Source organism: Corynebacterium sp. HMSC14B06, assembly GCF_001807075.1.
GTDB lineage: Bacteria > Actinomycetota > Actinomycetes > Mycobacteriales > Mycobacteriaceae > Corynebacterium > Corynebacterium jeikeium_D.
Genome location: NZ_KV787362.1, coordinates 82,139 through 197,481 on the forward strand (window position 1 = coordinate 82,139; position 115,343 = coordinate 197,481).

At 58.6% G+C, this 115,343-nt stretch carries 95 protein-coding genes and 6 tRNA genes (1 of these 101 cut by a window edge); 27 read left to right on the plus strand and 74 right to left on the minus strand.

All coding sequences use genetic code 11. The features are described from left to right. Positions 1-63: 63 nt before the first annotated feature. From HMPREF3130_RS03355 to HMPREF3130_RS03385, 7 genes are all read right to left on the minus strand, one after another. Positions 64-136 (minus strand) — tRNA-Glu (locus tag HMPREF3130_RS03355). A gap of 83 nt (positions 137-219) precedes the next feature. Next, positions 220-1,005, minus strand: coding sequence for a TatD family hydrolase (locus HMPREF3130_RS03360; RefSeq protein WP_246815101.1), 786 nt, complete (start codon positions 1,003-1,005; stop codon positions 220-222). Next, positions 1,002-1,781 (minus strand): tRNA threonylcarbamoyladenosine dehydratase, encoded by a 780-nt coding sequence (locus HMPREF3130_RS03365; protein ID WP_048735404.1) that lies wholly within the window; start codon positions 1,779-1,781, stop codon positions 1,002-1,004. The genes HMPREF3130_RS03360 and HMPREF3130_RS03365 overlap by 4 nt, the downstream gene beginning before the upstream one ends. Before the next feature lie 76 nt (positions 1,782-1,857). After that, positions 1,858-1,930 (minus strand) — tRNA-Glu (locus HMPREF3130_RS03370). A gap of 39 nt (positions 1,931-1,969) precedes the next feature. Further along, a tRNA-Gln gene (locus HMPREF3130_RS03375) sits at positions 1,970-2,041 on the minus strand. A 30-nt stretch (positions 2,042-2,071) separates the two neighbouring features. Next, positions 2,072-2,144, minus strand: a tRNA-Glu gene (locus HMPREF3130_RS03380). A 49-nt stretch (positions 2,145-2,193) separates the two neighbouring features. Beyond that, positions 2,194-2,265 (minus strand) — tRNA-Gln (locus HMPREF3130_RS03385). 283 nt (positions 2,266-2,548) lie between these two features. Between HMPREF3130_RS03385 and HMPREF3130_RS03390 the strand changes: the two genes are divergently transcribed. After that, the gene (locus HMPREF3130_RS03390) at positions 2,549-3,958 is read left to right on the plus strand and encodes a hypothetical protein (RefSeq protein ID WP_246815102.1); all 1,410 of its coding nucleotides are present in this window, start codon (positions 2,549-2,551) and stop codon (positions 3,956-3,958) included. Here the strand turns inward: HMPREF3130_RS03390 and gltX are convergent. Next, positions 3,942-5,429 (minus strand): glutamate--tRNA ligase, encoded by a 1,488-nt coding sequence (gene gltX, locus HMPREF3130_RS03395; RefSeq protein WP_070429311.1) that lies wholly within the window; start codon positions 5,427-5,429, stop codon positions 3,942-3,944. The two genes, HMPREF3130_RS03390 and gltX, sit on opposite strands and share 17 nt — an antisense overlap. Positions 5,430-5,485: 56 nt before the next feature. Next, positions 5,486-6,199 carry a TIM barrel protein gene (locus HMPREF3130_RS03400; RefSeq protein ID WP_241482426.1) on the minus strand — a complete coding sequence of 238 codons (714 nt, stop codon included), beginning with the start codon at positions 6,197-6,199 and terminating at the stop codon, positions 5,486-5,488. On the opposite strand from HMPREF3130_RS03400, the gene HMPREF3130_RS03405 reads away from it, so the two are divergent. Beyond that, positions 6,198-6,920, plus strand: a complete 723-nt coding sequence (locus tag HMPREF3130_RS03405; protein ID WP_070429312.1) for an SDR family oxidoreductase — start codon at positions 6,198-6,200, stop codon at positions 6,918-6,920. The two genes, HMPREF3130_RS03400 and HMPREF3130_RS03405, sit on opposite strands and share 2 nt — an antisense overlap. Positions 6,921-6,976: 56 nt before the next feature. Further along, positions 6,977-8,209 carry an isochorismate synthase gene (locus tag HMPREF3130_RS03410; protein WP_016422507.1) on the plus strand — a complete coding sequence of 411 codons (1,233 nt, stop codon included), beginning with the start codon at positions 6,977-6,979 and terminating at the stop codon, positions 8,207-8,209. Positions 8,210-8,220: 11 nt separating this feature from the next. Here the strand turns inward: HMPREF3130_RS03410 and HMPREF3130_RS03415 are convergent, their stop codons facing one another. From HMPREF3130_RS03415 to HMPREF3130_RS03425, 3 genes are all read right to left on the minus strand, one after another. After that, the gene (locus tag HMPREF3130_RS03415) at positions 8,221-9,009 is read right to left on the minus strand and encodes a fumarylacetoacetate hydrolase family protein (RefSeq protein WP_049172137.1); all 789 of its coding nucleotides are present in this window, start codon (positions 9,007-9,009) and stop codon (positions 8,221-8,223) included. A gap of 65 nt (positions 9,010-9,074) precedes the next feature. Further along, the gene (locus tag HMPREF3130_RS03420; protein WP_048735364.1) at positions 9,075-9,662 is read right to left on the minus strand and encodes a 3'-5' exonuclease; all 588 of its coding nucleotides are present in this window, start codon (positions 9,660-9,662) and stop codon (positions 9,075-9,077) included. A 7-nt stretch (positions 9,663-9,669) separates the two neighbouring features. After that, positions 9,670-11,544, minus strand: a complete 1,875-nt coding sequence (locus tag HMPREF3130_RS03425; protein ID WP_070429313.1) for a DUF294 nucleotidyltransferase-like domain-containing protein — start codon at positions 11,542-11,544, stop codon at positions 9,670-9,672. A 61-nt stretch (positions 11,545-11,605) separates the two neighbouring features. Here HMPREF3130_RS03425 and HMPREF3130_RS03430 point away from each other — a divergent pair, with 61 nt between their 5' ends. Further along, positions 11,606-12,259 carry a mycothiol transferase gene (locus HMPREF3130_RS03430; protein WP_070429314.1) on the plus strand — a complete coding sequence of 218 codons (654 nt, stop codon included), beginning with the start codon at positions 11,606-11,608 and terminating at the stop codon, positions 12,257-12,259. Positions 12,260-12,272: 13 nt separating this feature from the next. Here the strand turns inward: HMPREF3130_RS03430 and HMPREF3130_RS03435 are convergent, their stop codons facing one another. From HMPREF3130_RS03435 to HMPREF3130_RS03445, 3 genes are all read right to left on the minus strand, one after another. Continuing rightward, entirely contained in the window at positions 12,273-13,304 is a 1,032-nt protein-coding gene (locus HMPREF3130_RS03435; RefSeq protein ID WP_141737777.1) for a 3-isopropylmalate dehydrogenase, read from the minus strand. Positions 13,305-13,372: 68 nt separating this feature from the next. Next, complete coding sequence (locus HMPREF3130_RS03440; protein WP_049190127.1) at positions 13,373-14,902, minus strand: HNH endonuclease signature motif containing protein; 1,530 nt, start codon at positions 14,900-14,902, stop codon at positions 13,373-13,375. A gap of 201 nt (positions 14,903-15,103) precedes the next feature. Next, positions 15,104-16,618: an acetyl-CoA hydrolase/transferase family protein gene (locus HMPREF3130_RS03445; protein ID WP_070429316.1), complete on the minus strand. Its 1,515-nt coding sequence runs from the start codon at positions 16,616-16,618 to the stop codon at positions 15,104-15,106. 289 nt (positions 16,619-16,907) lie between these two features. Between HMPREF3130_RS03445 and HMPREF3130_RS03450 the strand changes: the two genes are divergently transcribed. Beyond that, complete coding sequence (locus HMPREF3130_RS03450; RefSeq protein ID WP_049190124.1) at positions 16,908-17,984, plus strand: GTP-binding protein; 1,077 nt, start codon at positions 16,908-16,910, stop codon at positions 17,982-17,984. A gap of 151 nt (positions 17,985-18,135) precedes the next feature. After that, the gene (locus HMPREF3130_RS03455; RefSeq protein WP_048735346.1) at positions 18,136-19,638 is read left to right on the plus strand and encodes an acetyl-CoA hydrolase/transferase family protein; all 1,503 of its coding nucleotides are present in this window, start codon (positions 18,136-18,138) and stop codon (positions 19,636-19,638) included. Between the two features lie 122 nt (positions 19,639-19,760). On the opposite strand, the gene serA is transcribed toward HMPREF3130_RS03455, so the two are convergent. The 5 genes from serA to HMPREF3130_RS03480 form a co-directional block, all read right to left on the minus strand. Then, positions 19,761-21,356, minus strand: a complete 1,596-nt coding sequence (gene serA / locus HMPREF3130_RS03460; RefSeq protein WP_049190146.1) for a phosphoglycerate dehydrogenase — start codon at positions 21,354-21,356, stop codon at positions 19,761-19,763. 238 nt (positions 21,357-21,594) lie between these two features. Beyond that, a complete protein-coding gene (locus tag HMPREF3130_RS03465) occupies positions 21,595-23,319 on the minus strand; it encodes a hypothetical protein (protein ID WP_049172104.1) in 1,725 nt (574 codons plus the stop codon). Between the two features lie 281 nt (positions 23,320-23,600). Continuing rightward, positions 23,601-24,617, minus strand: a complete 1,017-nt coding sequence (ilvC, locus tag HMPREF3130_RS03470; protein WP_049194075.1) for a ketol-acid reductoisomerase — start codon at positions 24,615-24,617, stop codon at positions 23,601-23,603. Positions 24,618-24,670: 53 nt separating this feature from the next. Next, positions 24,671-25,174, minus strand: coding sequence for an acetolactate synthase small subunit (gene ilvN, locus HMPREF3130_RS03475; RefSeq protein ID WP_048735338.1), 504 nt, complete (start codon positions 25,172-25,174; stop codon positions 24,671-24,673). Positions 25,175-25,208: 34 nt separating this feature from the next. Then, positions 25,209-27,119 (minus strand): acetolactate synthase large subunit, encoded by a 1,911-nt coding sequence (locus tag HMPREF3130_RS03480; protein ID WP_070429317.1) that lies wholly within the window; start codon positions 27,117-27,119, stop codon positions 25,209-25,211. Positions 27,120-27,479: 360 nt separating this feature from the next. On the opposite strand from HMPREF3130_RS03480, the gene HMPREF3130_RS03485 reads away from it, so the two are divergent. From HMPREF3130_RS03485 to ilvD, 3 genes are all read left to right on the plus strand, one after another. Then, entirely contained in the window at positions 27,480-29,135 is a 1,656-nt protein-coding gene (locus HMPREF3130_RS03485) for a mechanosensitive ion channel family protein (RefSeq protein WP_049190143.1), read from the plus strand. A 57-nt stretch (positions 29,136-29,192) separates the two neighbouring features. Then, a complete protein-coding gene (locus tag HMPREF3130_RS03490) occupies positions 29,193-29,711 on the plus strand; it encodes a PH domain-containing protein (protein ID WP_049190118.1) in 519 nt (172 codons plus the stop codon). Between the two features lie 134 nt (positions 29,712-29,845). Further along, positions 29,846-31,690, plus strand: coding sequence for a dihydroxy-acid dehydratase (ilvD, locus tag HMPREF3130_RS03495; RefSeq protein ID WP_070429318.1), 1,845 nt, complete (start codon positions 29,846-29,848; stop codon positions 31,688-31,690). A gap of 15 nt (positions 31,691-31,705) precedes the next feature. Here ilvD and HMPREF3130_RS03500 read toward each other — a convergent pair whose 3' ends face one another. Next, on the minus strand, positions 31,706-32,590 hold the full coding sequence (locus HMPREF3130_RS03500; RefSeq protein ID WP_241482424.1) for a hypothetical protein: 885 nt from the start codon (positions 32,588-32,590) through the stop codon (positions 31,706-31,708). Positions 32,591-32,665: 75 nt separating this feature from the next. Then, positions 32,666-34,039, minus strand: a complete 1,374-nt coding sequence (locus HMPREF3130_RS03505; RefSeq protein WP_224784010.1) for a DoxX family membrane protein — start codon at positions 34,037-34,039, stop codon at positions 32,666-32,668. Between the two features lie 76 nt (positions 34,040-34,115). On the opposite strand from HMPREF3130_RS03505, the gene HMPREF3130_RS03510 reads away from it, so the two are divergent. Continuing rightward, the gene (locus HMPREF3130_RS03510) at positions 34,116-35,192 is read left to right on the plus strand and encodes a glucose dehydrogenase (protein WP_224433177.1); all 1,077 of its coding nucleotides are present in this window, start codon (positions 34,116-34,118) and stop codon (positions 35,190-35,192) included. A gap of 12 nt (positions 35,193-35,204) precedes the next feature. Here the strand turns inward: HMPREF3130_RS03510 and gatB are convergent, their stop codons facing one another. Beyond that, positions 35,205-36,713, minus strand: coding sequence for an Asp-tRNA(Asn)/Glu-tRNA(Gln) amidotransferase subunit GatB (gene gatB, locus HMPREF3130_RS03515; RefSeq protein WP_016422487.1), 1,509 nt, complete (start codon positions 36,711-36,713; stop codon positions 35,205-35,207). Between the two features lie 53 nt (positions 36,714-36,766). Here gatB and HMPREF3130_RS03520 point away from each other — a divergent pair, with 53 nt between their 5' ends. After that, positions 36,767-37,600 carry a class I SAM-dependent methyltransferase gene (locus HMPREF3130_RS03520; protein ID WP_069358814.1) on the plus strand — a complete coding sequence of 278 codons (834 nt, stop codon included), beginning with the start codon at positions 36,767-36,769 and terminating at the stop codon, positions 37,598-37,600. 26 nt (positions 37,601-37,626) lie between these two features. Here HMPREF3130_RS03520 and HMPREF3130_RS03525 read toward each other — a convergent pair whose 3' ends face one another. The 7 genes from HMPREF3130_RS03525 to gatC form a co-directional block, all read right to left on the minus strand. Then, positions 37,627-39,090, minus strand: a complete 1,464-nt coding sequence (locus HMPREF3130_RS03525) for a hypothetical protein (RefSeq protein ID WP_070429320.1) — start codon at positions 39,088-39,090, stop codon at positions 37,627-37,629. A 157-nt stretch (positions 39,091-39,247) separates the two neighbouring features. Further along, positions 39,248-40,279 (minus strand): ATP-dependent 6-phosphofructokinase, encoded by a 1,032-nt coding sequence (locus tag HMPREF3130_RS03530; RefSeq protein ID WP_038628534.1) that lies wholly within the window; start codon positions 40,277-40,279, stop codon positions 39,248-39,250. Positions 40,280-40,332: 53 nt separating this feature from the next. Further along, on the minus strand, positions 40,333-41,457 hold the full coding sequence (locus HMPREF3130_RS03535; RefSeq protein ID WP_070429321.1) for an ABC transporter substrate-binding protein: 1,125 nt from the start codon (positions 41,455-41,457) through the stop codon (positions 40,333-40,335). 10 nt (positions 41,458-41,467) lie between these two features. Further along, entirely contained in the window at positions 41,468-42,268 is an 801-nt protein-coding gene (locus tag HMPREF3130_RS03540) for an ABC transporter ATP-binding protein (protein ID WP_049172090.1), read from the minus strand. After that, positions 42,269-43,300, minus strand: coding sequence for a FecCD family ABC transporter permease (locus HMPREF3130_RS03545; protein ID WP_049172088.1), 1,032 nt, complete (start codon positions 43,298-43,300; stop codon positions 42,269-42,271). Positions 43,301-43,451: 151 nt separating this feature from the next. Further along, on the minus strand, positions 43,452-44,966 hold the full coding sequence (gatA, locus tag HMPREF3130_RS03550; protein WP_049172086.1) for an Asp-tRNA(Asn)/Glu-tRNA(Gln) amidotransferase subunit GatA: 1,515 nt from the start codon (positions 44,964-44,966) through the stop codon (positions 43,452-43,454). Positions 44,967-44,981: 15 nt separating this feature from the next. Further along, positions 44,982-45,275 carry an Asp-tRNA(Asn)/Glu-tRNA(Gln) amidotransferase subunit GatC gene (gene gatC, locus HMPREF3130_RS03555; protein WP_005509328.1) on the minus strand — a complete coding sequence of 98 codons (294 nt, stop codon included), beginning with the start codon at positions 45,273-45,275 and terminating at the stop codon, positions 44,982-44,984. 227 nt (positions 45,276-45,502) lie between these two features. On the opposite strand from gatC, the gene HMPREF3130_RS03560 reads away from it, so the two are divergent. Both HMPREF3130_RS03560 and HMPREF3130_RS03565 read left to right on the plus strand, forming a co-directional pair. Beyond that, a complete protein-coding gene (locus tag HMPREF3130_RS03560) occupies positions 45,503-46,168 on the plus strand; it encodes an ACT domain-containing protein (protein ID WP_048735304.1) in 666 nt (221 codons plus the stop codon). Between the two features lie 144 nt (positions 46,169-46,312). Continuing rightward, entirely contained in the window at positions 46,313-48,679 is a 2,367-nt protein-coding gene (locus HMPREF3130_RS03565) for a glycogen/starch/alpha-glucan phosphorylase (RefSeq protein ID WP_069358818.1), read from the plus strand. 38 nt (positions 48,680-48,717) lie between these two features. Here HMPREF3130_RS03565 and ligA read toward each other — a convergent pair whose 3' ends face one another. Further along, positions 48,718-50,838, minus strand: a complete 2,121-nt coding sequence (ligA, locus tag HMPREF3130_RS03570) for an NAD-dependent DNA ligase LigA (RefSeq protein ID WP_101738712.1) — start codon at positions 50,836-50,838, stop codon at positions 48,718-48,720. Positions 50,839-50,934: 96 nt separating this feature from the next. On the opposite strand from ligA, the gene HMPREF3130_RS03575 reads away from it, so the two are divergent. Together HMPREF3130_RS03575 and HMPREF3130_RS03580 are read left to right on the plus strand one after the other, a co-directional pair. Continuing rightward, entirely contained in the window at positions 50,935-51,603 is a 669-nt protein-coding gene (locus HMPREF3130_RS03575) for a 3'-5' exonuclease (protein WP_069358819.1), read from the plus strand. 139 nt (positions 51,604-51,742) lie between these two features. After that, positions 51,743-52,903 carry an ATP-binding protein gene (locus HMPREF3130_RS03580; RefSeq protein WP_070429322.1) on the plus strand — a complete coding sequence of 387 codons (1,161 nt, stop codon included), beginning with the start codon at positions 51,743-51,745 and terminating at the stop codon, positions 52,901-52,903. Positions 52,904-52,908: 5 nt separating this feature from the next. On the opposite strand, the gene HMPREF3130_RS03585 is transcribed toward HMPREF3130_RS03580, so the two are convergent. From HMPREF3130_RS03585 to HMPREF3130_RS03620, 8 genes are all read right to left on the minus strand, one after another. Then, positions 52,909-53,961, minus strand: a complete 1,053-nt coding sequence (locus HMPREF3130_RS03585) for a uroporphyrinogen decarboxylase/cobalamine-independent methonine synthase family protein (RefSeq protein WP_048735289.1) — start codon at positions 53,959-53,961, stop codon at positions 52,909-52,911. After that, positions 53,958-55,097, minus strand: coding sequence for a tRNA 2-thiouridine(34) synthase MnmA (gene mnmA / locus HMPREF3130_RS03590; RefSeq protein WP_048735286.1), 1,140 nt, complete (start codon positions 55,095-55,097; stop codon positions 53,958-53,960). The genes HMPREF3130_RS03585 and mnmA overlap by 4 nt, the downstream gene beginning before the upstream one ends. A 63-nt stretch (positions 55,098-55,160) precedes the next feature. Beyond that, on the minus strand, positions 55,161-56,312 hold the full coding sequence (locus HMPREF3130_RS03595; RefSeq protein ID WP_048735387.1) for a cysteine desulfurase family protein: 1,152 nt from the start codon (positions 56,310-56,312) through the stop codon (positions 55,161-55,163). 253 nt (positions 56,313-56,565) lie between these two features. Continuing rightward, entirely contained in the window at positions 56,566-57,510 is a 945-nt protein-coding gene (locus tag HMPREF3130_RS03600; protein WP_070429323.1) for an electron transfer flavoprotein subunit alpha/FixB family protein, read from the minus strand. 54 nt (positions 57,511-57,564) lie between these two features. Continuing rightward, positions 57,565-58,350: an electron transfer flavoprotein subunit beta/FixA family protein gene (locus tag HMPREF3130_RS03605; RefSeq protein ID WP_048735284.1), complete on the minus strand. Its 786-nt coding sequence runs from the start codon at positions 58,348-58,350 to the stop codon at positions 57,565-57,567. 337 nt (positions 58,351-58,687) lie between these two features. After that, on the minus strand, positions 58,688-59,872 hold the full coding sequence (locus tag HMPREF3130_RS03610; RefSeq protein WP_070429324.1) for a THUMP-like domain-containing protein: 1,185 nt from the start codon (positions 59,870-59,872) through the stop codon (positions 58,688-58,690). A gap of 54 nt (positions 59,873-59,926) precedes the next feature. Continuing rightward, positions 59,927-60,766, minus strand: coding sequence for an NUDIX hydrolase (locus HMPREF3130_RS03615; RefSeq protein WP_069358821.1), 840 nt, complete (start codon positions 60,764-60,766; stop codon positions 59,927-59,929). 6 nt (positions 60,767-60,772) lie between these two features. Then, positions 60,773-61,609, minus strand: a complete 837-nt coding sequence (locus HMPREF3130_RS03620; protein WP_070429325.1) for an ABC transporter ATP-binding protein — start codon at positions 61,607-61,609, stop codon at positions 60,773-60,775. A gap of 140 nt (positions 61,610-61,749) precedes the next feature. Between HMPREF3130_RS03620 and HMPREF3130_RS03625 the strand changes: the two genes are divergently transcribed. Together HMPREF3130_RS03625 and glgB are read left to right on the plus strand one after the other, a co-directional pair. After that, the gene (locus HMPREF3130_RS03625; RefSeq protein WP_070429326.1) at positions 61,750-63,780 is read left to right on the plus strand and encodes an alpha-1,4-glucan--maltose-1-phosphate maltosyltransferase; all 2,031 of its coding nucleotides are present in this window, start codon (positions 61,750-61,752) and stop codon (positions 63,778-63,780) included. 180 nt (positions 63,781-63,960) lie between these two features. Continuing rightward, positions 63,961-66,156, plus strand: coding sequence for a 1,4-alpha-glucan branching protein GlgB (gene glgB, locus HMPREF3130_RS03630; protein ID WP_070429327.1), 2,196 nt, complete (start codon positions 63,961-63,963; stop codon positions 66,154-66,156). A 128-nt stretch (positions 66,157-66,284) separates the two neighbouring features. On the opposite strand, the gene HMPREF3130_RS03635 is transcribed toward glgB, so the two are convergent. Continuing rightward, entirely contained in the window at positions 66,285-67,457 is a 1,173-nt protein-coding gene (locus tag HMPREF3130_RS03635) for a serine hydrolase (protein ID WP_070429328.1), read from the minus strand. 333 nt (positions 67,458-67,790) lie between these two features. Here HMPREF3130_RS03635 and HMPREF3130_RS03640 point away from each other — a divergent pair, with 333 nt between their 5' ends. Beyond that, complete coding sequence (locus HMPREF3130_RS03640; RefSeq protein ID WP_016422463.1) at positions 67,791-68,186, plus strand: TIGR02611 family protein; 396 nt, start codon at positions 67,791-67,793, stop codon at positions 68,184-68,186. A 51-nt stretch (positions 68,187-68,237) separates the two neighbouring features. On the opposite strand, the gene HMPREF3130_RS03645 is transcribed toward HMPREF3130_RS03640, so the two are convergent. Further along, positions 68,238-69,287 carry a co-chaperone YbbN gene (locus HMPREF3130_RS03645; protein WP_049172058.1) on the minus strand — a complete coding sequence of 350 codons (1,050 nt, stop codon included), beginning with the start codon at positions 69,285-69,287 and terminating at the stop codon, positions 68,238-68,240. An 84-nt stretch (positions 69,288-69,371) separates the two neighbouring features. After that, complete coding sequence (locus HMPREF3130_RS03650) at positions 69,372-69,677, minus strand: thiamine-binding protein (protein ID WP_049172056.1); 306 nt, start codon at positions 69,675-69,677, stop codon at positions 69,372-69,374. A gap of 31 nt (positions 69,678-69,708) precedes the next feature. Here HMPREF3130_RS03650 and mce point away from each other — a divergent pair, with 31 nt between their 5' ends. Then, positions 69,709-70,161 carry a methylmalonyl-CoA epimerase gene (mce, locus tag HMPREF3130_RS03655; RefSeq protein WP_005509354.1) on the plus strand — a complete coding sequence of 151 codons (453 nt, stop codon included), beginning with the start codon at positions 69,709-69,711 and terminating at the stop codon, positions 70,159-70,161. Positions 70,162-70,525: 364 nt separating this feature from the next. Here mce and nucS read toward each other — a convergent pair whose 3' ends face one another. The 16 genes from nucS to rho form a co-directional block, all read right to left on the minus strand. Continuing rightward, positions 70,526-71,218 (minus strand): endonuclease NucS, encoded by a 693-nt coding sequence (gene nucS / locus HMPREF3130_RS03665; protein WP_005509457.1) that lies wholly within the window; start codon positions 71,216-71,218, stop codon positions 70,526-70,528. Positions 71,219-71,295: 77 nt separating this feature from the next. Beyond that, the gene (locus tag HMPREF3130_RS03670; RefSeq protein WP_240593322.1) at positions 71,296-71,781 is read right to left on the minus strand and encodes a DUF2550 domain-containing protein; all 486 of its coding nucleotides are present in this window, start codon (positions 71,779-71,781) and stop codon (positions 71,296-71,298) included. A 235-nt stretch (positions 71,782-72,016) separates the two neighbouring features. Further along, entirely contained in the window at positions 72,017-72,388 is a 372-nt protein-coding gene (locus HMPREF3130_RS03675; protein WP_049194097.1) for a F0F1 ATP synthase subunit epsilon, read from the minus strand. 11 nt (positions 72,389-72,399) lie between these two features. Continuing rightward, entirely contained in the window at positions 72,400-73,839 is a 1,440-nt protein-coding gene (gene atpD, locus HMPREF3130_RS03680) for a F0F1 ATP synthase subunit beta (RefSeq protein WP_070429329.1), read from the minus strand. A 2-nt stretch (positions 73,840-73,841) separates the two neighbouring features. After that, complete coding sequence (locus HMPREF3130_RS03685; RefSeq protein WP_005509705.1) at positions 73,842-74,822, minus strand: F0F1 ATP synthase subunit gamma; 981 nt, start codon at positions 74,820-74,822, stop codon at positions 73,842-73,844. A gap of 53 nt (positions 74,823-74,875) precedes the next feature. After that, positions 74,876-76,519, minus strand: a complete 1,644-nt coding sequence (gene atpA / locus HMPREF3130_RS03690) for a F0F1 ATP synthase subunit alpha (protein ID WP_005509387.1) — start codon at positions 76,517-76,519, stop codon at positions 74,876-74,878. Positions 76,520-76,573: 54 nt separating this feature from the next. Beyond that, positions 76,574-77,392, minus strand: a complete 819-nt coding sequence (locus HMPREF3130_RS03695; protein WP_070429330.1) for a F0F1 ATP synthase subunit delta — start codon at positions 77,390-77,392, stop codon at positions 76,574-76,576. Between the two features lie 5 nt (positions 77,393-77,397). Then, entirely contained in the window at positions 77,398-77,961 is a 564-nt protein-coding gene (locus HMPREF3130_RS03700) for a F0F1 ATP synthase subunit B (RefSeq protein WP_038628467.1), read from the minus strand. Positions 77,962-77,993: 32 nt separating this feature from the next. Further along, positions 77,994-78,245: an ATP synthase F0 subunit C gene (locus HMPREF3130_RS03705; protein ID WP_070429331.1), complete on the minus strand. Its 252-nt coding sequence runs from the start codon at positions 78,243-78,245 to the stop codon at positions 77,994-77,996. A gap of 141 nt (positions 78,246-78,386) precedes the next feature. Then, the gene (gene atpB / locus HMPREF3130_RS03710) at positions 78,387-79,181 is read right to left on the minus strand and encodes a F0F1 ATP synthase subunit A (protein ID WP_070429332.1); all 795 of its coding nucleotides are present in this window, start codon (positions 79,179-79,181) and stop codon (positions 78,387-78,389) included. 390 nt (positions 79,182-79,571) lie between these two features. Further along, positions 79,572-80,021, minus strand: coding sequence for a Cg1360 family ATP-synthase-associated protein (locus HMPREF3130_RS03715; RefSeq protein ID WP_005509564.1), 450 nt, complete (start codon positions 80,019-80,021; stop codon positions 79,572-79,574). After that, complete coding sequence (locus HMPREF3130_RS03720) at positions 80,018-81,250, minus strand: glycosyltransferase family 4 protein (RefSeq protein ID WP_224783720.1); 1,233 nt, start codon at positions 81,248-81,250, stop codon at positions 80,018-80,020. The genes HMPREF3130_RS03715 and HMPREF3130_RS03720 overlap by 4 nt, the downstream gene beginning before the upstream one ends. Before the next feature lie 82 nt (positions 81,251-81,332). Beyond that, positions 81,333-81,989 (minus strand): L-threonylcarbamoyladenylate synthase, encoded by a 657-nt coding sequence (locus HMPREF3130_RS03725; RefSeq protein ID WP_005509411.1) that lies wholly within the window; start codon positions 81,987-81,989, stop codon positions 81,333-81,335. A gap of 37 nt (positions 81,990-82,026) precedes the next feature. After that, positions 82,027-82,971 carry a peptide chain release factor N(5)-glutamine methyltransferase gene (prmC, locus tag HMPREF3130_RS03730; RefSeq protein WP_070429333.1) on the minus strand — a complete coding sequence of 315 codons (945 nt, stop codon included), beginning with the start codon at positions 82,969-82,971 and terminating at the stop codon, positions 82,027-82,029. Further along, positions 82,958-84,031, minus strand: a complete 1,074-nt coding sequence (gene prfA, locus HMPREF3130_RS03735; protein ID WP_005509382.1) for a peptide chain release factor 1 — start codon at positions 84,029-84,031, stop codon at positions 82,958-82,960. Before prfA ends, prmC begins: the two co-directional genes overlap by 14 nt. Positions 84,032-84,097: 66 nt before the next feature. After that, the gene (gene rho, locus HMPREF3130_RS03740; RefSeq protein WP_070429334.1) at positions 84,098-86,038 is read right to left on the minus strand and encodes a transcription termination factor Rho; all 1,941 of its coding nucleotides are present in this window, start codon (positions 86,036-86,038) and stop codon (positions 84,098-84,100) included. Between the two features lie 515 nt (positions 86,039-86,553). Between rho and HMPREF3130_RS03745 the strand changes: the two genes are divergently transcribed. Beyond that, complete coding sequence (locus tag HMPREF3130_RS03745) at positions 86,554-88,272, plus strand: long-chain fatty-acid--CoA ligase (protein ID WP_070429335.1); 1,719 nt, start codon at positions 86,554-86,556, stop codon at positions 88,270-88,272. A 45-nt stretch (positions 88,273-88,317) separates the two neighbouring features. Here the strand turns inward: HMPREF3130_RS03745 and thrB are convergent, their stop codons facing one another. The 4 genes from thrB to argS form a co-directional block, all read right to left on the minus strand. Continuing rightward, a complete protein-coding gene (thrB, locus tag HMPREF3130_RS03750; protein WP_049190091.1) occupies positions 88,318-89,244 on the minus strand; it encodes a homoserine kinase in 927 nt (308 codons plus the stop codon). After that, complete coding sequence (locus HMPREF3130_RS03755) at positions 89,245-90,579, minus strand: homoserine dehydrogenase (RefSeq protein WP_016422448.1); 1,335 nt, start codon at positions 90,577-90,579, stop codon at positions 89,245-89,247. Beyond that, complete coding sequence (gene lysA, locus HMPREF3130_RS03760) at positions 90,576-91,994, minus strand: diaminopimelate decarboxylase (RefSeq protein ID WP_049194100.1); 1,419 nt, start codon at positions 91,992-91,994, stop codon at positions 90,576-90,578. Before lysA ends, HMPREF3130_RS03755 begins: the two co-directional genes overlap by 4 nt. A 65-nt stretch (positions 91,995-92,059) precedes the next feature. Continuing rightward, on the minus strand, positions 92,060-93,712 hold the full coding sequence (argS, locus tag HMPREF3130_RS03765) for an arginine--tRNA ligase (RefSeq protein WP_069358828.1): 1,653 nt from the start codon (positions 93,710-93,712) through the stop codon (positions 92,060-92,062). A 213-nt stretch (positions 93,713-93,925) separates the two neighbouring features. Here argS and HMPREF3130_RS03770 point away from each other — a divergent pair, with 213 nt between their 5' ends. The 3 genes from HMPREF3130_RS03770 to HMPREF3130_RS03780 are packed head-to-tail and all read left to right on the plus strand — an operon-like array spanning position 93,926 to position 96,980. Next, positions 93,926-94,714: a (Fe-S)-binding protein gene (locus tag HMPREF3130_RS03770; protein WP_042388597.1), complete on the plus strand. Its 789-nt coding sequence runs from the start codon at positions 93,926-93,928 to the stop codon at positions 94,712-94,714. Next, positions 94,714-96,261 carry a LutB/LldF family L-lactate oxidation iron-sulfur protein gene (locus HMPREF3130_RS03775; RefSeq protein WP_049172036.1) on the plus strand — a complete coding sequence of 516 codons (1,548 nt, stop codon included), beginning with the start codon at positions 94,714-94,716 and terminating at the stop codon, positions 96,259-96,261. The genes HMPREF3130_RS03770 and HMPREF3130_RS03775 overlap by 1 nt, the downstream gene beginning before the upstream one ends. A gap of 2 nt (positions 96,262-96,263) precedes the next feature. Further along, positions 96,264-96,980: a LutC/YkgG family protein gene (locus HMPREF3130_RS03780; RefSeq protein ID WP_016422443.1), complete on the plus strand. Its 717-nt coding sequence runs from the start codon at positions 96,264-96,266 to the stop codon at positions 96,978-96,980. Between the two features lie 16 nt (positions 96,981-96,996). On the opposite strand, the gene HMPREF3130_RS03785 is transcribed toward HMPREF3130_RS03780, so the two are convergent. Next, positions 96,997-97,401 carry a hypothetical protein gene (locus HMPREF3130_RS03785; RefSeq protein WP_016422442.1) on the minus strand — a complete coding sequence of 135 codons (405 nt, stop codon included), beginning with the start codon at positions 97,399-97,401 and terminating at the stop codon, positions 96,997-96,999. A 117-nt stretch (positions 97,402-97,518) separates the two neighbouring features. Here HMPREF3130_RS03785 and HMPREF3130_RS03790 point away from each other — a divergent pair, with 117 nt between their 5' ends. Continuing rightward, the gene (locus HMPREF3130_RS03790) at positions 97,519-98,541 is read left to right on the plus strand and encodes a pirin family protein (protein ID WP_070429336.1); all 1,023 of its coding nucleotides are present in this window, start codon (positions 97,519-97,521) and stop codon (positions 98,539-98,541) included. 193 nt (positions 98,542-98,734) lie between these two features. On the opposite strand, the gene HMPREF3130_RS03795 is transcribed toward HMPREF3130_RS03790, so the two are convergent. The 10 genes from HMPREF3130_RS03795 to HMPREF3130_RS03840 all read right to left on the minus strand — a co-directional run bounded on the left by HMPREF3130_RS03795 (position 98,735) and on the right by HMPREF3130_RS03840 (position 111,436). Further along, a tRNA-Arg gene (locus HMPREF3130_RS03795) sits at positions 98,735-98,807 on the minus strand. Positions 98,808-98,900: 93 nt separating this feature from the next. Beyond that, positions 98,901-99,692, minus strand: coding sequence for an ABC transporter ATP-binding protein (locus HMPREF3130_RS03800; protein WP_038628441.1), 792 nt, complete (start codon positions 99,690-99,692; stop codon positions 98,901-98,903). Next, entirely contained in the window at positions 99,692-100,867 is a 1,176-nt protein-coding gene (locus tag HMPREF3130_RS03805; RefSeq protein ID WP_070429337.1) for a FecCD family ABC transporter permease, read from the minus strand. Before HMPREF3130_RS03805 ends, HMPREF3130_RS03800 begins: the two co-directional genes overlap by 1 nt. A gap of 30 nt (positions 100,868-100,897) precedes the next feature. Beyond that, positions 100,898-102,100 (minus strand): ABC transporter substrate-binding protein, encoded by a 1,203-nt coding sequence (locus HMPREF3130_RS03810; RefSeq protein WP_070429338.1) that lies wholly within the window; start codon positions 102,098-102,100, stop codon positions 100,898-100,900. A 169-nt stretch (positions 102,101-102,269) separates the two neighbouring features. Beyond that, positions 102,270-102,722 carry a MarR family winged helix-turn-helix transcriptional regulator gene (locus HMPREF3130_RS03815; RefSeq protein ID WP_070429339.1) on the minus strand — a complete coding sequence of 151 codons (453 nt, stop codon included), beginning with the start codon at positions 102,720-102,722 and terminating at the stop codon, positions 102,270-102,272. Between the two features lie 71 nt (positions 102,723-102,793). After that, a complete protein-coding gene (locus tag HMPREF3130_RS03820) occupies positions 102,794-103,285 on the minus strand; it encodes a MarR family winged helix-turn-helix transcriptional regulator (RefSeq protein WP_049172025.1) in 492 nt (163 codons plus the stop codon). Positions 103,286-103,299: 14 nt separating this feature from the next. Continuing rightward, on the minus strand, positions 103,300-105,957 hold the full coding sequence (locus HMPREF3130_RS03825) for an ATP-binding protein (protein WP_070429340.1): 2,658 nt from the start codon (positions 105,955-105,957) through the stop codon (positions 103,300-103,302). Positions 105,958-105,960: 3 nt separating this feature from the next. Then, complete coding sequence (locus HMPREF3130_RS03830) at positions 105,961-107,136, minus strand: metallophosphoesterase family protein (RefSeq protein WP_070429341.1); 1,176 nt, start codon at positions 107,134-107,136, stop codon at positions 105,961-105,963. A 2-nt stretch (positions 107,137-107,138) separates the two neighbouring features. Beyond that, positions 107,139-108,197 carry a hypothetical protein gene (locus HMPREF3130_RS03835; protein WP_070429342.1) on the minus strand — a complete coding sequence of 353 codons (1,059 nt, stop codon included), beginning with the start codon at positions 108,195-108,197 and terminating at the stop codon, positions 107,139-107,141. After that, positions 108,197-111,436, minus strand: a complete 3,240-nt coding sequence (locus HMPREF3130_RS03840; RefSeq protein ID WP_070429343.1) for a DEAD/DEAH box helicase — start codon at positions 111,434-111,436, stop codon at positions 108,197-108,199. Before HMPREF3130_RS03840 ends, HMPREF3130_RS03835 begins: the two co-directional genes overlap by 1 nt. A 578-nt stretch (positions 111,437-112,014) precedes the next feature. Here HMPREF3130_RS03840 and putP point away from each other — a divergent pair. The 3 genes from putP (at position 112,015) to HMPREF3130_RS03855 (ending at position 114,886) form a co-directional block, all read left to right on the plus strand. Beyond that, on the plus strand, positions 112,015-113,538 hold the full coding sequence (putP, locus tag HMPREF3130_RS03845; protein ID WP_070429344.1) for a sodium/proline symporter PutP: 1,524 nt from the start codon (positions 112,015-112,017) through the stop codon (positions 113,536-113,538). 97 nt (positions 113,539-113,635) lie between these two features. Beyond that, positions 113,636-114,277 carry an HNH endonuclease family protein gene (locus tag HMPREF3130_RS03850; RefSeq protein ID WP_070429345.1) on the plus strand — a complete coding sequence of 214 codons (642 nt, stop codon included), beginning with the start codon at positions 113,636-113,638 and terminating at the stop codon, positions 114,275-114,277. Positions 114,278-114,385: 108 nt separating this feature from the next. Beyond that, a complete protein-coding gene (locus tag HMPREF3130_RS03855) occupies positions 114,386-114,886 on the plus strand; it encodes a hypothetical protein (protein ID WP_049172012.1) in 501 nt (166 codons plus the stop codon). 171 nt (positions 114,887-115,057) lie between these two features. Here the strand turns inward: HMPREF3130_RS03855 and HMPREF3130_RS03860 are convergent, their stop codons facing one another. Continuing rightward, positions 115,058-115,343: the final stretch of a DEAD/DEAH box helicase gene (locus HMPREF3130_RS03860; RefSeq protein ID WP_049194125.1), read on the minus strand. 1,889 nt of this gene lie beyond the right edge of the window; only the last 286 of its 2,175 coding nucleotides appear in the window; its start codon lies off the right edge, out of view; it ends in the stop codon at positions 115,058-115,060.

Below are 115,343 nucleotides of genomic sequence, written 5' to 3' on the forward strand. Positions count from 1 at the left end.
GAGCAGCAAGACAAAAGCCTCCACTCGATTACGAGTGAAGGCTCTTGTCTCTATATATCTTTGTACCCCGTACGGGATTTGAACCCGTGTTACCGCCGTGAGAGGGCGGCGTCCTAGGCCGCTAGACGAACGGGGCTTAGAACTTTCATCCGCGCGCTGCGGACTTGTTAAACAATACACTAGACGTGGATAGTAACTGCAAATCGCCCGGTCAAGGCGCTAAATTCCAAGTGCTTCCACATTTTTTGCCAGTGCGTTTTTAAGCTCCGCTTCATCCATTTTTCGCAGAGCCGCAACCTCGGCGACAGTGTCCCGCAAGGCCGCGACGACCTCGGCAGAGACCGCCTCCGCCGCGTAGCCGCTTCCAGGCTCGTGCGGAAGGTCAGTTTCCAGCAAAAGCCTATCGACGGGCACCTGCGACACATAGGCCCGTCCGCGTTTGGTCCGCAACATGAGCGGATTGACGGAGATATAGCCACCGGCTCGGATAAGCCTGGTCAGCTCATCGCTGGTGCCACCGAAACGGTGAAAGATGGGCACGAGATTCTGACCGAGCCCTACCCCTTTGTCGGAGTCCAAGCGTGGTTCCAGCAGATCAAGCACTGTATCGGCGCTGCGGACTGTGTGAATGGACAGGATATGCGACTGGCTCGAAGCTTGGACAGCATCGAGGATGCCGGTGAAGACGTGGATTTGGGTCTCGGCGGGAACGTCGTCAAGCCTGCGGGGCGCGAAGTCCAAGCCAATCTCACCGACGAAACGGGTGCGTGGAAGGGCCTCGCGAAATATCTCAAGCTCGCGCTCGTAGTTGCCGTCGATATACCACGGGTGATAGCCGACTGCGGCCATGGGGAGATTTTCGCGCTCTAGCTCGACAAATCCGGAGGGGCGGACTGTCTGCGCGATGATCTCCACGCCTTCCTGCGCAATATCGGCTTTGAAGCACTCGCGCGAAGCCGGTGGCAGGAAATCGTAGTGAAAGTGGGTATCGATGAGCCGCATCATTTTTCCGTTGGTGGCTGGTTTTCGTCGGCCGGACCGCCGATGCGCGGGGCCAGCGGGGTTTCCTCGAACCCGAGCAGACGGCGAATGACCTTTCCGGCCAGCATTTGCCCCATGATTGGCGGGATGTAGCTCATGGTACCGAGGGTTTCCGCCTTGGTACCGCTGCCCTTGTCCGCAATTCTCACTGGCTCTTCGGATGAGTACAGCACCTCAAGACCGCGAATGCGTCGGCGGATACACACCTGACGGACGACCTTCGCCAGCGGACAGACCTTAGTCTTATTGATCTTCGAGAAAGTCAGCCGAGCTGGGTCGAGCTTATTTCCGCCGCCCATAGCGGAAATGAGGTGGACACGATTTTCCGCGCACCACTGCGCGATCTCAATCTTGCCGGTGACATCGTCGATAGCGTCGATGATGTAATCCGGACGCGGGAACTGCTCGAAGGTCTCCGCCAGGTTTTCGCGTGTGAGAAAAATCTGGCGGGCATAGGTCGTACAATCCGGGTTGATATCGGCAACCATCGCCTCCATGACCTCGGCTTTGACCCGGCCAATCGTGGAGACAAAAGCCAGCGCCTGACGGTTGAGATTGCTCGGCTCCACGACATCACCGTCGATCAAGATGAGGTTGCCCACGCCGCCTCGGGCGAGAGCTTCGGCACAACTCGACCCCACGCCTCCGAGTCCGACAACCATGACGGTAGATTCAGCCAACGTTTCTAGCCCCTCCTCCCCTAGGAGAAGCTTCAGTCGTGCGAAACGTTCACTGGTCATAGTCGCCCCTGGTCATAGTCGCCTCGATGCTTAAAAAACAAAAACTCCCCAGCCGACTGACTGGGGAGTAACTTTGTACCCCGTACGGGATTTGAACCCGTGTTACCGCCGTGAGAGGGCGGCGTCCTAGGCCGCTAGACGAACGGGGCTTAGAACTTAATCCAACTCAACTGAGTGAGCGAATTCCGCTGGCCTACCAGGACTCGAACCTAGAATGACGGTACCAGAAACCGTAGTGTTGCCAATTACACCATAGGCCAATAAAGACTGGCGCTTTCACGCTATCTTTGTACCCCGTACGGGATTTGAACCCGTGTTACCGCCGTGAGAGGGCGGCGTCCTAGGCCGCTAGACGAACGGGGCTTAGAACTTTGCAGTTAGTGAATACATTCAACAATGAACTTCTTCACTGCTGGCCTACCAGGACTCGAACCTAGAATGACGGTACCAGAAACCGTAGTGTTGCCAATTACACCATAGGCCATCGCTGCTGAACGCAACGAGGAATAATATAGCCAATTCGCGCTAACAAGAGCAAATCACCTGGTCAAAGGCTCGTTTAAATTCGCGAGTTCCCCACAGCCCACCTCAGCAGTGCGCATAACTAATGCATAACTAATGCAGTGCATATAACTAACGCAGTCCCAGATCGAAAGCCCATTCGATCGCAGCTCAAAGCTGATCCGCCCTTCAGGAGACACTTCGTGGTGAAGCGGCTGGTAAACAGCCGACACACACCAAAAAACCAGACCTGAAAGGCAGGCACCATGACTTCCCCAACAACGACGGCAACAACCGCCCCCATCACGCTCGAGCTGGAGTTCTCCGACATCACGGAGCAAATGAACGGCACCATCGGTCGCGTCATCGGCACTGTCACTATCCGTCAGTTTGCAAAAATCATCTCGGCCCTCAACCTCGACGCCAACCCACGCGTGTCCCGCACCGGCCGCATCACCGATGCCATCATGGAAACCATCGACACCACGCCGGAGCTCTTCGCCTACAAGTCCAAGGGTGTGCTCCTGGCCTCCACTCAGTTCACCAGTGAAGACAATCTCTACCGCTTCACCTTCAGCAACCGTCGCATCGAAGGCATCCTCGACGGCGGTCACAACTCGCTGGCTATCGCACTATTCGTTCTGGGCAAGCTCACTCCACCACCTAGCCGCAAAATCAAGACGTGGTCCGAAATGAAGGAGGTCTGGTCGGAGCGTACGGAAGAAATTGAGGAATTGCTTGCCGACGAAAGCCTCACCGAGCTCGATGCCCGTGTTCCGGTAGAGGTACTCGTGCCCGGTGCTCGGGACGAGGACACTGTGCAGGACTTCTCCGATGCACTGCTCGATATCTGTGCCGCCCGCAACAACAATGCGGAGCTCAAGGCGGAAGCAAAGCTCAATCGCGCAGGCTACTTTGACGATCTGAAGCATGCTCTGCCTCAGGGAATTAGCGACAACGTGCAGTGGCGCACCAACGATACTGGTCGACTAAAGGTGGGCGATGTCATCGCTATGGCGTGGATTCCGCTGTCTTGTATTGACCTGCCGAAGGATGCCGACGGGAAGCAGATTGAAGCACCGACCCCCACCAGCCTCTACTCCGGCAAGGCCAAGCTGCTTGACCGCTTCGAGGATGTCATGAGCTCACCGGAGGTCACTAAGCCCAGCACTGAAAGCATCAATGAGCGCACCGAAGAGGTCGTTCTCTACAACGAGAAGGTCCGCAGCGCATTGAACCTCACGCGTGACTTCATCGATATTTTCGAGCGCATCAACGCAGAGCTACCCGATCTCTACAACAAAAGCGGCGGTAAATTCGGCGGCATTGATGCTGTTGACAAGGCCAATAAGAAGAATCCGCGGACTGGCAAGACTCCACAGAAGTACTCGAAGTTCTACCGCCAGCCCATCGGCTACGCGATTCCAGACGGGTTCATCTACCCGCTCGTGTACGCCTTTGCCGCACCGCTCAAGCAAAACGAGGACGGCACGGTCCACTGGGGAACCGACTGGCACGAGTTCTTCAACAACCACATGGGGTCGCTGGTCAAGGATTACCGCGAAACCTCCATGAATATGCTGAACCGCGACCCGCAGAAGGTGGGCAAGGAAGCGGGCTCTTACACGAACCTGCTTCGCTCAGCCCAGCTCGCGCTCTTTACTGAGCAGCAGTAACAGGAGTGACCTCGAGCGCCTTGCGCAGTCGGCCCAGGCTGCGGCTGCGACCAAGCAGCTCCATGGACTCGAACAGCGGCGGCGATACCTGAGCGCCAGTCACGGCCACGCGCACCGGGCCAAAAGCCTTGCGTGGCTTCAGCTCCAGGTCCTCGATGAGGGCCTTCTGAAGTGCAGCTTCAAGCTTCTCGGTGACGAAGTCCTCTTCGCTGAGCGGCTCCACAGCTGCAATGGTGGCCTCCAGGACAGCGACGGCGTCTTCCTTGAAGTTACGGCGTGCCGAGCGCTCATCGAAGGTGAACTCGTCCTCTTCCACAACTAGGAACTTCGAGAGGTCCCAGGCGTCGGAAAGCGTCTTCACACGGGTCTGCAGCAGCGTTGCCAGGAAAGCGAACTTATCCGCCGGGTAGTCGGCCGGGAAGTCAAAGTGGCTTTCCAGGTACGTGCGCAGACGCTGCTCGAAGTCGTTCGGATCGAGCATGCGGATGTGGTCCGCGTTGATAGCGTCGGCCTTCTTCTGATCGAAGCGAGCCGGGTTGGACAGCACATCGTGGATATCGAAGGCCTTGACCATCTCGTCCATCGTGAAGATGTCCTGGTCGCCGTCCATAGACCACCCCAGCAGTGCCAGGTAGTTCAGCAGACCCTCGCGGATGAAACCGTTATCGCGGTGGATGAAGAGATTGGACTGCGGGTCACGCTTGGACAGCTTCTTATTACCCTCGCCCATAACGAACGGCAGGTGACCGAACTCCGGGGTGAACTTGGCGACACCGATGCGCTTCAGCGACTCGTAGAGAGCGATCTGGCGCGGGGTCGATGGCAGCAGGTCCTCACCACGCAGGACGTGAGTGATCTCCATCAGGGCGTCATCGACCGGGTTAACCAGGGTGTAGAGCGGTTCACCGTTGGAGCGAGCAATGACGAAGTCCGGAACCAGGCCGGCCTTGAACTCGATACGACCGCGCACGAGGTCCTCGAAGACAATGTCCTCGTCCGGCATGCGCAGGCGAATCACCGGCTTACGGCCCTCTGCGCGGAAGGCTTCCTTCTGCTCCTCGGTGAGGTTGCGGTCATAGTTGTCGTAGCCCAGCTTCGGGTCACGACCGGCAGCCTTGTGGCGCTCCTCAACCTCTTCAGCGGTGGAAAAGGCCTCGTAGGCTTCACCGGCGTCGATGAGGCGCTGCAATACATCGGCGTAGATGTCCTTGCGCTGCGACTGGCGGTACGGGCCGTGCGGACCGCCGACATCGATGCCCTCGTCCCAGTCAATACCGAGCCAATTCAGGGCCTCGATGATTGCCTGATAGGACTCTTCGGAGTCGCGAGCGGCATCGGTATCTTCGATGCGGAAGACCAGCTTGCCACCAGTGTGACGGGCATATGCCCAGTTGAACAGGGCAGTGCGGATGAGGCCAACGTGCGGGGTACCGGTTGGCGACGGGCAAAAGCGTACGCGAACATCTGACATGCTTTCCCACGATACCCGCCCTCCCACCTGCAGGCATGCATAGGGTTTGCATAGGGTTACAGAGCCCACTCCCCGGCCACTTCGCCGGCGTATCCGGCGGCGCGCAGCCGCTCAACCCAGCTGCGCAGTGGTGCCTCACCGGTGCCCGGCGCGCCGCGGCCTGGGAAATCGGCAATCTGGACGTGCGCCGGCAGGCTCACTCTTCCGGTCTCCACATCAGCGAGCCAAGCATCCACGTCGACGCCATTAGCTGCAAAATGGTAAAAGTCCGCGAGCACACCAGCACCAGTCTGTTGCGCTAGCTCGTCGGCTTGCCAGGGATCTGTAATGGGATAATCGCTCATCCCGGACAGTGGCTCAATCAATGCGCGAACCCCGCTGAGCTCCAGCTGGGCAGTAATCTCAGTCAGTCTTTGCACCTGCAAGTTCGTTAGCTCCCCCGAGCGCCCCAGCAGCACGTTCGAGCATTTCAGCCCAGTGGCCCGCGCAATCTGGCTCACTGCCTCCAGATGCCCCGCGGGCAGCCCATCCGTATCGAGCACTCCTCGCTGCCCCGCTGCCATGTCCCCTCCCCACAGATTCATGGCATAAAGACCGAGGCTGTCGTCAAAGAGGTCACAAAAAGCGGAAACCTCATCGGGTGCGGGCACTGCGAGGTCAAAAGGCCACCAGAATTCCACGGCCGCGTAGCCGTCGTCACGCGCGGCGTTGACGGCGTCGTGCGGGGACATGTGTGCGTAGACCGTAGAACAGTTAATAATAGTGCTCATGACCAAAACGGTAGTAGTAACTGGTGGCGGCGCGGGCATTGGTCGCGAAATTGCTCTGGCTTTCGCCTCCGATGGCTGGCACGTGCATATCTGCGGCAGGCGTATCGACGCGCTCGAGGCCGTTGCCGCCGAAGCGGACAACATCACCTTCTCCAGGTGTGACATCACCGACCCCGAGCAGGTCCGTGCGATGTTTGAGGACGCGCAGATGACTACGGGAACCATTGATGTTGCGGTGCTCAATGCGGGGCTGCCCGGCACGCCCGCAGAGTTCGGAGAGACCGACATTGAGGACTTCCGGGCGGTCATCGATACGAATGTGGTCGGCTCGTACCTATGCGCACGCGAGGCGTTCGCGCGGATGAAAGCGGGGCGTGATGGGAAGGCGGACCAAGCAGGCGGCCGAATCCTGGTCAACTGTTCTATCGCGGCGCAGGTACCGAGAGCCCATACGGCGGCGTACGCGACGTCGAAAAGCGCGCTTGCCGGAATGACCCATGTGCTTGCCCTGGACGGACGCGAGTATGGCATTACGGCAACGCGCATTGACATTGGCAATGCGCAGACTGACCTATTGGGGACGTTCACAGGCAGCGAGCCAATGTTCGATGCCACGCAGGCTGCGGAGACCTTCCTCTACGCCGCGAATCTGCCGGCGAGTGCAGTCATCGATCAGCTGACGATTACCGCTGCGGGTATGCCCTTTTTGGGTAGGGGTTAGCCTGCCCCTTAAACTGGAGCACAACTGGGTTTAGATTGAGGAGGCGGGTTAGGGCTATGTCCATGGAAAACCACCCCTCTCTGGGCGGCGGAAACGAAGAAGAGAAGCAGGAGAATTCTCACCCGTCGAACGACCCTGCAGCGACTCCGAAGCGTTCGACGCGCTGGGATACGTCCCGCCCGACCACCGCTCCGGACTTTTTGCTCTCCCGGGCACACGGCTCCATCCGCACGCAAGGTATTGAAGAGCAGCTTTCCGACCCCTGGCTCGCGGCCGAGGGACTGCACTCGGGCATTCACAAGATGGTAGTCGGCGCATTGCCCTTCGACTTGGACAAGCCCGCCGCCCTGACCGTTCCCCGGGAAGTCATCCGCTCCTCGCAGCCGCTGGAGCCACCCGCGCACTACCGTTGGAACGCACCGAAGCCCCACGCCAACATCGTCGCTTACGATCCCCCGCTCGACGAGCACGCTGAGCGCATCGCCGCAGCCATCCGCACAATCGAGTACTCGGCGCTGGAAAAGGTCGTGCTCGCGCGCGCCGTGGAACTCGAAATCGATCCCCCGATTGACCCGCTCCTACTCGCATCGCGGCTTATCGACGGATCCCCCAACCGCGATGGCTTTGTCGTGGATCTCTCCCCCGCCGGTTCCGATTATGAGGGCAAGTTGCTCATCGGTTCCTCCCCGGAGATGCTGGTCCGCCGTACGGGCGACATCGTTGAGGCGTTTCCCTTGGCCGGGTCGCTGCCGAGGTCCCGGAATGAAGAGGTGGACCGGGCGTCGGCCCGTCGTTTAGCGGACTCGCGCAAGAACCTAGACGAGCATGCCTTCGTCGTCGACGACATCGCCGACAACTTGGCGCCACTGTGCAGTTCGCTGGATGTTCCGGACAGCCCCGAGCTGATGAGCACCGCCGAGATGTGGCACTTGGCCACGCATATCCGCGGTCGGTTGAAGGATCCGTCGCTGTCCGCGCTGGATTTGGCGCTGGTGGTGCACCCGACACCAGCCATTTGTGGCACGCCGACGGAATCCGCCTTCGGCGTTATTCAGGCCGTAGAGACCAACCGCGGCTTCTACTCGGGCGCTGTCGGCTGGTGCGATGAGAATGGCGACGGTGAGTTCGTGGTCTCCATTCGCTGTGCCGAAATCGACACTGAGGGGTCCGTGGCACGACTATGGGCCGGAGGCGGCATTGTGTCGCACTCCGACCCAGAAGAAGAAGTCACGGAGACCAGCGCCAAGATGGGCACTGTGCTCCGCGCTTTTGGAGTTAAGGGCGCTTAAGCCCTGGCAGCTTAAGCCCGCTCCACAGGGTTGGCCAGCTTGCCGATACCCGGGATCTCAATCTCGATGCGGTCACCCGGGAACATCGCAGCGGTACCGGCCGGGGAGCCGGTGCAGATGACATCACCCGGCAGCAGCGTAATCGAGGCAGTGATGAACTCGATAATCTCCGGGATGGACATAATCATCTGGTTGGAGTTGGAATCCTGCTTGGTCTCGGTAACACCCTCGTGAGTCAGGTGCGCCTTGATCGGCAGCTCGTTGTAGTCCAGCTCCGTCTGGATCCACGGACCAAGCGGGCAGAAGGTATCGATGCCCTTTGCGCGCGCCCACTGACCATCGGCAAACTGCAGGTCACGGGAAGAAACATCATTGACGATGGTGTATCCGAAGATCACATCGTGAGCGTTTTCCTTCTTGACGTTCTTGCACGGCTTACCAATAACCAGTGCCAGCTCGCCCTCAAACTCGACGTTGGTGGCGAAATCCGGAATGCGAATCGGCGCTTCCGGGCCAATGACGGCCGTCGGCGGCTTAATGAACATCGTCGGCGGCAGCGATTCTGCCGACTTCTTGAACACCTCGGCGACGTGGTCAGCGTAGTTACGACCAATAGCGATGACCTTCGACGGCAGCATTGGGGCGAGCAGACGTACGTCGGCAAGCGGCCAGGAACGGCCAGTCTTATTCAGCTGACCGAAAGGGTGCCCTTCGATTTCGTGCAAAGTAACTTCACTGCCTTCGCCCTCAACGAGCGCGAAGCACATGCCCTCTGGGTGGGCGATTCGAGCAATACGCATAAAAATAGGGTACACGTCACATTGCGATAATTATGCAACGACCCCCACTCTCTATACTCTGCGCTCTAAACTCCGCGGGATTCCTGCGCAAGCCACACCAGCGCACAGGCCAGCGCATCGTTGAACGCGTGATGGGCCTTAAAACGGGGAATGCCGTACTTGTCGCACAGTGACCACAACCGCAGCTCATCACGGACCGGCTCACGGTTGGCCCGCAGAATCGCGTCGTACTCACGTGTCATAGTGTCCGCCACCGGCACATCAAAACGCGCATCGAAGTACTTCCGGCACAACGGATCTAGGAAACCAACTTCCATCCGCGCGTAGTGCGCCAGCAGCTTCCGTCCCCGTAGAGCTTCTAACAGCTTGCCGACGGCCACCTCTGCCTCTACCCCGGTTGCGACCATGTCGTCGGTAAGCCCATGCACCGTCGCCGACTCGCCGACGCTCACCTCCTCGCGCTCTGGGCGAATGAGAAGGTGACCCGACTCTTCCAGCACGATGTCGCGGCCTTCGACGGCAACCCAACCGATGGAAAGCAACTGATCTTTGGAGGGATCCAGACCGGTGGTTTCCACATCGACCGCGAGCCAAGCATTGTCGCGGATAGGTGCGTCCAAGAGTTTCTTGCGGGGTTTGAAAAACTTCAACATTGCGCGCTCACGACATCGCCCGGATGGGATACTTCGCCCCGAGGCTCTGCTGCAACTTGCGGATAACACCAAACGCATCGCGCAGGTGCTCGCGTTCCAGGCTGGAGAGACGCTTCGGGTAGATGTGGTTATTCGGCTGCTCGCCAGCGTTGAACTGGGCCTGCTGGTGATGAAGCTGCACCGTGCACAGGAACTCGAACGCATCCGCCAGATCCTGCGCACCCTGACGGCTCACGCTTCCGGCACCCGCACTCGCCGCCAAGCGTTCACGCGTGGACAGCTGCGGCAGCCCGGCCGCCACAGTAAATAGGCGCGCCATCTGCACCACAGCAGCAGTTCCCCCCTTCTTGATGTCCAGGGTCTCTGCGTGCTCGCCGCCCTTCTCCAGCACCAGGCCACGGAAGAAGCCGAGCGGCGGCTCCCGCCAGGCCGAGAGCTTGGCCAAGTGCGCGTGCAGGCGCTGCGACCCCTGGGCCAGCGGTAGGTAGGCCGCGCGCAATTCCTCTACCAGTTGCACATCGCCCGCTACCGCTCGCATGTCGAAGAAGGTCTGTGCATGTAACAGCGCCTCCGCCTCCGGTGCGGTAATCCACCCGTGGAACGTGCGCAGCCACTGCGACTTGGTCATCCTCCACGCAGGATTGCTGGCCATCATGTCCCCTGGACAGAGCGGATAACCGACTCGGTCGAGGTTGGTGCAAATCTCGTCGCTAAGCGCGGCGAAATAGTCAGCATGAGCGTCGGCGTCGTAATCGTCGGCGAGGACCAGCGCATTGTCTTGATCGGACGCGAGCCCCATCTCTCCGCGCCCATGCGAGCCCAGTACTGCAAAGGCATAGCTAACCGGTGGCGGCCCAAGCTTTTCCTCCGCAAGCGCCACCAGGCGTCGGGTGACAGCATCGGCCACGGCGGTCAGCAGCTTGGCGACCTCCTCCCCCGAATCACCTCGGTCAATAAACCGGCCGACAATCCGCCGTGCGTTCTGAGCAATCTCCGCAATCTCGGAGATATCGCTCTTTCGCGCCAGCGTCGCCGTCGCGTACACGGAATCGGTGTGCAGACTGCGCAGGAGGTCGCCAATGACAATCATGCCGACCACCCGCGTCCCATCGTGCACCGGCAGATGATGGTAACCGCGTTCGGCCATCAGCAGCATGGCCTCGAAGACCAGCAGGTCGGGACTGATAGTTTCCGGGTTCCCGGTCATCACTTCGCTTACGAGACTCTCCGCCGGCTTGGCTTCTGCCAGCACTCGACGACGGAGGTCACGGTCAGTGATGATGCCGACGAGCGAGCTCTGGTTGGCGCCTGCAGACTCCATCACGAGCAGACTGGAGACATTCCGCTCCGTCATAATCTGCGCCGCCTCTTGTACTGTCGCATCAGCACTGCAGGTCACCAGCGATGTTTCCATCAGGTCCGCAACCCGTGTGCGCAACGACTCCGATGCCGCAGTACTCCGCAGCTTCGATGCCACTGCGCGAATGCGCGCGTTTTCACCGCCGTAATAGCGCCGGACCTCTACGAACTGGTCATTGAGCTGGTCAAAGACCTCCTTGGAGATCACCAGGAATACGCAGTCCTCCACTGCCGTCATCGTGTACAGCGAGGGGTCACTGCTCAGCAGTGTCGAATAGCCGAAATGATCTCCCACATCTCGCCTGTCCAACAGCGTGCCAGCTGGGTCAAAGAGATCCACCATGCCGGAGCGAATAATGAAACAGCTGTTGTTATCCGCACCCGCCCGGATAATCTCCGTTCCACGACGGGCATAGCGCATGGTCAAAAGCGGTGGGATAGTCGCGCGCTCTTCATCGTTGAGGTCCGAAAAGGGGCGAGTATGGCTGAGGAAGTCTGCGATTTCCGCAAGCTCGACGGTCATGGGGTCAATTATCCCCTATTTTTGCTCCCAATAGGACTGATTTGCGGGAATACTCGACCTTATGACCAATTCCACACACAGCGCTTCAATAAATCCCGAATGGCCGCTCGACGCCCACATCCTCGGCAGGATGGACAAGCTCGCGGCACTCGTCGCCACGCTTGACGACGACACCTTCAACGCAACCCTTCCCATCCCAGCCATTAACTCCCTGGCCGTGCTGTTACGACATGTGACCGGATCCGCGAGGTTCTGGCTCGAGCGCGTCTGCCTTGGGCGTGATTATGTCCGTGATCGCGATGGGGGGTTTTCTGCTCATTGCAGTGTTTCGGAAGGGCTGGAGATTTACCACCGTGACCGCGCGGCCATTGAATCCGCGCTGGTGGAGTTGCAAGGCGCGGACCGCGCTGGTGCTCCTGCTGTTATTCCTACCGATAAGGACCGTTGGTGGTGCGGCAGCATCGAAGGCGTGATTGTGCATGTCTTCCACGAGGCGGCTCAGCACCTGGGACATGCGGAGATTACGAGGGATGCGCTAGTGGCAGGACTGGGAGGGGATGATTCCGATAACGGCGCAGGAAGCTCATCCCCATACCCCCTTGACACCATCATCGATGTACTTCGCCAGGTCGGACATGCGTCGGACTTCATCGAGCACACCGCCGACGGTAAGACTCACATCACTACCGTCGATGGCAAAACTGTGATTGCCTAGCCCTCTCCCCCCCCTATTTTTTACTGCGCCACTTCAAAGCAGCAGCAATGCGGTCGCCAACCTCAGCGGTCTTGATCGGGCCACTACCGCGAGTAGCCATGTCAGCTTCCACAGCAGCCTCGATGCGCTGGGCGTCTTCCTCACGACCCAGGTGGCGCAGCATCATGGCACCCGACAGAATGGCTGCCGTCGGGTCCGCGATCCCCTTGCCAGCAATGTCTGGCGCGGAGCCGTGAACGGGCTCGAACATGGACGGGTTGGTATTGGAGGCGTCAATGTTACCGGACGCCGCCAGGCCGATACCGCCCGACACTGCACCAGCCTCATCAGTAATGATGTCGCCAAAGAGGTTGTCGGTGACGATGACGTCGAAACGCGAAGGATTAGTGACGAGGTAAATCGTCGCAGCGTCGATGTGCGAGTAATCGACATCTACCTCTGGGTATTCCTTAGCGACCTCATCGACCGTGCGCTGCCACATACCGCCACCGTGCACCAACACATTGGTCTTGTGGACAAGGGTCAGCTTCTTACGACGGGTCATAGCCAGCTCGAAGGCGTAGCGAACAACGCGCTCAGCACCGAAGCGGGTATTGACGGAGGTCTCGTTGGCAACCTCGTGTGGCGTGCCGACGCGAATCGCACCGCCGTTACCGGTGTAAGCACCTTCGGTTCCCTCGCGGACGACCACGAAATCAATTTCGCCCGGGTTCTTCAGCGGTGACTCGACACCCGGGAAGAGCTTGGAAGGACGCAGGTTGACGTGGTGATCCAGCGCGAAGCGCATCTTCAGCAACAGGCCGCGCTCGAGAACACCCGGAGGAACGTTCGCCGGGTCACCGATAGCACCGAGCAGAATAGCGTCGTGCTCACGCAGGGAGTCGAGATCGGCGTCGGTAAGCAGTTCGCCATTGCGCAAGTAGCGACGCGAGCCGAGGTCGTACTCGGTGGTGTCGAACTCGCCGATAGCAGCCTTGAGCACCTTCAGTGCCTCTGCCGTAACTTCCGTGCCGATGCCATCACCCGGGATGACGGCGATCTTCAGCTTTCCTGCCTCAGTCATTTTTTGAGATACCCTTCTCACTATATGGACACAAATGAGTGTAGCAGAACCTAGCGCTCACCCCCGTCACTGTCTGCGCGATTTTTACCATCTCCATCGTTTTCACAATCCACCCCGCCTACTGCTCTCTCCTTTTCCATATCCCGCCGCACCTTATCCACTAGGCCGCGGAGATTGTCATGCAATTTGCGACGTTTCTCATTGTGCTCAGCCAGCGCAGCGGTCTTCTTTTCAGTCTGCGAGGCAAAGGTGTAACGACCATGCCCAGTGTGCTCTTTTTCCGACTGCGCAAACGGCCCTTCATCACAAGAGAGGAACGTCCAAGCTTCGATCCCATCATCACCTCGAACAACTCGCCACATACCGGCAGTTTTGAGGTTGTGGTGCCTTCGACAGAGACAATGGAGATTATCTGTGTGCGTGACCCCTTCCTTTTGCCGCTCACCACCGGAAAGGCTGTGATCAAATTCCACAATATGGTCGATATCGCACTTTTCCGCGGGGACATCGCATCCAGGAAAACTACACACACCGTCACGGGCACGCACGAATGCACGCTGAGACTCGGAGGGCCGATACCCCTCAACCGCACTATCCCCCAGCACCCGCAATGTCGATACCCGCTTCAGCCAAGACTCGGCCACCAGCGAAGAAAGCCAACCTGCGCCAGCGAGCCACACTGGAGTGTTTTCCGGTTCGCCATCCTCCCCGGGAGAGAGCACTCGGAAGAGTTCCAGATTCACCTCCACCTCACAAGTACCGCGTAACGCATGCATGAAAGCTGCCGCGCGACTCACTTTCATCTTCTTAGCCACTGCGTCGATAATTGCAAGGGCTTCCACTGCATGATGCCGCTCGAGGACAGTAGTCAGTGTCGTAACTCCAGCGTCACCATGTTCATCAACTGCGATAAACTCCTTAGCCGTCATACGATCGCCGAAGTAGTCGAGAGCCGCAGCTTGAACCTCCCGTACCTCCTCCGACTCCACGGGATTATCCGCCGACTCTCCATCCGCCTCGACCTGGTATGCCGCCGCATCAATTGCAGCATCTACGGTCGCCTCCACATTCCGGGCCAGGACCCTATCAGCCTGCAACCCAGCGACATCCACATCACGTGGCCGCACTTCCGGAGCACACTCACCAATCACTCGCTGCACCCGCGTTGCCATCGCACGCACGCCACGGAGTGCCTCCCCGTCGCGCCTAGGCTTAACGACGTCCACGAGACCCGACTCCACTGCGTCAACCTTGTCATCGGCTACAGGTCGGGTATGTTTACCAAGCATTGCTAAATGCCTCATCGACAAATGCCCGCGCTCCTGACACATTTCCGCTAGTTGCGGCATACGTCCAAGCATGTAGCCAATTTCCATATATTTGTTCACTTCGGCGCGTGAGATTCCAAGCACCACCGACCAATAAGCCAAATGAGCTTCGACATCGCCATCATCTGGTGGTGCGACCCGCTGAGCGATAACCATCTGCAGACGATTAATCTCGCGCATCACTTCAGCGAGCGAATGAGCCCTCACCTCATGGCTGAACCGAAATTCCCCACACGATTCCAACTCTGACATTGCACTGTCCCCTCCCTAACGAGGTCCCCTAACGAACAGTTCTTTATCAATTCGCCCACACCATATCCCCCACCCCGGATTCAAACCGCTGCGCACCCCAAAAATCTCCACATTATTCGAACACTATTTCGAACTAAAGCCGAAAGAAAATCCCGCCCTACGACGCAAACTTCGTCGTAAAGCGGGAACCGCACTAGAAACCTAGTCGACCGGCTTCATGGAACCGTTTTCGAGGAAACGACGGTGGAAGTCATAAGAAGTACCCAGGTCATGCGGAGTATGCAGGTACGGGGTGGCCCTCTCAGCACGCTCAACGTATTCGAGCAGCGCCTCCTTGTACATCGGGTGCGCACACTTCTCAATGACAACACGGGAACGCTGACGCGGCGCCAGCCCACGGAGGTCAGCCAGACCCTGCTCAGTGATGATGACCATCACGTCATGCTCAGTGTGGTCAACGTGAGAGACCATCGGCACGATTGCGGAAATGTCGCCATTCTTAGCCAGCGACGGGGACACGAACGTAGAGATGTAGGCGTTTCGGGTGAAGTCACCGGAACCGCCAATGCCGTTCATCATGCGGGAGCCAGCCACGTGAGTGGAGTTGACGTTGCCGTAGATGTCAGCCTCAATCATGCCGTTGGTGGTAATCAGCCCCATGCGGCGGACCAGACCCGGGTTATTGGAGATGTCCTGCGGCCGCAGAACGATCTTCTCGCGGTAGTCAGCAGCATTCTCGTTCATACGAGCTGCATATTCAGGAGACAGCGAGAATGCAGTACCGGAAGCCACGGTCAGCTTGCCAGCATCCATCAGGTCGACCATGCCGTCCTGGATAACCTCAGTGAAGGAGGTCAGGTTCTCATACTTGGAGTCGAGCAGACCTGCGAGAACGGCGTTCGGAATGTTACCGACACCCGACTGCATCGGCAGCAGGTTCTCCGGCAGACGACCGGCCTTGACCTCGCCATCGAGGAAGTCGAGCAGGTAGCCAGCAATAGCCTTGGAGTCATCGTCCAGCGGCTTGAACGGCGAGTTACGGTCCTCGGCGTTCGTCTCGACGACAGCGACAACCTTATCGACATCGATCTGAACATCCGGAGTGCCGATGCGGTCCCCCGGGTTCACAATCGGAATCTCCTTACGGTTCGGAGGCAGGCCGACACTGTAGATGTCGTGCATACCCTCGAGGTCCTCGGACTGCCAGGAGTTGACCTCAATAATGATCTTCTCTGCAGCATTGAGGTAAGAAATGCTGTTACCAACCGAAGAGGAAAGAATCAGGGAGCCATCGGCCTTAATGCGAACAGCTTCGACCACGGCAACATTGACCGGACCAAAGAAGCCCTGCTCAGTCATCGGGCCAGAGTGCGACAGGTGAATATCACTATAGAAGGCATCGCCTGCATTGATACGGTTACGCATTCCCGGGTCGGACTGGTACGGCATACGCCACTCAACACCATTGGCCTTCGCCAGCGCACCATCAAGTTCCGGAGCGGTAGACGCGCCGGTCAAGACCTTAATCTTGAACTCGTCGCCACGCTCGTGAGCGGCCTCCATGCGCTCAGCGAGAGCCGGCGGGACAACCTTCGGGTAGCCAGCACCGGTAAATCCGGCAAAGCCCACCATGTCTCCGTGGTTGATGAACTGCGCCGCCTCCTGCGCGGTCATCACCTTGGATTTGAGACCAGCATGGGCAATACGATCTGACATGAATTCACCTTTCTATATCCCCCAACGCGACTATCGGGGGTAGCACTTCGAACACCAAAGCACACCCCCAACCCTATCAACGAAGCGGTTAGCGCCTTTCATTCAGATGCCCGAAAGCGCCCCCATTTTAGGCACATTCCATACGCCACTAAAGCCGACTACAACACCGTTTTATGCCCTACGTCACAACCAGTCGACAATCAGCCATGCGACACATTTACAACCCCTCACATAGCCCAATTCATGCACTAGTTATTGATAATCATTTTCAGTACGCTAATCTTGTCGGGTGACTTCTACCGAATTTTCTGATAGCACCACCCAGACCACTCCCGTCACCGTCCTGTCCGGATTCCTGGGCGCCGGCAAGACCACCCTCCTCAACAACCTCCTGGCAAACTCACAGGGGCGCAAAATCGCGGTCATCGTCAACGACTTCTCGGAAGTCAACGTCGATGCCGCCCTCATCGAGCAGGGCACATATCTCGAGCGCGGCGAGGACCGTTTCATCGAAATGTCTAACGGCTGCATCTGCTGCACGCTGCGAGATGACCTCGTGGAAAACGTCGGCAAGCTCGCGCGCAGCGGCAAATTCGAACACATCGTCATCGAATCCACCGGCATCTCCGAGCCCATGCCAGTCGCCGCTACCTTCGAGTGGGAATTCGACGATGGCCGTCGCCTCGCCGACATCGCCCCCATCGACACGATGGTCACGCTCGTCGACGCCTCTACATTCCTCGACAGTCTCCGCCAGGGACGCGCACTGCCTGACGACGAACGCACGGTCGCTGACCTCCTTGTCGACCAGGTGGAATTCGCCGATCTCATCCTCATCACCAAATCCGACCTCGCCGGCGAAAAGCTCACCGGCGGCACCGAGGAAACAATCCGCGCCATGAACCCCCGCGCACGCATCGTCCGCGTGACTAACGGCGAAATCGCCACCTCTGCCATTCTCGACGCATCGCTTTACGACGAAGGTACCGCGGCCACTTTCCACGGATATGCAGAAGAACTTGCGAATCCCCACACGCCGGAGACTGAAGAATACGGCATTTCTTCGGTTGTTTTCCGAGGCAACCGCCCCTTCGACCGCGAACGACTGATTAAGGCTCTCCGCGGCACAAAGGGGCTCGTACGATCCAAGGGGCACTGCTGGATTTCCGACCGCCTCGAAGTCGCCCACGTGTGGAGTCAGGCGGGGCCGAACCTGAAAATCACCCCTGCCGTCATGTGGGCGCAGACCGATGTCCCACCATCCAATGAGGTCGTACTCATCGGTGTGAAATTTAACCCAGAGGCCACACTGCAGGCATTCGAGGATGCCATGCTGACTGACGAAGAAGTGCGGGAATTGCTGTAACAAAGCCCCTGGAAGAGCGCCGATAAACGACCCGCTGAAGCGATCAGAGTGTCATAAATCACTTCTCAACCTGCGGGTGTGGCAACACACTGTTAGCGCATGCTAGGTTAGGCGACAAAACTAAAGTCGAACAGTCTATCTAGGAGATGACATGTCTGATCGCATCGCACATGCCGGTTTGCGCGGCAAGGTAATGACCGCCGACGAGGCTGCACAGTTTATCAATCATGGTGATGCCCTCGGCATCTCTGGCTTCACCGGTGCTGGCTACCCGAAGGCCCTGCCGACTGCGCTGGCAAACCGTGGCAAGGAACTTCACGCCAAGGGTGAAGAGTTCGCTGTCGACATCTACACAGGCGCTTCCACTGCCCCAGACTGTGACGGCGTGATGGCAGAAGCTGACATCATTCGCTACCGCATGCCGTACCAGGGCGATCCGGCACTGCGTAAGTCCATCAACTCCGGCAAGGCGAAGTACCAGGACATCCACCTCTCCCACTCCGCGCTGTACATCGAGCAGGGCTTCCTGCCGATTGACGCCGCAATTGTTGAGGTCACTCGTATTACGGAAGATGGACACCTCGTTCCGTCGTCAAGCGTTGGCAACAACGTCGAGTGGATGGACAACGCTGACAAGATCATCATCGAGGTCAACTCGTGGCAGTCCGAGGAACTCGAGGGCATGCACGACATCTACCGCATTCAGCACCTGCCTAACCGCACGCCGGTGCCGATCAACGCCCCGGGTGACCGCATTGGTACCCCTTACATCGACATCAACCTGGACAAGGTTGTCGCAGTTGTCGAGACCAACGCGCCGGACCGCAACTCCCCGTTCAAGCCGTTGGATGAGACCTCGAAGGCTATTGCCGGCCATTTCCTCGACTTCCTCGAGGGCGAAGTTCGCGCGGGTCGCCTGGCTTACGACCAGTACATCATGCAGTCGGGCGTCGGTAACGTTCCGAACGCCGTGATGGCGGGTCTGTTGGACTCCAAGTTTGAGAACATCAAGGCCTACACCGAGGTTATTCAGGACGGCATGATCGACCTGATTGACGCAGGTAAGATGACCGTCGCTTCGGCTACCTCCTTCTCCCTGTCTCCGGAAGCGGCCGAGCGTATGAACAACGAGGCTGCTCGCTACCGCGAGAACATCATTCTGCGCCCGCAGCAGATTTCTAACCACCCGGAGGTTGTCCGTCGCGTCGGCCTAATCGCCACCAACGGCATGATTGAGGCCGACATCTACGGCAACGTCAACTCCACCCACATCAACGGCAGCCGCATGATGAACGGCATCGGTGGTTCCGGTGACTTCACCCGTAACGCCTTCGTTTCCTCGTTCATCTCGCCGTCGCTGGCGAAGGACGGTGCGATTTCGACTATCGTTCCGTTCGCTTCGCACATTGACCACACCGAGCACGACGCCATGGTCATCATCACCGAGCGTGGATTCGCTGACCTGCGTGGCCTGGCACCGCGTGACCGCGTGGCGAAGATGATTTCCGTTGCACACCCGGAGTACCAGCCACTGTTGGAGGAGTACTACGAGCGCGCGCTGAAGACCGCTCCGGGCATGTCTACCCCGCACGACCTGCGTACTGCCTTCGACTTCCACGTCAACATGATTGAGAAGGGCTCGATGAAGGGCTAGGCAGTAGGGCTACGGCTGCATAGATCAGCTGGGAAACAAAAATCCCCTCCATGCGGAGGGGATTTTTTCATGCAGTAGAAGCTGCGCTAGAGACTAGCTCTAAAACGCCTAGGCGCTCAGAACTAGTCCAGCTCGAGCTGCAGAGCGTGGGTAGCGGAGATCTCCTCGGTAATCTTTCCGACGAGCTCCTCCGGAACCTCCTTGGAAACGCGCAGCACCAGGATGGCAGTCTGATCTGCTTCCTGCGGAGACAGAGCAGCAGCCTCGATGTTGATGCCGGACTCACCCAGGGTGGTAGCAACGCGACCCAGAGCGCCCGGAACGTCGTTGTACAGCAGGAAGAGGTTACGGCCCTGAGCGCGCATGTCGATGCCGCGGCCATTGATACGGACAATCTTCTCGACGCGGTTCAGGCCAGTGAGAGCACCAACGACGGTAGCGGTGGAGCCATCAGCACCGATGACCTTGACCTCGAGTACGGAGCGGTGGGAGACGGACTCCGGCTCGGTCTCGACAGTGAAGGTCACACCACGCTCTTCTGCGATACGCGGAGCGTTGACGAAAGTGACCGGTTCTTCCACCATGAGAGAGAACAGTCCACGGATTGCTGCCATACCCAGAACGTTAACGTCCTCAGTGTGCAGCTCACCGCGAGCGGTGACCTCAACAGCAGCCGGAGCGCCCTCGAGCAGACCGCCAGCAACCAGACCCAGCTCACGAGCCAGCTCGAGCCACAGGGCCACCTCTTCGCCGACAGCGCCACCGGAAACGTTGACTGCATCCGGGACGAACTCGCCAGCCAGGGCCAGCAGTACGGACTTAGCGACATCGGTACCTGCACGGTCCTGCGCCTCGACGGTGGAGGCACCCAGGTGCGGAGCACAAACAGTTTCCGGCAGGCCAAACAGCGGGGAATCCGTGCACGGCTCGGTCGCGTACACGTCGAAGCCAGCACCGCGGATGTTGCCAGCCTTGATTGCGTCGGCAAGCGCCTGCTCGTCGACGAGACCGCCGCGGGCAGCGTTGATGATGATCTGGCCCTTCTTGGCCTTGCCCAGGAGCTCAGCATCGAACATGCCGGCGGTTTCCTTGGTCTTCGGCAGGTGGATGGTCACGAAATCAGCGCGAGCCATCAGGTCTTCCAGCTCAACCAGCTCAACACCGAGCTGAGCAGCACGGGCCGGGTTCGCGTACGGATCGTACGCAATGATGTTGGTCTCGAAAGCAGCGAGACGCTGCGCAAACAGCTGGCCGATGTGACCGAAACCGACGATACCGACGGTCTTGCCGAAGATTTCGACACCCTTGAAGGAAGAGCGCTTCCACTCCCCCTCACGCAGGGACGCGTCCGCAGCCGGCAGCTGGCGAGCGGTGGCCAGCAGCAGTGCGATTGCGTGCTCACATGCAGAGTGAATATTAGAGGTCGGAGCGTTGACAACCATGACGCCGCGCTTGGTAGCGGTATCGATGTCGACGTTATCCAGGCCAACGCCGGCGCGACCGACGATCTTCAGATTCGGAGCAGCCTCGAGGACTTCCTGATCCACGGTGGTAGCGGAGCGGACGAGAAGTGCGTCAGCATCACCAACCGCAGCCAGGAGCTCAGCGCGGTTCGGGCCATCTACCCAACGGACCTCAACGGAATCCCCCAATGCGTCCACAGTGGACTGTGCCAGCTTGTCGGCGATGAGGACAACGGGGCGAGCGTTCTGGCTCACAAGCATCTCCTGGTTTGTCTCGAAAAGTTTATGCAGTATGTGCGGTGTCACTTAAGAAAACTACTAAAGCGTGCACGCGCATTACGTCTCATCATAAACTCTGGGGGTGAGACACGGGGGGACTTACCTAAGCAAAACGGCGCTTACTACCCTTTGTTTAGGGAGTAAGCGCCGTTGCCCCCGACATTCAAGTCGGCAAATATTTCGCGTTATATTTTTATTTCTGCTGGTCTATAACCTACTGGTACGTAACCAACCACGGACGCGGCTCGATGTTCATGGTCTCCTCAGGAGTAAACATCGGCTGATCCTCGTCGATGAAGTTCTTCCACGCCTCGAAAATCTCCGGCTGCAAATCCTGCAGCATGACGTTCCAGGTCTCAAACTTCTCCTGCGCGGTGCCATGGCCGTCGGCATGCAGAACGAATGCGAGCTCCGGGTGCGACAGATCCAGCGTCTCACGGTCGCGAATCATCTGTAGCTGGAACTGGTGCAGCATCAGCATCTTCTGCGGAAGGTTGTTCTTACGAGTCAGCTCAGCCAGCCAATCAGCAACGCGGTTGACTTCTTCAGCCTTAACGTGACCAACCTGGGTCGCCGGAACCTGCCCCGGTTCCATCTTCCACTCCGGGTCCAGCGCCAGACCGACGTTTGGCATCTTCAGCAGTTCTTCGTAGAACTTGGCCTGGTCCAGGAAGTCTGCACTACCAGGCTGCAGGTCGATGATGACGTAGCCGCCGGCCTTGGTCATGGCCTCGACGTACGGCTTCAGAGTCTCAACCGGAGCTGGCTCGGAGTAGTCACCGCGTGGACCCGGGTCAGCCTGCGCGACCGAAGCGATAATCTCGAAGGCCGGCAGTACCGGGTCATCAGCGAACTTCTCGTACTGCTTCACGTAGTCCTTCGCACGTGCGACGGCATCCTCCGGATCATCCTCACCCATCACACCCAATGGAGCGACACCAGGGTGACCATACGTTGCAATCAGATGACGACCGGGGAACAGCAGTGTGCCTCCACCTGGCAGCTCCTTGACCTTGTCATCTTTGGCAAGCTCGATGGACTGATCAAACTTGTCCTTATCGCCGAAAACCTTACCCAGAGCAATCAGGGACTCGCCGTCGCGAGCAGCGGAAATCGACTCAGAGGTAGCACGCGCGTCGCCCACCGGCAACCAACTGACCTTCAGGCCAGCGGCGCGGGCCGTAGCAATGGAGGCCAAACCGGTACCCGGTGCGGCCAGTGCCAATGTGTCCTTGACCTCCTTCGGAGATCCCTTCGGCAGGGTGACGCTCTCCTGTCCCTTGTCGTCCTGCCCATCGCTGGCGCGATCCTGAGCCTCTTGGTTGGCTGCCCCATCCTTCGTTGCATCGCCCTCGACGACAGTTGGCTTCTCCGGATCCATCTCAACGACAGCGCGAGTCGGCTTCGACTCCGTCTCCTTGAGAACCTTAAACTCGGTACCGACGAGCTCCTTAAGGCCATCGGTCGTACCCGGATCCGCAATGATCTGACGGCCCTCTTCGCCAGTCAGGTCAACTGCCCCCACAGTAAGGACTGTCTTTGCGCCCAGGCGGTCAATCTCTTTTTCCACATCGGCGATATCGGCGCCAGTATCACGGCCACGAGCATCCTTCTTCGGGCTCTTGGCAGTAGTGTCATCTTCCGCATCTTCGGCAGAACCAGCCACTAGCATCGGCAGACCAGCAGCAACCGCGATGCCTGCCGCCCTACGCTGCTCAGCAGAGCCAGCCGAGGAAACGACAACCGCTTCCGAACTGTCGATCAGACTTTCCGACGCTGCGATGTCGTCGCTAAGCACCGTCGATTCAGCGTCCACCTTCTTCGTGGAAACAGCGCTGTCGGAATTTCCACACGCGACCAAGGCGCTTGACCCCAACGCCAGGCTGACCGTCAGGGCAACGGTTGCCGTCACGCGCCGCGTCATTGCGGATACTCGCACATTTACCTCCGTGAAATGATTTGATTTCAACGATTAGACTATCGAACGTCTTTGTTGAGGGAGACCTTTCACCCCAGATTAGAACCCCGGATAGGACTGGGGCTACACCCGTTTGGCAGTAGTTGCTTTTAGCTCAGACGTTTATTCCACACGTCTACCCCACACGGTTCAGTGAAAGAAAACTAGTAAGAGAGATACGAAAAGGGCCTCATCACGGCGGTGAAGCTCAGTGATGAAGCCCTACTTCGCGAACAAGCGAGGGATTCGCTTAAGCAACAAACTTAGGCAGTCTCAGCGCGAGCGTCGACCTTAACCCAGCTCATCAGGTCGCGCAGCTTGGAGCCGACCTCTTCAATCTGGTGGTTGTTGTAGGAAGCGCGCAGGTCCTCGAGCTCCTTGTTGCCGCCCTCGACGTTGGCAATCAGGCGCTTGGTGAAGGTGCCGTCCTGAATGTCAGACAAAATCTCGCGCATGTGCTGCTTGGTATCAGCGGTAATAACGCGCGGGCCAGACAGGTAGCCACCGAACTCAGCGGTGTCGGAGACCGAGTAGTTCATGTTGGCAATACCGCCCTCGAACATCAGGTCAACAATCAGCTTCAGCTCGTGCAGGCACTCGAAGTATGCCATCTCCGGCTCGTAGCCAGCTTCAACCAGAACCTCGAAACCGACCTTGACCAGTTCCTCGGTGCCACCACAGAGAACAGCCTGCTCACCGAAGAGGTCGGTCACAGTCTCTGCCTCGAAGGTGGTCGGGATAACGCCAGCGCGGGCGCCACCGATAGCTGCAGCGTAGGACAGAGCCAGGTCGCGGCCCTCGCCCTTCGGGTCCTGGTCAACGGCAATCAGGCACGGAACGCCCTTGCCATCGACGAACTGACGACGAACCAGGTGACCCGGGCCCTTCGGAGCAACCATACCGACGGTGATGTTGTCAGCCGGCTTGATGAGGTCGAAGTGGATGTTCAGACCGTGGCCGAAGAACAGCGCGTCGCCGTCCTTCAAGTTCGGCTCGATGTCCTCGCTGTAAACCCTTGCCTGGGTGGTGTCCGGAACCAGCACCATAATGACGTCTGCCCATGCAGCGGCATCTGCGTTGGACTTAACCTCGAAGCCAGCTTCCCGAGCCTTCACAGCGGACTTGGAGCCTTCACGCAGACCGATAACAACCTCGACACCGGACTCGCGCAGGTTCTGAGCGTGAGCGTGGCCCTGGGAACCGTAGCCCAGGATGGCAACCTTACGTCCCTGGATGATGGACAGATCAGCATCGTCGTCGTACAGCAGTTCAATAGCCATTAAAGTTAGCCTCTTTTCGAATCGGATTCGTTAAAAATCTTAGCGTTTAGTTGTTAGCGGGCCTGGAGCATCGGCTTCGGCCCACGTGCCATTGCGACGGTACCGGACTGAATGAGCTCACGGATACCAAACGGCTCGAGGACCTCCAGCAGGGCTACAAGCTTCGAGCGCTCACCCGTCGCCTCAATGATGACAGACTCTTGAGAAACGTCCACCACACGGGCACGGAAGAGATTGGCGGCATCGACTACCTGCGGACGATTGGTGTTGTCGCAGGAAACCTTCACCATCAGCAGTCCGCGCGACACCATGGTCTCTGGGGGCTGGCGGACCACTTTCAGCACGGGCACCAGCTTGTTCAGCTGCTTAGTGATCTGTTCGATCGGCAGCGTCTCCGTCTCAACCACGACGGTGATGCGGTTGACTCCCTCGGTCTCAGTTTCACCCGAGGTAATCGACTGGATGCTGAAACCTCGACGGGTGAACATGCCCGCAATGCGGACCAGAATACCCGGCTCATCGAGGGTCAACACGGATAGAGTGTGCAGTTCAGCCATTTTGGGACTCACTTCCTGTTGCTTCGGATCCCGATTAGCGGGTCTTCATGGACGGGTGGTTAGCGTCGGGCTGCTTCGCGGCGTCCTCGGCGTTGTCCACAACAGTGCCGTGGATGTCAGCCGGGGCCTCAGCTGCTGAATTCTCATCGTTGAACAGCGGGCGCAGACCGCGGGCGTATTCGACCTCATCATTGGACTTGCCAGCTGCCACCATCGGCCACACCTGAGCATCCTCACCGACAATGAAGTCAATAACCACCGGTCGGTCATTAATCTCGCGTGCCTTCTTAATCGCCGCCGCGACATCTTCCTTCTTGGTCACGCGGATCGCCACGCAGCCAAGCCCCTCGGAGAGCTGGACGAAGTCCGGCAGGTAGGAGTTATCCTCCGGGCGCAGCTTGGTGTTGGAGTAGCGCTGATCGTAGAACAGCGTCTGCCACTGACGAACCATGCCCAGATTACCGTTGTTAATCAAGGCAACCTTGATGGGAAAACCTTCCATTGCACAGGTGGTCAGCTCTTGATTGGTCATCTGGAAGCAACCATCACCGTCGATGGCCCAGACTTCCTTTTCTGGAGCAGCCGCCTTGGCACCCATCGCAGCCGGGATTGAGTAGCCCATCGTGCCGGCACCACCGGAGTTAAGCCAGGTGCGCGGGTTCTCGTACTGGACGAACTGCGCTGCCCACATCTGGTGCTGGCCGACGCCAGCGGCATAGATGGCCTCTGGACCAACGATGTCGGACAGAGTCTGAATTACAAACTGCGGAGCGATTGCACCATCAGCGGGCTCTTCCCACCCGAGGGGGAACTCGTCGCGGAGACCGTCGAGAAGCTTCAGCCAGTCGGCAATCTGCGGGCGACTAAGACCGAGCTTGGTGTAGGACTCGCTAAGTGCGGCAAGGACCTCGCGGGCATCGCCGACGATGGGAACATCAACTTCGCGGAGCTTGCCAATCTCTGCCGGGTCAATGTCGGCGTGGATTACCTTCGCGTTCGGCGCGAAGGAATTCAGATCACCGGTAACACGGTCGTCGAAACGCGCGCCGATAGTGATGAGCAGGTCGGACTTCTGCAGAGCAGCGACGGCTGACACCTTGCCGTGCATGCCCGGCATACCCATGTGCAGCGGGTGCGAGTCCGGGAATGCGCCGCGAGCCATCAGCGTGGTCACGACCGGAACCCCAGTCTGCTCGGCGAACTCGACCAGCTCCTTGGAAGCATCGGCCTTAATGACGCCACCACCGATGTAGAGCACCGGACGCTTTGCCGCAGCAATCATCTCAGCGGCTTCGTCGATCTGTCGCTGGTGCGGGGTTGTCACCGGACGGTAACCCGGCAGGTTGATCTCCGGTGGCCAGGTGAAGTCGATCATCGTGTTCTGGAGGTCCTTCGGGACATCGACCAGAACCGGACCTGGACGACCAGAAGAAGCCAGGTGGAATGCCTCAGCGAGCGCGCGCGGGATGTCCTCAGCTTCGGTGACCATGAAGTTGTGCTTCGTAATCGGCATGGTCACACCGCGGATGTCAGCCTCCTGGAAAGCGTCAGTACCCAGCAGCGGGCGACCGACCTGACCAGTGATAGCGACAACCGGAACGGAGTCCATCTGAGCATCCGCGAGCGGGGTCACCAGGTTAGTAGCACCCGGGCCGGAAGTCGCGATACAGACACCAACCTTGCCGGAAACCTGCGCGTAACCAGTGGCAGCGTGGCCAGCTCCCTGCTCGTGGCGCACCAGGACGTGGCGGAGCTTTTCCGAGTCATAAATCGGATCGTAGAGCGGAAGCACTGCACCACCGGGAATACCGAAGGCTACCTCGACGCCGAGCTCTTCAAGGGATCGGACAATGGCTTGTGCACCAGAAACTCGCTCGGGGGCGCTGGTGCGCGCCTTAGCCGCGAATTGGGCGGGCGATGGGGTGTGCTGCTCGTGCGCGTTCACGATTTCGCTCCTGGATCATGGTGGGCAACTACTCAACACACATTCACGCAAAGAAGCTACGAATGTGGCGTTGGCTACAACCCTAACGTCCACATAGTGAGAAGTCAATCCCGTCAATTGGACACGCCACCCGTATCACACCCCGAGCACCCACCCGATTCCAACGAGAACCCCGCCCCAACTTTGGGAATCACTCTACCCAGAAACTCCCCGACCACGACCCCGGGGACACCCAAGCCTGCACACCCGAGCCCTACACGCCCGAGCCCCGCAAGCCCCAAGTCCAAAGCTCGTCTTTATGCATAATTCTTTACCTTTAAACTCAGCGCATATTAAGGCGAACGACCTACGGTGGATGGCATGGAATTCTTGCAATACATGTTGTTACGGACATGGCAATGGGTGGCCAATAACGGCCTTGCCATCGCATGTCTGGCCATTCTGCTAATTCTTGTTCCCCGTATCCGACGTTTCGTTCTGGCAATTGCGGACGGAAACATCTCCTCTTCAGAGGAGCAGTCCAAGGGACGGCGCGCACTGATTGGCGCTGTGGTTTACATCGTCGAAGTCATTGCATACTTCGTCTTAATCATCGCGATTCTGTCGAAATTCGGAATCTCACTGACCGCCGCCGCTATCCCCGCGACGGTTGTTTCCGCCGCTGTTGGTTTTGGCGCACAGGGAGTCATCGCCGACTTCCTTGGCGGACTGTTCATCATCGCCGAGAAGCAGTACGGCATCGGAGACTGGGTAGAGTTTCACTCCCCTTCGGGCACTGTCCAAGGTGACGTAGTCAATATGACATTGCGCGCCACCACGATCCGAACCCTCAACGGCGAGGAAATCATCGTGCCGAACTCCGAGGCACGCATGTGTATCAACTACTCCTCACAGTGGTCCCGTGCTGTTGTTGAAGTTCCCGTACCGATGACCGCCGGTGGCTCCATTAAGGACCTGGAAGAGCGCACTGTCGCCGCCGCCAAGAGTGCCATCGCACTGGACTCCGTCAAGGATGCAGTTCTCTCCGAGATCAAGCTGCAGTCCTCCACGGAGCTCAATCCGCCGACGGTTATGGGCCTGCCGTGGACCGTCACTATGCGCTTGATTGTCGACTGCAAACCGGGCGACCAATGGCTCATCGAGCGCGCCATCCGCGCCGCAGTCATCGACACTTGGTGGGATGACTACGGCGAGCGCGCCCAACAGACCCCGTTTGCTCCCGCCGAAGAAATCACCGGTCATGTCCGCGATGACACGATGATCGAACAGCTCAGGCAGGCCGATGCTAAGCAAGAGAAAAAACAACAGCTTGACGACGGCGACAGCGCTCCAACCGAAGTTGTCGAAGCGGTAGCGGACACTACTGCCCAGCCGGATACCGCAGAAACCAAACTGATGGAAACTCAGACCGTCGATAAGCAAGACGGGAACGAGCGATCCGACCTGCCGCATGCGGGTGCTGACCTCGATGATGCTCGACGCGAGCAAGAGGACAGCGGAAGCAACAACGCCATCCGCAAGCTGGTTAGCCACCCTGACTGGAAGACGCTCACGACGCGCCAGAAAATCCGGCGAATCCTCTCTGCAGGTGGACGTGCTCGCGTTTCGACAATCATGCTCTTGGCAACCCTAATTGTCCTCGGCGTTTTGAATCTCATGACGGTCGAGACCGAGGGCGGCCCATCCGGATGGCTAGCACCGAGCAGGTGGAGCGATCGGGTAACGACACAGGAAGAGGACTCGGAAGAGTCGTCAGCTCCGCAGTCATCGAAGCAGCCGACTAGCACCACACAGAGTGTGCAGCCCACCGAGACTTCACAGCAGACTCAGACATCACAGAATCAGCCGTCCGAGACTTCACAGCAGCCTCAGAGCACGCAGAACCGCGCACCTTCGACCGCCACCTCCACCGAGCCAGACTCTACTCAGAGCAACACCGACAACGAGAACACTGGCGGATCACAGTCGACAGACTCCACTAACAACGCAGAACCAAACTCGGCAGGGACGCAATAACCCGCAACTGCCTACCGCGCATTAGCCAATCCGAAACACCCGCTACAATCAAAGGCCATGACTGACTCGACTCCACAGCTAAAAATTGCGACGCAGCGATTTCGCCCACAGAAGACGCATCTGTTCATCGTTGCGTTCATGCTCGTGCTGTGTGTAATTGCCACCGGTTTTGCCCCGTGGCTGGCCATTACCTTCCTGGCACCGTTGATTTATACGCTTTGGATTTTCCGAGTACGCACCACCGTGGGGCCACGCGGCATCACTGCGGTGTACCTATTGTCCAAGCGCCGTTCGGTGCCCTGGAGCGATTTTGCGGGCATCTTCTTCAACAAGGGCGGCCGCGCCTTTGCGGTAACCAAGTCAGATGAGCGCATCGCCCTGCCGGCCATCTCTTTTAATTCGCTGCCGGAGTTGAAGGAAGCCACTGGCGGTCTGATTCCAGATCCGATCGCTTCGGCTCGTATGGCGGAAAATGACAAGGTCGAGGTTTTCGACCGCGATGGCCACTCCGTAATGAAGAAGGTCAGTGAGGTTGAGGCTGATGCCAAGGCTAAAGGTGACGCCTCTGCCGAGTAACATATAAGCAGTCCACAAAGCCCCTAAATCTCATTATGCGGACACCAGTGACCACGAAATGAGACATTAGGGGCTTTTTGTGATTAATATGGATAATTAATTACCTTGCACCCTATCTAGGAAGGGCAGCCCCCATGATTCCCCTTCGCTCTAAAGTCACCACTGCCGGCCGTAATGCTGCAGGTGCGCGTTCGCTATGGCGCGCAACTGGCATGACCGATAACGACTTCGGCAAGCCGATTATCGCAATTGCCAACTCTTACACTCAGTTCGTTCCCGGTCACGTGCACCTGAAGGACGTTGGCGACATCGTCGCAGAAGCTGTAACCGCAGCCGGTGGCGTCCCCCGTGAGTTCAACACCATTGCTGTCGACGACGGAATTGCGATGGGCCACGACGGCATGCTCTACTCGCTGCCGTCCCGTGAGATTATTGCTGACTCTGTCGAGTACATGGTCAACGCTCACACCGCTGACGCATTGGTCTGTATTTCCAACTGTGACAAGATCACGCCGGGCATGCTCAATGCGGCTCTGCGTCTGAATATCCCGGTGGTCTTCGTTTCCGGCGGGCCGATGGAATCGGGATCGTCGATTGTTATCGATGGCGTCGTCAAGCCCGGCTCTGACCTCGTCTCGGCTATTTCTGCATCCGCGAACGACAAGGTCGATGACAAGAACCTGCTCGACATCGAGCGCTCGGCATGCCCGACCTGCGGATCGTGCTCGGGCATGTTCACTGCAAACTCGATGAACTGCCTGACCGAGGCCCTCGGCCTGTCCCTGCCGGGTAACGGTTCTACCCTGGCAACTCAGCAGGCGCGTCGCGATTTGTTCACGCGCGCCGGTGAACTGATTGTGGACCTGGCGAAGAGCTACTACCACGATGGTGACGAGTCCGTGCTGCCGCGCAACATCGCCAACCGCGACGCGTTTGTCAACGCAATGACGCTCGACGTTGCCATGGGCGGTTCCACCAACACGGTGCTGCATATTCTCGCTGCCGCCCAGGAGGGCGAGATCGACTTCGACCTCTCCGACATCGACGCGATTTCCCGCCGCGTGCCTTGTCTGTCCAAGGTGGCACCGAACTCGGACTACTACATGGAGGACGTCCACCGCGCCGGTGGTATTCCAGCCATCCTCGGCGAACTGCGCCGCGCGGGCCTGCTGCAAATGAATGTCCGCTCCGTTCACTCCCCATCTCTGGAGGAGCACCTGGACAACTGGGATATCCGCGGCGGCAAGGCCACTGACGAAGCGATTGAACTGTTCCACGCAGCCCCTGGCGGCGTGCGCACCACCGAGCCGTTCTCCACATCCAACCGCTGGGAGAGCCTGGATACGGACTCCGAAAATGGCTGCATCCGCGACTTCGACCACGCCTACACGAAGGAAGGCGGTCTGTGTGTCCTGCGCGGCAACATCGCCGAGGACGGCGCTATCCTGAAGACCGCCGGTATCGGCGAGGATCAGTTCCACTTCGAGGGCACCGCTCGCGTCGTAGAAAGCCAGGAAGAGGCTGTCTCGGTCATCTTGAACCGCACCTTGCAGCCGGGCGAAGTTCTCTTTGTCATCTACGAGGGTCCTTCCGGCGGCCCGGGCATGCAGGAGATGCTGCACCCGACCGCATTCATCAAGGGCGCTGGCCTGGGTAAGGTCTGTGCACTGGTCACCGATGGTCGCTTCTCCGGGGGTTCCTCCGGACTGTCTATCGGCCACGTTTCCCCGGAGGCCGCTGCCGGCGGCGCAATCGGTCTCGTCCGCAACGGCGACCCGGTGTACATCGATGTCGCTGAACGACGCCTTGAGATTCAGGTGTCCGACGAGGAGCTGGCCGCTCGTCGCGATGAGGAGCTCAAGCGCGATAAGCCATTTACTCCGCACAAGCCGCGTCCGCGCAAGGTCTCCAAGGCGCTGCGCGCATACGCCAAGATGGCGTCCAGTGCGGATAAGGGCGCGATCCGCATTGTCGACTAGCTAGATCAAACCCGTTTAAAGGCCTGTGCTTACCGCACGGGCCTTTGGCGTTTCTAGAGTGGCTTTGCGCCCAGTCTTCTGCGTGGGCTTCACCAAATCCCGGTACTCGACGTCGGCAATCCCCTCAGCGACGTCCTCGGTGTGTGCATATTTGCCGCCCTCGGTAATGGCCGCCATTACATATCCGGGGCCAAAAACAACGGAAGAGTGCCACGAACGCCGGTTGGACCAGCCCATTTTCGCGCCTTCAGAGCCGGGCAGCCCGGCAAGACCAAAATTCTGTCGATAGCCATCGGCAGCAATCGGCGACCAGTGTCGCATCGCCTCGAGCACCTCAGAATTAGGATGCTTCAGACGAAGCTGGGAAATAAAAGACACCACATCTTCCGCGGTGGTCCTCGATACTCCCCACTTTTCTCCGCCGGAAGTGTTGAACAGGCCGTACTCGGTCGCAATGGAATCGACCGATTCCGGGTACTTCCGGTAAAAGTCGGCGGCCAAATCGTCGTCGGAACGCGAAATCATCTTTTCGACGCGCTCGGCATCGTCGGCAGTGCCGTGTTCGAGCACATACTGACCGATATACAACTTAATCAGGGATAGCGCCGGCAGCGGGCGTTGCGATGCCTGGCTGCTGTACCCCACGCCCACCGGCTCGTAGCTCACCGCCATTTGCGTGCGCGGGTCAGTCTCAATCAACCCTTCGGCGTTGAGGTTCATGCGCGGCAGACTCACCTCATGAGTCGGCCAGGCGCTTGCCGACGAGACGGAGGCTGCAACCTCATTGTGCTCGCCGGCAGCGGCTGTCGAAGGTGAGTGAATCGACGTTGTAGCGCCTATCGAAGACATGAAAAAGACCACCGCGAGGGTGGTCTTTAGTACGTGTCTCGACTTTGGCATAGGGGGCATTGTACCCCGGCCCTAACGGAGAACCTAGTTTAGGTCGCTCGACTGTTTGTGCAGCTGCGAGCCGCCTTAGCCAACAAACGGCAGCGTGCCGGTCGTCAGCCACCACAGGCCAATTGCTGCGGCGATGGACAGAATTCCGAAGATCCACGACGATGCCAGTGGTCGACGAGCCCAGCCGCGTCCGAAATCGATGCCGATACGGCCCGGGCCGGTGAACTGCAAGCCAAGCGCCATGGCGGTCATCAACAGCTGTAGTTGGAGGTTACTGGAGTCCTGGCCAACGATATTCACACCATTGGCAGAGGTAGCCACATCAAACATGCTGAGGTAGGCGGACAATGCCAGCGCCAACGCCGCGGCCAGCGGTGTCGCGAGACCCAAGATAAGCAGGGCACCCGCGATAAGCTGAACCGTTGGGATGGCAGTGGCCATTACAGGGCCGAGGGCAAAGTTGTTCTGGCTAAACTGTGTCTCCAGCGCAGTGGTGCCACCGGAGTTGCCCCAGCCGAGCAGCGTTGTCAGACCATGGACCAGCAGTAGCGCACCCAATCCAAGACGCAGCAGCAGGAGGCCGAAGTCAGTGGTACCGCGACGGAACTCCGGTTCGTTGTCGTCGTAGAAGTCCGTGTCTTCATCGTCGTCAGCAGCGGCGGTAGTCGTAGCAGCAGTTGCCCCGGCGGCTCCTACGCCTGCTCCTGCAACACCAGCGGCGCCAGCTGCACCAGCGGTATCGCGGGACGCAGCCGGTTCAGCGAAATCCGATTCATCGAAATACTGAGTCTCAGCTGCGGAATTGCGTGAAGAGTCATAGGTCGGCTCCGCCTCATCGTCGAATGCTGGCTGTGCTTCCGACTTATTTGCAGTAGCTCCCGCTGCGGACGCTCCTGCCGCTTCAGAAGCCGAGAAGGCTTGCGTCGGCTGGCTGAAATCCTCGTCTGAATCAACGCGCTCACTACGAGCCGGCTGCTCAAAGATTTCGGTTGCCTCCGACTCCGGGGCCACCTCCGACTCTTTATCAGCCGCGGGCGCTGACTCAGTTTCAGCCTGTTCATCCCGCGGCGAAGGCTTACCGGCAGGGCTAATCACCTGAGGTGCCGTGCGGCCTGCAGCGGCGTAGGCGTCGTAGCGCTTCTTCGGCTCATCCTGAACTTCAGGCTCCGGTTCCGAGCTCGGCTCAACCTCTGTCTCTGCCACTGTCTCTGATGCAGCGGTAGGTTCCGGAGTCAGGTTTTCTTGGTCTGCCTCCGACTCCTCCGCTACGCGCTTTTCCGGCACACCCGGAAAAACCTGCGTTGCGGTGTTGTCGCTGTCATCACGGTTGGTTTCTTCGTTCATTGGCTCAGCGAGCTTGCGGTAGGTCGGGACGTCGAGATCGTCATCGAATCCGTCCTCCACATTCTCGAGGGCGCGGTCGTTCGGGTACTTCTCTGAGTCGCTCACATCGTCCACATTAAATCTACTGCCTCACTTTTGGTCGCAGGCGTGGCCGTGAAACGAGGCTGTATTGTGTATGCCTATGGGATTCCACCTCGTCCACACCAGCAGTGCACAGGCTCGCGCTCGCGGGCGGCGTCGTCGTGCTGCGCTCGCCGCTGGTGTCATCGGGATGGTCTCTCTTTCCGGCTGCATGAGTGCCTCGAACGCGCTTGAGTTGCCGTTTACGGAAGACAAGTCAGAGCCGACGGGCATTGCCATGCCGAAGTTTTCCTCCCCTGATTTGCCCTCTACCCCGGTCCCAACCACGGAAAGCAAAGCCAAAGACAAAGGTCCCTGCGACCTCGACGATGTCACTCTCGCGGCCTGCCTACCGCTTACCACCGCGCTAGCCTCAACCGGCCCTGGGGAGGCTCTCGTCGCCACCGACGACGGTGCACTCACCGTTGTCGCACCGGGTAAGACACCGCGTGAGGTCGCACGGCTCGGCGCCCCTGCAAAACAACTGCTGCCCAGTCCCTCGGTTGAAGAGGACCGTCAGGTCTTTGTTTTGCGTAACGACGACACCATTGCGCGCGTCACCCTCGTGGAGGGCAGCACCGCTGATGTGCGCGAACTTCCGGACCTCAGCGAGCCCGGCATTCTCGGAATCTATTTTGACCGAACTTCGGACACCCTGTCCCCGCGCAAATTGCTCGTGGGAGATCCAGGCATTGAGTTTCAGCAGTTCTGCCATGGTCCGGACGGAATGCCGCCGTTGGCAACCGCCATTCTCGACGGCACCCCACAGCTGGTTCAGCTCACCGGCCCTGTGATTAACCCCCTCGGCGGTGTGGACCTGAACGATTCCATCGGTGGATGCGCAGTGATGGGTGACCGCGTGGTCATTGCCATCCCAGACGCGCAGAAGGTCATCTCCATGCCGGTGGGTCCGAAGTCAAGTGGGCCCGACGCGGCGTGGGAGGTCAAGGGTTCCCCTGAAGTGCTTGTCGACGGCGACTTCGGCCACATCTCGTATGTAGCGGCTGTCGCAGCGAATCAGGGTATTGAAGTTTGGGGTGCCACGACCAACAAAACCGCCGGGGCACAACCGTCGGAGTCCGACGAACGCGTCGTCAGACTGCCGAGCGATGGTGCCGCCGGCGGTTCCCCGGATTAGCTTTCAGGGAGGCTAGCTCAGCTTCTTCGCAATCAGCTGGTTGACCTGAGCCGGGTCTGCCTTGCCGCGGGTGGCCTTCATGACCTGCCCCACGATGGCACCGACGACCTTCTTGTTGCCAGCTCGGTACTTCTCGACGATGTCCGGGTTAGCAGCCAGTGCATCGTCGACGGCCTTCTCAATAGCACCGTCGTCGCGAACGACCTCCAGGCCACGGGCAGCAACGACCTCATCAACATCGCCCTCGCCTGCGAGCACGCCGTCGACGGCCTTACGGGCCAGCTTGTTGGTCAGCTTGCCCTCTTCAATCAGTGCAATCACACGTGCAACCTGTGCCGGGGTAATCGCGAGCTCAGCCAGCTCCACGCCTGCCTCGTTGGCCTTCTGTGCCAGGTAAGCGACCCACCAGGAACGAGCCTCAGCCGGGCCGGCACCAGCCTCAACGGTGTCGACAATCAGGTCGAGAGCGCCGGCGTTAACCAAGTCGCGCATTTCCTCGTCCTTCAGACCCCACTCTTCCTGAATACGGGCACGACGCACCCACGGCAGCTCCGGCAGAGTTGCGCGGATTTCCTCCACCCACTCACGCGGCGCAATCACAGGTGGCAGATCCGGGTCGTTGAAGTAGCGGTAATCCGACTGCGATTCCTTCGGGCGGCCCTTGGAGGTCGTGCCGTCGGTCTCCTGGTAGTGGCGGGTTTCCTGAACGATCTCCTCGCCATTAGTAATCGCAGCAGCCTGGCGCTGCATCTCGTAGCGAACAGCCTGTTCAACCGACTTCAGGGAGTTGATGTTCTTAGTCTCGGTACGAGTGCCGAACTCCTCCTGGCCGATTGGGCGCAGGGAAACGTTGGAGTCCACACGCATCGAGCCCTGGTCCATGCGGGCATCGGAGACACCGAGGGACTTCACCAGGTCACGCAGCGCAGAAACGTACGCACGAGCAACCTCTGGGGCACGCTCCCCTGCACCGAGAATTGGCTTAGTAACGATCTCAATCAGCGGAATACCTGCGCGGTTGCAGTCCACCAGCGAACGCGTGGCGCCGTGAATACGACCATCGGCACCGCCCAAGTGCGTCAGCTTGCCGGTGTCTTCTTCCATGTGAGCGCGCTCGATTTCGACACGGAACTCCGTGCCGTCGTCAAGCTGAACGTCAAGATATCCGTCGTAGGCGATTGGTTCGTCGTACTGCGAAATCTGGTAGTTCTTCGGCTGGTCCGGGTAGAAGTAGTTCTTGCGCGCGAAGCGGGAGGACTCAGCAATCTCGCAGTTCAGCGCCAGGCCAATCTTGATGGCCCACTCAACGCCCTGACGGTTAACCACAGGCAGCGCGCCAGGTAGGCCGAGGCTGCAGGGATCGACGTTGCTATTCGGCTCGGCACCAAAGTGCGCCGAGGAGGAGGAGAACATCTTGGTATTCGTCGAGAGCTCGACGTGAACCTCCATGCCCATTACCGGGTCAAAACGTTCGAGGACCTCATCAAAGTCCATCAAGTCATCAGCGTATGCAGCGGTCATGTTTGTAGAGTCTACTAGCGATGGCCCCGCACGCGTGCCCTAGGGTATAAGTCGTGCCCGGAGTTAACGAACACCCACCGATTCCACCGACGTCAGCACGCGATACGCCAACGTTCCGCGACGCCGCTGACCGCCACCGCGCAGGCGCTACTTTCGACAACGACCTGCAGGAAAGCGCCGACGGAGCCACGGGCTACCACCGCGTGCGCCCCGGATATCCTCCAACCGTCATCGAAGCGCTTACCCGTCTCGCACCGCACCCACAGGTAGTCGCCGATATCGGCGCCGGCACTGGAAAGCTCACCGCCTCGCTTGCCGACGTCTACCGCGATGCCACCCTGCTGGCACTCGATCCCTCCACCGCGATGCGGCAAGCACTGATGCACAATGTGCCAGCGGCGGAATGCCTGGAAGGCACTGCGGAGCGCACGGGACTGGAGCCCAACAGCGTCGATGTAGCAACATGTGCGCAGACATGGCACTGGGTGGACCCGACAGCTGCAGGTAAAGAACTCACTCGGGTGCTACGCGCGGATGGCGTGGCTATGTTGGTGTGGAACACCTTGGATGTTTCCGTACCGTGGGTGCATCGGCTCAGCCGCATAATGCACGCCGGCGACGTGTTGCGTCCCGGCTTCTACCCCGAGGTTGACCCGGAGCTGGAGCTAGTCGATGAGGTGCGTCTGGCCTGGGAGCAGACACTGACCATCGAGGACATCGTGCTGCTGGCACGAACCCGTTCCTATTGGCTTCGTTCCAAGCCCGCCACTCGCGCCAAGGTGGAGGCGAACTTGCATTGGTATCTCCACGAACACTTGGGGCACACATACGAAGAAGGCATCGCCCTTCCCTACCGGTGCGATGCCTTCTATTTTCAAGCTGCCTAAATTTTCGAGCTGCCTAGTCGCGCTAGTTACTTTTCTTTCTTCGGCTTAGGGTGAGCCACGCGCTTGAATGCATTCTTAGTCTGTCCGGCAAGCTTCTTCGGCGCAGTGGCTGTGGCCTCGCCGGGGAAGGAGTCCCTCGCGGTCTCGCGAGGATTGTCATCATCGGAGGCTTCCTCGATTTCGGAAAGCTTCTCCAGGCGCTCATTATCCTTTTCTACGATGCGCTCGGCGTCATCCTCGGTGAATTCAACATTATCGTCGCTGACCAGTTCCTCGACGATGTCGTCGCGGACGCTCTCCTGAAGATCGACGTTGGAAATGTTGGAGTTGGCCAAAGCGCGGTCGAGCTTCTTCTGATCGGCGGTGGTGAACTTCTTGTTCGGATGCATCTTCCGGAGTGCGAGCTTCCGGATACGACCGCGGCGCTTCGACTCCTCCATCAGCTTGTTGCGTCCTGCCAGGTACGCACCGCACAGAATCACGATTAGGGCGATACCGACATAGCCTAGTGCCGGGTAAATGGAGCCAACCAGAGCCTTGAACCCAAAGAAACTTAGGCCAAAGCCAATCAGCACGGTCACGATGAATACCAGGCGGAAACGGTGCGGGGTATTGCGTGTTAGGCGGCGGCCCAGCGCGTAGAACATGCCAATGGCCGTGTTAAAAATCATGGCGTAGATGATGATTGCCATCACGGTACCCAGGACCGGGTGGATGTCATTGACGATTGCCAGGGTCGGCATATCTTCGTGGCCAACATCCTTGACCTTGAAGAAGAGGGCAAAGGTCACCAGCGTCAGCAGACCTGCATAGATGCTCCCGCCCATGAGACCACCGATGCCAGCTTCACGCGGGTTCAGGTAGCTACCGCCGATGACAATCGACATCGATACGGCCACCATCACACAGAAACCGACATAGTTCAGGGCAGAAATAGACCAGTGTGGCAGCGATGTCGACAGTTCATTGGTGTACTGCGCGGCCTCCGACATCGACGTGTCGGTGGTGAACAAAGTGTAGATACCGGCTCCAAGCAGGAACACGATAATGAATGGAGTGATCATGCCAATCACGCGGCTGACCTTGTCGGCATCCAGCATGCCTACACCCAAAGTCAGGGCAACCATGATGACGGCGCCGATCCACACCTCAAGTCCGAACTGCTGGTTCAAGTTCGCACCGGCACCGGCGAACATGACGAAGCCGGTACAGAACAGCGTGATCATCACGGCGATATCCAAAATCTTCGAAACCCAACTGCGGGTGATTACGTCGAAGACCTCGGAGTGCTCATCAGCCTGCAAGTAGCTGGCAATTGACAGCACTGCCAGGCCACTGGCAATCATCACGACGGAGGCAAGTACCACGCCCCACAAGCCGTTAGTGCCAAATGCCACGAAGTACTGCATCATTTCCTGGCCGGATGCGAATCCGGCACCGACAGTTAGGCCGACAAAGGCCATCGCGATTGTTGTGGCTCTTTTCCACATAACGAGAAAATCCTAAATATAAGTCTATTTTTCAAAAACCGGAACCTTCCAAAGCATACTGCCCGAGCTGGTGATTGATACACCAGCTCGGGCAGTATGCCTATTTTGTTACGAAGATGTGCCTAAATGTTTAGCAACGCGTGCTTAACCGACGCGTTTAACCAAACAGCGCAGCAGCTGCGCGGTAACGGCCATCCGGCACAACCTTCAACTCAGCAACCGCATCGTCGATGTCGATACGCTCGATGTTCTCACCGTGCAGAGCGACGATCTTGCCGAAGTCCCCCTCGTGTACTGCTCGGGTGGCGTGGACACCGTAGCGGGTAGCAAGCACGCGGTCGTACGCAGTCGGCGTACCGCCACGCTGAATGTGACCCAGCACCGTGGTGCGAACGTCGTACCCGGTGCGCTTCTTAATCTCCGCACCAATAACCTGACCAATGCCGTTGAAGGTTTGGTGGCCGAACTGGTCGACACCGCCCTCTTCGTACTCCATGGTGCCCGGCTTCGGGGTGGCGCCCTCAGCGACGACGATAATGCCGTACTTCTCACCCATCTGGAAACGGCGCTCCATCGACTTCACAATCTCGTTGATGTCGAATGGCTTTTCCGGAATGACAATGTGGTGAGCACCGCCGGCCATACCCGCATGCAAAGCGATCCAGCCCACGTGTCGACCCATGACCTCAACAATCATGACGCGCTGGTGGGATTCCGCAGTGGTGTGCAGACGGTCAACCGCGTCGGTGGCAACAGCCACAGCCGTGTCGAAACCGAAGGTGTAGTCCGTACCGTTGACGTCATTATCAATAGTCTTCGGAACACCGACGACCGGCACCCCATTGTCCGAAAGCCACTTGCCGGCCTTCAGCGTACCTTCGCCACCGATTGGGATCAGGGCATCGATGCCCGCATCAGAGAGATTTTCCTTGATGCGGTCGAGGTTAGACATGAGAATGTCCGGATGCACGCGGCCGGTGCCCAGCATCGTGCCGCCACGCAGCAGCATACGGTCAATCCGCTCATCGTCGTAAAGCTGGACCCTACGGTCTTCCATAAGACCAATCCAACCGTCCTCAAAACCGACGACGGTTGAGCCGTACTCGCTCGAGCTGGTACGGACAATTGCACGGATAACGGCATTCAGACCGGGACAATCTCCACCGGAGGTAAGGGTCGCAATTCGCATGATGCCCACCTTAGTCGCGTTAGTCAGTTCGTGCTTGACGGCCTTGGTCGAAACTACTTCTGCAGGTACTCCTGCCCTGGTAGCTCAGACGGTAGCTCCATCTTCGTCGTCACCTCCGACGCCGGCACAAGACCATATTCCTCGAGCGCCTTGCGCACGTACTCTGCGGCATCGACGTTCAGCGGAGACTCCGTCCACAATGCAATCGGCAGGTTAATAAAGCGGTTCTCCTTGACCGCCTCGAGATCCTTCGTTGCCGGATTCGTGCGCAAAACCTTGATTTTCTCTTCGAAGGTCTGACCTGGGTAGTCCACAAGCGCGATGAAGTCAGGATTCATCTCCGCGACATGCTCCCAGGAGGTCGTAGTCCAAGTGTCCTTAATCGACTCGGTCGCATTGATTGCACCGGCCTTTTCCAGGATGCCCTGCGGTGCGCCAAAGGAACCCGAGGTAAATAGTGCTTCACCGACAGAATCAAAGAGGAAGCCCACTGGCTTCTTATCTCCCTTTGGCGCGGCATCCAGGGCTTGCAGTCGGTTATCAATATCTGCAATAACCTTGTCGCCCTCACCGTCGTGTCCGGTCAAGGTAGCGATATTCTTCAAATCAATTTTGACAGCTTCCCACGGATCCACCAGACCACGAGTATGCCCCGGGTCGCCACTGCCTTCCTTGCCCGCCGAGGCTGCGTCACCAGTACGACAAGATTCCGTCAGGGTGTAGGCACCGATACCGTGCTCGGAAAGCGATTCCGGGGTAATGCCCTTGTCTTCACTAAAGCCATAGCCCCAGCCCGCCAGCATCACATCCGGTTCGGCCGCAATGACCTGCTCCAGATTCGGGTATTCCTTCGCAACTTCTGGCTTCTGCGCAATTGCATCGCCATAAGCTGCGGTCAACACCGGCAGATGCGAGGCCATAGAGCTCACCGCTGTGATCTCATCCGCAGCACCGACAGCCAGCGCCAGCGAAGCAATATTGCCGTCATTAATCAGCAGCTTTTTAGCTACACCCGGGTAGCTGACTTCTTCACCGCAGTTGGTGAGGGTAAGGCCTGACGACGAGGCCTGCGTTCCCTCATCAGAGCCACAGGCGGCGGCTCCGAATGCCAGAGCAGCCACAGCGATACCAGCTGCTGAGGCACGAAGGGGACGTCGGAAAGCATGTGCGTTATTCAAGGGAGTACTCCTAGTTGATGGTGGCAGCATCCAGCTCGCTATCGATTGCGAGGTGGCGGCGGCCAGCGGGGGAATTGAGCTGACAGGATTCAACCTGAAAGATTTGGGCGACAAAGTCGCGGGTAAGCACTTCTGCGGGAATGCCGTCGGCCGCGATACCGCCGTCCGCGACCACGATGACGCGGTCGAAGTGGTTCATCACCAGGTCCAAGTCGTGGATCGCGGCAATGACACACGCTCCGCTGGAGCGGGCCAGACGGAGGACGGATTGTTGATGGCGCACGTCGAGGTGGTTAGTGGGCTCGTCGAGAAGCATGATTGGCGAGTCCTGGGCGATGGCACGCGCCAGACACACGCGACGACGTTGCCCACCCGAGAGTTGCCCACACAGGCGTTGCGCAACCGCTTCCAACCCCACGAGCTCCAGCGCACGGTCGACGTGGGAATTGTCCTCGGCGGTGTTGCCACCAAAAAGGCGCTGGTAGGGCAAGCGCCCCAGGGAGACAAAGTCGCGCACGCGCATTTCGGCGGGTGGAACCTCGTTTTGCGCGACGAAAGCCAGATCGCGGGCGCGGTGCTTCGAGCTGATTGAGCTCATCGATTTGCCGTTAATCTCGACCTCGCCCGTGGCCGGTTTCGTGATTCCACCGAGCGCACGCAGCAACGTGGATTTACCCGCGCCGTTAACACCAATGATGGCGGTCATGGGTTCTGCACCGAAGTTGAGGTTGACTCCGCTGACAATGGTGCGCCCAGCGATATCACAGCGCATATCTTTAGCGGCGAGTACAGATTTTGGTAGAGCGCTCATTTACTCAGCACCTCCGTAGCTGTAGTGCGAGCGGCTCATGAGGTAGAGGAAAAGTGGTGCGCCAACCAATCCCGTGACTACTCCCAGCGGCATTTCCTGGCTTCCGCCCACTACGCGCGCGATGATGTCCACCCAGATGAGAAACAGTCCACCCATGAGGGCAGCAACCGGTAGGACAACGCGGTGCGTGGCCCCTACCAAGATGCGGGTCAAGTGTGGAATCACCAGGCCGACAAACCCGATGCCGCCAGAGACCGCAACGAGCGTGCCAACGAGGACAGCCTGGAGCACAAATACCTGTGTGCGTAGCCGAGAAACATCAATACCTACGGCCGCTGCGGTGCTCTCACCAGTTGCCAGCGCATCCAGATGACGGGCTTTGACCAGGAAAAACAACAGTACTGCGATGAGGACAATGAGCGGGAAGAGCGTCTTCAGCCATGTCGCACCGGCAACAGAGCCCAGCATCCAAAACATCACGGACTGCGCGGCCCTCGGGTCTGGACCAGCGAAGACCATGAAGCTACTCAGCGCGGAAAACGCAGCGGAGAGCACAACGCCGGAGAGCACCAAACGCAGCGGAGTCAGCCCACCGCCTGCAGTGGCGAAAGCACCGACCGCGAGGGTGGCCATTACTGCACCGAGGAGTGCACCGAATGTCAGCGGCGCGATGGGGCTACCGGAGAAAGCACCAAAGATAATCACCGCGGTCGCACCGGCACCGGCGCCGGCGGAAATACCTAGCAGATATGGGTCTGCCAACGGGTTACGGACCAATGTCTGCATAGCCACACCGGAGACAGCTAGCCCCGCCCCTACAATCGCTGCGAGAATACCCCGGGGAGCGCGGAGATTCCAGACGATGGTGTCCGAACTGGCGGGCACAGATTCATCGAGCTCAATGCCGAAGATGTGATGCGAAATGACCTGTGTCGTGGTGGACCAGGTGATATCCGCCGAGCCGAAGACCACCGCAGCGACCAGACTGACGGCAATGGCTATGACAATGACCAGCCCATAGATCCAAGGCATAAACCGCGGTGGGTTTTTAAATCTAACTCTCTCCATGTTTGCGTTCCTGCGTATGTATGAAACTCTCCCCGACACGACAACAACCGCCGCTCTCCCACTTCAGTGAGAAAACGACGGTTGCAGAAAACCGACTAAGGCTTATTGAGCGTCTTTATGCAATCGAGCCGCGAACCTTTTCGTAGGCAGCGCCGACCTTGTACAGACGATCGTCACCGTGGCGCGGAGCCATAATCTGCAGGCCTACCGGCAGGCCGGTGTCTTCAGCCAGGCCCGACGGCACGGACATGCCACACATGCCGGCCAGGTTGAGCGGCAGAGTACACAGGTCGAACATGTACATGCTCAGCGGGTCGTCAACCTTCTCGCCCAACTTAAACGCAGTGGTCGGAGTGGTCGGCGAGATCAGGACATCTACCTGTTCGAAGGCCCGCTCGAAGTCCTGCTGAATCAGGGTACGGACGCGCTGTGCCTGGATGTAGTAGGCATCGTAGTAACCGACCGATAGCGCGTAGGTACCAATGATGATGCGTCGCTTAACCTCATCGCCGAAACCAGCGGCACGGGTCATAGCCATGACCTCATCGGCCGAGTGCGAACCGTCATCACCAACACGCTGGCCGTAACGCATGCCGTCGAAACGAGCCAGGTTGGAGCTGACCTCACACGGCAGAATCAGGTAGTACGCGCTCAGTGCGTGGTCGAAGTTCGGGCAATCGACCTCGACCACCTCTGCGCCAGCTTCCTTAAGCTTGTCGACGGCCTCGTGGAAGCTGTCCAGTACGCCGGCCTGGTAACCCTCGGTGCGGTCGAACTGCTTGACGATGCCGACCTTAACCCCCGTGAGGTCACCGGTAGCACCTTCCTTGGCAGCAGCAACCACATCGGCAATCGGCTGCTCCGTGGAAGTCGAGTCATTCTCGTCGTGACCAGCAATGATTTCGTGCAGCAGCGCGGTGTCCAGAACGGTTCGCGCGGTCGGCCCACCCTGATCCAACGAGGAGGCGCAAGCGACCAGGCCGTAGCGGGATACCGTGCCATAGGTCGGCTTCACGCCGACCGTTGCGGTCAGAGCTGCTGGCTGACGAATCGAGCCACCGGTGTCAGTACCGATAGCCAGCGGAGCCATACCGGAGGCCAGCGCCGCGGAAGAGCCACCACCGGAACCGCCTGCGGTGCGCTCAACATCCCACGGGTTGTGAGTCGGGCCGTAAGCGGAGTTTTCAGTCGACGAGCCCATGGCGAACTCATCCATGTTGGTCTTACCCAGAATTGGGATGCCAGCTGCACGCAGCTTGGCAGTAACCGTTGCGTCGTAAGGGCTCATGTAGCCCTCGAGCATCTTGGAAGCGCAGGTGGTCGGCGCATCGGTGGTAGTGAAGACATCCTTCAGCGCCAGCGGAACACCGGCCAGCGCGGAGGCCGGCTCCTCGCCAGCATCCAGCGACTCATCGACCTTGCGAGCTGCAGCCAGGGCCTCTTCGGCACCGACGTGCAGGAATGCGTGAATGTCCTCATCAATTGCCGCGATACGGTCGAGGAACGCCTGGGTGACCTCTACCGAGGTCAGCTCACGAGCGTGAATCTTCTGTGCGAGCTCAAAAGCGCTCAGCCCCAGAATCGGGTCCTCAGCAACAGCGGCATGCAGGTTCGGGTTAGCTGCAATCATTTCTTCCACGTACTCCTACTCGCCGAGAATCTGGGGAACTTCGAAGCGCTGGCGGTCCTGCGACGGCGCCTGGTCCAGCGCCTGCTCCGCAGTCAGCGTCGGCTTGACGACGTCCTCGCGCATCACACCGGACAGCGAAGAGGGGTGACTCATCGGTTCAACATCATCCGCAGCCACCTTTTGAACGGCCTGGACGTGGTTAATAATGCCGTCGATCTGACCGGCGAACTCGTCGAGTTCCGCGTCAGTCAGAGCCAGACGGGACAATCGCGCTAGGTGGGCGACCTCATCGCGTGAGATAGCTGGCACGCTAGTACCCCTTTCATTTCTTCGTACGAAGCTAGTGCACAGAAGTTTAGTTGAAACTGATTTTGAACCGCGCGAGCGGGCTGTACTTGCCAACAGTAGTCGTTGTCGCCAAGTAGTTGTCCGCAGGGTCTTACATTTCAAAGGTTTACCCTGTAGCCTAAATCACTACTTCTATAGTTACACCGCAAGCATCACTATCAATTATTCGAAAGGTTGTGCACACAGCCATGAGTTACCTCCTTCGCATCCAGCTTCCCGACGAACCAGGCGCACTTGGCTACGTCGCGGCTGCCCTGGGCGAAGTAGAAGGTGATATTCGCAGTGTCGATGTCGTAGATTACGGCGCTAATGGCGTTGTTGTTGACGACATCGTGGTTGACCTGCCCATGGGCCTGCTACCAGACACACTGATTACAGCGGCTCAGTCCATTAGCGGAGTGGAAGTCGATTCAATTAGGCCTTTCTCCGGCTCGGTTGACCGCCGCGGACAGATTGCACTGCTGGCCAAGTTCTCACAGCACACGAAGAACTTGGATCGTGCCCTCGGAGATGTCGTCGACGGCCTGCCTCAGACTATGACTGCCGGCTGGGCTATCGTCCTCGGCGAACAGAGCGATGGCCGCTGGGTACGTCGCGCTTCCTCTACCGCTGCTCCAGAGGATAACGGCCGGACTCTGCCGGAAGCCCCAATTGACTCGCCGCGAAACCTGGATCCGGACGAGGAAACGTGGCTGCCGGAGGACTGGACAGTTATGGACTCCTCCATTGCCGCCACTCCGATGGGCAAGGGCCTCGTTCTCGTTATTGGCCGGCCCGGCGGGCCGGACTTCCTACCAAGTGAGGTTGAGCACTTGGGCCGGATTGGCACGATTGTCGGCGCAATCATCGACTAGCAGCGGCTAATGGGCTGCCCTCTTCTGAGGGCAGCCCCCTTCCGCTCGAAGCTCTTACCCTATGGCTCCTCCCCTATGGAGCGCAGTGATTCACGCTTAGCGGTAAAGTCTGGAAATGATACCAGTCAATAAGGAGCTTCTTTGATGTCGAACTTGAGTGACCTCGTCGGATCCCACGTGCGTGCCGAATCCGGCCGTGTCCCCCAGTCGTCCACTGAGATGGAATTCTGGTCCGGTCTGTCACGGGTTGTTGTCGATGACCTAGCGGACAACTGGCAGCGCACCACGGAGGCATACGCTGCTACCCGCCAGCAGCACTACTTCTCCGCCGAGTTCCTCATGGGTCGCGCCCTGCTGAATAACCTGCTCAATGCAGGTCTGGTGGATGAGGCCTCTGCTGCCGTGAAAAAGTACGGCAAGAATCTGACAGACGTGCTCGAGGCTGAACACGACGCCGCTCTCGGTAACGGTGGCCTGGGTCGTCTGGCCGCCTGCTTCCTGGATTCCTGTGCCACGCAGAATCTGCCGGTGACCGGTTATGGCATCCTCTACCGCTACGGTCTGTTCAAGCAGACCTTCGAAGATGGCTTCCAGGATGAGCACCCGGACCCGTGGATGGAAGAGGGCTACCCCTTCGTCATTCGTCGCGAGGAACTGTCCAAGATTGTCACCTTTGATGACTTGGTGGTGCGCGCTGTTCCATATGACATGCCAATTACCGGCTACGGCACCGATAACGTCGGCACGCTGCGCCTGTGGCACTCGGAGCCGATGCGTGAGTTCGACTATGACGCCTTCAACTCGCAGCGCTTCACCGACGCCATTGTCGAACGGGAGCGCGTCCATGACCTGTGCCGCGTGCTCTACCCGAATGACTCGACCTATGACGGCAAGGTCCTGCGTGTCCGCCAGCAGTACTTCTTCGTCTCCGCTTCGCTGCAGACGATGATCGATTCTTACATCGAGAATCACGGCGAGGACCTGCGCGATTTCCACAAGTACAACTCCATTCAGCTCAATGACACCCACCCGGTGCTCGCTATCCCAGAGCTGATGCGTCTGCTCCTGGATGAGCACGATATGAGCTGGGACGACGCCTGGAACGTCGTGTCCAACACCTTCGCCTACACCAACCACACCGTTCTGGCAGAAGCGTTGGAGACCTGGGAATACTCCATTTTTGACCGTCTCTTCGGCCGCGTTCTGGAGATCACCCGCGAGATTGACCGCCGCTTCCGCGAAGACCTGGCGGAGCGCGGCTTCGACCAGGGCAAGATTGACTACATGGCGCCGATTTCTCACGGTCGCATCCACATGGCGTGGATCGCCTGCTACGCCGCGTACTCCATCAACGGTGTTGCTGCCCTGCACACGGAGATTATTAAGCGCGAAACGTTGAAGGACTGGCACGATATCTGGCCGGAGCGCTTCAACAACAAGACCAATGGCGTCACCCCGCGCCGCTGGCTCAACCAGTGCAACCCGCGCCTGTCGGCACTGCTGACTCGCCTGTCGGGTTCGGACGCCTGGGTCACTGACTTGGACAAGCTCGCTGAGCTCGAAAAGTTTGCTGACGACGAGGCCGTGTTGCGTGAGATTCTCGACATCAAGCACGAGAACAAGAAGGACTTCGCCACCTGGCTGGAGCACCGCCAGGGTATTTCGGTGAACCCGGACGCCATCTTCGATACCCAGATTAAGCGTCTGCACGAGTACAAGCGCCAGCTTCTCAACGCGCTCTACATCCTCGATCTCTACTACCGCATCAAGGAAGACCCAGCGCTGGACGTGCCACCGCGCGTGTTCATCTTCGGTGCCAAGGCCGCCCCAGGCTACGTTCGCGCGAAGGCCATCATTAAGTTCATCAACGCTATCGCGGACAAGGTCAATAACGATCCGGACATGGACGGTCGCCTGCAGGTCGCTTTCGTTGAGAATTACAACGTCACCCCGGCAGAGCACATCATCCCGGCCACCGACGTCTCCGAGCAGATTTCCACTGCCGGTAAGGAGGCTTCGGGTACCTCGAACATGAAGTTCATGATGAACGGCGCACTGACGCTGGGCACCATGGACGGCGCAAACGTCGAAATCGTCGACGCCGCCGGCGAAGAGAACGCCTACATCTTCGGTGCGCTGGAAGAGGAGCTGCCGGAGCTGCGTCGCACCTACAGCCCGCGTGGCACTTACGAAACGGTGCCGGGTCTCAAGCGCGCGGTCGATTCGCTTGTCGACGGCACTTTTGCTGACGGTGGCAGCGGAATGTTCCACGACCTGCACTTCTCGCTGCTGGAGTCCAACGGGTACGAGCCAGCCGATGTCTACTACGTCCTCGGCGACTTCGCTGACTACCGCGAGACCCGCGACCGCATGGCCGAGGACTACCGCGACGAGCTGGCGTGGGCCAAGAAGTGCTTCCTGAACATCATCCGTTCGGGCCGCTTCTCCTCCGACCGCACTATCCGCGATTACGCCAATGAGGTCTGGAAGCTGGAAGAGACCAAGATTTAGGCCCGGCTGGGTCAAATCCTGGCTGGGCCAAGCCCCAGCTAGGCCTGACCGGTTTCCAGCAATCGCTTGAACCCATCCTCGTCGAGGATGGGCAAGCCCAGCTCCTCGGCCTTTGTGGCCTTGGAACCGGCGTTTTCGCCAACCACCACGTAGTCGGTCTTCTTCGACACCGACCCTGCGGCCTTACCGCCACGGGAGATAACGGCTTCCTTCGCGCTGTCGCGAGTGAAGTCCTCCAAAGAGCCGGTGACTACCACGGTCAATCCCTCTAGCACCTGATCTGGACGATCGGCGACCTCATCGGCCATACGCACACCGGCAGCTTCCCAGCGCTCGACAACCTCGCGGTGCCAGTCCACCTCGAACCAGTCAGCCACGGAATCGCCGATGATCTCGCCAATGCCATCGATGGCCGAAATCTCCTCGCGGCTCGCAGCGCGCAGCGCCTCCATCGAGCCGAACTTCTGTGCCAAGGTCCGCGCCACTGTTGGACCCACATGACGAATGGACAGGCTGACCAATACGCGCCACAGCTCTTTATCCTTAGCTGCCTCGATGTTGGCCAACAGTTTCTTACCATTGGCGTTCAGGGTTTTCCGCGAAGCCGTAGTGTAGACCTCAGTGCCGAGCAAATCTTCCTCGGTGAGGTCGAAGAGGCGGGACTCGTCGGCAAGCACGCCGCGATGAATCAAATCGGCAGCGCCCCTCTCCCCCAGGTTTTCGATATCGAACCCGGAGCGGGAGGCGAGGAATTCAATTCGACGCCGCAGCTGACCTGGACAGTAGCGGGTATTGGGGCAACGCCAATCGGCATCGCTGTCCTTTGCCGGAGCCAAACGAGTACCGCACTCGGGGCAGAGAGTCGGGTAAATGTACTTTCGCTCGCTACCATCTCGGAGATCGGCTACGGGGCCGAGTACCTCTGGAATCACGTCACCGGCCTTGCGGATGGTCACACGGTCCCCGATGAGCACACCCTTTCGGTGCACCTCGGAAGGGTTGTGTAGCGTCGCCATCTCGACAGTTGACCCGGCCACGAAGACCGGCTTCATCACGGCATATGGCGTCGCACGACCAGTTCGGCCGATGGAGACTCGAATGTCCAGCAGGTCCGTGGTGACCTCTTCTGGCGGATACTTGTAGGCAATCGCCCAGCGCGGCGCCCGCGAGGTCGCGCCCAACGCGCGCTGCTCGGAAAGGGAGTCAACCTTGACCACAAGCCCGTCCATCTCGTGGATGGCGTCGTGGCGGTGCTCGCCCCAGTACTGCATCTGCTTAACGACGTCATCCGCGGAATGAACCTGCTTTGTATACGGCGACACGTGGAAACCCCACTCGTCCAAGGCACGATATGCCTCGTGCTGGGACTGTGGACGCCAGCCCTCGATATGACCAATTCCATGGCAAATCATGGACAACCGGCGCTTGGCCACTTCTGCAACATCCTTCTGTCGCAGGGAACCGGCGGCGGCGTTACGGGGGTTGGCAAACGGCTTCTGACCCGCTTCGACGCGATCGGCGTTGATGCGTTCGAACTCTTCCAACGAGATAAAGACTTCACCACGCACCTCGAGCACGTCGGGGATGTTCTCGCCGCTGATTTCATGCGGAATATCTTCGATAGTGCGCGCATTGGCGGTGACGTTCTCCCCCACGCGGCCGTCTCCGCGGGTGGCCGCCCGGACAAGGCGGCCATTCTCATAGACCAGATCGATAGACAGGCCATCGATTTTCAGCTCGGTCAGATACGTGCTGGCCGGGGTGCGGGCCAGCCAGCCGCGCAACTCCTGCTCATCGAAAACATTGTCCAAGCTGTAAAGGCGTTCGAGGTGCTCAACAGGCTCGAACACTTCCCCGTCGGCAGGCGTGTCGACCTGCGCACCGACCTGCTGCGTGGGGCTGTCCGGCACCACCAGATCGGGCCACTGCTCCTCTAACCGCTGCAGTTGACGGAACATCTCGTCGTATTCAGCATCGGAGATAACCGGCTGCGCGGTGTAGTACAGCGCAGCGTTTTCACGAATGCGAGTTGCTAGATCTTGCCACTTCTCCCGGACGTCCGCCGGCGCTGGCTCGGAGGCGGGGGCGCTGGAAAACGAAGACAAATCGGAGGTTGACAGGTCGGAGTTCTCATCGGTCGAGGAAGTCACGTCGCTCATTCTATGTCATTGCCCGGATGCGCCGGAGGACACGGAAATTCTCTTGACCTTGTTCCTGCCCCTCAGCGAATCCGCACTCTCCGCTACAGTTGAGACATGCATAATTTCGATCCGCGACGCATGCTCGCGTTTGATCTGGAGACTACCGGCACGGATCCTCGCACCTGCAAGATTGTCACTTCCGCACTGGTCCGACTGACTGAGCAGGGCAAAGATTCCACCATCATGCTCGCTAATCCCGGTGTCGAAATTCCACAAGCTGCGTCTGATGTGCATGGCATCACCACTGAAAAAGCTCGCGCGGAGGGGCGCCCGCACGATGAAGTGCTAGCGGATACCATTGCCGGCCTTCGAGCTGCCTGGCGCGATGGTCTGACCGTAGTGGCCTATAACGCGGCTTATGATCTGACGGTACTGCGCTCGCAGGATCCCAGTTTTACCGTTGACGGCCTCGTCGTCGACCCCTTTGTGCTGGATAATTACGTCGACCCAGAACGTCGTGAAAAACGCACTTTGACTGATGTCTCCCGCCATTATCAGGTGCGCCTGGACGGGGCACATGATGCCACCGAAGATGCTCTGGCGGCTGCGCGCATCGCATGGGTGATGGCGCGCCACTACCGGGAGCTAACCGAAAAATCAGGGGAAGAGCTGATGGAGCTGCAGGCCGTCGCGTACTACCAGTACAAGAAGAACCTGCAGCAGTACCTGACCGAAAAGGGTAAGGATACGTCGGACTTCACCTTCGGGTGGCCGATGGACTGAGCAGCGACCCCTTCACCCTCCCCGGCTCTCCCAATATCCAGAGTTTTGTGATTATCCAACGGAAACCGAATATCCAAATTTCGGCGGGATATCCAAGTTATCCAAGTCGATGTGGATTATCCATTGCTATGATTGATGCGTGACCACTCGCAGCGACAAGGCCATCTCCATCCCACGCAATCCTTTCCACCCCACATTCGGCCGATCCCCGGCCATCATCGGTGGGCGCGATGTCGAGCTGGACTCGTTTGAGCTGGCTCTGGCGGAAGGCCCCGGTAATCCCTGGCGAACCGCGCTAATTTCCGGTACCCGCGGAATCGGCAAGACGGTACTTCTCAACGAGTTTGAAGCCGCAGCAAAGCAACTGGGATGGATTGTGCTGCGTGCTCACATCGGCTCTGAAATGATTTCTGATCTCACCGATGTCACCATTCCGCGCGCTTTCAGTGCCATTGACAGTGCACCGACGGGCAAGGGCCGTCACCTCACCGGCCTGTCCATCGCCGGCATTGGCGGGTTTAAGACGGAAGTCAGCACTTCTCAGCCCGAGCCCGGCAGGAATCTGCTCAGCCAACTTCAGGATCTCTCGGCTCTCCTCATGCCACAGGGATCCGGCATCTTGCTCACTCTCGACGAGGTGCAAAGTGCAGAACCCGCACAGCTCAACGAAATTGCCCATGCAATCCAGGACCTAAATCGCGACGATGCGGAGATTGCCTTTGTCGCAGCCGGGCTGCCCAGCGGTATCGAAGACTTGCTCCAGCTAGAGGGCGCAACATTCTTACGCCGTGCCGAACGCGTGTCTCTGGGCCGATTGGACGTGGAGACCACCAAGGACATCATTCGCAGAACTGCAGAACTCGGCGAACGCGCGATGACCGAGGATGCCGTCGAGCTGGCCGCTGAACTCAGCCACGGCTACCCGTATCTCATACAGACCATTGGCTCAGTCGCTTGGGCGAAGGCCAGGTTGGCCCACTCGGACACCATTACCGCTCAGCATGTCTCGGATGCCGCAGCGGAATCCATCCGCCGCATCGGGCTGCAAGTTCATGCGCCCAGCCTGCGGAAAGTGTCACCTCGCCAGATTGATTTTCTCAAAGCGATGGCGCGCCTCTCCCCCAATGGAAAGCCCGTGGCCACGAGCGTCATCGCAGAGACCATGGGACGCAAACTCTCTGGCATCTCACAGCTTCGCCATGACCTGATTTACCGTGAGCTGATTGTGTCAGCGTCGACGGGATACGTGGAATTCACACTTCCCTACTTCGCGGACTACCTCAATACGCTGGTGGAATAAGGTCGCTATTCGTCGCGAGCCAAGTCACCGGCTGCCCGACGAAGAAGCTCCGTGGCATTGCGGCCTGCGCCGAGTTGCGCCTGTGCTTCTTCATTGGAGCTGGCAGCAAAGCCGCCCATCGGCGCCAGATTCAGGCTCTCAGCAATCTGTAGGCGCGAATAGCCCAGCTCATCCCAGAACAGCGCTGCTTGCTCAGCGAGTGCTCGAGCCGGTGTCGCCACCGGGACGCCCGTGTGCTCTTCTCGCTCCGTGACCGTCACTGGCACAATACCCAGCTCCAGGGACATATCGGCACCGACCACGGCAGCCGCAAAATCCAGTTGCTGCGTGGTGGTCAGTTCTTTGCGAGGTAGCCACACTCCGGCCGCACCGGAATCCGCCAAGGCCTGAACAGCCAGGCCATCGGGGCTCGACAGCGCGATGGTCACTTCGATTTCGTCGTCACGCAGCGGCCCTGTGACTTCGAGGAAGATCTCCGCGATCTCGCGGTGCCCCTGGGCGGGGAGATAACCCGCGTTGCCCATCAGCATGGACGGGGCCTTGATTTTGCCCTGTACGACTGCGCCGAGTGCGGGTTCTGCCAGAAGTACTTCGATGTCGCTGTCGAAACGCCGACGGACATCGGCGATGTGGGAAGCCAATCCCGCGGCCAACGACTGCGCGAAGTACTTCACGGCGCCGCGGTCAACGGCGATGAGATGGCCTGCGGCATTTTCCACCGAAGTCGCCATCGTCCATGGGCCGAGAGCGGTCAGGCGAATTTTCTGCGGGGTGCGTCCCCACGCTTCCTCGCACGCGTCGATGTCTCGGTGGAGATAATCAGTGGCCAAGGCACTCGCGCGACCACGACGGTCGGCGACTTTCCAGGAGCGCGCTCCCCTGTCGACGACGAGGTCAGCCATGAGGGCGGCCGTGCGACCGACGGCATCGGCGCCGAACCCACGGGCGGGCAACGTCGGTAGCGTGAGGTGACCTTCCAGGCATTCGCCAATGACAATCTCTGCCGCCTCGTGTGGATTGCGGCCCGGCATCGGGCCAAGGCCGACAAAGGAGGTCACGACAAGTCCTCTTCACGGGCGGTCGAGACAATCGTGCCGGAGCCCAGCACGTAGTCGCCCGCAGTGTCAGTGTGGTACAAAACAGCGGCCTGACCAGGCGCGACACCACGAAGCGGATCGCTCAGGTGCAGCCGGAAGGCGCCACCGCGTCCGGTGACGTCATCGTCAGGTCCTGCCAGCACTTCAATGCGGCAGTCGATGGGGCGACCGTGCGCACGCACCTGCACCTGCAGCTTGCCGGCCTCCGAGGCAGCGAGTACCTCATCCGGGTTGGCCAGCCAGATGGCACGGTCGGCCTCGAGCACGTTGACATTCAAGTCCGCAGCCGTGCCGATTGTCACCGTGCCGGTCTCTGCATCAATGCCGGTGACATAGCGCGGCTTGCCATCCGGCATCGGCCCCGCCAGGCCAATCCCCTTGCGCTGACCAATGGTGAAACCGTAGACACCGTCGTGCTCAGCGACGGTGTCGCCAGTTTCCTTATCCACAATGGTGCCCGGGCGACGGCCAATCTTCGCGCCCAGGAACGCCTTGGTATTGCCATCCGGGATGAAGCAGATGTCGTAAGAGTCCGGCTTGTTGGCAGTGCCTAGTCCCATCCCGCGGGCTTCTTCACGAATCTCTGGCTTCTCGGTGTTTCCTACCGGGAACATCGAGCGCTGCAGCTGCTCGCGATCCAGCACGCCCAGGACATAGGACTGGTCCTTCTTCGCATCGCGGCCGCGGCGCAACAGGCCGTCGTCGCCAAGCAAAGCGTAGTGCCCCGTGACCACAGCGTCGAAGCCGAGCGCGATGCCGCGCTCTAGTAGAGCGGCGAACTTGATGCGTTCATTGCAGCGCAGGCATGGGTTCGGCGTCTCGCCGCGCTCGTAGGAGTCGTAGAAGTCATCCATGACCTCTTCCTTGAAGCGCTCGGAGAAATCCCAGACGTAGAAAGGAATGCCCAGCTCATCGCAGACGCGGCGGGCATCGCCGGAGTCCTCTAGCGAACAGCAGCCGCGGGATCCAGCGCGAACGGACTGCGGATCTTTCGACAGCGCCAAGTGCACGCCGACGACCTCGTGACCTGCGGCCAATGCACGCGCCGCAGCCACGGAAGAATCCACACCACCGCTCATTGCTGCAAGAACTCGCATTGCGTTGCAACCTTTCCCCTCTAGATTTTGTGCACGTGTCACCGTACCACCACGGGGCAAAAACTAAGCCATGCCCGCACGCCGCGCCCGCTCGACCGTTTCCGGCAGCGCCGAAATGACGGCGTCGACATCCGCCTGCGTCGAGGTGTACCCCAGCGTAAAACGAATCGACGACCGCGCTTCCGGCTCCGAAACGCCCATCGCCATCAGCACGTGCGAGGGACGGTTAACGCCCGCGCTACATGCCGATCCCGTAGAGCAGTCAATTCCCGCCGCATCGAACAGCATGATCAAACTATCGGCCTCCGCGCCCGGGAAGCTAGCGTAGACGTGCCCCGGCAAAGCGAGCTCGCTGGTGTGGATAATCGCACCGTCGATGTGCACGATTGCCCTGATGAGCTGCTGCGTCAGACCGCGGATTCGTTCATTGTCCGTCGCCATCGCGTCCACCGCCGCGCGCAGTCCTGCCGCCATGCCCGCCGCCGACGCCACGTCCTGCGTGCCCGAACGCAGTCCGCGTTCCTGCCCGCCGCCGTTGTTATGCGGGGTAAGCTTCGCTTCACGACGAACAAGCAGCGCCCCAATCCCACGGGGACCGCCGAACTTGTGCGCGGAGATGGCCATTGTAGTGGCGCCACTTGCGTGGAAATCAATTGGCAGATGTCCGGCTGCCTGCACAGCATCGATATGGAAAGGCACGCGAGCCTCCTTCGCCCGCTTGGCAATCTCCTCCACCGGCTGGATGGTGCCGGTCTCATTGTTCGCCCACATGCACGTCACCAGCGCGGTGTTCTGCCGACTAATCTCCGGGAACTGCACCATGTCAACGCGACCATCAGCACCTACAGGAGCCTCAACAATCTTGGCCCAGTGTTCCTTTTCCAGATGGTGACATGTCTTCAACACTGCATCGTGCTCGATTGGTGGAACCACAATGTCCGAGCCAGAGGCCTTGAAGTACAGGCCTGAAATCGCTAGATTGTCGGCCTCAGTTCCACCGGAAGTAAAAACTACCTCGATGGGATCGGCACCGAGCAGCTCTGCAATTTCTTCTCGGGACTCTTCCAGAACCTTTTTCGCAATGCGTGCGGTGGCGTACTGCCCCGAGGGGTTGGCCAGACCTAGGTTCTCGACCATTGCCGTGCGCGCTTCTGGGCGCAATGGTGTAGTCGCGGCATGATCCACAAAGTGACGGGTCTTCGCAGCAGACTTCATTTCACTCTTCTCGTCCGGAGCGGCAACGATGTGGTCATTAAGCATGCAGGCAGTATAACGCTGCGTGCGCCTTATGCTCACTATCCGCCATAGTTAAACCTCACTGTCTGCACGAACAGATGAGTAGGACCAAAAAAATGCTCGGGGCGGGAACAGACAGGAAATCTGTGCCCACCCCGAGCGGGTAGTTGCTAGCCGAGTTGACTCTCGGCCAGCAGCCTTACGCAACTAGCAGCCTTAAGGCAAGTGCGTATTACTTTAGGTTCTCGATAGCCTGCGGGACAACGTCGAACAGGTCACCGACGACACCGAAGTCAGCAATCTCGAACAGCGGAGCCTCTTCGTCCTTGTTGACCACAACGATGGTCTTGGAGGTCTGCATACCTGCCTTGTGCTGGATAGCACCGGAAATACCCAGAGCAACGTAGAGGTCCGGGGAAACGGTCTTACCGGTCTGGCCAACCTGGAACTGACCCGGGTAGTAGCCAGCGTCAACAGCAGCACGGGAAGCACCAACAGCTGCGCCGAGAACGTCTGCCAGCGGCTCAACAACGTTCTTGAAGCCATCCTCGGATGCGACACCACGGCCACCGGAAACAACCAGCTTAGCCTCGGTCAGCTCCGGACGGTCGCCGCCCTCAGCCGGCGCGAAGGAAACGATCTCGACAGCGTTGTTGCCGATCTCTGGGAATGCAATCTCGGTAACGTCAGCGGAACCGGACTTCTCCTCCGGGTCAACGGAGCCCGGACGCAGAGCGTAGACCGGGGATGCGCCGTAGCCGACACCGTCAACGATGTACTCGCCACCGAAGATGGAGTACTTAACGGAAGCGTCATCGTTGATAGCAACAACGTCGGACAGCAGACCGGAACCGGTCAGCGCAGCGACGCGGCCAGCGATTTCCTTGCCGGTTGCGGAAGCGGAAACCAGCACCGGAACCTCACGCTCGGAGGCCAGGCCGACGAGAACGTCAACCTCAGGGGTGATCAGGTACTTGTCGGCATCGTCGGACTCAGCAGCGAGAATCTCGCCAGCGCCGTAGGAGGCCAGGGTGTCTGCGAAGCCAGCAGCGGTACCCGGGGTACCCGCGACAACTGCGGCCGGGGTGCCGAATGCGGAAGCAGCGGTCAGCAGTTCAGCGGTGGTGTTCTTCAGCTCGCCATTTGCGTGCTCGACGAGAACGAGGACGTCGGTCATAGTGATCTTTCTCCTACTTGTATCTCTATTTGTCTTCTATTCGCGTCAAGCGCCTTAGATGAACTTCTGGGCCTTGAGGTACTCGGCCAGCTTGGCGCCGCCGTCTCCCTCATCGTTAATGCGCTCACCAGCGGTCTTAGCCGGCTTCGGAGTGGAGCCAGTGACACCGGTAGCAGCGTTTTCGAGACCAACCTGCTCTGCCTCAGCAGCAACATCGTCCAGAGTCAGCTCGGTGACCGGCTTCTTCTTAGCGGCCATGATGCCCTTGAAGGATGCGAAGCGCGGGCTATTAGCCTTCTCAGTGACGGAGACGACTGCCGGCAGGGATGCCTTGAGCTGGTAGATGCCGTCTTCGACCTCACGCTCACCGGTGATGGAGTCACCTTCGATAGCGACAGAGCGCAGGTGAGTCAGAACCGGCAGGTCGCGGTAGACACCGAGGATAGCCGGGACGGAGCCGGTGCCACCGTCAGTGGAGGCATTGCCGGTGACGATGAGGTCAACATCCTCGAGAGTGTCGATGACGTTGGACAGAGCCCATGCGGTCTGAACAGCGTCGGAACCTTCAAGTGCGTCGTCCGAAAGAATGACGGCGTCGTCTGCACCCATGGACAGAGCCTTGCGCAGTGCCTCGATGGCACGATCCGGGCCAACAGTTGCGACGGTAACGTTTCCGCCGTGCTCTTCCTTCAGCTGCAGGGCAGCCTCAACAGCGTTCTCATTAATTTCGTCGAGAACTGCGTCTGCAGACTCACGATCGAGGACAAACTTGTCATCGGTGAGCTTACGCTCGGACCAGGTGTCCGGAACCTGCTTGACCAGAACCACGATGTTCGGCATTTTTCTGTCGTCCTTACTGGTTGATTACTGGTGAACGTTTATCTGACCTTACTTCGCAAGCCGCCTCACAATAAAGTGAACCAGGCCACGCTCTAGGTCGTCTGTGTTGAAGATAACAGAACCTGTCGCCAATGCGAAGGTGATCCAGATAACAATGTCGTTATTTTTTTAAATTTTTTTCTACACCACGAGCACAGCCCGCCCGCCAACATGCTATTTCCGCATGTCAGACGTTAATAGTACGCAATCAACTGCAGCTGTCTCCGCAGTATTCGCCAACAGCAAACACCGATCCCCAACGGGCTACCCCCACCAGTTTTCCGTCGTAAAGCGGTCCTTAACCGATCTCCCGGGGCTGACAGATAAACGCCGTCGCGCTCCTTCCGATGCGCGTGACCACCACCGCCAATGCCCTGGAGCCCTTAAGTTTCCACTGCTTGCGCAACGCGTCGGGGTTGACGTCTACGCCGCGCACGAGAATTTCCACCGATCCGCAATCCAACGCTGCCAGTGCCTTGCGAACCTGCTTCAACCCCACTTGCTCAATAACTTCGAACCCGGCAATCCCCTGCGGCAAAACATCGCCACTGACGTGCGCAATCCGCTCATCGAGCTGCCACAGCCCATGCGCCGCCGCAAAATGCCGCACCAGCCCGGCGCGCACAATCGCCCCATCCGGATCAATGATGTACCGACCGGCAGCGCGCACATCGACGTCGTCAGGCATGGTGTCGTCGTAGGTCTGCACGTCCACCGCCGACAACTCTAACGGCCTGTGCTTATCGACGGTCTGGATAACCATCGCCGATCGCGTTACGGATTGCCCATCGGTAACTCCGGCCAGCCCCGGCGTATATAGACATGCCTCCTTGACCGCACCGTCCACCGAAGTGACAGCCACTTCCCCGCTCCACTCGCTGAAGTCGAGGCCTGGCGCGCATTTGATAGCTAGTTCTTTGTCGGGCCAGGCGGCTACGAGCGCCGGCAGCGATGGGAGCAAGTCCTCCGGGTTGGTGATCCTACGCCCACCGGAGCGGCGGGCAGGGTCAGCGACAATGACGGGTGCGTCAAAGGCCGGTTGCAAAGCATCGGCCTGCGCGAAGATGTTCTTGCCGACGTTATGCCGCGCCATGGCCAGCCGTGCAAGGTCGAGATCAGACCCGACAACGGTCAGGCCCTCGTGGTCAATTGCTGCCACCTCAGTACCAATGGAGCAGGTCACATCGGCCACTGCTTCGACACCGAGATGCGCAAGCCTACGAGCGCGAGCCAGCGCGACGACAAAGGGCGTGGCCTGTTGCGCTGCTTCGGAAGAGAAGATCCAGTCCCCTGGCAGTTTGCTGACCGCAGAACGCCGAGCTGCCGCGACTTCAATGACCGCGCGACCAAACTCGCCACAGTGTTGGCGTAGATGCGCGGAGTCTGCAATCAGAGACTTTTTAGTGAGCGCGAGCTGGTCGGCCTCATCTAGCCACTCCGGATGAGCAGCAACAGCGGCCACCTCTGCAGCGGACAGGGACACTCGTTATCTCCTTCCAACTAGGGATCAGCCGGTTAACGGGGGTTGAGTAGTCGGCTAACGGTTCATACCTTTGCGCAAATGCCCCATGTGGGTGGCAACGGCAAAGTACTCATCCATAAAAGGTTCCCCGAGGAAGTCACTACTGGTGCGTCGCACCGGAGTGTTTCTGGCCGCCTCGAGAGCCTCCGCCACAGTATTGACACCGTCCAAGCGAGTCAGTTGCGCCCAGGTCGGAGGCATGAGGCCAAGTAGCCCACGGCGCCATCCATCCAAAATCGTCGTCGGGCGGAACCAACCTGAAGATGATGCCTCAGAGGTGTCACCGTCGGCCCTTTGACCGTCGGGAAGCGCGGCGAGGAAGAAATAGGTGTCGTAGCGAATGGGGTTGGATTCGGGTGTCACCCAGTTAGCCCAAGGACTGACGAGTTCGGCATCGAGCGCCAGATTTTCATTGCTAAGGAAATCCGTCAATGACAACTCGTGGGCTTCCAACTGTCGTCGCTGACGGTGGAAGCGGTGGCCATCTGCGACAATCTCACCGCCAGCATCGCGAACCAACAGAGTGCCTGTTTCCTCAAAGGTCTCACGCACGGCCGCGCAGGTGAGCGCGTGCGCCCGCGCGCGACCGACGTTAAAAGCCTGCGCGATCCGCGACTCGGGGTCGGCTTCCGACGGTCCGGTCACGGCCATGACCTCATTCGCGACAGCTGGGAAATCACGCTGGTCTACTCCACCGCCGGGGAACACGGTCATGTTGGCCGCAAAGCGCATTGAGGATACGCGTTCTTGAACGTAGACCTCGAGCCCGCAGTGGGTGTCGCGGAGCAGCAACACGGTCGCTGCCAGTTTCGGCGACGCGGGCGTATTCGGGGTTTCAGGTGTCGGAACCGCCATGAGCGTCTACTTCTTCCGGTGCTTTCCAGCAGGCCGTGCTCGGCGCGCAAAGTAGCGATCATCGATGCGATCGACGACGATCTCCTGGTGGAAAGCCTTGGTCAGGTTCTCACTGGTCAGGACGTCGTCAATAAGCCCCTGTGCGATGACATTGCCTTCGTCGAGGAGCATCGCATGGGTGAAGCCGTACGGAATTTCTTCCGGGTGGTGCGTAATCATCACCATCGCCGGCGCATCCGGGTCGAGTGCGAGTTCGCCTAAGTAACCGACCAGGTCCTCACGGCCGCCGAGGTCGAGCCCGGCTCCCGGCTCGTCGAGAAGCAGCAATTCGGGGTTGACCATCATGGCTCGTGCGATGAGCACGCGCTTGCGCTCTCCCTCACTGAGAGTGCCCCAGGTGCGGTCTGCAAGATGCTCAGCGCCCATGCGCTCGAGAATCTCGGAGAGCTGTTCGAAATCCATCTCTTCATAGGTCTCACGCCAGCGACCCATGACGGAGTAACTGGCCGAGATTACAAGGTCCGCGACCTTTTCGTCATTGGGAATGCGGTGAGCAATCGACGATGATGTCAAACCAATCATGGTGCGCAGATCACGCATGTCGGTGCGCCCAATCTGCTCGCCCATCACATGGGCCACCCCTGAAGACGGGAACTCCTCCGCTGCAGCAATGCGCATTAAAGAAGTCTTGCCTGCACCGTTCGGCCCCATGATGACCCAGCGCTCGTCAAGTTCTACTTGCCAATCCACCGGCCCGACCAGCGTACGGCCACCACGGATGAGGTTTACGTCGCGAAAGTCGAGTAGCAAATCTTCGTTAAAGTCTTCTTCCAATTCAGCCACACATCCATGGTGCCCTAACTTTGCCCAAATGTGCGCTTGGACATTCTCATCTATCCTCGGTAGAGAGCAAATCGAGTTCACTCGAGATGGTTTTGCTTCGATTTTCACCTAGCTCGCCGACAATTAGGAGAACGTCTTTTATGACTGGTCGAATCGGTATTGATGACATCCGTCCTCAAATCAACGGTGGTGCAACTCCATCAAAGGCCGTAGTGGGTGAAGTCGTCCCAACCTTTGCCGTCATTTGGCGAGAAGGCCACGACGCGATGAACGCCACGCTCAACGTCAAGGGGCCGAAGGAATCAGCTTTTGCTTCCCGCTCACAGCGCATTCCAATGCACTTTTCTGACCATGATCCAAATCAGGTCAACGCCACCTTCGTCCCAGACATTCCCGGGCTGTGGACCATTCGCATTGATGCCTGGTCCGACCCGATGGCAACGTGGCGCAACGCTATCACCAAGAAGTTCGAGGCCGGTCAGAGCGAAGCTGAACTCGCTAATGATCTAGAAATTGGCGCCGCTCTCTTCGACCGCGCCGCCGCTGGTGCCGCTGCTATCCACCGCAACCACCTACGCTCCATCGCCGCAGGTCTGCGCGGCGACGGCGATCTTCGCGCCCGCATTGCCGCCGCGCTTTCCGACGAGACCCGCGCCATTTTGCAGGCGCACCCGGTGCGCGACCTTTTGACCCGCGGAAAGACCCGCAAGATCAAGGTTGACCGCCGCGAAGCCCTGTACTCCTCTTGGTATGAGTTCTTCCCTCGTTCCAACGGTGGTTACGGCGAAAATGGCGAGCTGCTGCACGGCACATTCAAGACTGCGGTTGCACAGCTTGATCGCGCTCAGCGCATGGGCTTCGACACGGTCTATCTGCCCCCGATTCACCCAATCGGTGAAATCAATCGCAAGGGTCGCAACAACACCCTGACCCCGGAACCGAGCGATGTTGGATCTCCGTGGGCTATCGGCTCCGCAGAAGGTGGCCACGACGCCATCCACCCGAGCCTCGGTGACGAGAAGGACTTCAAGGAATTCATTAAGGCTGCTAAGGAGCGCAACCTCGAGGTCGCTATCGACCTAGCGCTCCAGTGTGCACCGGACCACCCCTGGGCTAAGGCTCACCCGGAGTGGTTCACCGTGCTGCCGGACGGCACCATTGCCTACGCCGAGAATCCGCCGAAGAAGTACCAGGACATCTACCCGCTGAATTTCGACAACGATGCCAAGGGCCTGTACGCAGAGGTTCTGCGTGTAGTGAAGTTTTGGGTCAAGCGTGGAGTCAAGGTCTTCCGCGTGGATAACCCCCACACCAAGCCGGGCAACTTCTGGGAATGGCTGATTGAAACCGTCCACGAAACCAACCCGGAGGTCATCTTCCTCGCCGAGGCCTTCACCGCCCCGGCCCGCCTCTACGGCCTGGCCAAGGCTGGCTTCACTCAGTCCTACATCTACTTCCCGTGGAAGACTACGAAGGAAGAGCTGACCGAATTCGGCGAGGAGATTACCCGCCATGCGGACATCGCTCGCCCATCCCTATGGGTCAATACCCCAGATATTCTGCATGACTTCCTGGTCAAGGGCGGCCGTGGCGCCTTCGCCATCCGCGCCGCGCTGGCTTCAACCCTATCTCCGCTGTGGGGCATGTACTCCGGCTTCGAGCTGTTTGAAAACGTTCCGGTCAAGGAGGGCTCCGAGGAGTACCTCGACAGCGAGAAGTACCAGCTCCGCAGCCGCGATTACGACCAGGCACTGGCCACCGGCACCTCGCTGGAGCCGTTCATTGCCACGCTGAACAAGATTCGCCGCGAGCACCCGGCTCTGCAGCAGCTGCGCAACCTGCACTTCCACGACATCGACAATGACAACCTACTGGCTTACTCGAAGCTCGATCCGGTCACCGGCGATGCCATCCTCGTTGTCCTCAACCTCGATCCATGGAATGCCCAGGAAGCTACCGTGCACCTCGACATGGATTGCATCGGGCTCCGCAACCACGACCGCATGGATGTCACTGACCTGATTACCGGCAACCAGTTCAACTGGGGCAAGGACAACTACGTCCGCCTGGCACCGTGGGAAAACGTTGCGCACATCATCAAGCTGCCGGAAATCGATGTCAAGCTCCGCCACAAGTTGGCTTGGCGCGACGTCCCCGACTACGAGGGCTAGAACGCTTGCTGGGAACTTTCGGGGTTAGTGGGCCGCTGACCTGACCACTGTCGCAACGATTCGTCGTTAGGCTGGCGGGTGAGTTAGCAGCCCACTGTCCCCTACCTCCCTCTATTTCTTTAGAACTGAACTCAATAACTTCACATTCACCTACCTAGAAACGCTTCGGAAGGACCTTCCATGGGAGCCCACACAGATCCCCGCCTCGCAATTGATTCCGGCGATATGGATCGCCTGCGCTACTGCACCCATCACGATCCGCACAGCATCTACGGCGCACACGTCGTGGACGGTGACACGGTTATTCGCACGAGGGTCTTCGGCGCTCAGGCAGTTACTGTCGTCAGCACTCGCGGCGAGTTTGAAGCGGAGAACCTGGGCGACGGTTTCTTCACCGCCCTCGTCCCCGGCGGCGATGACTTCGACTACCGCCTGCGCATTACGTGGGACTCCGGCGAGACCGTAGAGCGTGCCGACGGCTACCGTTTCCTCCCCACTATCGGCGCTGGTGACCTGCACCTAATCGGCGAAGGACGTCATGAGGAACTGTGGAAGGTTCTCGGTGCTCACCTTCGCAGTTACGACACCGAGCTGGGTACGGTCGAAGGCACCTCGTTTACGGTCTGGGCTCCGAACGCACGCGGCGTCGCCGTGGTCGGTGACTTCTGTATGTGGAACGGCGCGCAGTACCCAATGCGCTCTATGGGTGGCGCAGGTATCTGGGAACTGTTCATCCCGGGTGTGGGTGAGGGCGATGTCTATAAATTCGCCATCACGACACCGGAAGGACAGCGCCGCGATAAGGCCGACCCGATGGCGCGTGCTGCTGAGCTCCCACCGGCTACTGGGTCGATTGTTGCGACCTCCGACTACGCCTGGGGCGACCAAGCGTGGATGGAAAAGCGCGCCAACACAGACTGGACCGAAGAGCCCATCTCTATCTACGAGGTCCACTTGGGTTCCTGGAAGCAGGGCCTGAGCTACGAAGTTATGGCGGAGAAGCTGGTGCGCTACGTGGTCGACATGGGCTACACCCACGTGGAGTTCATGCCAGTATGTGAGCACCCGTTCACCGGTTCCTGGGGTTATCAGGTTTCCGGCTACTACGCTCCGACCAGCCGCTTCGGCACCCCAGATCAGTTCCGCGGTCTAGTTGATGCCTTCCACGCCGCTGGCATCGGTGTCATCATGGACTGGGTTCCGGGGCACTTCCCGAAGGACGAGTTCGCACTTGCCCGCTTCGATGGCACGGCTTGCTACGAGCACCCGGACTGGCGCCGCGGCGAGCAGCGCGACTGGGGCACCTACGTTTTCGACTTCGGCCGCAACGAGGTACGCAACTTCCTCTACGCCAACGCACTGTACTGGGCAGAAGAGTTCCACATCGACGGTCTGCGCGTCGACGCAGTGGCTTCCATGCTGTACCTGGACTACTCCCGCAATGAAGGCGAGTGGCTGCCGAACCAGTACGGTGGCCGTGAAAACCTCGATGCTGTTCAGTTCCTGCAGGAATTCAACGCCACTGTACACAAGCACAACCCGGGCTTCCTCACCGTGGCCGAAGAATCCACTTCTTGGCCGGGAGTGACCGCACCTACCGAACACGGTGGCTTGGGCTTCTCTATGAAGTGGAACATGGGCTGGATGAATGACACGCTGGAGTACTTCAGCAAGGAGCCGATTTACCGCTCCTACCACCACCATGAGCTCACTTTCGCTATGGTCTACGCCTACTCGGAAGAGTTCATTCTGCCGATTAGCCACGACGAGGTCGTGCACGGCAAGGGCTCGCTGTGGGAGCGCATGCCGGGCGGCGATTGGGATAAGGCCGCAGGCCTACGTACTTTCCTGACCTTCATGTGGGCGCACCCGGGCAAGCAGCTTCTATTCCAGGGTCAGGATCTTGGCCAGAACCACGAGTGGAACCACGATGAGTCCGTGGCTTGGGACAACCTCGAAGGTTGGAGCGGCGAATTCCACCGCGGCATTCAGCTGCTGGTTAAGGACATCAACGCCATCTACAAGGAAAACCCGGCGTTCTACACCCAGGATGACCGCCCAGAGGGCTTCCAGTGGATTAACGCGGATGATTCCTCAAACAATGTTGTGTCCTTTGTCCGTTACGGCACCGATGGATCGGTCGTCGCCTGCGTCTATAACCTGTCGGGAACCACGCAGGAAATCTACAAGATTGGCGTACCGCGCGGTGGTCAATGGACGGAGATTCTGAACACAAACGCATCGCGTTACGAGGGCTCCGGCTACGGTGAAAACGGTACTGTGACCGCGGTCGAGCACGGTTGGAACGGCCAGGCTCACTCGATTGATTTGGTGCTGCCGGCCAACACCGCCGTTTGGCTGAAGTGGCAGGGCTAGTCCCGAATCCAGCCAAACAGAAGGCAATCACATAGGAATTGCCCGTGTTGCACGGTTTTCAGTGGCCTGACTTTCGGCCTGAAAATCTGATACACGGGCAATTTTGTTTTGGGGAGCGTATCCAGGTCCTATCCTCGGAACGGATTGAACCAGTCAGGTTCCAAAGATTCGTTGTAATTCGCAGAATCTGAATCATCGGTGTACGTGGATCCATCCATGCTGTCGGTTCCGATACGATCCGGAATGCCGTCGCCATCCTCATCCGCGCTCCACGTCGCAGCCTGCTTAGCAGTCAGTGGCTTGCCATCCTTACCAAGGCGATTGTAATCCGGCAGAAGCGGGGCTATTTGGGAACCCAGCTGGCCGAGCAGGCCGTCGGTAAGCTCATTGAGCGGCACCCCATCAAAGCGCGTCGTAATTGCGTAAGCGATGGGTCCGGCCGCAGTGTATAAAATGCCGTGATCATTAACGCCCTCGGCAGTGTCACCGGTCTTCTGTACCGCGGATCCGACGTACATCACAAACTTCTGCGAACCACCGTAAGTGAGGTAGGTCAATGCAGTTTGTGCCGTGTCCTTGGTAATGAAGTTGTGCTTTGAGGTGCCATCGGCCACTTCCTGGAGACGTGCCATGAACAGCGCAGCTTGAGAGGGAGTAAACCAGGACCGATCACCGCTGGGATTGGGGATGTTGAACTTGTTGCCCAGGTGGTAGCGCTTGTCATCAACACCGGCTTCCTTGATGGTTTTGTTGACCTCGTCGAAACCACCGACAGCGTCAATCAACCCATTCGCCGCGGTGTTGTCCGAATACCGCATCACGTACTGCAACAGCCCGTCGAGCGTGTATTGGCCAGGGCCAATCACGCTTCCGCCAACACCATTGTCCCAATCGACCGTCACCGTCTTGTCTAGGTCATCGCCGAATTTCTTCAGCGCAGTAACCACTAACGGAGCCTTGATGGTCGATGCGGAGTACTCCTTCGTATCCTCGCCTACCGACGCCGTGAGCCCTTTGTATGGACCGTCAATGACACGCAAATAGACACCTAAATCAATGCCATAGTTGTCGGAGAAACTCTTAGCCGCAGTATCGAGGACGTCCTGTGCATCAGACCAGGTGACTTCCTCGGAAGCATCCCAACCGTTATCTGGAGCATTAGGTTTTGTGGTAGCAGTGGTGGCCTTGGACCCGGTGGTGCTTGGGACATCGATGGTGCACCCCGCCAACAGAGTCGAGGCCGAAAGCGCAACAATGACCGAGGCGGAAGTAGCGCGAAGGGCTTTGGGGCGAAGTCGCATGCAAAACTCCTGGCTGCAGAAAACTGAAGACCAAAGGCACCTAGCGCAGTATGAACTGTCTGAGGTGAACAGGTGGATGAGATGCAGTGGTAACTGCTGTAAACCACTGAGAACTGTTGGAAGATTACCACCTTCCGAAAAATCTCGTTGCACTGGGGCGCAGCTTTTGTGCAACAATGGATTAAATATAGACATGATTAAAAGAATCAATGTCCAACGGTGCACCCAGGCAGTTGAGCTGCACATTTGATGCTTAATGCTTCAACGATGCCTCGTCCGAGACCGCTGCTAGAAATAGCGCACGGCACCGAAAATCGGAGGAAGTGAATCGCAATGAAGGAAAAGGTACATCGCTTGATGGACCGCATGCAGATTCGCCATGCCCATATGCGCAACACCTGGTATGGGCCGGTACTCTCCCCGGTTCTTCTCGTCGCAGGCTTCGTATTGCTCATTGTTGGCATTATCATTTTGCCAACTCCTGCTCCCGGATGGCTCTGCATCTTTGTTGCACTGGGAATTCTCTCGTTGGTGCATCCGCCGACACGTCGCCTGAACATCTGGTTGGCAGCAAAATTGGACGCCTTTTACGCCTGGTATGCGGAGCGTCATGTGGCAATGAAAGCAACACTTTTCCTGTTGCTAATGGCGTTTATGGCCGCTGTAATGGGCAGCGTCTACTACTTCATGGCTCCGGATGACTGGCCATACACCGACGCTTCAAGCTAGGAGCCTGAGCGCTTTCCAGGCTCCTAGTACAGTGCCCCTAGTCCAGTACTCCTAGTACAGTGCGCTAGCCATCCTCCGGCGTGCATCCAATGCCACTGGATCTGCGGTATCGAATAGCACAAGCAGCTCTAGTAGACGCGACTTGATGGCCTCACGGTCATCGCCAAACACCTGCGGGAGCAACTTCAACAAACGATCGAGCGCCTTCGCTGGATCGTCGACAAGCATCGTGACATCCGCGGCATCGAGGGCGAGCGCGACGTCCTTCGGCGCAGCGTCGGCCTTTGCAATTGGATCTGCGCTGCGATCGATTTTGGCAGCGCGGGCGAAGAAGGACACATTCGCGTGAGCGCGCTTCAGCCCCTGATTTGCGGGCTCGGACTGCAGCATAGCGTCATACAGCTCCAACGCTCCGTCGAAATCGCCCTCCTCGAGCAACTCTTCAGCCTGCTCCAAACGCGGGTCATCGGTGGGTACGGGATTGCCGAAGAAGTCAGTCGGCTCCGGAGCCTCCGGCCCGCTGCCCTCCCCAGCCATACGAGTTCCCGCCGGCAACCCCTTGAGACGACCCCGAGTGGCCTTCATAACCTGCGCCAGCCACTGCTCCAGCCAATCCCTGGTTTTCTCGCCGACAAACATGCCAATGGGACTGCCCATAGCCACAGCCGTGACTGTCGGCACTGCCTGCACACCGAATGCCTGGGCCAGCTGCGGATGCTCCTCAGCATCTGCCCACGCCAGGATCCAGTTCAAATTAGCCTCACGGGCCATGCCTTCTAGCTCAGCCCGAAGACGCAACGAATCAGCTGCTCCAGCCATGCCGATCAAGACAATAACCGGGACCTGCTCCGAGCGCAGAACGACTTCTGCCTCAAGGGTCTGCGGGACAATCTCAACTACAGGAGGAAGCCCATTTCCCTGATCACTGGTTGCCCGCTCGATCTCCTCTCGGCGCTTACGTTCGGCTTCGGCGCGCTGGTGGAGCTGCTCCAAATCAACCGTGCCGGGTGGTGGCGGCGGAGTCGAGCACTCGCGGTGACCGTGTGCTCCATGCGAGTGACCATGAGAATGGCCATGTGCGTGACCATGTCCAGCTGGCATCGTCAAAGGGGTTCCTCTCCAGTGTCGTCGTAAAGCCTATGTAAAGACCTATGTAGAGCCTACGTGTCCAATCCGAACAAGAGACTAGTCGGTGGCTTTCAGCGCATCCTCGACCGCATCCACTTTCGCACGCAGCTGCCCGGTATATCCGTTGCGAATGTCCGCTTTGATGACCAGAGAAGTACGCGGACTGACACGGCTGACTGCTTCCGTAGCTCGCTTAATGACATCCATCACCTCATCCCATTCGCCTTCAACTAGGGTGAACATGGCATTGGTCTCGTTGGGCAGGCCGGATTCGCGCACAACACGCACGGCTTCAGCAACCGCCTCCGCCATTCCCTGCTCGGGATCGGAGAAAGTGGGGGCAACAGAAAATGCGACAATCATGCCGCCGATAATAGCGAGTACCCTGGAAACTATGAGTGAGACACAGATTCCCGTTCCCCATAAGTACGTAGTCGCTGTCGATCACGTCGGCGTCGCAGTCCCGGATTTTGATGCCGCTATTGAGTGGTACCGCGCAAACCTTGGTTTCATCAACTACCACGATGAAGTCAATGAAGAGCAGGGCGTCCACGAGGCCATGGTCGGCCCGGCCGACAAGGTTGAAGGTGGCACTCTGGTTCAGATTCTCGCGCCACTGAACGACCAGTCCACGATTGCAAAGTACCTGGACAAGAAGGGTCCAGGAATCCAGCAGTACGCAGTTCGCGTCACTGATCTGGAGGCGCTGATGGCGCACCTGAAGGAGCAGGGCACCCGGGTGCTGTACCCGGAGCCGAAGATCGGTACCGCAGGTTCGCGCATCAACTTCATCCACCCGAAGGATGCCGGTGGCGTCCTGCTGGAGCTCGTTGAGCCGGCTAAGTAGATCTATCCCCAGCGGCGCGTGATAGTGCGGTGAGCTCTGTTGCGCCAGCAGTTAGTGTGCCAATGACGCCGGTCATCGGCGCCTGCACCATAATCCTGCGGCCAAGCTACGATGTGCGAGGTCCCGGGCATGATTTCCTGGTCGCACCCTGGACAGCGATAAACCTTTTTCGACTGTCCAGCGCTGATGTTACGCACCGCAAAGTCCACGTCCTGCCAACCGGCAGGCCCAGATTCAGTGCGGGTGTTTTGGAAAGAACTGCCAAATGCGGGCAGGCTGCCGCGATTCTGGCCGTGGTTATTACGCCCGCCGCGTTGGTTGCCTCGTTGATTACCGCGCCGCTTGTGGTTTCGCCTAGGCATGGCTAGAACAACCGCAATTCATTGGACTCCAGGCCACGCAGGGCGTCGTAATCCACGGTCACACAGCGAATCCCACGATCCTCTGCCAGAGTCTTGGCCTGTGGCTTAATCTCCTGGGCAGCAAAAATCCCTTCCACCGGTGCCAGCAGCTCATCGCGGTTCAGCATCTCCAAGTAACGGGTTAGCTGCTCAACACCGTCGATACCGCCCCGACGCTTAACCTCGACTGCAACGGTGGCGCCGTTTTCATCGCGGCCAAGCAGATCCACCGGTCCGATCGGGGTTGGGTATTCGCGCCTAATCAGGGTGTAGCCCTCGCCGAACGTTGTGAACTGATCTGCAAGCAGCTCCTGTAGATGCGCTTCTACCCCGTCCTTCTCCAGGCCAGGGTCCTCTCCCAGTTCGTACGTGCTATCAGCCAGCACCTTGCCGATAGTGATACGAAGCTGCTCGCCCTTCTTATTCTCAACGACCCAGAGCTTTTCACCAGTGTCTTCACCCGACTCGTCGAGAATATCCTTCTCCGTCAGCGTGCACGGCGGTGTCATCCAGTTTAGAGGCTTATATGCACGGTCGTCGGCATGCACAGAAACAGACCCATCGGCTTTCACCAACAGCAAGCGCGGGGCATGAGGCAGATGGGCATTCAAGCGACCGACATAGTCAACGGTGCATTCAGCAATCACAAGGCGCATTCCCCTACCCTAACGTGACTGCCGCGCGGGAGAAAACAATACCCACTAGAGCCTTAGCAATAGCCTCTCGTAAGAGACTAGTACTGACTTCCCCGGCCACGGTTATAAGCCGAACGGAAACGTCGCTCAATATCTGTAGGAAACTCACGAGTCTGGCGTGACGACGGCTTCGACTCCACCCACGCCACCAGGGCAGTGTCCGAGGACGAGTCCACGGCAAACTCCCATTCGGTATTTTTCCCCGTTTTAATCCTGACTACCCGAAGCCCGGGCGCGAAAAAACCCGCCTCGATGTCAGTCGGATCTCGGCGATCCACAATAGTGACATCGTGACGGGCAAATTCGGCATCACAGCCAGGACGCAGCGAACGTAGCTTGTACATCTTCAACGTCGACTCTGAATAAACAATGACACCATGGCGCCAATGACTGCCATCACCTGCAGGAAGGCGACGAGCAATAACAGGAGTACCTTTTGCATGCAGGCTGGCGAAACGCCACAGGGCAAGGACCCCGCCGACGATCAACATCGCACCGATAATCATGAACATGATTGACATCATGGTTACGCTTGAAAACACTATCTGCCAGCCTCGCATCCGGGTGAATAGACGACGAACCTTGGTTCAAAAGCGCTTTAGAGGCTTTTTACAAACCCTACCCGATTGTTGCACTGACATGAAAAATAACTAAGAAAAACGGGGCGGGAAGCTGGCAAGATTTCTCTTGCGAGCTCCCCGCCCCGTTTAAAGAAGCAGGAAGAATACGGTCGTGCGACCGGATGTTCAGGCGAAAAGACTAGTTGATGGAAGCGCGACGAGCCGCGCGGACCTCCGACTCAGCCTGAGCCTTTACTGCAGGGTCATCCGAAGTCAGGTTGGACTCGGCCTCGGAGAGGTTAACCTCGTCAGCCCAGACTGCCTTATCCGCGAGGATCGAAACCTTCGAGGTAGACACGGAAATGAACCCACCCTGTACCGAAGCGACAAGAACCTTGCCGTCTGCGGTCTTGATGGTCACCGTGCCGTTGTTGACCAGCTGGCCAAGCAACGGCTGGTGTCCGGGCAGCACGCCGATCTCACCCTCGGTGGTCTGGGCAGAGACCAAAGTGGCCTTGCCCTTCCAGAGCGGTCGCTCAACGGCAACCAGTTCAGCGGTGATTTCAGCCATGAGGATGCCCCTTACTTCTTCTGCATTTCAGCGTACTTCTTCTCGACATCGTCGAGGCCACCCAGGCCGTCGAAGGCCATCTCCGGGTAGTTGTCGAAGTCGCCCTTGCAGATGCGGTCGAAGGCAACAATGGTGTCCTTCAGCGGGACGTACGAACCAGACAGACCCGTGAACTTCTCAGCAACGAAGAAGTTCTGACCCAAGAATCGCTGGATACGACGTGCACGCTGCACGGTCACCTTGTCCTCCTCAGACAGCTCGTCCATACCGAGGATGGCGATGATGTCCTGGAGTTCCTTGTTCTTCTGCAGGATGTTAATAACCTGCTGAGCAACTCGGTAGTGCTCCTCACCGACGATCGACGGCTCGAGGATACGAGAAGTCGAAGTCAGCGGGTTCACTGCCGGGTAAATACCCTTCGATGCAATCGAGCGGTCGAGCTCGGTGGTTGCATCGAGGTGGGCGAAGGTCGTTGCCGGAGCCGGGTCGGTGTAGTCATCGGCAGGCACGTAGACGGCCTGCAGAGAGGTAATCGAACGGCCCTTGGTGGACGTAATGCGCTCCTGCAGAACACCCATCTCGTCAGCCAGGGTCGGCTGGTAACCCACGGCGGAAGGCATACGACCCAGCAGGGTCGAAACCTCAGAACCGGCCTGGGTGAAACGGAAGATGTTGTCAATGAAGAGCAGCACGTCCTGGTGCTGAACATCGCGGAAGTACTCTGCCATGGTCAGACCCGACAGCGCGACACGCATACGGACTCCCGGCGGCTCGTCCATCTGGCCGAAGACAAGGGCGGTGTCCTGGAGAACGCCCATCTCTTCCATTTCCAGGAAGAGGTCGGTGCCCTCACGGGTACGCTCACCAACACCGGCGAAGACCGAAGTACCGGAGAACTCGCGTGCAATACGAGTAATCATCTCCTGAATCAGAACGGTCTTACCGACACCGGCACCACCGAACAGACCAATCTTGCCGCCCTTAACGTACGGGGTCAGCAGGTCGATGACCTTAATACCGGTTTCCAGAATCTCGGTCTTGCCCTCGAGCTGGTCGAAGGCCGGCGGCTCACGGTGGATGCCCCACTGCTCACCATCGCGACCCAGGCCCGGCTCATCCAGGCAGTCGCCCATTGCGTTAAAGACGTGACCCTTGACGACGTCACCAACCGGAACCGAAATCGGCTTTCCGGTGTCCTTGACCTCTGCACCGCGGACCAGGCCGTCGGTCGGAGCCATAGCAATGGTACGAACCATGTTGTCACCGAGGTGCTGTGCAGTCTCGAGGACAATGGTCTTGGCGACCGAAGGAAGGGTAACTTCCACGGTCAGCGCGTTGTAAAGTGCCGGCAGTTCGTTACGCGGGAACTCCACGTCGACGACGGCACCGATGACACGCACAACACGGCCCACAGCCGTGGTGGTGTTCTGCTCACTTAGAGCTGTGCTCATATCTAGTCACTTTCTCCGCTGTCGTCGAGCGCACCGGCGCCACCGACGATTTCTGTGATTTCCTGGGTAATCTGTGCCTGACGTGCCTGGTTAGCAACACGCGAGAGGTCCTTGACCAGCTCGGTAGCGTTGTCCGTCGCGGACTTCATAGCGTTACGACGGGCAGCGGACTCAGAGGCAGCGGCCTCGAGCATCACTGCGAACAGAGTGCGGGACACGTACTGCGGCAGAAGCTCTGCCAACAGGGTGTCTGCATCAGGCTCGAATTCATAGTCCGGCTTGAGGTCATCTGATCCATCGGACAGCATGTCCTCGCCCTGAGCAATCTCGACATCCTCGTACACAGGCTCAATCGGGAGCATCTGGTGTGCACGCGGAATCTGAGAAAGCATGGACACGAATTCCGTGTAGACAACGTGGACCTGGTCGAAGCCCTGAACGGCCTCGCCGTTGGTGCCACGCAGGCCTTCGCGGTACTTGGCAGTGCCCTCGGCCGTAGCGTTGAAACCATCAATGAGGTGACGACGCACGTCGTGGGTTGCGGCGTAGTCCGGATCCTGGGAGAAGCCCTCCCACGTACCGGCGAGCTCGACACCACGGAAGTCGTAGTAGTCGGTGCCCTTACGGCCAGTCACGTAGAGAACGACCTCATGCCCCTGCTCTTCCAGAGCGGTACGCAGTTCTGCAGCCTTCTTCAGGACGTTGTGGTTGTAGCCGCCACACATGCCGCGGTCACTGGTCACAACCAGGACAGCAACACGCTGGTTACCCTCACGCTTTACGAGCATCGGGTGATCCAACGACGAAGCCGATGCGAGACGTCCGATGACCTTCTCGATTTCGTCGGCGTACGGCTGGGAGTCTGCTACGCGACGCTGCGCCTTAGTAATGCGCGAGGTTGCGATAAGCTCCTGGGCCTTGGTGATCTTCTTGGTCGAGTTCACCGACTTGATTCGGGCTCGAAGTTCACGAAGATTCGCCATGTCCTATTCCCTCCCTTCAATTGCGAAAACGGTCATTGAGTAGCTCAACCTGCCTAGTTCTGGGCAGTCTTGCGGGAGACCGTAATCTGCTGCTTCTTGAGCTCGCCCTCGTCGAGTGCCTCGACCGGAGCCTCGGAAGCCAGCGGTGCGCCCTCAGAAGTCTGGAAGGACTTCTTGAAGTTAGCGGTAGCGGACTTCAGAGCAGCCTTGGACTCGTCAGAGAAGGCGACGCCGCCGTCAATCTGCTCGAAGACTGCAGGCTGAGTGTCCTGCAGGTGCTCAAGCAGCTCGGCCTCGAAGCGACGGACGTCCTCAACCGGGACATCGTCGAATTCGCCCTCACCAGCGAGGTAGATGGAGGTCATCTGGTACTCGACCGGCTGCGGGTGGTTTTCCTTCTGCTTCAGCAGCTCAACCAGACGCTGACCGCGCTCCAGCTGACGCTTGGAGGCATCGTCCAGGTCGGATGCGAACATTGCGAATGCTTCCAGGTCGCGGTAGGACGCGAGGTCCAGACGCAGGTTACCGGAAACCTTCTTCATGCCCTTGGTCTGTGCGGCACCACCAACACGGGAAACCGACACACCGACGTTAATAGCCGGGCGGACACCCTGGTTGAACAGGTCGGACTCGAGGAAGACCTGGCCGTCGGTAATGGAAATGACGTTGGTCGGAATGAAGGCCGACACGTCGTTTGCCTTGGTCTCGATGATCGGCAGTGCGGTCAGCGAGCCTGCACCCATGTCGTCGGAGAGCTTCGCAGCACGCTCCAGCAGACGGGAGTGGAGGTAGAAGACGTCACCCGGGTAAGCTTCGCGTCCCGGCGGGCGACGCAGCAGCAGCGAGATGGCACGGTATGCCTCTGCCTGCTTAGTCAGATCATCGTAAATGACCAGGACGTGCTTGCCCTGGTACATCCAGTGCTGACCCAGTGCGGCGCCTGCGAATGGTGCAAGCCACTTGAAGCCTGCGGCATCCGACGCCGGGGCAGCAACGATAGTGGTGTACTCGAGTGCGCCCTGCTCCTCGAGGGTCTGGCGCACACCAGCAATGGTGGAGCCCTTCTGACCGATAGCAACGTAGATGCATCGCACCTGCTTGCTCGGGTCACCGGACTCCCAGTTAGCCTTCTGGTTCAAGATGGTGTCCAGGCAGACCGCGGTCTTACCGGTCTTACGGTCACCAATGATCAACTGACGCTGACCACGACCAATTGGGGTCATTGCGTCGATGGCCTTAATACCAGTAGCCATCGGCTCTTCAACCGGCTGACGCTGCAGCACGGTCGGTGCCTGCAGCTCGAGGACGCGGTCCTCTTCAGCCTCAATGTCGCCCAGGCCGTCAATCGGCTGGCCCAGGGGGTTAATTACGCGACCGAGGAACTTGTCCCCGACCGGAATCGAAAGGACGTCACCCGTCCGCTTTACCTCGTCACCCTCTTTAAGCGACTCGAAGTTACCCAGCACCACAACGCCGACCTTGTCGGTGTCGAGGTTCTGAGCGACGCCAATAACGCCGCCCGGGAACTCCAGAAGCTCATTCGTCATGACCGACGGCATTCCCGAAACCTGGGCGATACCATCAGCTGCACTGATAACAACGCCAACCTCCTCGCGGGAGGCCTCCGGGGAGTAGCTCGAGGTGTAGTTCGCAATCGCGCTACGGATCTCGTCGGAGGAGATCGTCAGCTCCGCCATGTTCTTCCTGCTCTCGGTAATATTCTTCCAGTGATTAATCGTCTAAACCATCCGTCAGCCGAGGCCGACGCGCAGCTTCTCAAGCTTTGTTGAAAGGCTACCGTCGATGACCTCGTCGCCAACCCGGATGACCAGTCCACCGAGAATCGACTTATCGATCACGGTGTGGATGGACATCGCCTTGCCGTAGACTCGGCCGAGCTTGTCCGCCAGTGCTCGCTCTTGCTCGTCAGAGACGGCCGTGGCACTGGTCACGCGAGCGACGACGTGGTTCCGCAGGCCGGCGGCTAGCCGGGACAGGGAGTCAATGTCGTCCGCGGGGCGCTTGGATGGGCGACCAACAGCCTGCAGTGCCAGGGTTTCGGTCACGGAAGTGACCTTACCGTACAGCACAGAGGCGAGGAGCCCACGCTTGGCTTCGGGGGTTGCGGCCTTGTCGGCCAGCAGCTGTTCAAGCTGCGACTGCTCAGCCAGGATGTGTCCCAGTTGGAACAGCTCAGACTCAACAGTCTCAAGCTGTCCCTGGCCTTCGGCAGAGCGAAGGAGGGCTCGACGGCCCAGCTCTACCAAACCCTCACGCATTTCACGCGGGGTGGACCATACCTGCGCGGCAGCATCCACGACGAGGTTAAGAGTCGTCTCAGATACCTTGCCCGCGAACAGGCTCCGGACAAGGCCGGAACGCTGTTCCGCAGTCGCCGAGGTGTCGGCGACAGCGACACGCAGGCCGCGGTCGGAGTCCAGGACCTCGACGATGTCGAAAAGCTCGGAACCAGTCTGAGCAGCCTGAGCAACAGCGACATTGTCGCCACTGATAGCGGCGTCCAGTCGCTGGCTAAGGGCTGCCAGGGATTCGCGGCTTGCTGCGTGCATGTCGCCTACTTTCCGGCCGGGGCCACGGTGTCAAGGTTGGACAAGAAGTTGTCAATCGTCGACGAGTTACGAACGTCGTCGGAAAGCTGCTCGCCCAGAAGGCGCTCAGCGAGATTGATGGAGTTCTGGCCCATTTCCTTGCGCAGCTCTGCGACTACCTGCTCACGCTGGGCAGCGAGCTGCTTCTCACCGGACTCGATGATTCGTGCGCTCTCGTCATTAGCCTTGGTCGTAGCGTCTGCAATGATGCGCTGCCCCTGTGCACGGGCTTCGTCGCGAATCTTTGCTGCTTCAGTACGGGCCTCTGCGAGCTGACTGTTGTACTTTTCCAGAGCGGCCTTCGCCTCGGCCTGTGCAGCCTCAGCGCGCTCAATGCCGCCCTCAATCCGGTCCTCCCGCTCGGTCAGGACCTCCTGGAACTTCGGAAGAACGAGCTTCCAGAAGAGAACCAGGATAACTACCAGCGGGACAACGGACCAGACGATGTCATAGGTCTTTGGCAGCAGCGGGTCAACGGACTCTCCCATCGGGAGGTCACCCGCTGCTAGCAAAAAGGTGAAATCTGTCATGGTTTACGTGTTCTCCGCTTGAAGGTCCGGACTTAGAAAACGAAGCCTGCGACCAGGCCGATCAGGGCGAGAGCCTCAGTGAAGGCGATACCCAGGAACATGGTAGTACGCAGCTGGCCGGCCATCTCAGGCTGGCGTGCCATACCCTCAACGGTCTTACCGGCGACGATGCCGATACCGAGGCCCGGGCCCAGGGTGGACAGACCGTAACCGATGGTCTTCAGGCCAGAGTTGGTGTCGACAGCCTGGACAGCGTCCTGGGCGGAGAGGATGACGTCGTTCATTATGAACCGTTCCCTTTCTTAAAGGATGGCCCCGGATTAAAGATTGTTCTAAGTAGGCCCGGGGCTTTTGTGGGTCAAGTGGGTCTTGCTATTAAATTTGCGAGGCCTTGTTGCCGAATTTGCGGCCTCATTAGTTATGGGTTAGTGCTCGTCTGCGTGCAGCGACAGTTCGATGTAGACGGCGCTCAGCAGGGCAAAGATGTATGCCTGCAGGAAAATCACCAGCATCTCGAACAGCGTGAATGCTACCGCAGCGATAAGGGTCAACCCGGACAGGGCGGTCCAACCATTCAGCTGCCAGAAGAAGAAGTTCGTGGCACCGAAAAGCAGGACTAGAACCATGTGGCCCGCCAGCATGTTGGCCATCAGACGGATGGTCAGCGTAACTGGGCGGAGAACGAAGTTGGAGAAAATCTCGATCGGCACCACGATGAGGTGGAGCGCCGGTGGCAAGTTCGGAATAACGACTGCCGACTTCACAAACTTGAAGAAGCCCATCTTCTTCGAGCCCGCGTAAATGAAGGCAACGTATGCGAACAGGGCCAGAACCAGTGGCATACCGATTCGGGCGTTCGGCGAAATATTGAGGCCAGGAATAATAGCCGCAATATTCATCGAGATAACAAGGAAGAAGATGGTGGCCAGAACCGGAAGGAAACGACGCCCCTCCTTCTTACCCAGAATCTCCTCCGCGATGTGGATGCGGACGAAGTCCAGCATCAACTCCGCAACGTTCTGCAGACCAGTCGGCACGAGCTTCGGACGACGCATTGCGACGACGAAGAACACGGCGACGATCACGGCCATCAAAAGACGAACAATCATCAGGCGGTCCATGGCGTACCAGTCGCCACTGCCACCTAAAATGAAGTCGCCAAATTGTTCACCCGGGAAATACTCCTCCTGCAAGTTGGGTGAGTGAAACTCACCCCGCATCTCGGCAAGTGTTGTAACGCTCAGCGTTCTCTCCCGTGATTGGGCCGCTAGAACTATTGTCAAGCGGTGCGAAGGACGTCATTTAACGTGTCGCGCCGCGGATTCCATTCGCTCATCAGCACGGCGCTCACGGGGACCGTACCTGTGGAAATGATAGTTATTTCGCTACAGGCCGTCTTACCCGAAACTCAGGATAACAGTTCTGCCTCATTTTCCCCACCCGGTACACCCCCGCGTTTCCGACCCCGAAACCAACAAAGAGGCCGACCCCCGCTGTGGGTTTCGGCCTCTATTTGTGGCATCTTCTGCACAAACTGGACAATATGCTTATTACCTGCGGTTTTAGAGGCGCATTGCAGCCTCTCAGCAGGTCAACAAGTTATTAACGAGCTATTCGTCCTTCATTGGTTGCACATAAGTGAGGTTAGATTGCGACATTCCCCACACTTCTGCACCCAGCGTCACCATCAGCGTGAGTACAACAGTGACGAAGAAAGTCATGTTGTCATAAAACTCAAGATTTCTAATAACAACCAGGACACCGATCAATACGACAATCTTCAACAACCAGCCACCCAGTACAACGGCAAGCGTAACGGACGGCGAAGTTCGAGCAGTAAAGAGGATGCCTAGAACGGTAAGCAATACGAAGCTTCCGCTAATGCCCGCACCAAGGAGTACGCCCCAGACACCGGGCATACCGTTTTTGCCACCCCAGACCAGCAGCGAAAGCACGGTAATCACAGCGAGCGCGATTGCGCCCGAGCGAGCAGCAGCCAGCAGCGGTCGCCGCGAATCATCGTATTTAGACTCGGGCTCCGGAGTTGTTTTTTCAGTCACGGTCGAAGATTGTACCTTCTGCGTCCACGTCGACGTCTTATAACCTGCCGGACCCCACTTCCACTTCTGGGACGCGCTCCCGTTGAACGGTCGTCGGCAAGCGCATTGCGACGGCGGAGGGTGAAGACAACCGCGATGATAAGCAGGATCCCGAAGGTGAGAGCGACAAATTCAAAGGGGAAAATGGTGGTGGCAACGGCGGCGTACGCGACGACCGACACCCATAGGTAAAGCACTAGCACCACGCGGCGATGACTGTGTCCCATCGACAGGAGGCGGTGGTGAATATGCATTTTGTCGGGTGAGAAAGGTGACTTGCCCTGGCTGACGCGGCGAACGACAGCAAGCAGCAAGTCGAGCATTGGCACGCTAATTGCTGCGATGACGACCACAACCGGCGAGATTAGAGCGATGACGTCAGCGGTGCCGTACATGGAGGGCGCGATGCGTCCCGACGCCGACACCGATGCCGCTGCGAGCAGCAAACCGATCATCATGGCACCGGAATCGCCCATGAAAATGCGTGCGGGCTCGAAGTTGTGAGGCAAGAAGCCCAGGCAAGCGCCGAGGAGACACGCGGAAATCATCGCTGGCGGATAGGCAGAGACGGTGCCACCTTGATCATGGAGCATGACCATCGAATAGACAAGGATTGCAGCTGCGGCGATCATGCCGAGTCCAGCTGCGAGACCATCAATGCCGTCAACAAAATTGAAGGCGTTAATCAATGCCACAGTAAATAGGACAGTCAAGACTGTGGACATGATTGGATCGAGAATGAGCGTGGCGCCGCCACTGAACGGGATATAGAGCAGATACCAATTGACGCCCATAAATGACATCAAAAGTGCCGCCGCGACCTGCCCCACCAACTTCGTGAGGGCATCTAAGTCAAAGAGGTCATCCCAAATACCGACGATTAGCAAGAGCGACGCGGCCGCCACAACTGCCCTCATATCTGGAGTCATGGGCGGAAAACCACGGTTGAGAGCCGGCATCACCGAGGCAAGGGCGATAGCTGCGACCACCCCGGAGTACATCGCCACGCCTCCGAGCCTGGGCTTCGGAATATCGTGGACATCGCGCGTGCGGGGGGCATCCAACCAGCCCGAGCGGACCAGCACATAACGCACCACTCCAGTGAGCAAATAACTGACAGCAGCGGAAACTAAAACGAGCATGGCGAGCTCGCGGATGGGCACACCTGCCCCACCCGACTGGGCTGCCAATAAGCTCATGTCCGCCACTAGGTACTACTCACCCACACAATCGCTGCAGATACTAAACAGGAAAAGCCTTAGGTAGACAAGACTACTGCCCCAGCAGTCGCTCGGGCGTAGTACTCAAAACCTCGGCAACCGCCGCTGCTGACACAGCGCCTTCGCGCAGAATCCGCGGCACTGGAGTCGAGATATCGACAATCGTCGATGGGGTGCCAATCGTGGCTTCGCCGCCGTCGACGTAGACAGCCGCTTCCCCACCCAACATCTGCTTGGCACGCACGGCATTGGTGGCCGGTGCCTGGCCGGAGATGTTCGCACTGGACACGGCCATCGGACCGGTGCGGCGCAGAATCTCGATAGCAATTGGGTGCAGCGGCATGCGCAGCATGACCGTACCCGCGGTATCACCAAGGTTCCACGGCAAGCTCGGCGCCTGGTTCACAACCAGCGACAGTCCGCCCGGCCAGAAAGCCTCCACCAGCGTGCGAGCAGCTGGCGAGTATTCGCGGACGAGCCCCTCAATCGTGTTCCAGGAACCCACGAGCACCGGTACCGGCATATCCGGGCCGCGGTGCTTGGCACGCAGCAAGGAGGCAACGGCCTGGTTATCAAAGGCATCGCAGCCAAGACCATAGACGGTATCGGTAGGCATAACGACCAGCCGTCCTGCCTTCACTGCATCTACTGCTGCTGCAATTGCGCGTTCGCGGTTTTCATCTGTGCTGCAGTCCATAATCCTGCTCATCAGATTTGTGCTCCTGCTTCAAAGTTTGCTTTTAAGATCAATTTTTGCGTCCCACCGTAAAACGGTCACGGCCTGCAAAGTCACGGTGGACCTCTACATCAGCGTAATCCCAGGTGTCCTTTAGCAGTGAACTGACATCGTCTCCTGAAGAGTCATCGTGCTCGATGCCGATGACTCCACCCGGCCGCACCAGCGCATCCACTAGGTTCATCATAGGTCGAATGACATCTAACCCATCGTCGCCGCCGAAAACCGCCGAGTGCGGATCAGCCCTCACTTCGGGGTCAACTTCGGTGTCTTCGGGCACATATGGAGGGTTGGACACAACAATGTCGGTCTCGCCTACCCATTCTGCGAGCTCAGCGCCATCATCAATCAGCTGAACATCCGTGACATCGCCAGCAATCAGACGCACACGCCCATCGCCGTACGTCTCGATATTCTTCGCAGCCCACGCTCGTGCCCGCTCAGAGAGCTCCACAGCCACCACGTCCGCTTCGGGTACGGCATCGGCGATCGCCAACGCCAACGCACCGGATCCAGTACACAAGTCAACGATTTTCGGCTTGACGACGCCACTTGCGACCAGTTCACGGGCTCGATCGATTGCCCACTGCGCAAGCAGTTCCGTCTCCGGCCGGGGTACAAAAACACCGGGCCCAACCTGTAGTTCCAGGCTCATCATCGGCGCCGTACCGAGGATGTGCTGCAGTGGCTCACGAGCCACTCTGCGGGCCAGTACCTCGGCCAGATACTTGCGACCGTCCTCATCGGTGTACGGTTCGTCGCCGCGGAAGATGATGTCTGCCGGTCCCGCATTGATAGCAGCTGCAATTAGCGCCCGCGCGTCGGCATCCGGAGAAGCCAGCGCCGCGTCGTCAAGCGTGCGACGCGCATAGCGAAACAGCTCGCCGAGAGTACGGACGGAATCCGGTAACGTCGGCGAGCTATTTTCTGCGGGCGTGGGGCTACTCGGCTTCAAGACGCTCAGCGCGCTCCGCGTCGTGGAGGGCCTTGAGCAGGTCATCCATGTCGCCGCCCAGCACCGAGTCCAGGTTGTGAGCCTTGTAACCGATGCGGTGATCGGAAACGCGGTTCTCCGGGAAGTTGTAAGTGCGGATGCGCTCGGAGCGATCCATGTTGCGCACCTGAGACTTACGCTGGTCAGAGGCGGCCTCGGCGATCTCCTCTTCCTTCATCTGCTGCAGTCGAGCAGCAAGGACCTGCATAGCGCGGGCCTTGTTCTGAATCTGCGAGCGTTCCTTCTGACAGGTAACAACGAGACCAGTCGGCAGGTGCGTCAGGCGAACGGCGGAGTCAGTGGTGTTAACACCCTGACCGCCCTTACCGGAGGAGCGGTAGACGTCGACGCGCAAATCCTTTTCATCAATCTGGATGTCTTCGACCTCGTCGGGCTCCGGGTAGACCAGCACACCAGCCGCGGAAGTCTGAATACGGCCCTGAGATTCGGTAACCGGCACGCGCTGCACACGGTGAACGCCACCTTCAAACTTGAACACGCTCCACGCACCGTCACGGGACGGAGTCTTAGCTCGGATGGACATAGTCATGTCCTTCACGCCGCCGAGATCAGACTCGGACAGACCGAGAATCTCGGTGGTAAAGCCGTGCTTTTCTGCATAGCGCTGGTACATGCGAGCGAGCTCACCTGCGAAGAGCGCTGCCTCCTCACCGCCGGCACCGGACTTGAGCTCCATAACGATGTCATCGCTGTCGTGCGGATCGCGCGGAGCCAGCAGGTCGGCGAGCTTTTCCTCGAGCTCCTCTGCCTCGGCAGCGAGACGCTCAGCCTCAGCTGCGAATTCGGAGTCCTCGTATGCCATCTCGCGAGCTGCCTCCAGGTCATCCTGGACCTCAGTCAACTTCTTGTGAGTCTGAATGACCGGCTGCAACTCATTGAAGCGCTTGCCGACCTTACGGGCAGCCTTCGGGTCGTTGTGCAGCTCGGGGTCTGCCAGCTGCGCCTCAAGCCCGTGGTATTCGGAGAGGATGTCGTCAACTGCGGAAACCTGATTAGCCATTGAATATTCCTTCAGATTGTGATGGGTGAAATGCTGGTTGGTGCTGTGGTTTGCGGCTAACCCCAGCTAAAGCATGTCGTCCACATCAACGTCGGCGGCCATTGGTGCAGAAGAAGCCACCTGCATCAGGAATTCCTTATTGTTCCGGGTCTTCTTCAACTGCTTAATCAACAGGTCAATAGCAGCCTGCGACTCCAGCGCGGAGAGGATGCGGCGCAGCTTGTGCATAATGCGAGCCTCCTCCGTGCTGAGCAGCAGCTCATCCTTACGAGTACCCGACGGGTTGACATCCACTGCCGGGAACACGCGGCGCTCGGAGATTTTACGGTCGAGCTTCAGCTCGGCGTTACCGGTGCCCTTGAACTCCTCGAAGATGACGGTGTCGCCTGCGGAACCGGTCTCCACCATCGCAGTGGCGATGATGGTGAGGCTGCCGCCTTCTTCGATGTTTCGGGCAGCACCCAAGAAGCGCTTCGGTGGGTACAGAGCGTTGGAGTCCACACCACCGGAGAGGATTCGTCCCGATGCCGGCGAAGAGTTGTTGTACGCACGGCCAAGGCGGGTAATGGAGTCCAGCAGTACGACGACGTCCTGCCCCTGTTCCACCAGACGCTTTGCACGCTCAATAGCCAACTCGGCCACTGCCGTGTGATCTGACGGCGGGCGGTCGAAGGTAGAAGCAATAACCTCGCCACGGACACTGCGCTGCATGTCGGTGACTTCCTCCGGGCGCTCGTCGACAAGCACGACCATCATGTAGCACTCGGGGTTGTTCGTCGCGATAGCGTTCGCAATGTTCTGCAGGATCGTGGTCTTACCGGCCTTCGGCGGCGAAACGATGAGCGCACGCTGACCCTTACCAATCGGCATAATCAGGTCGATGACGCGAGTGGTGAGAATCTTCTGCTCGGTCTCCAGGCGCAGGCGGCGGTTCGGGTACAGCGGAGTGAGCTTAGCGAAGTTCGGGCGCTGCTTTGCCTGCTCCGGATCGATGCCGTTTACGGTTTCAACCTTGACCAGCGGGTTGTACTTGCGGCGATTACGGCCGTTGCCATGAGTGACCTGGCCCGAGCCATTCTCGCGCGGCATGCGGACCTGACCGGTGACGGCGTCGCCCTTGCGCAGGCCGTACTTACGAACCATTTGCGCGGACACCAGCACATCGTTAGAGCCCGGCAGGTATCCGGACGTGCGCACGAATGCGGTCTTGTTATCTAGCACATCGACGATGCCAGCCACCGGCTGGAGAACGTCATCCTCGCGGATCTCGTCCTGACCGCCGTGTCCCCCACCGTTGTTATCGCGTCCGCGACGGTCGCGGCGATTGCGACGGTTGCGGCGGTTACGGTTGCCACGACCGTCATCGTCATGGTTATTGCGATTGTTGTTGCGACCGCGGCGGTTGTTGCGGTTGCCGCGGCCTTCATCGTCGTTGTCTCGATCGTGGTTGTTGCGATCGTTGCGGTTATTACGGTCGTTGCGATCACCGCGGTCATTACGATCATTACGATCGTTGCGATTGTCGTTACGCTCACTGCGGTCGTTGCCGTTATCGGAATCATCGCGGCTATCGTTGCTGCGATCGTCCTGATTCTCCTGCTCGCGCTGACGAGCACGGTTACGACGATTTCGACGCTGCTGAGAACGGGACATCTCCTCGCGACCATCCGCGTTGGCGTCGTCTCGCTTGTCGTTGCCCTTGTCGCTCTTGTCGGCGCTCTTACTGGAACCCTTATCCGCGCTTTCCGACGGCGATTCCTTGGCATCCTTCGCCTTGGAGCCGGTATCCGCAGCCCCAGCCACAGCCTTCTTCGCGCGGGATTTCCGAGCGGGAGCGGAACCAGCAGCCGGGGCACCATTCTTAATGGCCTCAATCAGCTCATGCTTGCGCATGGCGGAGATGCCGCGAATGCCCTTGCTGGAAGCGATTTCACGCAGTTCTGCCATTCGGAGGGCCGCAAGATTCTCTGGGCCGCCTGCCGTGGCAGTGGTGTCCGTATCGGTCACGGATGTCCTTTCATCGACCTTCCCTGCAGTCACTCTCTACAGGGGGCTATGTCATTGGCACTTTTTCGCTCTTACTGCCCGCCACCGCGTGTGCTCCGTCGTCGAACCTTTACCACGGGCGAAAAAGTATCCGCTGCTGACGGGAAATTATCGAAAAAGCCAGGCAAAAGACCTCGACGTTGAAACTAAACCGAGGCATCTTGCCTACATTATTTCCGCATCTCAAACCCGAGCGTCCGGGCTGAAGATGGTTAGGAAATTTTAGGTCCACAGCACCGCAAGACTATGTAGTCGCACTACTGATTTATGTGTTTTCAATGTCACGTTGCGCCATCGCATTGTGTGAACAACTGCGAAGGTCAACGGCAAGCGGAGTACATGAAGAAGTACGTATCTAGCCGCGTATTGAAAACGACCTATTGCCCAAGGATAGTCACCAAATAGTCAGGTAGCAACACTAGTTCTCACCTGCGTTTCGCTAGGTCGCGGGGCTGTGAGTCGGTACTGTAGAGCTCATGCGCAGTACGATGCCTCATATTCCTCTCAACATCGCTCAGATTGTGGAATACGGTCGCACCATTCACGGTCGGACTCCGGTGACCTCCTGGAACAGTGACGGCCCCGAGACCACCACTTTTGCCGCCATCGCCGCGCGCGCTAGTGCGCTGGCACATGCACTTCGCGATGAGCTCGGCATCGACGGGGATCAGCGCATCGCTACCCTGATGTACAACTGCACCGAACACTTCGAGGTCTTCCTCGGCGTCGCCTCCATGGGCGCGGTATTCCAGCCGCTGAACAAGCAGCTCATGCCGGATCAGATTGTGCACATTATCAATCACGCCGATGACCAGGTCATCATCGCGGACCCGACCGAGATCGAACTGCTCGCCGAGGTTCTTCCCCACTGCCCGCGCGTCCGCGCTGTCATCATTATCGGTATCGGTGATCTGTCCGACGTGGCTGAGCAACTGCCGGATGGTATCCCGTGGTACTCCTACGAATCGCTCATCGACGGACGCCCCAGCCGCTTCGACTGGCCTGAGCTCGATGAAAACTCCGGTGCAGCCATGTGCTATTCGACGGGCACCGAGGGCGCACCTAAAGGTGTCGTCTACAGCCACCGTTCGCTGTACTTGCACAGCCTGAATATGCGCACCACTGACTCCTTTGCCATCTCGCATGGAAACCCGTGGCTTTGCTGTGTGCCCATTTATCACGTCCTGTCCTGGGGCGTGCCGCTGGCCTCCTTCATGTGCGGGGCGTCGCTAATCTTCCCCGGCGCGGACCTGTCCGCACCGCGTCTGGCAGAAATCATCGAAACCTCAATGCCGCGCGTAGCTCAGGGCGTGCCGACGCTGTGGATTAACCTCATGGCACACTACCTCAGCAATCCTCCGAAGCGCATGAGTCTGCAGGAGATTTTCTCGGGCGGTTCTCCTGTCCCACCTGCATTGATTCGGCTATGGGAAGAGCGCTACGGTGTCGATGTCATCCACTTCTGGGGCATGACCGAGACTTCGCCTATCGGTACCGTGGCACGACCTCCGTACGGCGCCTCCGGTGAGGCCCGCGAACGCTACCGTGTCAGCCAAGGGCGTTTCCCGGACATCATGCAGTTCCGCATTGTTGATGACAACGACCGCGTGCTCGACCTGCATGACCGCAACCAGGGTGAGCTGCAGGTGCGCGGCAACACGGTCACCGGAGGCTACTACAGTTCTCCGGAGGCTCAAGATGGAGGCACCGCGCACTTCTTTCGCGGTGCGGAGGTCGACGAGGCTAGCGAACAGTTCACCGAGGACGGGTGGCTCCGCACTGGCGATGTCGGCTCGATTACTCACGACGGCTATCTGACTATTCATGACCGTGCTCGCGATGTCATTCGTTCCGGTGGCGAGTGGATCTACTCTGCTCAGCTGGAGAACTTCGTAATGGAAAGCCCACAGGTACTCGAGTGCGCGATTATCGGCATGCCAGATAAGAAGTGGGGTGAGCGACCGCTCGCCATTACGGTGCTGATGCCGGAAGTTGAACCAAGCAAGGAGACCGCTGAAATGCTCCGCGATGAGCTGCGGCCAAAGCTGCCAAAGTGGATGTTGCCGGAGTACTGGGCCTTCGTGGACTCAATCGATAAGACCTCAGTGGGCAAGTTCGACAAGAAAGACCTGCGCTCGCACTTGAGCGCAGGTCAGTACAGCATCGTGAAACTGAAGGGGCCGGGCGAAAAATAGGTGGCAGGCTAAGCCACTGGCTCGGCACCTGGCCGCAGCGGCGGCTTAGCCGTCGACCACGACCTTAACCGGCTCGCCGATTCCCAGCTCCATGACCTTGATGCCAGCCTCGCGGGCATCGTCCAAGATTTTCTCATCCACTGCAGTAGTTCCCAGAACCATACAGGTCGGGCCAGCACCCGAGAGAAATGCTGCGTAGCCACGGTTGCGCAGGCGGTTGACCCACTCTGCGGTCACCGGCAGCACGTCGGAGCGGTACGGCTGGTGCAGGCGATCTCGCGTTCCCTCCCACAGCAGTTCCGGGTGGGACTGCAGCGCTGCGGTCATAACCGCAGTACGAGAGACATTGAAACGAGCGTCGACATGCGAAACATCGCTCGGCAGCACCTGACGAACTGCATTCGTGGAGGCGTGGAATGCCGGTACGAGTGCGGTCGCCTGAATGGACTCATGCACCGGAATGCTCACTGCTCGGTACTGGGGCGCGGTACGACCATCGACAGGCTTGTCGGTCCAGCTGACCACTGCCCCGCCGAGAACGGATGCGCCAGCGTTATCCGGGTGGCCTTCGAATACCGAGGATTCTTGGATTACCTGGTCATCGGTAAGCGGGAAGCCCGCCAGACCGTTAGCGGCAGCGACACCAGCAACGGCGGCGGCTGCGGAAGAGCCTAGACCGCGCGACTGCGGAATGGTGTTGTGGCAAATAACCTTCAGCCCCGGTGCCTCGACTCCTGCGGCGCGAAGGCCCGCGCGAATCGCGCGCAAAACCAGATTAGATTCGTTGCGCGGCAGGTCGACTTCGCCCTCGCCGTGAATTTCAACGACGACACCGGACTCGATGACCTCGACCTCGACGATGTCGTAGAGCGCAACTGCCAACCCCAGGGTGTCGAAGCCCGGGCCCAAGTTCGCTGACGAACCTGCAACCGTGACGGTGACCTTCTGACCCGGGAAAAGCTCCTGTGCCATTTAGATATCCATTCCTTCGATACGAATGACGTTGTTGACGGCCAAAACCGCGTCGTTGGCGCGCAATTCATCGACCGTTGCTTCCAAATCCTTCTCCAGTGCCTTGTGGGTCACGATGACCAGGCGAGCGCCGTTGGCGCCCTCTTCCTGGCGGACGGTGCGCAGGGAGATGTTGTGATCAGAGAAGGTACGAGCGACATCGGCAAGCACTCCGACGCGATCGTCGACGTGCAGGTCGATGTGGTAGCGGGTGCGAACGTCACCGAAGTCGAGAATCGGCAGGTTAGCGTAGGTGGAATCTCCCGGTGCGCGACCACCGTGGACAATGTTGCGAGCAGCTGCAACGAGGTCACCGAGCACTGCGGAGGCGGTCGGATTACCACCAGCGCCGTTGCCGTAGAACATCAGGCGACCAGCGGCCTCGGCCTCAATGAAGACAGCGTTGAAAGACTCACGCACAGTTGCCAGCGGGTGACGACGTGGAATCAGCGCTGGGTACACGCGGGCGGAAATGGACTCCTTGCCATTTTCGTCCGTAACCCGCTCACAGGTAGCCAGCAGCTTAATGGTGCAGTCTGCGCTCTTGGCGGCTGCGATGTCGTCAGCGGTGATCTCGGTAATACCCTCGCAGTGAACATCATCAGCAGTCACGCGGGTGTGGAATGCCAGGCTGGCCAGAATAGCTGCCTTGGAAGCGGCATCGTGGCCCTCGACGTCTGCAGTCGGGTCGGCCTCGGCGTAACCCAGGCGGGTGGCCTCTGCCAGCATCTCGTCGTAGTCCGCACCAGTGGAGTCCATCGCATCAAGGATGAAGTTGGTAGTGCCGTTGACAATACCCATGACCTTATTGACAGTGTCACCGGCCAGCGAACGGCGCAGCGGCCCGACGACCGGGATAGCTGCAGCCACAGCTGCCTCGAAGAAAAGGTCGACACCCGAGGAATCGGCAGCCTCAGAGAGCTCCTCGCCGTGAGCGGCGACGAGTGCCTTGTTGGCGGTCACGACCGACTTGCCGGCACGCAGTGCCTCCAGCACAACGCGACGTGGGTAATCAATGCCGCCGATGACCTCGACTACCAGGTCAACGTCATCGCGCTGAACCAGCGAAAAAGCATCGTCGGTAAGAAGATCCTGATCCACATTCGGACGCGGCTTGGTCTTGTCGCTCACAGCAATACCAACGACCTCGACCGGTCCGCCGATGCGGCGCTCGAAGTCCTCAGCCTTCTCGTTGAGCAGGCGGTAAACCTCAGTACCGACTGTGCCAAGACCTAAAATAGCGACACCAACTTTGTGGCCCTCGCCCTTTCCAGGATTATTCGTTGCGGCAGTCATCGTGGCGTTTCACACTCCAGGCTTAGTAAGTCTTGTACGGTTTCTCGTCTTAATATTTGGGTCACTTGACCATCGCATACCGACACTACTGGTGGTCGCGTCAGCATGTTGTAGCGGCTGGCCATTGCGTAACAGTATGCCCCAGTAGCAGCGAGCGCGAACAGATCACCCTCGACAATGTCGTTCGGGTAGTTCGCATCGTTAATCAGAATGTCTCCCGATTCACAGTGCTTTCCGACGACGCGGGTGGGAATCCTGGAACCGGACACCTCGCGATTAACAACGCGACCATCATAGTTCGAGCCGTAAAGCGCCGGACGAATATTGTCGCTCATGCCGCCATCGACCGATACGTAACGACGGGTCATGCCGTCATCGATGGTCACATCCTTCAAAGTGCCCACTTCGTACACCGTGACCATGGACGGGCCAACGATGGCACGACCTGGTTCAACAGCCACTGTCGGAGTCGCAATGCCGATACGCTGCGCAAGCTTGTCTACGGCAGTGAGGATCTCGTCGGCAAGCGGAGCAACGTCGAGGGGCTGCTCGCCTGCGGTGTAGGCGATTCCGAAACCGCCACCGAGGTCGAGGGTGTTGAAGTGTTCCGAGATTTCAGTGCCGTGGCGTTCGACCAGCTTTTCCACCAGTGAGAACACGCGCTCGGCGGCGAGAATGAAACCGTCGGAATCGACAATCTGGGAGCCGATGTGGCAGTGCAGACCAACCAGGCGCAGATTGTCGTCCTCTTCTACGAGGTTGGCAGCTTCCAGCGCCGAACCGGACGCGAGGGAAAAGCCGAACTTCTGATCTTCATGCGCAGTAGCAATGAACTCGTGGGTGTGCGCTTCCACACCGGGCTTCACGCGAACGAGCACGTCCTGCACCACGCCTGCTTCAGCCGCCACCTGGGACAGGCGACGCAGCTCCGAACGGGAGTCAAGCACAATCTTGCCCACGCCAGCGGAGATAGCATCACGCAGCTCAGCGGTGGACTTGTTGTTGCCGTGGAAGGTCATGTCCTTGGCTGGGAAACCCGCCGCCAGAGCGATAGCCATCTCGTTGCCCGAGGCGACATCGAGATGCAGCCCCTCCTCCATTACCCAGCGGGCAATGGTCTTCGACAGGAAAGCCTTGGATGCGTAGTGGACATTCTCCGCGCCGCGGAAGGCCTTGGCCATCGAGCGGCAGCGAGAGCGGAAGTCCTGCTCATCGACGACAAAAACCGGAGTGCCAAACTCCTTGGCAATGTCGACCAGGCTCACGCCACCAATTTCCACCGAGCCGGGATTCTCTTCGTCAGCGCCCCGACGACGGGCGGTAGTTGGCCAGACATGCGCTGGTAGTTCATTAAATTGGGTGGAGTCGGGTCGGGTGTAGCCACCCAGTTCGAAACCATTGCCGTCGATAGGCACGAAACAGCTCTCTTTCTCCGTTACCCGGGCGGAGCAACGGGGTGTAGTTTTACGGGCGCGTTCGACTACATGCGCTCAGGTGCAGTAACACCGAGCAGCTGCAGAGCATTGGCCAGCGTCTGGCGGGTAGCCTCAGCCAGGCCGAGACGAGCACGGTGTAGCTCGGATACCTCTTCGTCTGCCTTTGGCAGGATCTGGCAGGTGTCGTAGAAGCGGTGGAAGACACCGGCAAGCTGCTCAGCGTAACGGGCAATGCGGTGTGGTTCCCGCAGGTCAGCAGCAGACTTGATGATGGCCGGGAACTCACCGATAGTGCGGATGAGCTCACCTTCGCGGTCCTCTACCAGCAGGGAGAAGTCAGCGCCTTCGCTGGTCACACCGGCCTCTTCGGCACGGCGACCGATTGAGCACAGACGAGCGTGACCGTACTGGACGTAGTAGACCGGGTTGTCGCTGGACTGCGAAGCCCACAGCCCCAGGTCGATATCCAGGCTGGAGTCCACGGAGGAACGGATTAGCGAGTAGCGAGCAGCATCGACGCCGATTGCCTCAACCAGGTCGTCCAAGGTGACCACTGTGCCCGCACGCTTGGACATCCGGACAGCCTTGCCGTCGCGAAGCAAGTTGACCATCTGACCGATGAGCACCTCGACGCCATCGGCGTTGTAGCCGAGCGCTGCAGCGGCCGCGCGCAGACGTGCGATGTAGCCGTGGTGATCGGCACCCAGCATGTAGATGCACAGGTTGTGGCCGCGGTCGAACTTGTTCTTAACGTAGGCGATGTCACCTGCGATGTAGGCTGCGTCGCCGTCGGACTTGATGACCACGCGGTCCTTGTCGTCACCGTAATCGGTGGACTTCAGCCACCATGCGCCGTCAGCTTCGTAGAGCTTGCCGTTTTCCTTCAGGGAATTGACAGCTGCTTCCACCTGACCGGACTCGAACAGCGAGTTTTCGTGGAAGTAAACGTCGAAATCGGTGCCGAACTCGTGCAGAGACTTCTTGATGTGCTCGAACATCATGTCCACGCCGATGGCGCGGAAGTGCTCCTGGACCTCTTCCTCAGAGCCCTCGAGTGCCTGCGGGTTCTTCTCCAGCACAGCAGCGGCGATGTCCTGGATGTACTCTCCGCCGTAGCCATCTTCCGGAGTCGGCTCGTTGCGAGCGGCTGCAACCAAGGAGTCGGAGAAGCGGTCAATCTGGCGACCGTGGTCATTGAAGTAGTACTCGCGGGTGACCTTGGCACCGGTGGCAGACAGGACACGACCGAGAGCGTCACCGACTGCTGCCCAGCGAGTACCACCCAGGTGAATCGGCCCGGTCGGATTTGCGGAGACAAACTCCAGGTTCACGTCGAGGTTGGAGTTGAAGTCGGCATGGCCCCACTTCTCCCCCGCTGCCAGGACGTCCTCGACGATCTTGCCCTGGGCATCGGAGGCCAGGCGGATGTTAATAAAGCCCGGGCCTGCGATGGTTGCTTCATCGATGCCCTCAGAAGCGCCGAGCGCTGTGGCAATTTCAGTTGCCAAGTCACGCGGCACCATGCCGACGCGCTTGCCCAGCTGCATGGCGATATTGGTTGCGTAGTCGCCGTGCTCAGGGTTACGCGGACGCTCGACGGTCGGGTTTTCCGGCACGATAGAGACATCGGCATCGTGGGCAGTCAAAACCTCGACGGTGACTTTTCGGACTAGTACAGCAAGATCAGCAGGATTCACGATTGCCTATCCTATTAGGTCAATCGCAGTCGTGGAAACATCAGCCACCAAAAGATTGATTTGAGGGGTATCTGCAGGCCACCGCCTCCGGCTGTCCTGCGCCCCTTTCACGATCCAGCCGAATTCAGGTTGAGAACAGATTTAATCCGGGGCTAGGCGTAGCATTCAGGTAGGAAATTATTGCCTTACCCCTCAACCCTTTTTGGAGCGACCGTGAAAGTAGCACTTTTCGCGACCTGCATCGGGGACATGATGTTTCCAGATGCAGTGAGTGCGACCGCCAGAGTTCTCACGCGCCTAGGATGCGATGTGGTCTTTCCACCACAACAAACCTGCTGCGGCCAAATGCACGTCAACACCGGGTACCAGAAGGAAGTCCTTCCTCAGCTGGACACCTACGCTGATGCTTTTGCAGATTCCTCGATTGATTACGTTGTCGCCCCGTCCGGTTCCTGCGCCGGCGCCGTTCGCCACCAGCATCCGATGATTGCGGGCCGCTACGGTACCCGTGCCCAAGTCCACGCGGCACAGGCCTGCGCGAACAAGACGCTGGATCTCTCCGAGTTCATCACCGATGTCGCTGGTGTGACTGACGTCGGTGCTTACTTCCCCCACTCAGTGACCTACCACTCCACCTGCCACAGCTTGCGGGTACTCAAGGTGGGTGACCGTCCGTGGCGGCTGCTCAGCGCGGTCGATGGAATCGATCTGCGCGAGCTGCCTGGCGCGGCGGAGTGCTGCGGTTTTGGCGGCACCTTCTCGGTGAAGAATGCGGAGACCTCCGCTGCAATGGTTGCCGACAAGACAGCCAATATTCGCGCTACGGAAGCGGAGTTCGTCACCGCTGGCGATGCTTCCTGCTTGCTCAATATCGGTGGCGCGTTGCGTCGCCAGGACTCTGGCGTGCACGCCATCCATATGGCCGAGATTCTGGCCTCCACCAAGGAGACCCCGTTTGATGTGCACAACCGCCAAGAGGCTTCCCTGCGAGGTGAACAGTAATGGTCGCAATTAACGTCGGCATGCCAGCCCTTCCTCCCCGCGCGCCGCACAACGTCGGGCATCTGCGCGGTACGCGCGGGTTCACGGCCGCAGCGCACGAGGAGCTCAAGAACACTCGCATGCGCGAAAATGTCGGTCATGCCACGCGTTCGATTCGTCAGAAGCGCGCGCATGTCGTAGCCGAGAAGAATGACTGGGAGCAGCTGCGGCTCGCGGGCAGCCACATCAAGCGCGATGTTATGGCGCGTCTGCCGGAACTGCTGGAGCAGTTTGAAGAGTCAGTTACGAATGCCGGCGGTCACGTCCACTGGGCGCGCGATGCCGCCGAGGCAAACCGCATCATCACGGACTTGGTGAAAGAGACCGGCGAAGAAAAGGTCGTCAAGATTAAGTCGATGGCCACGCAGGAAATCGGCTTGAACGAAGCACTTGCCGACGCCGGCATCACCGCCCGCGAAACCGACCTGGCGGAACTCATCGTTCAGCTTGCCGACGACATGCCGAGCCACATCCTGGTTCCTGCTATCCACCGCAATCGCGAAGATATCCGCGAGATCTTCCTCAATGGAATCCCCGGAGTCGACCCGGACCTGAAAGCCAATCCGGCCGATCTCGCCGAGGCATCCCGTAAGTTCCTGCGCGAGCAGTTTATGGAGGCCAAGGTTGCGATTTCCGGCGCCAACTTCGGTGTAGCCGAAACCGGCACGGTAGCCGTCGTCGAATCTGAGGGCAACGGCCGTATGTGTCTCACACTGCCGGAAACACTGATTTCGGTGATGGGTATTGAGAAGCTGCTTCCCACCTTCCAGGATCTGGAAGTCTTCTTGCAGCTACTGCCACGGTCGTCGACAGGCGAGCGTATGAATCCCTACACCTCTCTGTGGACGGGAACGACTGACGGCGACGGCCCGAAGAATTTCCACATTGTGTTGCTGGACAATGGGCGCTCGGCCACTCTTGCAGATCCGATTGGGCGTGAAGCGCTGAAGTGCATTCGCTGCTCGGCATGCCTGAATATCTGCCCTGTTTATGAACACGTGGGCGGGCACGCTTACGGTTCGGTCTACCCGGGCCCGATTGGTGCGATTTTGTCCCCGCAGCTCACTGGCATGGATTCCTACGATGATCCGAATGCTTCGCTGCCCTATGCGTCTTCGCTGTGCGGGGCTTGCTTTGAGGTCTGCCCGGTGCGAATTGACATCCCTGCGGCACTGCTGGAGCTGCGCCACCGTAAGGTCACGGAACACCGCCCGCCGGTGGAGGGCAAGCTGTTTGCCACGCTCGGGTTCATCATGGGCAATCAGAAGCTCTGGAATATGAGCGCAAAGATGGCCTCCCTCGCCCGCGTGCTGGGCCTCAAGGACGGCGAAATTCACGCCCTGCCGCTGTTCCTCAGCGGTTGGTCCGATGTGCGTGACACGCCGGTGCCGCCGCAGAAGCCCTTCCGCTCCGTGTGGGGTTCGGAGGATCTCTCCGCTCAGTTGGCGCGTGAATCGGCGCATCAGGTACCGACCAAGATCAATGGCCAAAGCGAAAAGGAGTCCTAGCGATGACCAACTCTGGCGCCAAAAACGACATTCTCGGCCGCATCCGCAACGCGCAGAAGATTGCCTTTGAGGGCCGCGATTTAGCCTCTGACGTGGGCATTATCACCGGCGAGCCCGGCGCGCACTTCTCCGTTCCACGCGACTATGAACGAAGCTCGGAGCTGCCCCACAAGGACATCGTTTCGCTTGCCGACGAACGCATCGCCGATTACAAAGCCGATGTGCGCCGTTGTGGCAGCTCGGCAACTGAAATCAATGACGCAGTGAAGAAGGCTATTGCGGATGTTGGGGCCTCGCTGATTGGTATCCCCGAGGGCTTGGACCGCGACTGGGTTGCGGGGCTTGGCTCTGGCGAGACTGCTGAAGGGGCGACCGAAATCCGCGTCGATACCGGTTTCAACGCCCGCGAACTGGACGAACTCGATGCCATTGTCACCAGCTCTGCGGTTACCTGCGCGGAGACCGGCACCATTTTCCTGGACGGCTCCGCTACCTCCGGGCGCCGAGCCCTGACCTTGGTGCCGGATAAGCATATTTGTGTCGTCCCAGCAGAAACGATTGTCTCTGGCATTCCGGAGGCCATTTCCCGCCTGCGAGAGGTTGACCCCACGGCTCCAATCACTATGATTTCCGGGCCTTCTGCGACCTCGGATATCGAGCTTTCCCGCGTCGAAGGTGTCCACGGCCCGCGCACCTTGATTGTGATTATTGCTGGGTAGGGGCGAATACTCCCTGTTATCGCCCTGGCCAGTACCTTTTGACTGACACGAATAGCATCACCGCTACCGCCACGATTGTCACCGCAGCGGTAGCGCCAACATGGTGCCGCGGCACATTTGATGCAACTACCAGCACAATAACCAGCGCAAGGACTGCAGCCCAACCTTGTCGCGCCCTTTTATCCCATTTGAAGGCATTGTCCTCCCAGTCCGGGTCAAAGACCCCTTCCCTATTGCGGTAATCAAAAACGAACTGAACCGCGATTAGTAGCAACACACCGGGAAAAATCCACTTAGTTGTCAATCCCGCCCATGCAATGACTCCGATTAAGAACCCGAAAATGGCAGCATAGATAACTGCTTGTCCCCATACTGCACTAGGGCTTTTGGGTCTTTTCAGCGCAACTTCGGTTTCCGTCATAGATTCCAGGCTAAACCTCAAATCGAAGCTCCACAGCGGTTTCAACCAAACCTCGGAATATTGACATGACAACAATGCGTTATGGAAAATGAAACAACCTAGCCAAAGGAGCCTGTCATGAGCGCAATCATTCAAAAATTCTCCGTAGCCGATAATCCGCAGCTTCCAGGTATGGACCCATTCCTGTTTGCCGTCCACCACTATGACCTATATCCACAGGCCAAGGGCCAAACTATGGCTCCCGATGCCTCTCTACTCGGCCGCAATATCGGGATGGACTTTTCCGGCAAGGACGGCTGGTCCATGTACCACGGCACAACCGTCCCCGGCTTCCCCTCCCACCCACACCGCGGCTTTGAAACTATCTCGATTGTCGAGGAAGGTTACGTCGACCACACCGACTCCGAAGGCGCACTGGCTCGTTACGGCGACGGCGACACTCAGTGGCTGACCACCGGCGCAGGCACTGCGCATGCTGAAATGTTCCCGCTTCTGCATAACGACGGCCCCAATCCTCACCACATGTTTCAGATTTGGCTGAACCTGCCGCCCGAAGGCAAGGAGGCAAAGCCGCACTTCCAGATGTTCTGGGCAGAAGACACTCCGCATGTCACCGGCACTGATGACAATGGCCACGGCTACGACGTAAAGGTCATCGCGGGCGCATTCGGCGATACTCAGCCGCTTGCTCCACCACCGGAATCCTGGGCCGCTGCACCAGATTCCGATGTAGCCGTGTGGGTGCTGCGCCTGCAACCGGGCGCACAGCTAACGTTGCCACCAACCAATTATGCCGAGACAATTCGGACTCTCTACTCTCTACGCGGCAGGCTCACTATCGAGGGCGAAACGCTGGAGCAAGAGGGCGCAGTGCTGCGATCAACCGAGATACTGGACATTTCTGCAGGTGACGAGGGGGCCTTCGCGCTCATCCTCCAAGGCCGACCAATTGGCGCTCCCGTGTATCAGCATGGCCCGTTTGTCGCGAATAGCCGCGAAGAGCTCGTTGAGGCATTCGATGCCTACCAGCGTGGCGAGTTCGGCGCATGGCGGTTTGATTCCAACGATCCGGTTGCACCCTTTGAAGAGGGGCGCTTTGCCCGCTATCCGGACGGTACGGTTCGCCGCCCGGTCAATTAACCGGGATCTCCGACGGGCTGCACATGTGAAACTGTGTGAGTTTATGACACTTTCAGGCCATTTTTTGGGTCATTTTGTCATAAACGCAGTCAGTAACTCGGATTGGCCCGCTTCCGCCAGGTACACCCGAAACAAAAATCCCTCAAGCAACCAGGCGAATCTAATCGAACCTAACCGCTTAAGGGATAAGACGTGCCCCCGAGAGGAGTCGAACCTCCGACCTTCGGTACCGGAAACCGGCGCTCTATCCACTGAGCTACGGGGGCGTGTGGCACAAGTACAACAAGTGCAACGAGAAAAGATGTTACCACTTGGCTGGGGCGATTAGCGAAATGCCCCGCGCCCCAGCCAAATCTCCACTACGCGGCTTCAGAAACCTGGTCTTCCTCAATAGGACACACCACGGGCACGCCCTCGTCATCGAGTACGCGGGCTCGAATTCCATAGACGCGGGCCAAAAGGTCCGGAGTGAGAACGTCAACAGGACTCCCCTGGGCAACCACGTGGCCGTCGTGAAGCATGACAAGCTCATCGCAGTAGCGGGCGGCGAGATTCAGATCGTGGATTGCAACGAGTGCCAAGGAGCTCCGTGAGGCGACCTCCGCGCGGACGAGCTTTAGGAGTTCCACCTGGTGACGCAGGTCGAGGGCGGAGGTGGGTTCGTCGAGAAGCATGATCTCGGGATCGCGGACAAACATCTGCGCGACGGCGACGAGCTGCCGCTGACCGCCGGAGAGCTCGCCGACGAATCTGTCGGCAAGGTGTTCAATGCCAACCTTTCGGAGAGCCACCGCCGTGTGCTCAATCTCTGAGCCACGCACCCGCAGACGCCCGGCGCGCCGCCCGGAGACCAGTACCGATTCGAATGCGGTCAGCGAGGCGCTGGCCGGTAGATCCTGCGGTACGTAGCCGACGACTTCGCGCAGTTCGGAACCGATAACCCGTTCATTGTCACGGGTCAGAACAATCTCCCCGGACATGGGCTTTCGAATCCCCGCCAGCGTGGTCATCAGTGTGGACTTGCCCGCAGCGTTTGGCCCGAGCAAACCCGTCACCGTACCTGGCTTCAGCGTGCGTATTGACGCCCCGCGCAGCACCTTTCGCTTGCCATAGCCTGCAGCTACGTCATTGACATCGAGAAATACGCCCATTAGTTCCACACCGTCCTCTTACGCAGGAAAACCAAGCCAACAAAAAATGGGACACCGACGATTGCGGTAATGATGCCAATCGGCACTGCCACACCCGGCACCACCGTGATGGATACCGCATGAGCTGCCGCGAGCAGCGCCGCGCCTGCCGCCATCGATGCCGGGGCAAAGAAGCGCTGTTCTTCACCGACCAGCATGCGCGCAATGTGTGGACCGACCAGTCCGATGAAGCCGATGATGCCGGCAAAGGCCACTGCGGTTGCCGCCAGCAGCGAGGCTACAATCAGCGTCGCAATGCGCAGCCTATCCACATTGATGCCCACGGCTTTTGCGCGGGCATCGCCAAGTCGCAACACCGTCAGCGCCCACGCATAGCGAATGGTGAACGGAATGGCGATCAGCAGTGCCGCCGCAATAATGCCGTTGGCCACCCAGTTCGCGCGCTGTAGCGAGCCCATTGTCCAGAACACAATCTGCTGGAGCGCCTCGGTAGTCGCGCGGTATTGCAACAACGACAACAGCGCTTGGAATAGAAACACCAGCCCAATACCCAGCAGAATCATCGATTCCTTACCCGAGCCACGCCATACCGACGCCGCCGCCACAATCGCCACAGCGATGACGGATGATACCCAGGCCACGGCCGCCAGGTTGAACTGCGCATGCGGAATGATCACCCAGCCCAGCACAATCGATGCCGCCCCACCGAACGCCGCTGCAGCCGAAATACCGAGCGTAAACGGCTCCGCCAGTGGGTTGTCGAGGATTGTCTGCATCTGTGCACCGGCAAGCGACAGCGCTGCACCAATCAGCACTGCCATCACTGATGCAGGCAGGCGCAGCTTCCACAGCACCGTACGAGTGGTTTCATCAACGTCATTCGGGCTCACGATACCCCGCACGACATCCCCCACACTCAATGACATCGGCCCCACGATCGTCGCCACCACAAACGCGCACACGGCCAGCCCCACCAGCACCGCAATGATGGCGATTTTCCGTGCCGAGCGTCGTCGGTACTGTCGCGCAGAGTCGTAGGTCGTGCTTGACGACGGACACTCGTGCTGTTCGGTGGCGGGCTGCGACTCTTGACCTCCACTGCCGTTGGTGGAGGTGGACTCGCGGGGTTCGTCGTCAAGCCCTGACGCGGGAGCGTGCAGATTGGTGTAAGTCATCGGATTCCTTCTTCGATGGTGGAAGATGGGTTACTTGGTCGGCTCCAGCGCGGTGAAGAAGGTGCCGCTGAGTTCGAAGGGCAGGTAGTCCTTGTGGAACTTGGCGAAGTCAGCGACCGGGTCGAGGTCAGCGAACTCCTCTGGGTGAATCCACTTGGCGAATTGCTCGAGCGCGAAGACGTTGTACGGCGAGTCGTAGAACTGGTGGAAGGCGGCGTACAGATCACCCTTCTTCGGCGCGGTCAGGGTGTCAAAACCCGGAGTCTTCAGCAGGCCTTCCAGAGTGCGCTGTGCGGTCTCTGGGGTGGCGGTGTAGCCGAGTTCGACGTGTGGCAGCACTTCCGGCTTCTTCGGATCGAGCGCCCAAGAACCACCGGTGGCGATGATCTTCTCCGGCTGGACGGACAGGACCTTCTCTGCGGTCACGTCGCCCGATTCGGTGTCGAGGAGGCTGTCTCCGAGGTTCTCACCGCCGGCTGCTGTGACAAGGTCACCGAGGTTGGACTTGTTGACGGTCGAGCAGCAATCCTTGAGACCGGCTGCTCGCCAGACGAAGGTCTTTGGCTTGTCTTCGAGCTTGGCGGCACGTTCGGTGATCTCGTTGACGCGCTTTGTGTAGAAGTCGGTGAACTTCTTGGCATTGTCCTGCTCATCGACGATCTGGCCGAGGAGCTCGACGGACTTGGCGGTATTCTCCAGGGGCTTTTGCCGGAAGTCGGTGAATACGTACTTCAGACCTGCCTGATCGAGCTTGGTGAGGAAACCGGACTGCTCCGCGGCCTTCTTGTGGTCAAGGGTCATGACGACCACGTCTGGGTCGTGGGAGATGAGGTTTTCAACTGTGACATCGCCCTTGGCGATATTGCCGATGGTCGGCATGTCTTTCAGCTCGGGGTTCGTCTCGAAAAGCTTGGTTTCAAACGACGGTGCGCCCGAATGCAAATCGCTGCCCATGGCGACAACGTGGTCACCCGGGTTTTCTTGGTCAAGCATCGCGGTGACAAACATGGCGCGGCCTTCACCGAGCACGACTCGTTCTGGCTGCTTGTCGAAGGTCACAGTGCGACCTGCGACATCAGTGACAGTGAGTTCTCCTTTGTTGTCGGCAGCCTCGTTCGACTCTGCGTCCGCACCGCATGCTGTAGCGACGAAGCTCAGCGCTGCACACCCGATTGCGGCCAGAGTTTTGGTCTTTGGCGCGGTTTTAGCCTTGGCGAAAATATTGACTCTCATGCGTTTCAGTTTCTGCCTTGTTTATTTCTGCGTAATTTTTGGTACTTAGGGTGCACAAAGAGAAGTGAACAGTCACCCCTTTGCTTTAGGCACGCCTTACCTTACAGCTTGAAACGTAGAGAAAAAAGCGCCCTGCTAGTGGTTGTTTTACTAGCAGGGCGTGGAAGTCTTACTTCCTTTCGAGAACCGACTGGAAGCACCTCAGCATCACTTCGCGGTCTTCATTAGCAAGTGGTGAAATAACTTCCTGGCGAACGGTGTCTACGTAATCCGGCGCCGCTTCGGCAAACACGTGTCGACCAACACCTGTTAGGACGACGACATAATCCGAGTCCGGGTCTTCGCCGTGATCTTCGGTGTGAATAAATCCGCGCTTTTCCAATCTGTTGGTATGCAGCAGCGCGCGGGGGTGGTTCCACTTCAGTCGATCACAAATATTGTCAACATGCAGAATCCCATCCTCCACCTCATGCAAAGCGATGAGCAGGGTAAAGTCAGCGAACGTCAGCCCGGTGCGAGTGCGTAGGCTCCGCTCAATATTGCGCTCTACCTCGCGAAAAGCAGCTACCATCGACTGCCAAAAGAGCTGTTCATCATCACTCAGCCATTCAAATGAGTTCATACTGCTCTAGGCTAATGGTGAGAGCCTCGAAGCGGAGACAAATGAGAAAACACTCACAGAAAAACTTTTGACTACTCTGCTTTTCCGTCGACGGAATCGGTGACCGCAGCATTGGCGGTCGCTGCAATCTTATCGAGCACAGCGGAAATCCCCTGATAGTCGATATTTTCACCGAGCACGTCAAACAAGACATGACGTACAAGCTTCACATGGTTCGGCGCCGCCTTCTCAATCACGGTTCGACCGTGTTCAGTAAGCGTGACATCGATACCACGGTTATCGCAGGCGCAGCGTTCCTTAGTTACTAGTCCACGTCGCTCCATGCGAGTAATTTGGTGCGACATTCGGCTGCGGTCCCATTCCAGGGACTCACACAGGGTGCGCATGCGCACAACATTGTCTTCAGCCTCGGAGAGAACAACCAGAACCGAAAAATCTGCAGTGGAAATATCGAGAGAATCTTGCAGCTGAAGGTCAATTGACCTGTCAACGGCCCGTTTAGCGTTCAGAATTGAGCGCCATAACCGCTGCTCTTCATCACTTAACCACGGAACATCTTGCATATGTACAGAGCCTACTATCTTGAAACCAAATCCTGAATTTTCATAAATTCCGCTCCTGTCACGCGATCAAAACGGGCTTCATCGCACGTCAGGACTAATACCTGCATATCGCGCCCCGCTTTGGCAAGAGCATTATTCATCCGCCGCAAACGGTGTTCGTCTGAATAACCTAACGCATCATCAATAATCACCGGAGCGCCTTGGCCGCCCTCCAGGACACCGGCAACGGCCAAGCGCAGCAGAATGTCCAGCTGCTCCTGCGCTCCACCAGATAGTTCATCGACATCGAACTTGCCATCGGCATTAGACCGTGACTCAATCTGCAAGTCCTCATTCATCGTGAACTGGGTTCCCGCACCGAACACACCGCCGCCGTACTCTTCGAGCTTGCGGAGCAAGGGGTCAGCCAGCGCATTCCGCGATGCCGCACGTGCCTGTGTCATTACCTCCATAAGAGTCTTGGCGGCGGCTGCACGGCGACGCATCGAGTCCCGATCTCGCTGTGTTCGCTCCACTACCCCCTCAGCAGCTGCCAGCTTCTCATTCGCGCTGTCGAAATAGTCCAAGTGCACCCGAATCTCTTGCCGGCGCTTTTCCAGCTCAGCCAGGCGATTCTCAACTGCATCCCGTCGCTGCTTAGCGCCCGCGAGCGATGCTTCCACGTCGTCGGCATCCCGCTGCGCCAGCTCTTTCAGAGCCGTAGCCAGCTGCTCTTCTGCCGCCTCATAGTCCTTGCCTCGGTTTTCCACCGCAGCAAAGATCTCGGCATCCGAGGCTTTTTCTCGCGCCGTCGTGAGCGAATCTTCGCGGACCTTCAGGACGGACCGAGCCCCTTCAAGCTCGCTGCTGGCCTTCGTATAGTTGGCGTGTGCAGGACGCTTTTCCAGCTTCGACAAGCGCATATCGGCATTGTCACGCTTCGACTCGGCATCCCTACGCCCCGCTGCAGCTTCTTCCAACCGAGCCTTCGCCGCTACTAAGTCAATCTCCGTCGGCGCATCCTCGCCCGCAAGTGCCCGATACCGCTCGCCCTGTACTCGTGCTTCTTCCTTCGCATCGTCCAACTCTGCGGTGAGCTGGTGATACTCCACACCGTCGGACACCGCAGTTATGGATGTCTCCACCTGGAATCTTGCTTTTTCCGCTTCACGACGTCGTGTGTGTGCCTCTTGTGCTTCCGCGACGGAATCAGCGCCTGCCGCCTCAAGCTGTTCCTTGAGCGATATCTCTGCTTTTTCTAGCTTGCGCTGCTGCGAATCTGAGCCGTCTCCGGGCTGAACAGCAACCGTGACGTCGCCAACTTCGATGGCCAACGGCTTAGTAACCGCACGTTGAACTGACTCAGCCTCCGGCGCTAGCCCCACTTTCTCGCCGTCGACCGTGACCTCCTGCGCACTACTAGCCGAGAGCTGCACACTCGGGCTCGACGCCTCCAGCACAGCGGTGGCTGTTGCAACTTCGCGTTCGCAGGTCAACAGTTTTTCCAGTACCTCCTCGGTAACGGAATTTCGTGCAATTACCTCCTTGTGCTCTGCCAATTGTGCACGGAGCTCATCGAGCTTCTCCACTCGCTTCGACAGAGCTTCGACCAAGCTGCGCTTCTCCCCCAATGCGACTTCAGCTGCAGCCAGCTCTTCTGCTTTTCGAGCTTCGCGGTACGCGGTCACAACCGCATCGCGATTTTCCTGCGCCTTCTTTAAAGCTGCGACCTCCTTATCGAACGCTTCCTTAAGTTCAGCAACTTTCTTCTCTGTGGCGGAATGCTGATCCCTGGCATCTTGTGCCTGCTGAATGAAGGTTTCGCGCTCTTGCTGAGCCTGTTTAGCTAAGTCCAGCTTCTGCTTCGCCGCTGCAGAGACCTCCTGTGCCTGGGACACGGCAACCCTGAACTTTTCGAGTTCTTCGAGTGCCTGCGCCCAATGCTCGACTTCGTTTTTGGCTTCTGGCAACGATGCCCGCTGCGTGTGTTGGCTTTCTTCATTACGAGCAGCTTCCTCATTGAGCGCTTCGAATTCCCGGACCTTTTTCGCCGCTTCGTCGCGCACCCGCTGGGCTTCCGCCAGCTCCTTGTCTACGTCGGTAAGCTGCTTGCGCTCTTTGCCATTTTTTTGGAAATAGTTGCCGTATTCAGCTTCAACGGCTTCAAACAGACCTACCTCTTCTGCGGTTTCCGCGCGCTGCCCCGATGCCGACTGCAGTGCGCTTGTGACCTGCGCATAACCGCCCAAGGAGAGTGTCTTTTGCGCTTGTCCCTGTTCAGCAACGAAAACCTGCCACAGGTTCTTGGTGTCCGCATTGTGCATTCGGGCGGCCAGCCACTCTTCCGCCTGGTCATCTTTAAGAACCTCGGCTGTCGGCGAGTGGACGGTGACGATTGTGCCGGTGTCCTTGGTGCTACCAAAGATCTTGTCCAGCGTAAATTCGTAGCCGTCAAGCTCCAGACGGAGCTTAACCTGCGGCTTTTCCTGGCTGGAGTGACTGTTCAGACTAAGCGCTTCGCTTGACCTGGACTTCCATTTTGTCGTCAGCGCAACGTGAATAGCTTTGGCGATTGTCGTCTTACCCGACTCGTTTTCACCGGAAATCACTACCACGCCCCGCTCGGCTAGCCCTGTGATTGAGAGTGAATCAATCGCACGTACATTGTGTAATTCGATGTCGTGAAAACGCATGATTTATTCCTTCTCTCCTGCCAGGCGGGCCAGCAAGCGAAGCGCATCGGCTGCTGCGGTGGTTTCAGATTCTGATAGGGGGCTACCGCTCTCGGTTCGTCCCTTACTCAAGACCGTTAGTTTTTCTGCAGCTATGAGCGGATAACCGGTGAGATTGAGATTAGAGATATCCCCCTCGGACGGAACCACCGTCAAATCGGAGCCACTTTCCCGGCGATAAAGTGCAGCGAAAAGCTGTTGATACTGCTCAAGTCGGTTTTCAAAGGTAGTCGACTCTGACAGTGTCACGGTTCCTCGCAATGAATACTTCACCGCTGTGTCTGTCTTCGCCTCGATACCGTCCAGTTCAGCAAAGAACTCATCGAGGTCTTCCGCGCCAGTGATATCCATGTCTATGGCATGAAAAGCCCACTGCCCCACTCGGTGGGAGGCCACGGTAACTGAGCCTTTTTCGGGGCCGCTCTCTACAATGTCGACGACGAGTGCATTGCCGGAATCCCGTTCTTTGTCGTCGTACGCTGTGGTTTCGTGTGCGCCGGAGAAATAAACTCTGCCAGCATGATCGAGTTGGCTCGTGGAGTGGGAATCCCCCAGCGCAACATAGTGCAACGCCCCGCGGTCAATAGCTTGTTCCAAGCTGGTCAGATCAATGGTGGCTCCTGCATCAGCACCAAAGCCTTCTACTTGGCCGTGTGCGACCATCACTCGGATTCCATCGGCGGGCTCAAGCTCCGTGGCTATTTCCGCCACGATGTCGTCTGCCGAATACTTGCCGCGCACTGGCACACCGATGAGTTCCACCCCGTCACGGATTGCAATGGGCGCGCTGTCGCGAATTACGTAAACTCCTCGGTCTTCCAAAGATTCGAAAGCACTACGTCGATAAATGGAAGAAGCATCAAGCGCATCATGGTTGCCGGGTAGGAAATACACCGGCACGGGTAGCTTGGCGATTCGCTCAAGAGCCCGCAAAAACACCTTGTCCGGCAATGTGTTGGAATCGAACACGTCTCCAGCGACGACAATGAACTCAGCGCCTTCGCTAATCGCCAACTCGCCGATGCGATCGATGGCGTTGAGTCGACTTTCGTGGAACCTAGCTTGGGCTTCACCGCCGTCGAGCTCTAGGAACCACCGAGTCATTCCCAGTTGCCAATCTGAGGTGTGAATGAATTTCATGACTAGCGCTCCTTTTGTCCCAGGCTCAGCGATTCCTGCAGATGTTGCCAACAATCTTCCAAATCAGCGACTGCACGAATGGTCTCTCTCGAAATTACGCAGGTTGGCTGCAATGCTTCATGCAGCAAACTGCGGTCGGTAACTGTTAGTGGGTCAATAACCTCGAGCGAAGGAACACTGACTCGTTCCAAATCATTGCCCCAGTAGTCGGCTTCGACAGCGAAAAGTTCGGCAACCTTCTTCTGCTCGTTGTCACCGCTATCTTTTCCACCAGCGTCATTCGACTTCTGGGCGGTTTTATTGGGATTCTCCCGAACCGCGCCACCAAGCCCGAGGCGCTTCGGCGCAGTCCGGTTTCGCAGCTGTGTTAGTTCCTGAAGCCGGCGTTGCAATTCGCGCTGCGGATAATCGCGCAGCTGTAGTAGCGACAGCGGATCGCGGTCGATATCAGCGACAAGTTGAGCGGCAACTGCAACGGTGTGCTTACACACAGGTGCCGGGTCCGGGCAGGTGCATTCGCTGTAAATGTGCTCTTCGCCATCGCACAACAGCATTTCCATCTGCTCATACGGCAACTCGCCGTGCTCAAACTCTGTGAAGGCCGACGGATTGTTCACCAACCACCGCAGTACGTCGTCAGTTTGTTTCTGCTCCCGCCGTGGGAACCGAATAAAGACTGAAAATGGTTCCGGCTGGCTGCCCTGCACTTCACCGATGATGTAGCCATCCGCGATTCGAAGCCCCAGCACATTGCCGTCGAACCTGTACTTCTCACCTCTGTGAACACGACCCGAATCAGCGCCACGGATGATGAACTCCCACACCCACCGGGCAAAAGTAGTACGTGGCTCGACCGCCACGCGCGCTGCGGTTCCACGTCGCTGCTGTCCGGTAAATGCACCAGCCCAGTCCTGGGTGGCCAGGAGCTTTTCAATCGTCGAGCTGGTTGCTGGCGCGCTTCGCGCCGTAGTCCTTTTACGACCACGCTTTCCAGAGGGCCCCTTGCCAAACTCGGCAAAGATGACATTGTCGCCCCATGTCACGTCTCCGTCACCGGCCATCAGTACCACCTCTTCTGGACCCTAAACGGGGTCACATTGTTGGGAATCGAATCGTCATCCGAGATTGTGGAGTCCGATGCCGTGCCCTCCGGGTTCACCCCATCGGTCACCGTCCCACCGGACTTTGACTCCGCTGCGTCCATCGATTCACGCAGTGACTGAATCTTGTCCTTGTCCAATTGCCACAGAGACCGCAAACGGTGAAAGTCCATCTCCGTCAGCTTGGTTTCACCAGCACGCACAACTGCATCCGCCAATTCTGCCTTCTCGAAAATCAGCTCGTCGATACGCTCTTCCAACGTTCCCACACTGACCAGCTTGTGCACGTGTACGTCTTTACGCTGACCGATGCGGTAAGAGCGGTCCGTGGCCTGGTTTTCAACTGCTGGATTCCACCACCTGTCAATGTGAATGACGTGGTTGGCGGCAACCAGGTTGATGCCAACACCTGCCGCGAGAGTAGACAGCACAATGATTGGTGGGCCGTCCGGGGCATTAAACTCTGCCACTACTTTCTCGCGCTGTGCCGGAGTCATTGCCCCTTGGATAAACGGAATGTCCATGCCCAGGCGCTTGCTGAAATGAGGGGCGAGCATCTTGCCGAACTCCACGAACTGCGTGAACACAAGCGCGCGTTCACCGTTTTGGACAATCTCATCGACGAGCTCTTCCAGCCGTGCAACCTTGCCCGAGCGATGCTGCCCATGATTAAGCAGCCCTGAGCCGTCGTGCTGGTAGTGCGCTGGGTGGTTGCAAATCTGCTTCAACTTCATGATGCCGCCGAGGATGATGCTCTTTCGCCCGAAGTTGCCAGAGCGATTCCGCTTCGAGCGCTTGAGCTTGTCCTCGATGTCCTTCACAGCTTCCTGATACAAGAAAGCCTGCTCCGTCGTGAGAGGAACCATCTCCACCTGCTCATTCTTCTTGGGCAGGTCCGGCGCGATAGCTGGATCCGACTTGAGTCGGCGCAGAATAAAAGGTGCTGTAATCGACTGCAATTGCAGTAGCATTTCCGCATTCCCATCACGCTCGATGGGAATCGCAAACTTGTTGCGAAATGCATTCGCCGACCCCAGCATGCCTGGATTACAGAAATCCATGATGGTGCGCAGCTCGCCCAAGTCGTTTTCCACCGGAGTACCAGTCATGGCGATGTTGTGTCGCGAGCCCAGGCTCCGAAGCGCTCTGGATACCTGGGCGTTGGGGTTCTTAATTGCCTGCGCTTCGTCAGCAATCACATGATCCCACTGCACTTGGGACAGTTCGTTCACATCGCGGGTAGCAACACCATAGGTCGTCACAACAACATCGTGTTTTCCGATAAATTCCTGTAGTTCTTCACCATGAGGACGGTTTGAACCATGCAGCAGCCCAATCTTGAGCTCTGGAGTGAACTTTGCCGCTTCTGCTGCCCAATTGCGCAGCACACCTGTCGGAACGACCAGAAGCGAAGCCTTGTGCTCTTGATCCTTCGCATCCGCTTGACGACGACAGCGCTCAAACTCCAACAGCGCCAGAATTTGCACAGTCTTACCAAGCCCCATGTCGTCAGCGAGAATGACGCCGAAGCCGCGGTTGGACATATCCGCCAGCCACTCCACACCGCGCTGTTGATACTCCCGCAGCTCACCGACAAAACTCGGTGGCACCTCGACCGACTCTGCGAGGGCCGTGGAACCGTCTGAGTACTTCGACACCAACGCCTTGAGCCAAGAGGGATCCCTGGGGGCGACTGGCACTGCTACTGGAGCTTGCGACTCCAAGCCACCGTCGAAGACCAGCTCTTTCAGGGTGGCTTGCCCCTTACCGGTTTCCTCCCCGGCCTTGGTCTGCTCCACCAAAAACTTCAGGGCTTCCCTAGCTACCTCTGGGTTCGCGTGCACCCAGTGGTCACGCAGATGCACTAGCCCCGTACTCGATGCAGCGAGCTCACGCATTTCCGCTTCCGTCAGTACGGCATCCCCCACGGCCAGCTTCCACTCGTAATCAACCAGTTGGTCAAATCCGAGTTTCGGTTCCGAACGGCGCCCAGCAGGCCCCGTCGGATCTAACTGGACGACTTCAGTGTGCAACTGCAGGGTGGTCTCCACTGACTTCCAGTTCGGCGGCAGCATCACATCGATATCGACCTTTGCCAGCTGCGAGATGCCATCAGTCATAAGCTCTATCAGCTGCTCTGAGGTCAGCAGCAAATCTAAGCCCGGGTGGCCCGCTGCTTTCGCATATTTGAGCGTTGGGAATGCCTCTTGTGCAGCCAACAGCTGCGGGCGAAGTAGCGACAGCACGGACCGGCGACACATTTCTGGGTTCAGGCGCTCCGGAGCTGCGACACCGATGCGGTAGTACATCCGCAATGGCCATAGAGTCTCATGTTCCACCGCAGCTGAACGAGGATTGAGGCGAGTTACTGAGCCGCCTTTGTCATCCGCTCGATCCCGCAACTCCAACAGCTGCGGGAGATCCACATCCGGCAAGTCTTCCAGCTGGCCTTCAAAACCAACGGGTTCCTGCACCATTAGCTGGAGGCGAACATTCTCACCATCGGCCGACAGCCTCCACTTTGCCAGTGACTGCGCCACCCCCGGCGTCGCACGCCCCAGGGACTGAGACTGCAACAACGACCGCACGAAACTCTGCCGCTGTTCTGCCGGTTCATCCAGATCGGCCAGAAGCGCGTTGGTGACCCAATGAAACATCCGATTGATGAAATCCTCAGCCACCGTGGCGCCTCCGTTATCAATCAATACCGGTGGTGTACGGGAAATGACCTGACTCTGCCAAGCAATCTCACTCAGCCCCTCCGACATCCGCCACGTCGGCCACCACTCATTGTCTTCCCACGTCAGCGCCACCAATGCCCGCCCAGAGCGTGCGAAAGCATCCAATCCCTGTACAACATCCACAAAGAACCGAAGATCCGGTGCCATCGCCGCCGAGGAAACTTCCTCCTGCAATTGCACCAGTGCCGTCACCGCAGCCCATGGCGGGAACACCCATGTGGGTACCGCTTTCTCTACTGCCCGCCCCTTCGGTGTGCGCAGTTTTAGCGTCAGTTGCGCTCGACTCCCCTGGTCCAGCACTGCAAAAAGCCGACGCTGATGCGCCGGGACTTCCAGCAAATCCACGTCCGCAATAATCCGGTGCCCCTCTGGCCGCTCCACCCATAGGTGAAGACCCGAATCATCTTTCCAGACCGCGTGCAGCAGCAACGGCACCGCTGACTTAGCAACTTGGCCCATTACTTCCTCCCCACTGCTTGCTCAGTCATCACCGTCTAATCACCCGGCGACTTCGCCACCAGATATTTGTTCAATGAAGATTCTGCCACGCACCCCGGATCAGCTTTTCCACCACACCACAACATTAGCACGCATGTTCGAATTATGTATCTTGCAAAAATTACTCCTCCTCTACCCAAATACCCCTTTTCCCAGGTAATTTGTCGCACTTAACCGATTTTTAAAAGCTTTTTCAACGCTTCTTATCTTGCAATGCAGCGCATCACATGAAAACGTCGTATAGGCCACAAGAATTAAAAATGTGTGACTCGTGCAATAGTTCTGCCATGGTTCGCATGTGCCAGTAGGCTCCGCTGACTGTCGAAGATAGTCCGGAAGCTGAAGCTGTGCTGAATCGCGAACCGCAGGTTCCACCGTGGACGTCGGCCACTTTTTGGCTCGATGCTGCCGCGGCGCTGTGAACGTCGTCAAGCAGACTTGATTAAGCGAAATTGAGTTGTGCGCCGAAAATGCTTTTTGGTGCGCTAGGTAGTGCGCGAGTCCGACTGTACGCCTAATAAATAATGAGGAGTTGCCCTGTGGACCAACAAACATGGTTCATCATCGCACTAGTCATTTATCTGCTGTTGATGGTCTACATCGGTTGGACCGGATGGAAAAAGACCGCAGAGTATGACGAATACATGATTGGCGGTCGCGGTCTGCATCCGTTCGTCGCAGCACTGTCAGCGGGTGCATCGGACATGTCCGGCTGGCTGCTGATGGGCCTGCCCGGCGCGATTTACCTTTCAGGCCTGAATCAGACCTGGATTGCAATCGGCCTGGTCGCCGGCGCATGGCTGAACTGGAAGTTCACCGCACCGCGGCTGCGTAGCTACACCAAGATTGCTCGTAACTCGATTACCGTGCCGTCGTTCCTGGAGAACCGTCTGCACGATTCGTCGAAGGTACTGCGCGTTGCCGCTGGCCTGATTATTCTGCTGTTCTTCACCTTCTACGTCTCCTCGGGCATGGTCGCAGGTGGGCGCTACTGGGAGTCGACGTTCGGTGGCAACTACCTCGTCGGCATGCTGCTGGTTGCGGGGATTACTGTCGCTTACACTCTTTTCGGCGGCTTTCTTGCTGTCTCCTACACGGACGCGGTGCAGGGCATCATCATGTTCATTGCGCTGCTGACGGTTCCGACTGTCGGCATTATCTACCTGATTAACAACGGCAACTCCTTCTCGGACATCTTCAGCTTTGCTGCTAACAACCCGTACCCGGGCAGCGAGGGACAGCCGGTTGAGACCTTCTTCGATCCGTTCGCTGGTATTCCGCTAATTACGATTATCGGTCTGCTCGGCTGGGGTCTGGGCTACTTTGGCCAGCCGCATATTATCGTTCGCTTCATGGCTCTGCGCAGTGCAAAGGACGCAACTGAGGGGCGCCGCTGGGGCGTTGGCTGGCAGGCACTGTGCATGCTCGGCTCGGTCCTCGTGGCCCTGACCGCAACTGTTTTCTTCGCTACGAACCCAGATGCTTCGGTCACTGATGCGTCTTCCTACGAGACCATCTTCCTGGACATGACCCGCATCCTGTTCCACCCGCTGATTGCAGGCCTGATTCTGACTGCAGTGCTGGCAGCAATCATGTCCACCATTTCTTCGCAGCTGCTGGTGTCTTCCTCCGCGCTGATCGAGGACCTGTTCAAGGCAACGGTCAACAAGTCCCTGCGTCCGAAGACCTACATGACGCTCTCCCGCGTCGCCGTCGCGCTGATCGCCATCATCGCCGCAATCATCGCTGCTAACCCGAACAGCTCCATTCTGGATCTGGTTGGCTTCGCATGGGCTGGCTTCGGCTCGGCATTCGGCCCGGTGCTGCTGGCCGCCCTCTACTGGTCGCGTCTGAACACCCCTGGTGCTGCTGCCGGCATGATCACCGGTGCGGTTGTCTCCTTCGCATGGGGCATGAGCTCGCTCAGCGACACTCTCTACGAGATCGTCCCGGGCTTCGCCGCTGCAACTGTCGTGATGATCATTGTCACGCTGCTTACCAAGGAGCCGAACGAGAAAATCAAGGAAGAGTTCGACCACGCAGCAAAGCAGGCTCTGGTCTAACGCTTTGATCTAGGCTTGGCCTCCGCTAGCCCCGCAGGCTAGCCCCGGCGCATACCTACAAGGGAACCGAAAAAGTATTTTTCGCGCCCAACTAGGTATGCGCCCTTTTTTATTTGCCATCCTGGCCGCCGCCCTGACTGCCGCCTTTGTCTCATCCTTTGCGCTTACGCGAGTTCTCGTCACCTCCTCCCCCGCGGGCTCGGAGACGGAAGCCGTCGTCAAGCAACTGCGCACCGTGCGCGTCGTCGCCGACCGCCCCACCGTCACCGGATACAAACGCGAGCGCTTCGACGTCTGGGCAGGTTCTGCCGATTGCAATACACGCCATAAAGTGTTGGCGGCGTGGTTCGGGGGCTCTGCGTGTTCGCTTGACGACGGCTCCCCGCGCGAAATCCCCGACCCTTACACGGGTGACCCAGTTGGTGCGCATGAGGTCGATATCGACCACATTTATCCGTTGGCAGCGGCGTGGGATTTCGGAGCCTACGCATGGGATTCCGAGAGGCGTCGGCAATTTGCCAACGATATCGAGACCAACCTCGTACCCACGCGAAGCGCGGTCAACCGGGATAAAGGAGATGCCAGCCCGGCCGAATGGCTTCCTGAGGATACGAAGGCGTGTGACTATTCGCATCGTTACTTAGCGGTGGCCATTAAATGGGACCTGCCCGTATCGTCGGCAGACTGGAAGGCGATGGCCACTGCGTGTGGAATCCGCGCGAGGAAAGGCACGAAATAGAGAAAATAGTGCGAGCACGTTAAGTTAAGGACTGGTCTTAATAAAGAAATATCCAGGCCACTCCTCGCTTGAACGCGAGGCCTACATTCAGTCGTGGAAAGGTAATACGTGCAAAACGTAGTTCTTATGGTTCACGTCCTGGCGGCAATTCTGCTGCTTGGACCGGTGACTGTCGCAATTTCGATGTTCCCGAAGCTCGCGCTTGCAGCCCGCGGCGGAGAGGCTGGAACGGTCGGCGCCGCGCGCACCATGCACGCCATTTCGCGCACCTACGGCATGTGGTCGCTGCTCGTGCCGCTGCTCGGCTTCGGTGTCATGTTCACCGATGTGTCGACCTACATGAAGTCCGGGGCAATGCACGCCGCAATTCTGCTGGCTATCATCGCCTGGGCACTGTTGTTCTTCCTGGTCATTCCGCGTCAGCGTCTGATGATGGCCGGCCTCGGCATCGCTGACGAAGACGAGGATGCTGACGATCCGGAGTTCATCGAGCGTCGCAAGAAGGCTGAAGAGCTCGACTGGGACAAGCAGAAGGGCCAGCTGGCTATGTTCTCCGGCATCTTCTCCCTGCTGTGGGTTGTCGCCGGCATCCTGATGTTCTTCATCTAGAGCTCACGCTCAGACACAATAAAACTGCCGGTGCGTCTGTACGTTTCGGCCCGACTAATCGGGTTTGAAAGTACATGCGTACCGGCAGTTTTTTATTTTCTAGGTCAGCGCCAAGGGCGGTCGTCGGTTGTCGCCTGACGACGACCACCCAGCTCACCTCACCTAGCAGGTTTAGCGGCGTCCGCCTCGGTAACCACCGCGACGGTCATCACGGCCACCACGGTAGCCACCGCGACCGCGACCGCCACCACGACGGTCATCGCGACCGCGACCACGGCCACCGAAATCGTCACCGTCATCGAAGTTTCCACGGTAGCCGCCACGGCCACGGCCACCACCACGACGGTCGTCGCGACCGCGACCACCACGGTATCCTCCGCGACCACGGCCGCCATCACGACGATCGCCACGGTAGCCACCACGGCCACCGCGGTAGTCATCGCTGTCGTCGACCGAG

Bases quoted from the DNA above. Each gene is read 5' to 3' on its own strand.
- HMPREF3130_RS03825 (WP_070429340.1), bottom strand. From the start codon at position 105,957: ATGCGTTTTCACGACATCGAATTACACAATGTACGTGCGATTGATTCA.
- HMPREF3130_RS03755 (WP_016422448.1), bottom strand. From the start codon at position 90,579: ATGACTGCCGCAACGAATAATCCTGGAAAGGGCGAGGGCCACAAAGTT.
- HMPREF3130_RS03685 (WP_005509705.1), bottom strand. From the start codon at position 74,822: ATGGCGAATCTTCGTGAACTTCGAGCCCGAATCAAGTCGGTGAACTCG.
- gltX (WP_070429311.1), bottom strand. From the start codon at position 5,429: ATGTCAGATGTTCGCGTACGCTTTTGCCCGTCGCCAACCGGTACCCCG.
- HMPREF3130_RS03595 (WP_048735387.1), bottom strand. From the start codon at position 56,312: ATGAAGTCTGCTGCGAAGACCCGTCACTTTGTGGATCATGCCGCGACT.
- HMPREF3130_RS03675 (WP_049194097.1), bottom strand. From the start codon at position 72,388: ATGGCTGAAATCACCGCTGAACTGGTTGCCGTTGAGCGACCGCTCTGG.
- HMPREF3130_RS03430 (WP_070429314.1), top strand. From the start codon at position 11,606: ATGACCAATTCCACACACAGCGCTTCAATAAATCCCGAATGGCCGCTC.
- HMPREF3130_RS03455 (WP_048735346.1), top strand. From the start codon at position 18,136: ATGTCTGATCGCATCGCACATGCCGGTTTGCGCGGCAAGGTAATGACC.
- HMPREF3130_RS03705 (WP_070429331.1), bottom strand. From the start codon at position 78,245: ATGAACGACGTCATCCTCTCCGCCCAGGACGCTGTCCAGGCTGTCGAC.
- HMPREF3130_RS03725 (WP_005509411.1), bottom strand. From the start codon at position 81,989: ATGAGCAGGATTATGGACTGCAGCACAGATGAAAACCGCGAACGCGCA.
- HMPREF3130_RS03820 (WP_049172025.1), bottom strand. From the start codon at position 103,285: ATGCAAGATGTTCCGTGGTTAAGTGATGAAGAGCAGCGGTTATGGCGC.
- HMPREF3130_RS03810 (WP_070429338.1), bottom strand. From the start codon at position 102,100: ATGAGAGTCAATATTTTCGCCAAGGCTAAAACCGCGCCAAAGACCAAA.
- HMPREF3130_RS03415 (WP_049172137.1), bottom strand. From the start codon at position 9,009: ATGCGTATTGCTCGAATCGCCCACCCAGAGGGCATGTGCTTCGCGCTC.
- HMPREF3130_RS03440 (WP_049190127.1), bottom strand. From the start codon at position 14,902: ATGTCAGAGTTGGAATCGTGTGGGGAATTTCGGTTCAGCCATGAGGTG.
- HMPREF3130_RS03405 (WP_070429312.1), top strand. From the start codon at position 6,198: ATGACCAAAACGGTAGTAGTAACTGGTGGCGGCGCGGGCATTGGTCGC.
- HMPREF3130_RS03445 (WP_070429316.1), bottom strand. From the start codon at position 16,618: ATGTCAGATCGTATTGCCCATGCTGGTCTCAAATCCAAGGTGATGACC.
- atpA (WP_005509387.1), bottom strand. From the start codon at position 76,519: ATGGCGGAGCTGACGATCTCCTCCGACGAGATCCGTAGCGCGATTGCG.
- HMPREF3130_RS03485 (WP_049190143.1), top strand. From the start codon at position 27,480: ATGGAATTCTTGCAATACATGTTGTTACGGACATGGCAATGGGTGGCC.
- HMPREF3130_RS03780 (WP_016422443.1), top strand. From the start codon at position 96,264: ATGACCAACTCTGGCGCCAAAAACGACATTCTCGGCCGCATCCGCAAC.
- ilvD (WP_070429318.1), top strand. From the start codon at position 29,846: ATGATTCCCCTTCGCTCTAAAGTCACCACTGCCGGCCGTAATGCTGCA.
- HMPREF3130_RS03500 (WP_241482424.1), bottom strand. From the start codon at position 32,590: ATGCCAAAGTCGAGACACGTACTAAAGACCACCCTCGCGGTGGTCTTT.
- HMPREF3130_RS03410 (WP_016422507.1), top strand. From the start codon at position 6,977: ATGTCCATGGAAAACCACCCCTCTCTGGGCGGCGGAAACGAAGAAGAG.
- HMPREF3130_RS03575 (WP_069358819.1), top strand. From the start codon at position 50,935: ATGCATAATTTCGATCCGCGACGCATGCTCGCGTTTGATCTGGAGACT.
- mnmA (WP_048735286.1), bottom strand. From the start codon at position 55,097: ATGCGAGTTCTTGCAGCAATGAGCGGTGGTGTGGATTCTTCCGTGGCT.
- HMPREF3130_RS03420 (WP_048735364.1), bottom strand. From the start codon at position 9,662: ATGTTGAAGTTTTTCAAACCCCGCAAGAAACTCTTGGACGCACCTATC.
- HMPREF3130_RS03525 (WP_070429320.1), bottom strand. From the start codon at position 39,090: ATGTGGAAAAGAGCCACAACAATCGCGATGGCCTTTGTCGGCCTAACT.
- HMPREF3130_RS03530 (WP_038628534.1), bottom strand. From the start codon at position 40,279: ATGCGAATTGCGACCCTTACCTCCGGTGGAGATTGTCCCGGTCTGAAT.
- HMPREF3130_RS03695 (WP_070429330.1), bottom strand. From the start codon at position 77,392: ATGCACGCAGCAAGCCGCGAATCCCTGGCAGCCCTTAGCCAGCGACTG.
- ilvN (WP_048735338.1), bottom strand. From the start codon at position 25,174: ATGGCTGAACTGCACACTCTATCCGTGTTGACCCTCGATGAGCCGGGT.
- HMPREF3130_RS03360 (WP_246815101.1), bottom strand. From the start codon at position 1,005: ATGATGCGGCTCATCGATACCCACTTTCACTACGATTTCCTGCCACCG.
- atpD (WP_070429329.1), bottom strand. From the start codon at position 73,839: ATGAGCACAGCTCTAAGTGAGCAGAACACCACCACGGCTGTGGGCCGT.
- ligA (WP_101738712.1), bottom strand. From the start codon at position 50,838: ATGAGCGACGTGACTTCCTCGACCGATGAGAACTCCGACCTGTCAACC.
- HMPREF3130_RS03830 (WP_070429341.1), bottom strand. From the start codon at position 107,136: ATGAAATTCATTCACACCTCAGATTGGCAACTGGGAATGACTCGGTGG.
- HMPREF3130_RS03365 (WP_048735404.1), bottom strand. From the start codon at position 1,781: ATGACCAGTGAACGTTTCGCACGACTGAAGCTTCTCCTAGGGGAGGAG.
- HMPREF3130_RS03560 (WP_048735304.1), top strand. From the start codon at position 45,503: ATGAGTTACCTCCTTCGCATCCAGCTTCCCGACGAACCAGGCGCACTT.
- HMPREF3130_RS03605 (WP_048735284.1), bottom strand. From the start codon at position 58,350: ATGCCGAACATCGTGGTTCTGGTCAAGCAGGTTCCGGACACCTGGTCC.
- HMPREF3130_RS03615 (WP_069358821.1), bottom strand. From the start codon at position 60,766: ATGGCGGTTCCGACACCTGAAACCCCGAATACGCCCGCGTCGCCGAAA.
- gatA (WP_049172086.1), bottom strand. From the start codon at position 44,966: ATGATTGCAGCTAACCCGAACCTGCATGCCGCTGTTGCTGAGGACCCG.
- mce (WP_005509354.1), top strand. From the start codon at position 69,709: ATGAGTGAGACACAGATTCCCGTTCCCCATAAGTACGTAGTCGCTGTC.
- HMPREF3130_RS03540 (WP_049172090.1), bottom strand. From the start codon at position 42,268: ATGAGCGCTCTACCAAAATCTGTACTCGCCGCTAAAGATATGCGCTGT.
- HMPREF3130_RS03850 (WP_070429345.1), top strand. From the start codon at position 113,636: ATGCGCCCTTTTTTATTTGCCATCCTGGCCGCCGCCCTGACTGCCGCC.
- atpB (WP_070429332.1), bottom strand. From the start codon at position 79,181: ATGCGGGGTGAGTTTCACTCACCCAACTTGCAGGAGGAGTATTTCCCG.
- HMPREF3130_RS03600 (WP_070429323.1), bottom strand. From the start codon at position 57,510: ATGACCGACGTCCTCGTTCTCGTCGAGCACGCAAATGGCGAGCTGAAG.
- HMPREF3130_RS03670 (WP_240593322.1), bottom strand. From the start codon at position 71,781: ATGATGTCAATCATGTTCATGATTATCGGTGCGATGTTGATCGTCGGC.
- HMPREF3130_RS03645 (WP_049172058.1), bottom strand. From the start codon at position 69,287: ATGCCAGCTGGACATGGTCACGCACATGGCCATTCTCATGGTCACTCG.
- HMPREF3130_RS03425 (WP_070429313.1), bottom strand. From the start codon at position 11,544: ATGACCGTCGAGCTTGCGGAAATCGCAGACTTCCTCAGCCATACTCGC.
- HMPREF3130_RS03785 (WP_016422442.1), bottom strand. From the start codon at position 97,401: ATGACGGAAACCGAAGTTGCGCTGAAAAGACCCAAAAGCCCTAGTGCA.
- HMPREF3130_RS03815 (WP_070429339.1), bottom strand. From the start codon at position 102,722: ATGAACTCATTTGAATGGCTGAGTGATGATGAACAGCTCTTTTGGCAG.
- HMPREF3130_RS03510 (WP_224433177.1), top strand. From the start codon at position 34,116: ATGGGATTCCACCTCGTCCACACCAGCAGTGCACAGGCTCGCGCTCGC.
- HMPREF3130_RS03745 (WP_070429335.1), top strand. From the start codon at position 86,554: ATGCGCAGTACGATGCCTCATATTCCTCTCAACATCGCTCAGATTGTG.
- HMPREF3130_RS03800 (WP_038628441.1), bottom strand. From the start codon at position 99,692: ATGGGCGTATTTCTCGATGTCAATGACGTAGCTGCAGGCTATGGCAAG.
- HMPREF3130_RS03400 (WP_241482426.1), bottom strand. From the start codon at position 6,199: ATGAGCACTATTATTAACTGTTCTACGGTCTACGCACACATGTCCCCG.
- HMPREF3130_RS03805 (WP_070429337.1), bottom strand. From the start codon at position 100,867: ATGACTTACACCAATCTGCACGCTCCCGCGTCAGGGCTTGACGACGAA.
- prfA (WP_005509382.1), bottom strand. From the start codon at position 84,031: ATGGCTAATCAGGTTTCCGCAGTTGACGACATCCTCTCCGAATACCAC.
- HMPREF3130_RS03790 (WP_070429336.1), top strand. From the start codon at position 97,519: ATGAGCGCAATCATTCAAAAATTCTCCGTAGCCGATAATCCGCAGCTT.
- HMPREF3130_RS03390 (WP_246815102.1), top strand. From the start codon at position 2,549: ATGACTTCCCCAACAACGACGGCAACAACCGCCCCCATCACGCTCGAG.
- HMPREF3130_RS03625 (WP_070429326.1), top strand. From the start codon at position 61,750: ATGACTGGTCGAATCGGTATTGATGACATCCGTCCTCAAATCAACGGT.
- HMPREF3130_RS03565 (WP_069358818.1), top strand. From the start codon at position 46,313: ATGTCGAACTTGAGTGACCTCGTCGGATCCCACGTGCGTGCCGAATCC.
- HMPREF3130_RS03545 (WP_049172088.1), bottom strand. From the start codon at position 43,300: ATGCCTTGGATCTATGGGCTGGTCATTGTCATAGCCATTGCCGTCAGT.
- nucS (WP_005509457.1), bottom strand. From the start codon at position 71,218: ATGCGCCTTGTGATTGCTGAATGCACCGTTGACTATGTCGGTCGCTTG.
- HMPREF3130_RS03490 (WP_049190118.1), top strand. From the start codon at position 29,193: ATGACTGACTCGACTCCACAGCTAAAAATTGCGACGCAGCGATTTCGC.
- ilvC (WP_049194075.1), bottom strand. From the start codon at position 24,617: ATGGCTATTGAACTGCTGTACGACGACGATGCTGATCTGTCCATCATC.
- HMPREF3130_RS03700 (WP_038628467.1), bottom strand. From the start codon at position 77,961: ATGACAGATTTCACCTTTTTGCTAGCAGCGGGTGACCTCCCGATGGGA.
- glgB (WP_070429327.1), top strand. From the start codon at position 63,961: ATGGGAGCCCACACAGATCCCCGCCTCGCAATTGATTCCGGCGATATG.
- HMPREF3130_RS03775 (WP_049172036.1), top strand. From the start codon at position 94,714: ATGGTCGCAATTAACGTCGGCATGCCAGCCCTTCCTCCCCGCGCGCCG.
- HMPREF3130_RS03650 (WP_049172056.1), bottom strand. From the start codon at position 69,677: ATGATTGTCGCATTTTCTGTTGCCCCCACTTTCTCCGATCCCGAGCAG.
- HMPREF3130_RS03635 (WP_070429328.1), bottom strand. From the start codon at position 67,457: ATGCGACTTCGCCCCAAAGCCCTTCGCGCTACTTCCGCCTCGGTCATT.
- gatB (WP_016422487.1), bottom strand. From the start codon at position 36,713: ATGACCGCTGCATACGCTGATGACTTGATGGACTTTGATGAGGTCCTC.
- HMPREF3130_RS03835 (WP_070429342.1), bottom strand. From the start codon at position 108,197: ATGGCCGGTGACGGAGACGTGACATGGGGCGACAATGTCATCTTTGCC.
- HMPREF3130_RS03840 (WP_070429343.1), bottom strand. From the start codon at position 111,436: ATGGGCCAAGTTGCTAAGTCAGCGGTGCCGTTGCTGCTGCACGCGGTC.
- thrB (WP_049190091.1), bottom strand. From the start codon at position 89,244: ATGGCACAGGAGCTTTTCCCGGGTCAGAAGGTCACCGTCACGGTTGCA.
- HMPREF3130_RS03640 (WP_016422463.1), top strand. From the start codon at position 67,791: ATGAAGGAAAAGGTACATCGCTTGATGGACCGCATGCAGATTCGCCAT.